This is a genomic window from Pseudomonas soli, assembly GCF_900110655.1.
GTDB lineage: Bacteria > Pseudomonadota > Gammaproteobacteria > Pseudomonadales > Pseudomonadaceae > Aquipseudomonas > Aquipseudomonas soli.
On record NZ_FOEQ01000003.1, the window covers coordinates 562728 to 669136 of the forward strand.

The 106409-nt window shown below is 63.4% G+C and carries 87 protein-coding genes and 1 pseudogene (1 of these 88 only partly in view); 51 read left to right on the forward strand and 37 right to left on the reverse strand.

What is annotated here, in order from left to right; translation table 11 throughout:
- Both ftsX and rpoH read left to right on the forward strand, forming a co-directional pair.
- Positions 1-346, forward strand: partial view of a permease-like cell division protein FtsX gene (ftsX, locus tag BMY03_RS10650; RefSeq protein WP_038706973.1) — the 3' end only. Its footprint begins 683 nt before the window's first position; the window shows 346 of its 1029 coding nt (coding positions 684-1029); the start codon falls outside the window, past its left edge; its stop codon occupies positions 344-346.
- Between the two features lie 111 nt (positions 347-457).
- On the forward strand, positions 458-1312 hold the full coding sequence (rpoH, locus tag BMY03_RS10655; RefSeq protein ID WP_023630664.1) for an RNA polymerase sigma factor RpoH: 855 nt from the start codon (positions 458-460) through the stop codon (positions 1310-1312).
- A gap of 92 nt (positions 1313-1404) precedes the next feature.
- Here the strand turns inward: rpoH and mtgA are convergent, their stop codons facing one another.
- Positions 1405-2115 (reverse strand): monofunctional biosynthetic peptidoglycan transglycosylase, encoded by a 711-nt coding sequence (gene mtgA, locus BMY03_RS10660; RefSeq protein WP_023630665.1) that lies wholly within the window; start codon positions 2113-2115, stop codon positions 1405-1407.
- A 64-nt stretch (positions 2116-2179) separates the two neighbouring features.
- Here mtgA and BMY03_RS10665 point away from each other — a divergent pair, with 64 nt between their 5' ends.
- From BMY03_RS10665 to BMY03_RS10685, 5 genes are all read left to right on the forward strand, one after another.
- Positions 2180-2551, forward strand: a complete 372-nt coding sequence (locus tag BMY03_RS10665; RefSeq protein ID WP_094011016.1) for a DUF423 domain-containing protein — start codon at positions 2180-2182, stop codon at positions 2549-2551.
- A 103-nt stretch (positions 2552-2654) separates the two neighbouring features.
- The gene (gene thiS / locus BMY03_RS10670; protein ID WP_038707614.1) at positions 2655-2855 is read left to right on the forward strand and encodes a sulfur carrier protein ThiS; all 201 of its coding nucleotides are present in this window, start codon (positions 2655-2657) and stop codon (positions 2853-2855) included.
- A 53-nt stretch (positions 2856-2908) separates the two neighbouring features.
- Entirely contained in the window at positions 2909-3721 is an 813-nt protein-coding gene (locus BMY03_RS10675; RefSeq protein ID WP_023629908.1) for a thiazole synthase, read from the forward strand.
- A gap of 9 nt (positions 3722-3730) precedes the next feature.
- A complete protein-coding gene (trmB, locus tag BMY03_RS10680) occupies positions 3731-4453 on the forward strand; it encodes a tRNA (guanosine(46)-N7)-methyltransferase TrmB (RefSeq protein WP_094011017.1) in 723 nt (240 codons plus the stop codon).
- Between the two features lie 64 nt (positions 4454-4517).
- The gene (locus tag BMY03_RS10685; RefSeq protein WP_094011018.1) at positions 4518-5312 is read left to right on the forward strand and encodes a hypothetical protein; all 795 of its coding nucleotides are present in this window, start codon (positions 4518-4520) and stop codon (positions 5310-5312) included.
- A gap of 170 nt (positions 5313-5482) precedes the next feature.
- Here BMY03_RS10685 and BMY03_RS10690 read toward each other — a convergent pair whose 3' ends face one another.
- From BMY03_RS10690 to BMY03_RS10730, 9 genes are all read right to left on the reverse strand, one after another.
- Positions 5483-5809, reverse strand: a complete 327-nt coding sequence (locus BMY03_RS10690) for a DUF3392 family protein (RefSeq protein ID WP_011531731.1) — start codon at positions 5807-5809, stop codon at positions 5483-5485.
- A gap of 9 nt (positions 5810-5818) precedes the next feature.
- Positions 5819-6997, reverse strand: a complete 1179-nt coding sequence (gene hemW / locus BMY03_RS10695; protein WP_094011019.1) for a radical SAM family heme chaperone HemW — start codon at positions 6995-6997, stop codon at positions 5819-5821.
- The gene (gene rdgB / locus BMY03_RS10700; RefSeq protein ID WP_094011020.1) at positions 6994-7590 is read right to left on the reverse strand and encodes an RdgB/HAM1 family non-canonical purine NTP pyrophosphatase; all 597 of its coding nucleotides are present in this window, start codon (positions 7588-7590) and stop codon (positions 6994-6996) included. Before rdgB ends, hemW begins: the two co-directional genes overlap by 4 nt.
- Positions 7587-8021 carry a DUF4426 domain-containing protein gene (locus tag BMY03_RS10705; protein WP_094011021.1) on the reverse strand — a complete coding sequence of 145 codons (435 nt, stop codon included), beginning with the start codon at positions 8019-8021 and terminating at the stop codon, positions 7587-7589. Before BMY03_RS10705 ends, rdgB begins: the two co-directional genes overlap by 4 nt.
- Before the next feature lie 22 nt (positions 8022-8043).
- Positions 8044-8664 (reverse strand): methionine biosynthesis protein MetW, encoded by a 621-nt coding sequence (gene metW / locus BMY03_RS10710; protein ID WP_023630879.1) that lies wholly within the window; start codon positions 8662-8664, stop codon positions 8044-8046.
- Between the two features lie 7 nt (positions 8665-8671).
- Positions 8672-9811 carry a homoserine O-succinyltransferase MetX gene (gene metX / locus BMY03_RS10715; RefSeq protein ID WP_094011022.1) on the reverse strand — a complete coding sequence of 380 codons (1140 nt, stop codon included), beginning with the start codon at positions 9809-9811 and terminating at the stop codon, positions 8672-8674.
- Between the two features lie 88 nt (positions 9812-9899).
- On the reverse strand, positions 9900-10490 hold the full coding sequence (locus BMY03_RS10720; protein ID WP_023630880.1) for a YggT family protein: 591 nt from the start codon (positions 10488-10490) through the stop codon (positions 9900-9902).
- Between the two features lie 10 nt (positions 10491-10500).
- Positions 10501-11319 (reverse strand): pyrroline-5-carboxylate reductase, encoded by an 819-nt coding sequence (gene proC, locus BMY03_RS10725; protein WP_094011023.1) that lies wholly within the window; start codon positions 11317-11319, stop codon positions 10501-10503.
- A gap of 39 nt (positions 11320-11358) precedes the next feature.
- Positions 11359-12045, reverse strand: coding sequence for a YggS family pyridoxal phosphate-dependent enzyme (locus BMY03_RS10730; RefSeq protein WP_094011024.1), 687 nt, complete (start codon positions 12043-12045; stop codon positions 11359-11361).
- A 65-nt stretch (positions 12046-12110) separates the two neighbouring features.
- On the opposite strand from BMY03_RS10730, the gene BMY03_RS10735 reads away from it, so the two are divergent.
- Positions 12111-13103: a type IV pilus twitching motility protein PilT gene (locus BMY03_RS10735; protein WP_094011025.1), complete on the forward strand. Its 993-nt coding sequence runs from the start codon at positions 12111-12113 to the stop codon at positions 13101-13103.
- Between the two features lie 48 nt (positions 13104-13151).
- Here the strand turns inward: BMY03_RS10735 and BMY03_RS10740 are convergent, their stop codons facing one another.
- Entirely contained in the window at positions 13152-13799 is a 648-nt protein-coding gene (locus BMY03_RS10740; protein ID WP_094011026.1) for a C40 family peptidase, read from the reverse strand.
- 157 nt (positions 13800-13956) lie between these two features.
- On the opposite strand from BMY03_RS10740, the gene BMY03_RS10745 reads away from it, so the two are divergent.
- Positions 13957-14382, forward strand: coding sequence for an NINE protein (locus BMY03_RS10745; RefSeq protein ID WP_023630210.1), 426 nt, complete (start codon positions 13957-13959; stop codon positions 14380-14382).
- A 37-nt stretch (positions 14383-14419) separates the two neighbouring features.
- Here BMY03_RS10745 and BMY03_RS10750 read toward each other — a convergent pair whose 3' ends face one another.
- From BMY03_RS10750 to BMY03_RS10760, 3 genes are all read right to left on the reverse strand, one after another.
- Positions 14420-15124 carry an SPOR domain-containing protein gene (locus BMY03_RS10750; RefSeq protein WP_023630209.1) on the reverse strand — a complete coding sequence of 235 codons (705 nt, stop codon included), beginning with the start codon at positions 15122-15124 and terminating at the stop codon, positions 14420-14422.
- A 1-nt stretch (position 15125) separates the two neighbouring features.
- Positions 15126-16862 (reverse strand): arginine--tRNA ligase, encoded by a 1737-nt coding sequence (gene argS / locus BMY03_RS10755; RefSeq protein ID WP_094011027.1) that lies wholly within the window; start codon positions 16860-16862, stop codon positions 15126-15128.
- A 189-nt stretch (positions 16863-17051) separates the two neighbouring features.
- Complete coding sequence (locus tag BMY03_RS10760) at positions 17052-19271, reverse strand: primosomal protein N' (protein ID WP_094011028.1); 2220 nt, start codon at positions 19269-19271, stop codon at positions 17052-17054.
- Between the two features lie 169 nt (positions 19272-19440).
- On the opposite strand from BMY03_RS10760, the gene rpmE reads away from it, so the two are divergent.
- The 3 genes from rpmE to BMY03_RS10775 all read left to right on the forward strand — a co-directional run bounded on the left by rpmE (position 19441) and on the right by BMY03_RS10775 (position 21928).
- Positions 19441-19656, forward strand: a complete 216-nt coding sequence (gene rpmE / locus BMY03_RS10765; protein ID WP_031315083.1) for a 50S ribosomal protein L31 — start codon at positions 19441-19443, stop codon at positions 19654-19656.
- Between the two features lie 2 nt (positions 19657-19658).
- Positions 19659-20480, forward strand: a complete 822-nt coding sequence (locus tag BMY03_RS10770; RefSeq protein ID WP_023630576.1) for a thermonuclease family protein — start codon at positions 19659-19661, stop codon at positions 20478-20480.
- 179 nt (positions 20481-20659) lie between these two features.
- Positions 20660-21928: a malic enzyme-like NAD(P)-binding protein gene (locus BMY03_RS10775; protein WP_023630575.1), complete on the forward strand. Its 1269-nt coding sequence runs from the start codon at positions 20660-20662 to the stop codon at positions 21926-21928.
- A gap of 221 nt (positions 21929-22149) precedes the next feature.
- Here the strand turns inward: BMY03_RS10775 and BMY03_RS10780 are convergent, their stop codons facing one another.
- Positions 22150-24618: a penicillin-binding protein 1A gene (locus BMY03_RS10780; protein WP_376780466.1), complete on the reverse strand. Its 2469-nt coding sequence runs from the start codon at positions 24616-24618 to the stop codon at positions 22150-22152.
- A 169-nt stretch (positions 24619-24787) separates the two neighbouring features.
- Here BMY03_RS10780 and pilM point away from each other — a divergent pair, with 169 nt between their 5' ends.
- The 11 genes from pilM (at position 24788) to BMY03_RS10835 (ending at position 39850) form a co-directional block, all read left to right on the forward strand.
- Positions 24788-25684 carry a type IV pilus biogenesis protein PilM gene (pilM, locus tag BMY03_RS10785; RefSeq protein ID WP_094011030.1) on the forward strand — a complete coding sequence of 299 codons (897 nt, stop codon included), beginning with the start codon at positions 24788-24790 and terminating at the stop codon, positions 25682-25684.
- A complete protein-coding gene (locus BMY03_RS10790; RefSeq protein ID WP_023629541.1) occupies positions 25681-26220 on the forward strand; it encodes a PilN domain-containing protein in 540 nt (179 codons plus the stop codon). Before pilM ends, BMY03_RS10790 begins: the two co-directional genes overlap by 4 nt.
- Positions 26217-27137, forward strand: a complete 921-nt coding sequence (locus BMY03_RS10795; protein ID WP_052062231.1) for a pilus assembly protein PilP — start codon at positions 26217-26219, stop codon at positions 27135-27137. Before BMY03_RS10790 ends, BMY03_RS10795 begins: the two co-directional genes overlap by 4 nt.
- Positions 27138-27186: 49 nt before the next feature.
- A complete protein-coding gene (locus BMY03_RS10800) occupies positions 27187-28410 on the forward strand; it encodes a type IV pilus secretin PilQ (protein WP_023629542.1) in 1224 nt (407 codons plus the stop codon).
- A gap of 4 nt (positions 28411-28414) precedes the next feature.
- Complete coding sequence (gene aroK, locus BMY03_RS10805) at positions 28415-28933, forward strand: shikimate kinase AroK (protein ID WP_038706967.1); 519 nt, start codon at positions 28415-28417, stop codon at positions 28931-28933.
- A 95-nt stretch (positions 28934-29028) separates the two neighbouring features.
- Positions 29029-30126, forward strand: coding sequence for a 3-dehydroquinate synthase (aroB, locus tag BMY03_RS10810; protein ID WP_023631794.1), 1098 nt, complete (start codon positions 29029-29031; stop codon positions 30124-30126).
- 15 nt (positions 30127-30141) lie between these two features.
- Positions 30142-31767: an AAA family ATPase gene (locus BMY03_RS10815; protein WP_094011031.1), complete on the forward strand. Its 1626-nt coding sequence runs from the start codon at positions 30142-30144 to the stop codon at positions 31765-31767.
- A 375-nt stretch (positions 31768-32142) separates the two neighbouring features.
- Entirely contained in the window at positions 32143-36588 is a 4446-nt protein-coding gene (gene gltB, locus BMY03_RS10820) for a glutamate synthase large subunit (RefSeq protein WP_023631239.1), read from the forward strand.
- A gap of 107 nt (positions 36589-36695) precedes the next feature.
- Positions 36696-38114: an FAD-dependent oxidoreductase gene (locus tag BMY03_RS10825; protein ID WP_094011032.1), complete on the forward strand. Its 1419-nt coding sequence runs from the start codon at positions 36696-36698 to the stop codon at positions 38112-38114.
- A gap of 208 nt (positions 38115-38322) precedes the next feature.
- Entirely contained in the window at positions 38323-39387 is a 1065-nt protein-coding gene (gene hemE, locus BMY03_RS10830; RefSeq protein ID WP_023631238.1) for a uroporphyrinogen decarboxylase, read from the forward strand.
- 115 nt (positions 39388-39502) lie between these two features.
- Complete coding sequence (locus BMY03_RS10835) at positions 39503-39850, forward strand: YgiW/YdeI family stress tolerance OB fold protein (RefSeq protein WP_094011033.1); 348 nt, start codon at positions 39503-39505, stop codon at positions 39848-39850.
- A 70-nt stretch (positions 39851-39920) separates the two neighbouring features.
- Here BMY03_RS10835 and BMY03_RS10840 read toward each other — a convergent pair whose 3' ends face one another.
- Positions 39921-41162, reverse strand: coding sequence for an MFS transporter (locus BMY03_RS10840; protein ID WP_023631237.1), 1242 nt, complete (start codon positions 41160-41162; stop codon positions 39921-39923).
- A 113-nt stretch (positions 41163-41275) separates the two neighbouring features.
- Here BMY03_RS10840 and BMY03_RS10845 point away from each other — a divergent pair, with 113 nt between their 5' ends.
- Together BMY03_RS10845 and BMY03_RS10850 are read left to right on the forward strand one after the other, a co-directional pair.
- Positions 41276-42181 carry a LysR family transcriptional regulator gene (locus tag BMY03_RS10845; protein ID WP_094011034.1) on the forward strand — a complete coding sequence of 302 codons (906 nt, stop codon included), beginning with the start codon at positions 41276-41278 and terminating at the stop codon, positions 42179-42181.
- 52 nt (positions 42182-42233) lie between these two features.
- Positions 42234-43007, forward strand: coding sequence for a ParA family protein (locus tag BMY03_RS10850; RefSeq protein ID WP_094011035.1), 774 nt, complete (start codon positions 42234-42236; stop codon positions 43005-43007).
- Here the strand turns inward: BMY03_RS10850 and trxC are convergent.
- The 7 genes from trxC to betI form a co-directional block, all read right to left on the reverse strand.
- Positions 43004-43438, reverse strand: a complete 435-nt coding sequence (trxC, locus tag BMY03_RS10855) for a thioredoxin TrxC (protein ID WP_094011036.1) — start codon at positions 43436-43438, stop codon at positions 43004-43006. The genes BMY03_RS10850 and trxC overlap by 4 nt on opposite strands.
- 61 nt (positions 43439-43499) lie before the next feature.
- Positions 43500-44960, reverse strand: coding sequence for a protein adenylyltransferase SelO (gene selO, locus BMY03_RS10860; RefSeq protein WP_094011037.1), 1461 nt, complete (start codon positions 44958-44960; stop codon positions 43500-43502).
- Positions 44961-45080: 120 nt separating this feature from the next.
- Complete coding sequence (gene mscK / locus BMY03_RS10865) at positions 45081-48386, reverse strand: mechanosensitive channel MscK (protein ID WP_094011038.1); 3306 nt, start codon at positions 48384-48386, stop codon at positions 45081-45083.
- A gap of 35 nt (positions 48387-48421) precedes the next feature.
- A complete protein-coding gene (locus tag BMY03_RS10870) occupies positions 48422-50164 on the reverse strand; it encodes a potassium/proton antiporter (protein ID WP_038706947.1) in 1743 nt (580 codons plus the stop codon).
- Positions 50165-50404: 240 nt separating this feature from the next.
- Complete coding sequence (gene betA, locus BMY03_RS10875; RefSeq protein ID WP_023630708.1) at positions 50405-52102, reverse strand: choline dehydrogenase; 1698 nt, start codon at positions 52100-52102, stop codon at positions 50405-50407.
- 75 nt (positions 52103-52177) lie between these two features.
- Positions 52178-53650 carry a betaine-aldehyde dehydrogenase gene (gene betB, locus BMY03_RS10880; protein WP_038706946.1) on the reverse strand — a complete coding sequence of 491 codons (1473 nt, stop codon included), beginning with the start codon at positions 53648-53650 and terminating at the stop codon, positions 52178-52180.
- Between the two features lie 38 nt (positions 53651-53688).
- Positions 53689-54345 carry a transcriptional regulator BetI gene (gene betI / locus BMY03_RS10885; protein ID WP_023630707.1) on the reverse strand — a complete coding sequence of 219 codons (657 nt, stop codon included), beginning with the start codon at positions 54343-54345 and terminating at the stop codon, positions 53689-53691.
- Between the two features lie 479 nt (positions 54346-54824).
- Here betI and BMY03_RS10890 point away from each other — a divergent pair, with 479 nt between their 5' ends.
- Entirely contained in the window at positions 54825-56828 is a 2004-nt protein-coding gene (locus BMY03_RS10890; protein WP_023630706.1) for a BCCT family transporter, read from the forward strand.
- A 106-nt stretch (positions 56829-56934) separates the two neighbouring features.
- Here BMY03_RS10890 and BMY03_RS10895 read toward each other — a convergent pair whose 3' ends face one another.
- The 4 genes from BMY03_RS10895 to gpmI form a co-directional block, all read right to left on the reverse strand.
- Entirely contained in the window at positions 56935-57717 is a 783-nt protein-coding gene (locus BMY03_RS10895) for a divergent polysaccharide deacetylase family protein (protein WP_094011039.1), read from the reverse strand.
- An 8-nt stretch (positions 57718-57725) separates the two neighbouring features.
- Entirely contained in the window at positions 57726-59054 is a 1329-nt protein-coding gene (locus BMY03_RS10900; RefSeq protein ID WP_023628824.1) for a S41 family peptidase, read from the reverse strand.
- A gap of 87 nt (positions 59055-59141) precedes the next feature.
- Positions 59142-60443, reverse strand: a complete 1302-nt coding sequence (locus tag BMY03_RS10905; protein WP_094011040.1) for a murein hydrolase activator EnvC family protein — start codon at positions 60441-60443, stop codon at positions 59142-59144.
- Positions 60444-60584: 141 nt separating this feature from the next.
- A complete protein-coding gene (gene gpmI, locus BMY03_RS10910; protein ID WP_094011041.1) occupies positions 60585-62120 on the reverse strand; it encodes a 2,3-bisphosphoglycerate-independent phosphoglycerate mutase in 1536 nt (511 codons plus the stop codon).
- Positions 62121-62326: 206 nt separating this feature from the next.
- On the opposite strand from gpmI, the gene BMY03_RS10915 reads away from it, so the two are divergent.
- From BMY03_RS10915 to secB, 3 genes are read left to right on the forward strand one after another with little or no spacing between them, the layout of a single operon-like run.
- On the forward strand, positions 62327-62740 hold the full coding sequence (locus BMY03_RS10915; protein ID WP_023628822.1) for a rhodanese-like domain-containing protein: 414 nt from the start codon (positions 62327-62329) through the stop codon (positions 62738-62740).
- Position 62741: 1 nt separating this feature from the next.
- On the forward strand, positions 62742-62996 hold the full coding sequence (gene grxC / locus BMY03_RS10920; protein WP_094011042.1) for a glutaredoxin 3: 255 nt from the start codon (positions 62742-62744) through the stop codon (positions 62994-62996).
- Positions 62997-63035: 39 nt separating this feature from the next.
- Positions 63036-63521 (forward strand): protein-export chaperone SecB, encoded by a 486-nt coding sequence (gene secB / locus BMY03_RS10925; RefSeq protein ID WP_023628821.1) that lies wholly within the window; start codon positions 63036-63038, stop codon positions 63519-63521.
- A gap of 82 nt (positions 63522-63603) precedes the next feature.
- Here the strand turns inward: secB and trmL are convergent, their stop codons facing one another.
- A complete protein-coding gene (trmL, locus tag BMY03_RS10930; RefSeq protein ID WP_031314454.1) occupies positions 63604-64065 on the reverse strand; it encodes a tRNA (uridine(34)/cytosine(34)/5-carboxymethylaminomethyluridine(34)-2'-O)-methyltransferase TrmL in 462 nt (153 codons plus the stop codon).
- Between trmL and BMY03_RS10935 the strand changes: the two genes are divergently transcribed.
- Positions 64064-64501: a hypothetical protein gene (locus tag BMY03_RS10935; protein ID WP_023628819.1), complete on the forward strand. Its 438-nt coding sequence runs from the start codon at positions 64064-64066 to the stop codon at positions 64499-64501. The genes trmL and BMY03_RS10935 overlap by 2 nt on opposite strands.
- A 291-nt stretch (positions 64502-64792) precedes the next feature.
- On the opposite strand, the gene ntrC is transcribed toward BMY03_RS10935, so the two are convergent.
- The 4 genes from ntrC to glnA all read right to left on the reverse strand — a co-directional run bounded on the left by ntrC (position 64793) and on the right by glnA (position 69662).
- Entirely contained in the window at positions 64793-66229 is a 1437-nt protein-coding gene (gene ntrC / locus BMY03_RS10940) for a nitrogen regulation protein NR(I) (RefSeq protein ID WP_023628818.1), read from the reverse strand.
- Positions 66226-67311: a nitrogen regulation protein NR(II) gene (gene glnL / locus BMY03_RS10945; protein ID WP_046853886.1), complete on the reverse strand. Its 1086-nt coding sequence runs from the start codon at positions 67309-67311 to the stop codon at positions 66226-66228. Before glnL ends, ntrC begins: the two co-directional genes overlap by 4 nt.
- 255 nt (positions 67312-67566) lie before the next feature.
- Complete coding sequence (locus tag BMY03_RS10950; RefSeq protein WP_094011043.1) at positions 67567-68109, reverse strand: chorismate mutase; 543 nt, start codon at positions 68107-68109, stop codon at positions 67567-67569.
- Positions 68110-68255: 146 nt separating this feature from the next.
- Positions 68256-69662, reverse strand: coding sequence for a type I glutamate--ammonia ligase (gene glnA, locus BMY03_RS10955; RefSeq protein WP_023628815.1), 1407 nt, complete (start codon positions 69660-69662; stop codon positions 68256-68258).
- 403 nt (positions 69663-70065) lie between these two features.
- Here glnA and thiI point away from each other — a divergent pair, with 403 nt between their 5' ends.
- Both thiI and typA read left to right on the forward strand, forming a co-directional pair.
- Positions 70066-71520, forward strand: coding sequence for a tRNA uracil 4-sulfurtransferase ThiI (thiI, locus tag BMY03_RS10960; protein ID WP_094011044.1), 1455 nt, complete (start codon positions 70066-70068; stop codon positions 71518-71520).
- Between the two features lie 127 nt (positions 71521-71647).
- Positions 71648-73468, forward strand: coding sequence for a translational GTPase TypA (gene typA, locus BMY03_RS10965; protein WP_023628813.1), 1821 nt, complete (start codon positions 71648-71650; stop codon positions 73466-73468).
- A 112-nt stretch (positions 73469-73580) separates the two neighbouring features.
- Here typA and BMY03_RS10970 read toward each other — a convergent pair whose 3' ends face one another.
- Positions 73581-73985, reverse strand: coding sequence for a YkgJ family cysteine cluster protein (locus BMY03_RS10970; protein WP_023628812.1), 405 nt, complete (start codon positions 73983-73985; stop codon positions 73581-73583).
- Between the two features lie 198 nt (positions 73986-74183).
- Between BMY03_RS10970 and BMY03_RS10975 the strand changes: the two genes are divergently transcribed.
- From BMY03_RS10975 to BMY03_RS10985, 3 genes are all read left to right on the forward strand, one after another.
- Entirely contained in the window at positions 74184-76649 is a 2466-nt protein-coding gene (locus BMY03_RS10975) for a glycogen/starch/alpha-glucan phosphorylase (protein WP_094011045.1), read from the forward strand.
- A 157-nt stretch (positions 76650-76806) separates the two neighbouring features.
- The gene (locus BMY03_RS10980; protein WP_038706942.1) at positions 76807-77817 is read left to right on the forward strand and encodes a class 1 fructose-bisphosphatase; all 1011 of its coding nucleotides are present in this window, start codon (positions 76807-76809) and stop codon (positions 77815-77817) included.
- A gap of 3 nt (positions 77818-77820) precedes the next feature.
- Positions 77821-78417 (forward strand): DUF924 family protein, encoded by a 597-nt coding sequence (locus BMY03_RS10985; protein ID WP_023631035.1) that lies wholly within the window; start codon positions 77821-77823, stop codon positions 78415-78417.
- A gap of 33 nt (positions 78418-78450) precedes the next feature.
- On the opposite strand, the gene BMY03_RS26970 is transcribed toward BMY03_RS10985, so the two are convergent.
- Complete coding sequence (locus BMY03_RS26970; protein ID WP_371926848.1) at positions 78451-79281, reverse strand: methyl-accepting chemotaxis protein; 831 nt, start codon at positions 79279-79281, stop codon at positions 78451-78453.
- A gap of 24 nt (positions 79282-79305) precedes the next feature.
- Positions 79306-80547: pseudogene (locus tag BMY03_RS26975) on the reverse strand (cache domain-containing protein); the annotation flags it as partial.
- A gap of 18 nt (positions 80548-80565) precedes the next feature.
- On the opposite strand from BMY03_RS26975, the gene bamE reads away from it, so the two are divergent.
- Positions 80566-80820 carry an outer membrane protein assembly factor BamE domain-containing protein gene (gene bamE / locus BMY03_RS10995; protein ID WP_011536093.1) on the forward strand — a complete coding sequence of 85 codons (255 nt, stop codon included), beginning with the start codon at positions 80566-80568 and terminating at the stop codon, positions 80818-80820.
- Positions 80817-81389, forward strand: a complete 573-nt coding sequence (locus BMY03_RS11000; protein WP_023631132.1) for a lipocalin family protein — start codon at positions 80817-80819, stop codon at positions 81387-81389. The genes bamE and BMY03_RS11000 overlap by 4 nt, the downstream gene beginning before the upstream one ends.
- A gap of 70 nt (positions 81390-81459) precedes the next feature.
- Here the strand turns inward: BMY03_RS11000 and BMY03_RS11005 are convergent, their stop codons facing one another.
- A complete protein-coding gene (locus tag BMY03_RS11005) occupies positions 81460-82824 on the reverse strand; it encodes a formimidoylglutamate deiminase (protein ID WP_094011047.1) in 1365 nt (454 codons plus the stop codon).
- A 144-nt stretch (positions 82825-82968) separates the two neighbouring features.
- Between BMY03_RS11005 and hutC the strand changes: the two genes are divergently transcribed.
- The 7 genes from hutC to hutG all read left to right on the forward strand — a co-directional run bounded on the left by hutC (position 82969) and on the right by hutG (position 91364).
- Positions 82969-83679, forward strand: coding sequence for a histidine utilization transcriptional repressor HutC (hutC, locus tag BMY03_RS11010; protein ID WP_177182902.1), 711 nt, complete (start codon positions 82969-82971; stop codon positions 83677-83679).
- Positions 83676-84248 (forward strand): HutD/Ves family protein, encoded by a 573-nt coding sequence (locus BMY03_RS11015; RefSeq protein ID WP_094011049.1) that lies wholly within the window; start codon positions 83676-83678, stop codon positions 84246-84248. The genes hutC and BMY03_RS11015 overlap by 4 nt, the downstream gene beginning before the upstream one ends.
- A 241-nt stretch (positions 84249-84489) precedes the next feature.
- Positions 84490-86163 (forward strand): urocanate hydratase, encoded by a 1674-nt coding sequence (gene hutU / locus BMY03_RS11020; RefSeq protein ID WP_038706939.1) that lies wholly within the window; start codon positions 84490-84492, stop codon positions 86161-86163.
- Positions 86164-86248: 85 nt separating this feature from the next.
- Entirely contained in the window at positions 86249-87781 is a 1533-nt protein-coding gene (hutH, locus tag BMY03_RS11025) for a histidine ammonia-lyase (RefSeq protein WP_038706938.1), read from the forward strand.
- A 140-nt stretch (positions 87782-87921) separates the two neighbouring features.
- Positions 87922-89325 carry an amino acid permease gene (locus BMY03_RS11030; protein ID WP_023632099.1) on the forward strand — a complete coding sequence of 468 codons (1404 nt, stop codon included), beginning with the start codon at positions 87922-87924 and terminating at the stop codon, positions 89323-89325.
- Positions 89326-89344: 19 nt separating this feature from the next.
- Entirely contained in the window at positions 89345-90550 is a 1206-nt protein-coding gene (gene hutI, locus BMY03_RS11035) for an imidazolonepropionase (RefSeq protein WP_094011050.1), read from the forward strand.
- A gap of 10 nt (positions 90551-90560) precedes the next feature.
- On the forward strand, positions 90561-91364 hold the full coding sequence (gene hutG / locus BMY03_RS11040; RefSeq protein ID WP_094011051.1) for an N-formylglutamate deformylase: 804 nt from the start codon (positions 90561-90563) through the stop codon (positions 91362-91364).
- 36 nt (positions 91365-91400) lie between these two features.
- Here the strand turns inward: hutG and BMY03_RS11045 are convergent, their stop codons facing one another.
- Complete coding sequence (locus BMY03_RS11045) at positions 91401-96914, reverse strand: dermonecrotic toxin domain-containing protein (protein ID WP_244891308.1); 5514 nt, start codon at positions 96912-96914, stop codon at positions 91401-91403.
- 220 nt (positions 96915-97134) lie between these two features.
- On the opposite strand from BMY03_RS11045, the gene pip reads away from it, so the two are divergent.
- From pip to BMY03_RS11080, 7 genes are all read left to right on the forward strand, one after another.
- On the forward strand, positions 97135-98106 hold the full coding sequence (pip, locus tag BMY03_RS11050) for a prolyl aminopeptidase (protein ID WP_038706936.1): 972 nt from the start codon (positions 97135-97137) through the stop codon (positions 98104-98106).
- Entirely contained in the window at positions 98103-98540 is a 438-nt protein-coding gene (gene dtd, locus BMY03_RS11055) for a D-aminoacyl-tRNA deacylase (RefSeq protein ID WP_023629093.1), read from the forward strand. Before pip ends, dtd begins: the two co-directional genes overlap by 4 nt.
- Positions 98541-98802: 262 nt before the next feature.
- On the forward strand, positions 98803-100539 hold the full coding sequence (locus BMY03_RS11060; protein WP_081941296.1) for a glucan biosynthesis protein G: 1737 nt from the start codon (positions 98803-98805) through the stop codon (positions 100537-100539).
- Positions 100532-103099 carry a glucans biosynthesis glucosyltransferase MdoH gene (gene mdoH / locus BMY03_RS11065; protein ID WP_038706934.1) on the forward strand — a complete coding sequence of 856 codons (2568 nt, stop codon included), beginning with the start codon at positions 100532-100534 and terminating at the stop codon, positions 103097-103099. The genes BMY03_RS11060 and mdoH overlap by 8 nt, the downstream gene beginning before the upstream one ends.
- A gap of 267 nt (positions 103100-103366) precedes the next feature.
- Positions 103367-104164 (forward strand): transporter substrate-binding domain-containing protein, encoded by a 798-nt coding sequence (locus BMY03_RS11070; protein WP_167335937.1) that lies wholly within the window; start codon positions 103367-103369, stop codon positions 104162-104164.
- 78 nt (positions 104165-104242) lie between these two features.
- Positions 104243-105205, forward strand: coding sequence for an amino acid ABC transporter permease (locus BMY03_RS11075; RefSeq protein ID WP_023631233.1), 963 nt, complete (start codon positions 104243-104245; stop codon positions 105203-105205).
- On the forward strand, positions 105198-105932 hold the full coding sequence (locus tag BMY03_RS11080) for an amino acid ABC transporter ATP-binding protein (RefSeq protein ID WP_094011062.1): 735 nt from the start codon (positions 105198-105200) through the stop codon (positions 105930-105932). Before BMY03_RS11075 ends, BMY03_RS11080 begins: the two co-directional genes overlap by 8 nt.
- Positions 105933-106409: the final 477 nt, after the last annotated feature.

A 106409-nucleotide genomic window follows, 5' to 3' on the forward strand; every position in this document is an offset into this window, starting at 1 on the left:
GGTAATCGGTAACACAATTCGTCTACATATCGAAAACCGCCGGGTCGAGATCGAAGTGATCAAGCTCGTCGGTGGCACCGACAGCTACGTACGGCGGCCTTTCCTGTACATGGGCGCCCTGTATGGACTGGGTGCGGGCGTGCTGGCCTGGGGCATCCTGGCGTTCGGCCTGAACTGGCTGAACGACGCGGTGGTCGGGCTTTCCGGCCTGTATGGCAGTGATTTCGCCCTGGGTGGCGTACCGGCCTCGGATGGCGTTTCACTCTTGATCGGGGCGGTGCTGTTGGGGTATATCGGTGCATGGATCGCAGTCGCTCGTCACTTGAACGAGCTTGCACCGCGATAAATGTTTCATGGCCAGTATTGACAAATTTTTCATCCTGGAACTTGTACAACGGTTCCTTGTCTATGCTGGCAGTGCCCAAAAGGCATGAGTCTGTAAGCCGGAGGTACTTGAATGACCAATTCGTTGCAACCTGCCTATGCCCTGGTTCCCGGTGCAAACCTGGAAGCCTATGTGCACACGGTCAACAGCATCCCCTTGCTGACGCCGGAGCAGGAGCGTGAACTGGCCGAGCGTCTCTATTACGAGCAGGATCTCGAGGCCGCTCGGCAAATGGTGATGGCCCACCTGCGTTTCGTCGTACACATCGCGCGTAGCTATGCAGGCTACGGGCTGGCCCAGGCCGACCTGATCCAGGAAGGCAACGTGGGCCTGATGAAGGCGGTAAAGCGTTTCAACCCGGAAATGGGCGTGCGTCTGGTGTCCTTCGCCGTGCACTGGATCAAGGCCGAGATCCACGAGTTCATCCTGCGCAACTGGCGCATCGTCAAGGTGGCCACCACCAAGGCCCAGCGCAAGCTGTTCTTCAACCTGCGCAGCCAGAAGAAGCGCCTGGCCTGGTTGAACAATGACGAAGTCCATCGAGTGGCCGAGAGCCTGGGTGTGGAGCCGCGTGAAGTACGTGAGATGGAAAGCCGCCTGAGCGGTCAGGACATGGCCTTCGACCCGGCGGCGGAAGCCGACGACGACAGCGCCTTCCAGTCGCCTGCGCATTACCTGGAAGACCACCGCTACAACCCGGCCGTGCAACTGGAGGACGCTGACTGGAGCGACAACTCCACCAGCAACCTGCATGAAGCGCTGCAGGGCCTGGATGATCGCAGCCGCGACATCCTTTACCAGCGTTGGTTGGCCGAAGAAAAAGCCACGCTGCATGAGCTGGCAGAGAAGTACAGCGTGTCGGCCGAACGTATTCGCCAGCTGGAGAAGAACGCTATGAACAAGGTCAAGGCATTGATCACGATCTGATCGGCGCCCTGGCTGGATTGAAAAGCCGCTGCTCTCGGAAGAGGCAGCGGCTTTTTTGTGTGTTGAAGCTGACTGGGGCGTGGAAGCGGGCCTTAAAGCCTGCGCGAAGCATCCAGTTGCATCAGGTAGCTCGGCCCGCCCAACTGGCTCATCTGCCGGCGGATCCACCCCGCACGGCTTGCCACATAGGCGCTGGGACGGCTGGCACTCCACTTGATCGGGCTTGGCAGCACCGCCGCGAGCTGTGCGGCCTGTTGTCGCGTCAGGCGGCTGGCATCCACGCCGAAGTGATAACGCGCCGCCGCCTGGGCACCGAACACGCCCTTGCCCCATTCGGCACTGTTCAGATACACCTCGAGTATCCGCTCCTTCGACCAGAACAACTCGATCAGGGCGGTGAACCAGGCTTCCAGCCCCTTGCGCAGCCAGCTGCGCCCGGACCACAGGAACAGGTTCTTGGCCACCTGCTGGGTCAGCGTGCTGGCGCCGCGTACCTTGCCGCCACGCTCGTTGTAGGCCAGCGCCGCCTGGATCGCGGGGATATCGAAGCCCCAGTGGCTGGCGAACTTCTGGTCTTCGCCGGCGATGACCGCCACCTTGAGCTCGTCGGAGATATCCTCCCACGGCGTCCAGTCGCGTTGCAGGTCGATCGGCTCGCCGCTGGCCCATGACTGCACCTTGCGCTCGACCATCAGCGCGGTGCCGGGCGGCGGCACCCAGCGCAACACCAGGACCACGGCGATGCTGCCAGCAGCAAACCAGAGCAGGGCGCGGGAAAGGCGGCGAAGAAGGGATGACAGCATGGTGATGGCTTGGCCGGACCGTTGGAACGGGCCATTATACAGACCCCTCCCGAGGAGTCGTCCCATGCTTCGCAGCTTCCTGATGCTCGCCGCGTTCTTCGGCTTTACCGGCGTCGCCCTCGGCGCTTTCGCCGCCCATGGCTTGAAAAACCGCCTCAGCGCCGACTACCTGGCGATCTTCCATACCGGTGTCACCTATCAACTGGTGCATGCCCTGGCGATCCTTGGCGTGGCGGTGCTGTCGGCGCACTTGCCCGGGCGCCTGGTCGGCTGGGCCGGTGGCTTGTTCGCCGTAGGTATCCTGCTGTTCTCCGGTAGCCTCTACGCCCTCACGCTCAGCGGTCTGGGCAAGCTCGGCATGATCACTCCGCTGGGTGGCCTGTGCTTCCTTGCTGGCTGGCTTTGCCTGGGGCTGGCCGCCTGGCGGCTGGGCTGACCGGTCGGTCCACAATCGCGACTAATGGCGTGTGTCGCCCTTGGGTTGCAGGGCGGATCGGGGCTAGAATGCGGGCCCCCAAAGAACAATGGTGGCCGTGCGCATGCGCATTCAATTGAACGGTGAACCTTACGAACTGCCCGCGGGCGAGAGCGTCGCGGCGCTGCTGGGCCGGCTGGAGCTGGCCGGCCGCCGGGTGGCGGTGGAACTGAACCTGGACATCGTGCCGCGCAGCCAGCACGAGAGCACGCAGCTCAAGGACGGCGACCAGGTCGAGGTGGTCCACGCCATCGGTGGCGGCTAACCGCCCCTGAAACCTCGCCAGCAAAGTCCCGCAATCTTTCCTGAGGAACAACGATGAGCAACGTTCGCAGCGACAAGCCCTTCATCCTGGCCGGGCGCACTTTCCAGTCGCGCCTGCTGGTAGGCACCGGCAAGTACCGTGACATGGAAGAAACCCGCCTGGCCACCGAGGCCTCGGGTGCCGAGATCGTCACCGTCGCCGTGCGCCGTACCAACCTGGGCCAGAACGCGGGCGAGCCGAACCTGCTCGACGTGCTGTCGCCAGACAAGTACACCATCCTGCCGAACACCGCCGGTTGCTTCGATGCGACGGAAGCGGTGCGCACCTGCCGCCTGGCCCGTGAGCTGCTCGATGGCCGCAAGTCCCATGAGTCCAGGACGCTGGTGAAGCTGGAAGTGCTGGCCGACCAGAAAACCCTGTTCCCCAATGTGATCGAAACCCTCAAGGCCGCCGAAGTGCTGGTCAAGGAAGGTTTCGACGTGATGGTCTACACCAGCGATGACCCGATCATCGCCCGTCAGCTGGCCGAAGTCGGCTGTATCGCCGTCATGCCGCTGGCCGGCCTGATCGGCACCGGCCTTGGCATCTGCAACCCGTACAACCTGCAGATCATCCTGGAGGAATCCAAGGTGCCGGTGCTGGTCGATGCCGGCGTGGGTACCGCCTCCGACGCCACCATCGCCATGGAAATGGGTTGCGAAGCGGTGCTGATGAACTCGGCCATCGCCCATGCCCAGCAGCCCGTACTGATGGCCGAGGCCATGAAACACGCCATCGTTGCCGGTCGCATGGCCTACCTGGCCGGCCGCATGCCGAAAAAACTCTATGCCAGCGCCTCTTCGCCGCTGGATGGTCTGATCAAGTAAGAGCTCCTGATGACTGAATCGCAAGAAACGCCGATCTCCAAAGACGGCGAAACCCGTCCGCACCGCCGTATCAAGAGCTTCGTGATGCGTGCTGGGCGCATGACCGAAGGCCAGCAGCGCGGCCTGGACCAGGGCGGCCCCCTGTTCATCCTGCCGCTGACCGACAGCCCGGTGGACTACGACCAGGTGTTCGGCCGTTCGGCTCAGCGTACCCTGGAGATCGGTTTCGGCATGGGCCACTCGCTGCTGGAAATGGCCGCCGCTTCGCCCGAGCTGGACTTCATTGGTGTCGAAGTGCACCGCCCGGGTGTCGGCGCGCTGCTCAATGGCGTGCTGACACAGGGGCTGAAGAACCTGCGGGTGTACGACTGCGATGCCATCGAAGTGCTCAACCGCTGCGTGGCGGACAACAGCCTTGACCGCCTGATGCTGTTCTTCCCCGATCCGTGGCACAAGGCGCGTCACCACAAGCGCCGGATCGTTCAGCTGGAGTTCGCCGAACTGGTGCGCCGCAAGCTCAAGCCCAGTGGCGTGTTCCACATGGCGACCGACTGGGAGCCTTATGCCGAGTACATGCTGGAAGTGATGAACGCAGCGCCCGGCTATCGCAACCAGGCGGCTGATGGTACCTACGTGCCACGCCCGGAAGAGCGGCCGATCACCAAGTTCGAGCGTCGCGGCGAGAGGCTAGGGCATGGGGTGTGGGACCTGAAGTTCGAAAAACTGGCTTGATCCTCTCCCTGCCAGAGGTGTCGTTGCGCCTCTGGCCCCTTCCCTGTGCGTAAAGGACTGCGCTTTGAAACATCGTGTTGTGCTGTCGCTGACAGGGCTCGTCCTTGTTGTCTGTCTTGGGATCGCCGACCTATTGAGTGCGCCCCCACTTTCTTCACAGCAGCACCTGGTACATGCCCAAGCGCTGATGCAGCAGGCCAATGAGCAGCTCAAGGAGCTTGCTGCGGGCGAAGCAAGAGGGGAGGCCGACGACTTTGAGCGCCTTTTGGCAATGAACGTCGCCATTGCCGAGGCGCGTGCTCACATCGATCAGGCAGCTGATGCGGGCGAGGTGCTGGCGCTGTTCTGGCAGTCAGGTCTCCACCCCCTTACTGGCGGGCATGATGAAACGCCGCAGTCAGAGTCTTGTGTTCGCTTGCATCAGGCGGTGGATCAAGGATTCTTGGCAGCGGCGATCGCTTATCAGTACCGGTGCAGGCCCGCGGCTAAGGGTTTTGAGTACACCGCGGAACAGGCCGAGCAATTCCAGGCACTCAGGCGTGCGTTGGAGCGAGAGGATCCTTTCCTGTCGCTTTATCCGCAGGTTTTGCGTGAAAGTCGTTGTTCAACCCCGCCAAACGCCTTTTCCGTTCAGCTGCCAGGAGGCCCCCGCTGGTTCTCCGAAGCCGTGGAGGCATCGACACGTTCGCTGACATACGACATGTACAAGGCCGAGGGGTTGTATCTCTTGGCCATGCAGCCTGATTTGGCATTATCCGAGCGTTTGGCGCTGCTGCGTCAGTCGGAAGCCTTGGGTTGCAAAAAAGGGGGGCACTGGAGGCAAAGGCTGGAGTCGGAATTGGCGCGTGAGCGATCCTGATTGTGCTCATGGTGATCGGCTTACGTAAGCTCGCCGGGCTCCCTCAATACCAGAAGCTTCATTTTCAGAACCGTCAGGGACTTCCTGTGTGATCACTTCGACGATGCCCGTTAAGAGGTTAGTCGGGTGAGAAGCCGCCCTGGCCCGCCAGGGCGGCTTTTAGCGGACGCTCACCCCCGCCGATCAGCGACCACGCCGATCAAAACCAGCACCACCAGCAGCACCGGCGCCAGCGCATAGTTGTTGAACTGCCCCAGCCCCTTGACGATCCACGGCGTCGCATAGATCAGCGCCGCACCGCTGCCGATCATCACCAGCAGTGCCATGAACGGCACGCGCAGGGCGCCGGCCAGGCCGCCCAGGCGCCCTTCGACCCAGCCTTTGATATCGGTGCCGAACAGCACCAGCAGGCAGCCCACCAGGGCCAGCGAAATCTCCGAGAGGTTGCTGCGGCTCCAGCGGGAAACGGTCGAGAGCAGGTCAAGTACCAGGTCCATGGGTCATCCTTAATTCAAGAAGTACTGCAGCAGGTCGTTGAGGAACAGCTGGCCGCGCGGCGTGGCGGCCAGCCGATCCGGTTCGACCCGCAAAAGGCCTTTTTGTTCGGCTTCACGGCGGGCTTCGGCCAGTTGTGCAAGGGGCAGGCCGGTACGCAGGTTGAACAGCTCGGCCTCCACGCCGTCGGTGAGGCGCAGCGCGTTCATCAGGAACTCGAAGGGTAGCTCATCGGCCGGCAACAGCTTCTCACCGGCCTTGAACGGCTTGGACGGGTTCAGGTAGTCCTTGGGCAGGCGGGTCTTCCAGGTACGCAGGATGCGCCCGTCCGGGAATGACAGCTTGCCATGGGCGCCGGCACCGATGCCGATGAAGTCGCCGAAGCGCCAGTAGTTCAGGTTGTGCCGCGCGGCACGACCGGCTTGGGCGTAGGCCGAGACTTCATACTGGCGGTAACCGTGGTCGGCCATCAGCGCCTGGCCGGCTTCCTGGATATCCCAGAGGATGTCGTCCTCGGGCAGCTCAGGTGGCTGGTTCCAGAACACGGTGTTGGGTTCTACCGTCAGCTGGTACCAGGACAGGTGCGTCGGCGCCAGTTCGATGGCCTGGCGCAGGTCACTTAGGGCGTCGTCGAGCGACTGGTCCGGCAAACCGTGCATCAGGTCCATGTTGAAGTTGTCGAAGCCCGCAGCGCGGGCCATATCGGCGGCGCGCACCGCTTCGGCGCCATTGTGGATGCGCCCGAGCCTTTCGAGCTTGGCGGGCTGGAAACTCTGCACGCCGATGGATAGCCGGTTGATGCCGGTCTGGCGGTAGGCCTTGAACTTCTCCTGCTCGAAGGTACCCGGGTTGGCCTCGAGGGTGATCTCGATGTCCGGGGCGAACGGGATGCGTTGCTCGATACCGCGCAGCAGGCGCCCAAGCGCGTCGGCGCTGAACAGGCTCGGGGTGCCGCCGCCGAAGAAGATCGTGCTGATCGGACGGCCCTGCACGGCATGCATTTCCTGGTCGAGGTCGGCGAGCAGGGCGTCGATGTACTCGGCTTCCGGCAGGATCGGGCCGGCCTGGTGCGAGTTGAAGTCGCAGTACGGGCATTTGCGCACGCACCAGGGAATATGGATATAGAGCGACAGCGGCGGGAGTTCGGGAAGGATCAGGCCCGCCGGCTGTACCAACAGCTTTTCGCTCATGCCAGACCCAGACGCTGACGCAGCAGGGCCATGGCGCGGGCGCGGTGGCTGAGCTGGTTCTTGTCGGCAGGGGCCAGGTCGGCGCTGGAGCACTTGCGCTCCGGCACCCAGAACAGCGGGTCGTAGCCGAAACCGTGTTCGCCGCTGGCTTCGAACAGGATGCTGCCGTGCCACAGGCCTTCGCAGAGGATCGGCAGCGGGTCGTCGGCGTGCCGCACCAGGGCCAGAACGCAGACGAACTGCGCGCCGCGCTGGTCTTCAGGAACGTCCTTGAGCGCATCGAGCAGCTTGGCGTTGTTCGCCGCGTCGCCCTTGCCGTCGGCATAGCGCGCCGAGTAGATACCCGGCGCGCCGCCGAGGAAGTCCACCGCCAGGCCCGAGTCGTCGGCCAGGGCCGGCAGGCCGGAGATGCGCGCGGCATTGCGCGCCTTGAGGATGGCGTTCTCGACGAACGACAGGCCGGTTTCCTCCGGCTCAACCTGGCTGAATTCACCAATCGAGCGAAGGTTCACGGACTCGCCGAGCATGGCCTGCAGTTCCTTGAGTTTGCCGGCGTTATGGCTGGCCAATACGAGTTGCTGGAAATTCTTCATTCGCCTGGGAACACTTCCTGATTGAAGCTGAGTTTATTGCTGACGCCGCCGGTCTCGACGTTGAGGTCGAAGGTGACGGTCTCGGCCTGGTCGATCTTGAACTGTGCGATGTAGTACACCGCACCCTGATCGGTAATCTGCTTGAACGACAACGGACTGCTGCGCCCGGTGAGATCTTTCACTGTGCCGCTGACTACCGCCATCGCGGGTTTGTCGGCCTTGAGCACGGCGATGTTGAGTACGCCCTGGTTCTTGCTGCGGGTCAGGCCCGTGGCGGCAGCGATGTCGGGTTGCAGCATGCTTGAGGTGAAGGCGCTGTAGTGGATCGTCACATCACCGAACACTTCCTTGCGCTCGGGCCTGGCGGCATCGGCAGCCAGTACCGGCAAGGCCAGGCACAGGCTGATCAGAAACAGTGCTAGTCGACGCATGATGCCATTCCTCCGTTGAGGGTCAGACCGCGAGCTGATGCTCCTGCAGGCCCGGGCTGCTGACCCGATAGATACCGATCTCACCTAGAAGATTAGGCCAAAGCCGTCCACCCAACCCGTTACGGTGCAGGTGGTCGACGGCGAGGCGGTCGAGGACCTTGGCCTTGCGCTCATGGCACAGGTTCTCGAAGTCCTCGAAGGTGCAGAAGTGGATGTTCGGTGTGTTGTACCAGGTATACGGCATGAAGTCCGAGACCGGCATGCGACCCTTGGTCGCCAGGTACCAGCGGCAGCGCCAGTGGCCGAAGTTGGGGAAGGTGATGATGCACTGGCGGCCCACCCGCAGCATTTCGTCGAGGATCCGGTCAGGGTACTCCACGGCCTGCAGGGCCTGGGTCATGACCACCACGTCGAAGCTGTTGCTGGCGAAGTTGCCCAGGCCCTTGTCCAGATCCTGCTCTATTACGTTGACGCCCTTGGCCACGCAGGCGGCGATGTTGTCGGGGTCGATCTCCAGGCCGTAGCCGGTGACGTTCTTGCGCTCGCGCAGCGAGGCCAGCAGTTCGCCGTTGCCGCAGCCCAGGTCGAGTACCCGGCTGCCGGCGGGGATCCAGTCTTGGATGATTTCCAGGTCGGCTCTCATGGGGTCCTCAAACGGCGATGCGGTTCATGTAGTTGGCGAAACCCTGCATGTAGCGGGGGGTCGGGATGAGGAAGGCGTCGTGGCCGTAAGGCGAGTCGATGTCCAGGTAGCAGACGTTCTTGCGCGCGGCCATCAGGGCGTCGACGATCTCCCGCGAACGGGCCGGCGAGAAGCGCCAGTCGGTGGTGAACGACATGATGCAGTAGTCCGCCGTCACATGTGCCAGGGTCGCCGCCAGGTCACCGCCGTGGGCGGCGGCCGGGTCGTAATAGTCCAGTGCCTTGGTCATCAGCAGGTAGGTGTTGGCGTCGAAGCGCCCGGAGAACTCCTCGCCCTGGTAGCGCAGGTAGCTCTCGACCTGGAATTCGACGCTGTGGAAGTCGTAGTTGAGCTTGTCGCTCTTGAGCTCGCGGCCGAATTTCTCGCCCATCGAGTCGTCGGACAGGTAGGTGATGTGGCCGACCATGCGCGCCAGCATCAGGCCGCGCTTGGGGATCACGCCCTGGTCCTGGAACGAACCACCGTGGAACTCGGGGTCAGTGAGGATGGCCTGGCGCGCCACTTCGTTGAAGGCGATGTTCTGCGCCGACAGCTTGGGCGCCGAGGCGATGTCCACGCAGTGGCGGACCCGGTCCGGGTAGGTGATGGTCCATTGCAGCGCCTGCATGCCGCCCAGGCTGCCGCCGACGATGGCGGCCCAGGTATGGATCCCCAGGCGATCGGCCAGGCGCGCCTGGCTGTGCACCCAGTCTTCCACGGTCAGCACCGGGAAATCGGCGCCGTAGGGTTTGCCGGTGGCCGGATTGAGGCTGCTTGGGCCGGTGCTGCCATTGCAACCGCCGAGGTTGTTCAGGCTGACCACGAAGAAACGGTTGGTGTCGATGGGCTTGCCGGGGCCGATGCAGCTGTCCCACCAGCCCGGCTTGCGGTCGGTGGCGGCATGGTAGCCAGCGGCATGATGGTGGCCGGACAACGCATGGCAGATCAGCACGGCATTGCTGGCGCTGCTGTTGAGGGTGCCATAGGTTTCGTAGATCAGCTCGTACGAGGCCAGGGCGCGGCCACAGGCCAGGGCCAGCGGTTCATCGAACCGGGCGATCTGCGGTGTTACCAGACCGACGGAATCTTCGGGAAGGACAGTGGACATCGACCCTGCTCACGCTTGACGGAGGCGTAAGTCTAAAGAGCGCTACCCCCAGCGGCAAGCAAAGGCTTGCCGCTGGATGCAGGGTGGGTCAGATCATCCGCCACAGCTCTTGCGGCATGCCGGCGTAGGCTGCCAGCTGGGGCATGAGGAACGACTGGATCACCTGGATGGCGATGAAGGCGAAGATCGGCGAAATGTCCATGCCGCCGAGGTTCGGCACCAGGCGGCGGAACGGCGCCAGCACCGGTTCGCTGATCTGGTAGGCCAGTTCTGCAGCAGGGTTATGGCTGTTCGGCGCGACCCAGGAGACGATCACCATGACGATCATCGCCACCCAGAAGATCTTCAGGAACAGCGAGGTGATGCCCAGGATCGACCACATCAGCAGGTGCAGGACGTCGCCGAAGGTGCCGTAGGTGACCATCAGCACGAAGGCCATCAGCAGCGCCTGGATGATGATCGACAGCAGCAGCGAGGAGGTATCCAGGCCAGCGATGCTGGGGACCACGCGGCGCAGCGGCTTGAGCAGTGGCTGGGTGGCGCGCACGGCGAACTGGCTCAGCGGGTTGTAGAAGTCGGCCTTGACCAGCTGCAGCACGAAGCGCAGCAGGACGATCACCAGGTACAGGCTGACCAGGGTTTGCACCACGAAGATCGCGGCGCCGGACAGTGCATTCATCAAAAGCTCCTTATTTGCCCAGTTTCTCGGCCAGCTCGGCCGAGCGTTTCGCCGCGGCCTGCAGGGCCTGTTCGACGATGGCCTCGAAGCCGTTGGCCTGGAACGATTTGATCGCCGCTTCCGTGGTGCCGGCCGGCGAGGTCACGCGGCGACGCAATTCGGCGGCGTCGACGTCGCTGGAAACCGCCATGCGGGCGGCGCCCAGGGCGGTCTGCAGGGTCAGTTGCGAGGCGGTCTCGCGCGGCAGACCGAGTTTTTCGCCGGCAGCGGTCATGGCCTCGATCAGCAGGAAGAAGTACGCCGGGCCGCTTCCGGAAACAGCGGTCACGGCGTCCAGCTGCTGTTCTTCATCAAGCCACAGGGCGGTGCCCACGGCCGACAGCAGTTGTTCGGCCTGGCGGCGTTGTTCCATGGTTACTTCCCGGGTCGCATACAAGCCGCTGACGCCTTGGCGCAGCAGCGCCGGGGTGTTCGGCATGCAGCGCACCAGGGGGATCGCGCCCAGCCAGGCCTGCAGGCTGGCGCAGGTGATGCCGGCGGCAATGGAAACCACCAGCTGGCCTGGTTTCAGGTTCGGCTTCAGCGTTTCGCAGACCGCTTTCATTACCTGCGGTTTGACTGCCAGGACGACCACGTCCACGCCATCGATGGCCTGGGCGTTGTCTTCAAAGGCTTCGATGCCGTGCTCGGCCGTGATCCGTGCGCGGGTTTCGGCACCCGGGTCGCTGGCGCGGATCAGCGCGGTGTCCAGGCCCTGGGCGCGCAGGCCGCCAATCAGGCTGGCGGCCATGTTGCCGGCGCCGATAAAGGCAATACGAGTCTTGCTCATGTCGGGTCCTTGTGGGGGAAGGGAGAGTTAAGCATGGATTCAGGCCTGACCGTAGTCGCGGGCGCCGAACAAGGCGGTACCGATGCGGACCCAGGTCGCACCTTGGGCGATGGCGGCTTCCAGGTCATGGCTCATGCCCATGGACAGGGTGTCCAGGTCGAGGCCGAGCTGGGCCTGCAGTTCACGTAGCGTGGCGAAAGCGGCCTCTTGCTCGGCGCGGTCCTCGGTAGGTTCCGGGATCGCCATCAACCCGCGCAGGCGCAGGCCGGGCAGGGCGTTCACGGCCTGCGCCAGGGCTGGCAGTTCGGCGGGCGAGCAACCGGACTTGCTGGCCTCGCCGCTGACATTCACCTGCAGGCAGATGTTCAGCGGCGGCAGCGCGGCGGGGCGCTGCTCCGAGAGGCGTTGGGCGATCTTCTGGCGGTCCACGGAATGTACCCAGTCGAAGTGCTCGGCGATGGGCTTGGTCTTGTTCGACTGAATGGGGCCGATGAAGTGCCAGATCAAGGGCAGGTCGGAAAGCGCCTGTTGTTTTGTCAGCGCTTCCTGAAGGTAGTTCTCACCCATGTGGCAAAGGCCGGCGGCATGAGCTTCGCGGATGGCGCTGGCGGGCTTGGTCTTGCTCACTGCCAGCAGCTGCACGCTGGCCGGATCACGCCCGGCGGCCCGGGCCGCGCTGTCGATGCGGTGGGCAATGACGGAAATATTGTCTGCTAGGGTGGACATGGTTCGTCGCCGAAGGCTTTGGGGTCTGCGGCATTCTACCTGCTTGATCGCCGTTGGGGAGTCTCATGGATGTGACTGAGCTGCTGGGCCGGGCCGTGGCCGAGGGCGCCAGCGACCTGCACCTGGCCGTGGGCGAGCCGCCGTTGCTGCGCCTGGATGGCGAGCTGCGGCGCATGGCGGTGCCGGTGCTGACCTGCGCCGCTCTGGAGCAGGGAATGGCCGACCTGCTCGATGACGGGCAGCGGCGGCAATGGCTGAGCGGTGATGAACTGGATCTGGCGCTGAGCTTGCCCGGTGTGGGGCGCCTGCGCTTGAACCTGTTCCGCCAGCGCAATGGGTTGGGCGCAAGCGCGCGCCTGATCCCGGCTCGGGTCCCGAGCCTCGATGAGCTTGATCTGAACGATGTGTATCAAGTCGTTGCGCAATGCCGGGATGGCCTGGTGCTGGTGGGCGGGCCGACGGGTAGCGGCAAGTCCAGCACCCTGGCGGCGCTGCTCGATCAGATCAATCGCGAACGCGCGTTACAGGTCATCACCCTTGAAGATCCTATCGAATTTATCCACAGCGGCCAGGGTTGCCTGGTCAACCAGCGGGAGATCGGCGTGCACAGCCGTGACTTCGCCCAAGGGCTGCGCAGCGCCCTGCGCCAGGATCCGGATGTGATCATGGTGGGTGAGTTGCGTGATCTGGAGAGCATCCGCCTGGCGTTGCGCGCGGCAGAAACCGGGCATCTGGTGCTGGCAACGGTGCACACCCGCTCGGCGGTGAACAGCATCGACCGGCTGGTAGAGGTGTTCGCGGCCGAGGAGAAGCCGCTGGTGCGCATGATGCTGGCTGAATCATTGCGGCTCGTGCTGGCTCAGGTGCTGGTCAGGCGGGTGGGCGGCGGCAGGGTTGCCGCAAGGGAGGTGCTGATAGCGACGCCCGCGGTGCGCAACCTGATTCGCGAGGGGCGCATGGCACAGGTGCAGTCGGTGATGCAGACGGGGGCGGCATTGGGGATGCAGACGATGGAGGGGGCGATGCGGGCGCTCAGGCAGAAAGGCCTGGTCGATTAGCATTGCTGCCTGCTGGCGCAATCGCGGGACAAGCCCGCGATTGAGGGCTTAGCGCTTGGCCAGGGCCAACGCCTGCTGGTTCTTGGGCAGGACGCGCTTGGCCACCACGTAGTGCTTTTGCCAATAGGGTTTTTCCAGGCTGTCGATGCTCACCCGCTTGCCGGTGCGTGGCGCGTGGATGAAGCGATCGTTGCCCAGGTAGATGGCTACGTGATTGACCCGGCGACTCTTGATGTTGAAGAAGATCAGGTCGCCCGGCTTGAGATCGCTCTTGGCCACCTTGACGCCCTGGCCCTGAGCCATTGCGTTGGAGGTGCGCGGCAGGTCGACATCGGCCACATCGTTGAACGCGTACTTGACCAGGCCGCTGCAATCGAAGCCCTTCTTCGGGCTGCTGCCGCCCCAACGATAGGGCGTACCTAGTACGTTCACGGCGCGGCTGAGCACTTCGCTGCTCTGCTTGGGTGACATGGCCACCGCCTGCATGCCCACAGCTTGTTGCTGCTTGGCGGCGTTGGCCGGGCGAGCGCGCGCGGAACTGCTGCGATACTGGATCGGGGTGCGTTTCACCGTGGCATCGGCGTTGGTCGTATAGCCGGTGAATCCGCTGGGAAGTCGTTGCTCACGGTTGGTGGCGTGGGCGGCCAGGGGTAACAAAAGGCAGAGGGTCAGCCATGTCTTGATAAAAGGTGGCATAGATGAAGCTCTTATAAGTGTTGGCGCGCAACTTTATAACAGCTTTTTGATCAAATTCTGATCCGTTGGTCGCTCAAGCACGTACCATATGTCGGGTAAAAACGAAAAAGTCACATTTTTCCTTAGAAAATTTTCGGCTATCCCACGAGGGCTTCGAATGAATGGTTATCAACAGGGTGCTCCCTCGCACGACACCCATAGCAAGGTTCTCGGCTACCTGCTGTGGATCTTCGGCTTTACCGGCTCGCACCGTTTCTACTACGGCAAGCCGATCACCGGAACCATCTGGTTCTTCACCCTGGGCTTGCTGGGCATCGGCTGGCTGATCGACCTGTTCCTGATCCCGTCGATGGACCGTGAGGCAGACATGCGTTTCGAGTCGGGCGGCGTGGACTACAACCTGGCGTGGATACTCCTGACCTTCCTCGGCATCTTCGGCGTGCATCGGCTGTATCAGGGCAAGTGGATCAGCGCGCTGATCTACCTGTTCACCGGAGGGTTGTTCCTGTTGGGTGTGCTTTATGACTTCTGGACGCTCAACAGCCAGATTTCCCAGGTCAACGCCGAGCGTCGCCGGGTATGAAAAAAGGCCTTGTCGCTGAGCGGCAAGGCCTTTTTCGTTACTGACGCCGCTGTTGCAGCAGCAGGTTGCTGAAACCTGCCCCGGCCAGCTGTTTCTGCGCCACGGTCAGCTGTTCGCGGTTGCTGAACGGGCCGACCATCACGCGGTACCAGGTCTCTTCCTTCACCGTGCCCGACTCAACCTTGACCGCCTGGCCAAGCAGGATGATCTGCGCACGGACCTTGTCGGCATCGGCCTGCTTGCGGAACGAGCCGGCCTGCAGGAAGAACTGGGTCGTGGCCGCTGGCTTGATCACCGGTGGTGCCGGTGGCGGTGTCTGGCCCAGCAGGGCGGCCTGGGCCCGGGCGGTGTCGATCTTCGCCGCTTCCGCAGGGGTGACCGGCGTGCTTGGCACGGGCGGTTGCGCCGGTACCGGCGGAGTTTTCTCCGGCACGGCCTCGGGCGGTACGATCACTTCCGACTCCGGCAGCAGCGTATAGAAGTCGTACTTCGGCTTCACCGGTTGCTGTGGCGTCGGCGTGGTGGTCTTGCTCGCTTCGGCGACCTTCTCCTGCTTATGTTGCTCGGGCTTGGTGCGCTTGATATCAGCGCCACCGGGTTCGAGCTTCATCAGGAAGACGATGAACGCCCCCACGGTCAGGCCGACCGCCAGCCACACCCAGCCCGGAATCGGCTGCTTGCTGGCGGGCGGCTGGGAGCGGCTGGCGCCGCGCTTGGGTGCGGGTTTCTTCTTTGCAGCCAACTTACATGCGCTCCAGGGTTTCCAGGCCGAGCAGTTCCAGGCCCTGCTTGAGGGTGCGGCCGGTCAGGGCGGCCAGGCGCAGGCGGCTCTGCTGTTGTTCGGCGGTTTCGGCGGAAAGGATCGGGCAGTTCTCGTAGAAGCTGGAGAACAGGCCGGCGAGGTCGTACAGGTAGGTGCACAGCACGTGAGGCGTGCCTTTTTCGGCGACGTTGTTGAGGATCTCGCCGAACTGCGCCAGGCGCGCGGCCAGGTCCTGCTCGTGCGCTGCCTGCAGGACGATGCTGCCGTCGACTTCGTCGAAGCCCTTGCCGAGCTTGCGGAACACGCCGGCCACGCGGGTGTAGGCGTACAGCAGGTACGGCGCGGTGTTGCCCTCGAAGTTCAACATCAATTCGAAGTTGAAGCTGTAGTCGCTGGTGCGGTGCTTCGACAGGTCGGCGTACTTGACCGCGCCGATGCCGACCACTTCACCGATGTGGCGCAGCTCGTCCTCGGCCAGCGACGGGTTCTTCTCCTTGACCAGCGCATAGGCGCGGTCCTTGGCCTCGGTGAGCAGGTCGATCAGCTTGACGGTGCCGCCATCGCGGGTCTTGAACGGGCGGCCATCGGCGCCGTTCATGGTGCCGAAGCCCATGTGCTCCATCTTCATCGGGTGGCCGACAAAACCGGCGCGGCGGGCCACTTCGAACACCTGGTTGAAGTGCAGGGCCTGGCGCTGGTCGACGAAGTACAGGGCACGGTCGGCCTGCAGCTTGTTGCTGCGGTAGCGCACGGCGGCCAGGTCGGTGGTGGCGTATAGGTAACCGCCGTCGGCCTTCTGCACGATCACCGGCAGCGGCTCGCCCTCGGCGTTCTTGAATTCCTCGAGGAACACGCACTGCGCGCCCTGGTCCTCGACCAGCAGGCCCTTGGCCTTGAGGTCGGCGACCACGTTGGCCAGGTCGGCGTTGTAGGCGCTCTCGCCCATCACGTCGGCCATGGTCAGCTTGACGTTGAGCAGCTCGTAGGTCTTCTGGCAGTGCGACAGCGAGATGTCCTTGAAACGCGTCCACAGCGCCAGGCACTCGGGATCACCGGCCTGCAGCTTGACCACCAGCCCGCGGGCGCGGGTGGCGAACTCTTCGGACTCGTCGAAGCGCTTCTTGGCGGCGCGGTAGAAGTTCTCCAGATCCGACAGCTCGTCACTGGTGATCGGGTTTTCCTGGAGGTAGGCCATCAGCATGCCGAACTGGGTACCCCAGTCACCCACGTGGTTCTGGCGGATGACGTCGTCACCGAGGAACTCCAGTACCCGGGCAACGCTGTCGCCGATGATGGTCGAGCGCAGGTGGCCGACGTGCATCTCCTTCGCCAGGTTCGGTGCCGACATGTCGATCACCACTTTTTCCGCCGGGCCGGTCTTGCGCACGCCCAGGTGGCCATCGCTCAGGGCGGCGTCGAGGCGGCCTGCCAGCGCTTCGGTGTTCTGGAAGAAGTTCAGGAAGCCGGGGCCGGCGATCTCGGCCTTGCTGATGTCGGCGCTGGCCGGCAGGGCGGCGATGATCTTCTCGGCCAGGTCGCGCGGTTTCATGCCGGCCGGCTTGGCCAGCATCATGGCGATGTTGCTGGCGAAGTCGCCGTGGGTCTTGTCCCGGGCGTTTTCCACCTGGATCGCCGGCGTCAGCCCTTCAGGCAGCACACCGTCGGCGACGAGTTGGGTGAGGGCTTGCTGGATCAGCTGGCGAATGGTGTCTTTCATGAGGGTCTCTTTTCGACCGCAAGCGCGGTGGAGCGCTTCGATGCGCAGGTGGAAAAACTGGGCATTATCCGTTGCCGGGGGCGGGTTGCCAACCTTTTGGGGCACAGTCCATTGTCGGTGTGGGAGCGGGATTGCACCGCGATGACGCCATCGCGGGGCAAGCCCGCTCCCACGCCAACCCTCAAAAAGTCAGTAAAGGTCGACCGGATCGACATCCAGCGACCAGCGCACCTGGCGCCCCGACGGCATCTGCTCCAACACTAGCAACCAGGCACTGATCAGTCGATGCAGGGGTGCACGGGCATTGGCCTGGAGCAATAGTTGCGCACGGAACCTGCCCGCCCGTCGCTCCATGGGTGCCGGGACCGGGCCGAGCAACTCGATGCCGTGCAGCCCCTGCTCGGCAAGTATGCGCTCGGCGGCGGCGCAGGCTTCGTCAAGGAAGCCTTCCGCCTGGCCCGGCTTGTGCGCGTCGGCGCGCAGCAGCGCCAGGTGAGCGAACGGCGGCAGCCCGGCCGCACGGCGCTCGCTCAAGGCCTGTTCGGCAAAGGCGAAGTAGCCCTGCTCTGTCAACTGCACCAGCAGTGGGTGATCGGCCAGGTGGGTTTGCACGATGACCTTGCCCGGCTCTTCGGCCCGGCCGGCCCGGCCGGCCACCTGGACGATCAGCTGGGCCATGCGTTCGCTGGCGCGGAAGTCGCCGGAGAACAGCCCGCCGTCGGCATCGAGGATCGCGACCAGGGTGACGCGGGGGAAATGGTGCCCCTTGGCCAGCATCTGGGTGCCGACCAGGATGCTCGGCTGACCACGCTGGATAGTGGCGAACAGGTTGTGCATGGCGTCCTTGCGCGAGGTGCTGTCGCGGTCCACGCGCAGGATCGGGTAATCCGGGAACAGCACCTTCAGGCGCTCCTCGGCACGCTCGGTACCGGCGCCTACCGGGCGCAGGTCGACGTGGGCGCATTGCGGGCACTGCAGCGGCAGGCGCTCGTCGTAGCCGCAATGGTGGCAGCGCAGCACGGCGGAGCGTTGGTGCACGGTCATGCGCGCATCGCAACGTGGGCATTCGGAGAGCCAGCCGCAGTCGTGGCACAGCAATGTGGGGGCGAAGCCGCGGCGGTTGAGGAACACCAGCACCTGCTGGCCGGCCTCGAGTGTCTGGCGGATGGCCTGCTGCAATGGGCCGCTGATGCCGCTGTCCAGTGGCAGGCTGCGTACGTCAAGGCGCAGGAAGCGCGGTGCTTTGGCGCCGCCGGCGCGCTGGTTCATGCGCAGCAGGCCGTAGCGGCCACTGTGGGCGTTGTGCAGGCTTTCCAGCGACGGTGTGGCCGAGCCCAGCAGAATCGGGATGTTCTCCTGGTGCGCACGCACCACGGCCAGGTCGCGGGCGTGGTAGCGCAGGCCTTCCTGCTGTTTATAGGAGCCGTCGTGTTCTTCGTCGATGATGATCAGGCCCGGGTTCTTCATAGGGGTGAACAGTGCCGAGCGGGTGCCGATGATGATGTCCGCATCGCCATCGCGTGCCGCCAGCCAGGCGTCCAGGCGCTCGCGATCACCCACCGCCGAATGCAGCAGGGCGATGCGCGCGTTGAAGCGTTGCTCGAAGCGTTGCAGGGTCTGCGGGCCGAGATTGATCTCGGGGATCAGGATAAGGGCCTGCTTGCCGGCTTCGAGGGTTTCGCGAATCAGCTGCAGGTAGACCTCGGTCTTGCCGCTGCCGGTGACGCCAGCCAGCAGGTAGGCGTGGAAGGCGCTGAAGCCCGAGCGCACGGCCTCGAAGGCAGCGCGCTGTTCTTCGTTGAGCGGCAGTTCCGGTTGGGCCAGCCAGTGCTCGTGGCGTGCGGCCGGCAGATGGCGGCGTACTTCGACTTCCACCAGTTCCTTGGCCAGCAGCAGGTCGAGGCTGTCCTTGTTCAGACCAAGCTTGCTCAACAGGCTGTGGGCTACGCCGTGGGGGTGCTGCGACAGGGTCTTGAGAGCGTCGCGCTGGCGCGGGGCGCGGGCGATGCGCGGGTCTTCCAGGCGCGCACCGGGCGCGACATGCCAGAAGCGTTCCTGGCGCGCCTCGGCCGGTTCGCCCTGGCGCAGCAGCGTCGGCAGGGCCCAGTTGAGAGTGTCGCCCAGGCTGTGCTGGTAGTACTGGGCCGTCCACAGACACAACTTGAACAATGCCGGCGGCAGGGGGGAGACCGGGTCGAGCAGGGCGCTGGCCGGCTTGAGCTTGTCGGCTGGCACCTCGCTGTGCTCGGCGACTTCCACCAGTACCCCGATCATCTCGCGGCGGCCGAATGGCACGCGGATGCGCATGCCTGGCGTCAGTGCCTGGCGCGCCATGCTCGCGGGTGCCCGGTAGTCGAACAGGCGACGCAGGGGCGAGGGCAGGGCAAGGCGCAGAATGACGTCGGACACGCGGAAGGTCTCTGGAGGGTGTTTCACAAATCAGGCGAGCCTAGCAGACGACGGTCGGTGCAAGCGACAACTTGCGCTACGGCTGCTCTCTGGTATTATTCGCCGCCTAATTACGTGCGGTATTCAACAATAGGTGTTGGGTGGCGGCACGCAGCTCGAGGAAGTGACCATGAAAGCAGATATTCATCCGAACTACGAAGTAGTTGCAGTCACCTGCAGCTGCGGCAACAAGTTTGAAACTCGTTCGACCATGGGCAGCGTCCTGGCGATCGACGTTTGCAACCTGTGCCACCCGTTCTACACCGGTAAGCAGAAAGTCCTGGACACCGGCGGCCGCGTACAGAAGTTCGCCGATCGCTTCGGCATGTTCGGTGCCAAGAAGTAATCATGCACGTGGCGAAGCCTTCGGGGTTCGCGCTGTTGCAAAAGAAGGCGCCCCTTGTGGGCGCCTTTTTTGTGGGCGCGATCTGGCACTTTCCTGCCCTGGCCTTCTGCCCGATGCCCGAAAGGGTGCAAGCGGTGGCGGTACGTCAGGTGGTCGATGGCGACACCTTGCGCCTGAGCGATGGGCGCAGTGTGCGACTGATCGGTATCAATGCTCCCGAGATCGGCCGCAAGGGGCGCCCCAGCGAACCTTATGCCGAGGCTGCCAAGAAGCGCCTGCAGGCGCTGGTGAAGGCCAGCGATGGCCGTGTCGGGCTGGTTCCGGGCGTCGAACCCAAGGACAAGTACGGCCGTATCCTGGCGCATATCTACGGCCGCACTGGCAACAATCTGGAAGCACAACTGCTCAGCGAGGGCCTGGGCTACCAGGTGGCGATTGCACCCAACGTGCAGCTGTCGGGCTGCCAGCAGCAGGCCGAGCAGCAGGCGCGCAAGGCCAGGGCAGGACTGTGGCGACAATCGCCGGTCACGCGTGGGCGCGATGTGCGGCAATCCGGATTCGCGGTGATCGGCGGCAGGATCAACGGGATCGAGCGTAATCGCGGCGGCATCTGGCTGGAGCTTGACGAGAGCGTGGTCCTGCAGGTTCCCGCTCGTCTGCAGCGCCACTTCCCCGCCAGCTTCTTCGCTAACCTCAAGGGACGCCAGGTCGAGGCGCGTGGCTGGGTGCTGGATCGTTCCCGCAAGGGCGGGCTCAAGCCTGGGCAGCGACGCTGGCTGTTGCCATTGACCGATCCGAGCATGTTGGCGCTTGTTTCTGGCTAAATAGTTGTAGACATTTTGCTATTGGATTGTACACACTGGCTCCCGAAAGCCCCGTGGGTTATAGCGTAAAGTCGTAGGCCAAAGGCCTTGACACATAGTGACCGGGCAGTCTTGTCGCCCCCCGGCTCTTTGCGTATCCTCGGCGGTCCGTCAGAACAGTAAATAGCGGAATGCCCATCATGTCAGACCTGAAAACCGCCGCTCTCGAATACCACGCTCAGCCTCGTCCGGGGAAACTGAGCGTCGAGCTCTCCAAGCCAACCGCCACCGCCCGTGACCTCGCCCTGGCCTACAGCCCGGGTGTCGCCGAGCCTGTGCGCGAGATCGGCCGTGATCCGGAGCTGGCCTACAAGTACACCGGCAAGGGCAACCTGGTTGCGGTGATCTCCGATGGCACCGCCATCCTCGGTCTGGGTGACCTCGGCCCACTGGCCTCCAAGCCGGTCATGGAAGGCAAGGGTGTTCTGTTCAAGCGTTTCGCCGGTATCGATGTGTTCGATATCGAAGTCGAGTCGGAGAGCCCGCAAGCCTTCATCGACACCGTTCGCCGCATCTCCATCACCTTCGGCGGCATCAACCTGGAAGACATCAAGGCACCTGAGTGCTTCGAGATCGAGCGCACGCTGATCGAGCAGTGCGACATTCCCGTCTTCCACGATGACCAGCACGGCACCGCTATCGTTACCGCGGCCGGCATGATCAACGCCCTGGAAATCGCCGGCAAGAAGCTCGAAGACGCCAAGATCGTCTGCCTGGGCGCCGGCGCCGCGGCCATCTCCTGCATGAAACTGCTGGTGAGCATGGGTGCCAAGGTCGAGAACATCTTCATGATCGACCGCAGCGGCGTGATCCACGCTGGCCGCGACGACCTGAACCAGTACAAGGCCCAGTTCGCCCACGCCACCGACAAGCGCACCCTGGCTGACGCCCTGAACGGCGCAGACGTGTTCGTCGGCTTGTCCGGCCCGAACCTGCTGAGCGCGGAAGGCCTGAAGTCGATGGCCGCCAACCCGATCGTGTTCGCCTGCTCGAACCCGGACCCGGAAATCGCCCCGGAACTGGCTCACGCCACCCGCAGCGATGTGATCATGGCCACCGGTCGTTCGGACTACCCGAACCAGGTCAACAACGTACTGGGCTTCCCTTTCATCTTCCGTGGGGCCCTCGACGTTCGCGCCAAGCGCATCAACGAAGAGATGAAGATCGCTGCCGCCATCGCCCTGAAGGACCTGGCCAAGTTGCCGGTGCCGAAGGAAGTCTGCGAGGCCTATGGCGTTCAAGGACTTGAGTTCGGCCGTGAGTACATCATTCCGAAGCCGCTGGACGCGCGCCTGATCACCGTGGTTTCCGATGCCGTGGCCAAGGCCGCCATCGAGTCCGGTGTGGCCACCCTGCCGTATCCGAAGCACTACCCGCTCAAGAGCGTGGATGACGTGTTCAACGGCTGATCCAGTCGTAGCGTCATGAAAAAGCCCCGGCTCGCAAGAGTCGGGGCTTTTTGTTGGGCCTGGGTTATTGCGGGGCAGGCCTGCTCACGCGGAGTTCAATGCCATCCCTTTCAAGGCGATCGCGTCAGGGCTTGCTGGTGCTCGCCAACAGTCTTGCAGGCCTGCCAGATCGAGCGCCGCCCGCGCGGCGCTCGATCTTGAGAGCGCTGCAAGGTTGCCCGTTAGAACAGATCCATCGGCGCTGCTTCGTCTGCCGGCAGCGGGCTGCCCGGTGCTGCACCGTTACCCAGTTCGTCCGCCGACGGTGGCGAGTCCTCGGCCTTGAACAGTTCGAAGTAGGCGTTCGGCGTGCTTGGTGTGGCGGCGCGGCCGCTGATCGGGTCGACGCGCAGGCTGAGGATGCCCTCGGGTTCGGCTGGTGGATGCTCGGGCATGCCCTTGAGCGCGGCGCCCATGAAACTCATCCAGATCGGCAGGGCCACGGTGCCACCGTATTCGCGACGCCCCAGGGTTTCCGGCTGGTCGAAGCCGACCCACACGGTGGTGACATAGTCAGCGTTGTAGCCTGAGAACCAGGCGTCCTTGGATTCGTTGGTGGTGCCGGTCTTGCCCGCCAGGTCCGAACGGCCGAGGGCCAGGGCGCGGCGGCCGGTACCACGCTTGATTACGTCCTGCAGCATGCTGGTGAGGATGTACGAGGTACGGCCGTCGATGATCTGCTCGGCCACGGCGGGCACCTGGGGCACCTGGGGCACTTGGGATGCCGGGGTGACCTGGCCTGCGGCCGACGGCGCCTCGCCTGGCATCGGGGCGGCGCTGATGGGTGCCTCAGGTGCGGCGAGGCCGACCTGGTCTTGGCTGCCCTGCGGCACGCGTGGCGGGTTTGCTGTGAACAGCGTTTCGCCGTTGCGGCTCTCGACACGCTCGATCAGGTACGGGCTGATCTTGTAGCCGCCGTTGGCGAAGGTGCTCCAGCCGGTGGCAATCTCCATCGGCGTGAGCGTCGCGGTGCCCAGCGCCAGCGACAGGTTGCGCGGCAGGTCCTGCTTGTTGAAGCCGAACTTGGCGATGTAGTCGATGGTGCGATCCACGCCCATGGCCTGCAGCAGGCGGATCGATACGAGGTTGCGTGACTTGTACAACGCCTCGCGCATGCGGATCGGGCCGAGGAAGGTGTTGGTGTCGTTCTTTGGACGCCAGACCTTGTCCAAGTACTCGTCGACGAACACGATCGGCGCATCGTTGACCAGGCTGGCGGCGGTGTAGCCGTTGTCCAGCGCGGCGCTGTAGACGAAGGGCTTGAAGCTCGAGCCCGGCTGGCGCTTGGCCTGCATGGCGCGGTTGTAGTTGCTCTGCTCGAATGAGAAGCCGCCAACCAGTGCGCGGATGGCGCCATTGTAAGGGTCGAGGGTGACCAGCGCGCTCTGGGCGCCGGGAACCTGACTGAACTTGAGTTTGCCATCTTCCAGGCGTTGCAGGCGCACCAGGTCGCCGACCTGGGCCACATCGGCCGCTGATTGCGGCGAGCGTCCTTGGGAGTTGCTGTTAAGGTACGGGCGGGCCCATTTCATGGTGTCCCAGGCCACGTCTTCCTCCAGACCGGCGCGGGTCATCACCTTCAGGCCGTTCTTCTCGACCTGGGTGACAATGGCGGGCTCAAGGCCGCCGAGGGTGCGTTGCTTGTTCAGTTCCTGCAACCACGCCGTGCGTGTCTTGCCAGGGAAGCGTGCCTCCGGACCGCGGTAGCCGTGGCGTTCGTCGTATTGGCTGAGGCCGTTGAGGACCGCGCTGTTGGCCATCTGCTGCATGTCGCTCGGCACTGTGGTGGTGACCCGGAAACCTTCGGTATAGGCGTCGCTGCCGTAGCGACCGACCATCTCGGCGCGGGCCATTTCGGCGACGTACGGCGCATTCACTTCCGGGGTCGGCACATGGTAGCTGGCATTCAGCGGTTCACCCAGGGCGGCCTGGTAGCTGGCCTCGTCGATCTTGCCGAGCTTGTACATGCGCCCGAGGATCCAGTCGCGGCGCTCCTTGGCGCGTACCGGGTTGGCCAGCGGGTTGAAGCGCGATGGGGCCTTGGGCAGACCGGCGATCATGGCCATCTGCGCCAGGCTGACGTCGCGAATCGACTTGCCGTAGTACACCTGCGCCGCGGCATCGATGCCGTAGGCACGGTTGCCCAGGTAGATCTTGTTTACGTACAGCTCGAGGATTTCGTCCTTGGTCAGTTCCCGCTCGATCTGCAGGGCCAGGAGAATCTCGTTGGTCTTGCGCGAGAAGCTGCGTTCGCTGGTAAGGAAGAAGTTCTTCGCCACCTGCATGGTGATGGTGCTGCCGCCGCTCTGGATATGCCCGGACTTGACCAGCTGTGAGGCCGCACGCATGAGGCTGCTGGGGTCGACGCCATAGTGATTGAGGAAATTGTCGTCCTCGGCGGACAGAAGCGCCTGGATGAATTGTGGGGGAATTTCCTGGAACTTGATCGGCGAGCGCCGCATCTCGCCGAACTCGGCGATCAGCTTGCCGTCGCTACTGTAGACCCTCAGGGGGATTTGCAACTGGACGCTTCTGAGCGCGTCGACCGAAGGCAGGTTGGGACTAAGATACAGAAACGCACCGCTCACACCGAGTACGAGCGCGCAGATGACGGCGACGAGAGACCACCAGAAGAACTTCAGCAGGCGTATCAAGGCTTTTGGGTGTCCAGGTTGAGAGTGGATTGCGCGCAGGGCCGGCGGACAGGAAAAACGCTGGCCATTATAAGCATTTTTCGTCCCGCCGGGTGACCGCCCGGGGAGAGCGACGACCGTCTGCACCGCAAGGGTTCAGGCAGCCAATGACCAGGAAGGAACAGCCATGCTTGGACGCTTTGGCAGGGACACCGGTTCACTGCTGGGGGTGGAAATTACCTCCGACGCCATACGAATGCTGCACCTGCGCCGCCAGCGTGGCGGTTGTCGGGTGGTGGGCTGGGCGCACGAGCGCCTTGGGGCAGCGTCAGGTAGCTCATTGGAGTTTGATCAGATGGAGCGCCTGGTCGCGGGTTTGCGGCAGGCCCATGCCCGGTGTCGAACTTCGCAGTGCCGGGCCGCCCTGGCGTTGCCTGCATCGCAGGTCATCTGCAAGGTTTGCCGCCTGCCTGCCGGGTTGCCCGGCCATGCCGTCGAAGCTGCCTTGCTCGCGCAGGCCGAGCAGCTGTTTCCCTTTCCTGTGGAGGACCTTGCCCTGGATTTCCAGGTGCATGGCCCGTGCGTGGAGGATGTCGGGCAGGTCGAGGTGTTGGTGGTGGCCTGTAGGCAAAGTCAGCTCGACCCACTGGAGCGCGTGTTCGCGCAAGCCGGCTTGCAGTTGGTGGCCGTGGAGGTGGACAGTTTCGCGTTGCGGCGGGCGCTGGTGCCTGAGCCGCAGGCAGGCGACATAGCGCTGCTGCAGTTGGAGCCGGACGAGGTGATCCTGCACCGTTGGCAGGGAGGCCGCGTGCCGCATCGGCAGCGCATTGCCTTGCCTTCTATGGAACGCTGGGCCGAGGCTGTCAATGGGCTCTGGCAGCCGGATATCCAGGGCGCGTTTGAGCAGGTTGTTTTGTTCGGGGCCGCCGCCGATGAGGCTCGAGCGGCAGACTTGTCGGAGCATCTGGGCGTGAAATGCCATGTCGGTCGCCCGGGCCCTCTGGTCAGCGGTTTCGATGAAACCAGCGTGCCCGCTGCTGCCATGGCTCTTGCCTGTGGTTTGGCAATGGGAGGCCCGGTATGAAAGGGCGACTGAACCTGATGCCCTGGCGCGAACAGCGCAGGGCAAGCGCTGTGCGGCGATTCCAGATCACCTTGGTCGGCACGCTTGTGGTGGCGCTGTGCGGGGTGATGCTGCTTGATCGAATGGCGCGGTCGCGTCTGGCCAGGCAGGCGCAGGTCATCGCCACGCAGCAGGCGGCCGTTGAGCGGTTGGACGCTTCGCTGCGGCAGATCGATAAGTTGCGTGAAGCACGGGATGCGTTGTTGGCCCAGCAAGCGACGGTGTCTGCGCTGAGCGCCGGACGGGCGCAGTTGCCTGGGCTGTTTCGCGCACTGGAGCAGGCAATGCCCGAAGGCGCGCGCTTGACCGAGGTAGGTGTGGAGGACGGGCGTCTGCGCCTTGCCGGGTTGGCTGCCTCTGCTTCAGTGGTGGCCAGGCTTATGCGCAGCCTGGAGCAGGTAAAGATGGTGCGGGACCTGGAGCTTGTTCACTTGCGGCGTCATGGCCAGGGCGATGAATTCCTGCTGGCGGCACGCTTGTTGGCGGGTGAGTCATGAACCGCCCGTGGCCCCAGGATTGGCAGGGCCTGGTGGCCCGGTCTTGGTTGGTCCGGTGGGTGCTGGCAGTAGGGCTGCTGTTTCTGGTGGTTTTCGCGGGTTATATCGCCCGCTTGCGTGAGCCGTTCAATAGCCATGCCGAGGCAGTCCAGAGGCAGTTGCAGCTACAGGGTGTCTTGGCGGATGGGGCGGAAAAACTTGTCGAGCTTGAGCGAGCGCAACAGGCTCTGGAACAAGCCATGACCGGGCTGCAAGCGTTGCGCTGGCGATTGGCTGCGGGAGAGGGCATGAGTGAACTGCTCGACCAGCTGGCCTTGTCGGGTCATGAGCATGGTCTGTCATTCGAACGCATCGAAGTAAACGAAGCGCAGGAGGCAGCAGGATACCGTCTGCAGCCTTTGGAGATCAGCGTGCACGGGCGCTACCCGGCGTTGCGCTTGTGGCTTGAGCAGTGGCTGCAGCAGTTGCGGTTGTTGAACGTGCCCCAGCTCAGGCTGGCCTTGCAGGAAGAAGGCTCAGGAGAGGTTGGCGCACGATTGTTGATACATGCCTACCACCCAGGGGAAGAGCTTCCAGTGCCGGCTGCCTTGGCGGATGAGCCTGCCCAGGATGCCCTGTCGAAGGCCACGTTCGACCCATTTCAGGCCTGGTTGCCCGCCACACAGGGTAAAGAGCTGCGGCATATTCCCTTGGCGCGACTGGAAATGGTCGGAAGCCTGTCCCAGTCAGGGCGCCGGCAGGCATTGTTGCGTTCGGCGGGGCACTTGTATCGGGTTGGGCAAGGCGACCGGCTCGGATTGGATGAGGGGGTCGTGGTAGCCGTTGATGCTGGTCAGCTGGAGGTCCGCGAGCGGATCTACCTCGGCGGGCGCTGGCAGGCGCGTTATCGGTATCTGGTGCTTGAGAAGCGTGAGTAAGGAGAGGTCAGGGATGAGGCCGAGGCGATGGTTGAGTGGCTTGGGGTTGATGTCGAACATCCTGGCAGTGCAGGCAGCGCAATTCCAGGGTGAGCCGATATCGCTCAACTTCCAGGATGTCGAACTGCGCTCAGTGCTTCAGGTCATGGCGGAGCACGCCGGCGTCAACCTGGTCGCCAGCGATTCGGTGCAGGGGCGAATAACCCTGCACCTGGAAGACGTGCCTTGGGCCCAGGCACTTGACCTTGTGCTGCGCAGCAAGGGGCTGGGCCGGCGCCAGGAGGGCAACGTGCTGTTGATCGCTCCCGTTGCTGAGCTGGCCGGGCAGGCCCGGGGCATGGGCGAGGAGGTGTTGCTGGAGCCTTTGCGACGAGAGCTGATCCCTGTCTTTCATGCAAAAGCCGCCGAGCTGGCGGAACTGTTGCTTGCGAGCTTGGCCGATGACGGCATCCTGACTGGGCGCGGCAGCCTCAGTGTGGATGCACGGACCAACACGCTGGTGGTTACCCAGCCTGGCGAACGACTTGCCGATTTGCGAAGGTTGGTAGCGCAGTTGGATGTGCCGGTACGCCAGGTCATGATCGAGGCGCGTATCGTAGAAGCCAGTGTCGATTACGAGAAGGGCCTGGGTGTGCGATGGGGCGGCCCGTTGTATGGGGTGGACAGTCGCCTGGGTAGTGACCTGTTCGTCGACCTTGGGGTTGAACGGGCCACTTCCGGGCTCGGCGTGGGCCTGCTGCGCAGCGACATTCTGCTGGATCTGGAGCTCAGCGCCATGGAGAAGAGCGGCAATGGCGAGATCATCTCCCAGCCCAAGGTGGTCACGGCTGACAAGGAAACCGCCCGCATACTCAAGGGGACCGAAGTACCCTATCAAGAGACCACTCGCAGTGGGGCTACCTCCATTTCTTTCCGTGAGGCCTCCCTGTCGCTGGAGGTAACGCCGCAGATCACGCCGGATGGCAAGGTAGTGATGGATGTGCGCGTGACCAAGGACGAGCCCGACTTCATCAATGCACTCAACAATGTACCGCCGATCCGCAAGAACGAGGTTACGGCGAAGGTCCGGGTGACCGATGGGCAGACCATTGTGATTGGCGGCGTGTACTCGACGTCGCAGAACAAAGTGGTCGACAAGGTGCCATTTTTCGGCGATCTGCCGTATGTTGGGCGGCTGTTTCGACGCGATGCATTACAAGAGAAAAAATCCGAGCTGCTGGTCTTCCTGACTCCGCGTATCATGAGTGACCAGGCGATTGCTGTGAGTCGTTGATTCTGTGCGAAATTTGATACTTGTAGGGCCCATGGGCGCTGGGAAAAGCACCATCGGACGCCTGTTGGCCAAAGAGCTGCGCCTGCTGTTCAAGGATTCCGACAAGGAAATCGAGCTGCGAACCGGCGCCAATATCCCGTGGATCTTCGACAAGGAAGGCGAGCCGGGCTTTCGCGACCGAGAGCAGGCGATGATTGCCGAACTCTGCGCGCTTGATGGCGTGGTCCTGGCGACCGGTGGCGGCGCGGTGATGCGCGACGCCAACCGTGCCGCGCTGCACGCCGGTGGCCGGGTGATCTACCTGCATGCCTCGGTGGAGCAGCAGGTGGGGCGCACTTCCCGTGACCGCAACCGACCGCTGCTGCGCACAGCCAACCCGGAAGCCACCTTGCGTGCCCTGCTTGAAACCCGCGACCCGCTCTATCGCGAGATTGCCGACCTAGTGGTGGAAACCGACGAACGGCCACCTCGCATGGTCGTGCTCGACATTCTCGAGCGTCTGCAGAAGTTGCCGCCCCGCTGAGCGGGGTCTATCCTCGGCGACCAACGCCGAGACGGGGTTGAACGTCACCGCGTGGGGCCACAGTGCCACCGCGCCCAAGTACATTGTGGGGAAACATGCAGACACTTAAGGTCGACCTGGGCGAGCGTAGCTACCCGATCTACATTGGCGAAGGCCTGCTTGACCAGCCCGAGCTGCTGGCGCCGCACATTGCCGGCCGGCAGGTCGCCATCGTCTCCAACGAGACCGTCGCGCCCCTGTACCTCGAACGCCTGAGCAAGACCCTGGGTGCCTACTCGGTGCTGCCGGTGGTCTTGCCCGACGGCGAGGCCCACAAGAACTGGGAAACCCTGCAACTGATCTTCGATGCCCTGCTGACCGCGCGTCATGACCGGCGCACCACCGTGGTCGCCCTCGGTGGCGGCGTGATCGGTGACATGGCCGGCTTTGCCGCAGCCTGCTACCAGCGTGGGGTCGATTTTATCCAGGTGCCGACCACGCTGTTGTCCCAGGTGGACTCCTCGGTGGGCGGCAAGACCGGCATCAACCACCCGCTGGGCAAGAACATGGTGGGCGCCTTCTACCAGCCCAACGCGGTGCTGATCGATACTACCAGTCTGAAAACCTTGCCCGCGCGTGAGCTGTCCGCCGGTCTCGCCGAAGTCATCAAGTACGGCCTGATCTGCGACAAGCCATTCCTTGCCTGGCTCGAAGACAATATGCAGGCACTGCGTGCCCTGGACTCCGTTGCCCTGACCGAGGCCATCCGTCGCTCCTGCGCGGCCAAGGCTGCCGTGGTTGGCGCTGATGAGCGCGAATCGGGCGTGCGTGCCACGCTCAACCTTGGCCACACATTCGGCCATGCCATCGAAACACACATGGGTTATGGCGTCTGGCTGCACGGCGAAGCCGTGGCGGCCGGCACGGTCATGGCCCTGGAAATGTCCATGCGCCTGGGCTGGATCGACCAGCCGGCGCGTGATCGCGGAATTCGCCTGCTGCAGGACGCAGGATTGCCGGTGGTGCCACCACAGGAAATGACCCCGGCGCATTTCATGGAGCACATGGCGGTCGACAAGAAAGTGCTCGACGGGCGCCTGCGCCTGGTGCTGCTGCGCCAGCTGGGCGAGGCCGTCGTCACTGACGACTATTCGACAGAGATTCTTCAGGCCACGCTGGCGGCGGATTACCGCGCGATCGTGGCCCAGCTTTGAGGTTGTGACAACGCAATGACCAGTCTGCATGCCGATGAGGCGTTTCTCGATCATTACCAGCTGAGCCACGATCCGTTCGCCCCCCGGGTGCCCGGTTTCAAGTTCTTTCCCGCCCAGCGCAAGCCAGTGCTTGGCCAGCTGCATCATCTGGCGCGCTACAGCCAGCTGATGCTGGCGGTCACCGGCCCTGTGGGCAGCGGCAAGACCTTGCTGCGCCAGGCACTGGTGGCCAGCACCAACAAGCAGTCGGTGCAAAGCGTGGTGGTATCCGCCCGTGGTGCCAGCGACGCGGCCAGCGTGCTTGGCCAGGTGGCGCAGTCGCTGGGTGTGGCGCAGCCGGAAGTGCAGGCGATCCTGTCGCAGGTGGTGCAACTGGCGCTGACCGGCCAGGAAGTCTATCTGCTGGTGGACGATGCGGAACAACTGGACGAGTCGGCACTCCAAGCGTTGCTGGAGTTGGCGGCAGGCGTAGCTGAAGGACGCCCGCATGTGTTCCTGTTCGGCGAGCCTTCGCTGATCGCCGGGTTGGATGAGCTCAATGCCGATGGCGAGCGATTCCACGTCATCGAACTGGCCCCGTACAGCGAGGAAGAAACCCGCGAGTACCTGGAGCAGCGCCTGGAGGGTGCTGGCCGGGGCATCGAGGTGTTCACCGCCGAGCAGATCGTCGACATCCACGAAAACTCCGACGGCTGGCCTGGGAACATCAACCAGGTCGCCCGCGATACCTTGATCGAAGCCATGATCGCCAGCCGTACCACGGTCAAGCGACCATCCATGGGGTTCAAAATGCCTAAGAAACACGTGCTCGCGTTGTCCGCAGTGGTCGTGGTTGCCGTTGGCGCGGCGGTCCTGATGCCCAAGAAAGGCGACAAGGCCCCGGCCGACGCGCCCCCCGCTGCCCAGGCCCAATTGCCCCTGGGCCAGGGTGGCAACGGCGGCGCGCCCGCCATCGAGTTCTCCGGCTCCTCGCAGCCGATGCCGTTGCCGCTGGTCGGTCAGTCGCAGCCGGTGATGCGCGAACCGCTGGCCCAGGCCGCTGGCATGGGTGAAGGTGAAGACGGCGGGCCGGCCGACAACACTGCACTGCAGCCAGCCACGCCATCGGCTGCCGTGCCGCCGACCGTGACCACCATCGCGCCGCCGCAAGGTGCCACCGCCAGCCCTGCGCCGACTCCGGCCCAGCCGGTGACCAGCGCTTCGGTACAGCCGGTTGCGCCTGCGACAAAACCTGTAGCAACCCAGCCGGCAAAACCGGTTGCACCTGCCAAGCCAGCCCCGGCTCCGACCCAGGTCGCGAGCGCCAAGCCCGCAGCCAAACCTGCCGAGAAACCGGCTGCCGGCGGCGCCGGCAACGGCAGCTGGTATGCTGGCCAGAAGCCCGGTAACTACGTGGTGCAGATCTTCGGCACCAGTTCCGAGGCGTCGGCACAGTCGTTCGTCAAGGCACAGGGTGGCGACTATCGCTACTTCAGGAAAAACCTGCAGGGCAAGCCGCTGTATGTGGTGACCTACGGCAATTTCGCCAGCCGCGATGCCGCCGCTGCGGCAATCAAGAACTTGCCAGCCAAGGTCCAGGCTGGTAAACCTTGGCCACGTACCGTGGGCAGCGTCCAACAAGAGCTGGCCACGGCCCGCTGATACCTTCCGGGCGGCATCACCCCGCCGCCCAGTTGCTGAGCGACTTTCTAGCTTTCAACTAGCCTGCTGCGCCCGAGCGCGGCAGGCTTTTCTGTCCCAGACTGCCGGCCACGAGCCCTTTCTTGCAGTCCTGGCTGAAACGCTTCAGACTCCAGTCATGCCGCTATCACGGCGCACGACTTAAAAACATTCAAAATTGCGACATAAATTTTCAATGGTGAGACATGAAAATTTGTGGGCGTTGCTGTCGCTGTGCAACAATGGTTTTCCATGGCCACCGCAAAAAAGCTGGCATTTGATCGGCGTGGATGGTAAGTGGTTGTTAAAAAAGAGATTTGCCTCCGGTTGAGAGGTGAACCTGGTGAGAAAGTGTCTATGAAAACAGGTCTGTACCATCCCGAAGAATTCAAGGACAACTGTGGTTTCGGCCTGATCGCCCATATGACGGGCGAGCCGAGTCACCACCTTCTGCAAACCGCCATGCAGGCGCTGACCTGCATGACCCACCGCGGCGGCATCAACGCCGACGGCAAGACCGGCGACGGTTGCGGTCTGCTCATGCAGAAGCCCGATCAATTCCTGCGCGCCGTGGCCCAGGAGCACTTCGCCGCCGAGCTGCCCAGGCAGTACGCCGTCGGCATGGTGTTCTTCAACCAGGACCCGGTCAAAGCCGAAGCCGCCCGCGCCAACATGGATCGCGAGATCGTCAATGCCGGCCTCACGCTGGTGGGCTGGCGCAAGGTGCCGATCGACACCAGCGTCCTTGGCCGCCTGGCCCTGGAGCGCCTGCCGCAGATCGAGCAGGTGTTCATCGGCGGCGAAGGCCTGAGCGATCAGGAATTCGCCATCAAGCTGTTCAGTGCCCGTCGCCGTTCGTCCGTGGCCAACGCCCACGACGCCGACCACTACATCTGCAGCTTCTCGCACAAGACCATCATCTACAAAGGCCTGATGATGCCGCGCGATCTCGCGGCGTTCTATCCGGACCTGGGTGACGAGCGCCTGCAGACCGCAATCTGCGTGTTCCACCAGCGCTTCTCCACCAACACCCTGCCGAAGTGGCCGCTGGCGCAGCCCTTCCGCTTCCTCGCCCACAACGGCGAGATCAACACCATCACCGGCAACCGCAACTGGGCCATGGCCCGTCGCACCAAGTTCGCCAACGACCTGATCCCCGACCTCGAAGAGCTCGGCCCGCTGGTCAACCGCGTCGGTTCCGACTCATCCAGCATGGACAACATGCTCGAGCTGATGGTCACTGGCGGCATCGACCTGTTCCGCGGCGTGCGCATGCTGGTACCGCCAGCCTGGCAGAACGTCGAGACCATGGACGCCGACCTGCGTGCCTTCTACGAATACAACTCCATGCATATGGAACCGTGGGATGGTCCGGCCGGTATCGTCATGACCGAAGGCCGCCACGCGGTGTGCCTGCTCGACCGCAATGGCCTGCGCCCGGCGCGCTGGGTGACCACCACCAACGGCTACATCACCATCGCCTCGGAAATCGGTGTATGGGGTTACCAGCCCGAGGAAGTCCTGGCCAAGGGCCGTGTCGGCCCAGGCCAGATCCTGGCTGTCGATACCGAGACCGGTCAGATCCTCGACACCGACGCCATCGACAACCGCCTGAAGTCGCGCCACCCTTACAAGCGCTGGTTGCGCCAGCACGCCACGCGCATCCAGGCGACCCTGAGCGACGACCAGGGCGTGGCCAGCTACGACGCTGACCAGCTCAAGCAATACATGAAGATGTTCCAGGTCACCTTCGAGGAACGTGACCAGGTGCTGCGCCCGCTCGGCGAGCAGGGCCAGGAAGCGGTCGGCTCGATGGGCGACGACACGCCGATGGCCGTGCTGTCGCAGCGCGTGCGTTCGCCGTACGATTTCTTCCGCCAGCAGTTCGCCCAGGTGACCAACCCGCCGATCGACCCGCTGCGCGAAGCGATCGTGATGTCCCTGGAAATCTGCCTGGGCGCCGAGCGCAACATCTTCCAGGAGTCCCCCGAGCATGCCTCGCGGGTGATCCTCAGCTCGCCAGTCATCTCGCCTGCCAAGTGGCGTTCGCTGATGAACCTGGAGCGCGAAGGTTTCGACCGCCAGCTGATCGACCTCAACTATGAGCAAAGCCTCGGCCTTGAAGCGGCCATCCGCAATATCGCCGACCAGGCCGAAGAAGCGGTGCGCGGCGGCAAGACCCAGCTGGTGCTCAGCGACCGCTACATTGCCCCGGGCAAGCTGCCGGTACACGCCTCGCTGGCCGTAGGCGCTGTACACCACCGTCTGACCGAACAAGGGCTGCGTTGCGACAGCAACATTCTGGTCGAGACCGCCACTGCCCGCGACCCGCACCACTTCGCCGTGCTGCTGGGCTTCGGTGCCTCGGCTGTATACCCGTACCTGGCCTACGAAGTGCTGGCCGACCTGATCCGCACCGGCGAAGTGCTGGGTGATCTGGACGAAGTGTTCAAGTACTACCGCAAGGGCATCTCCAAGGGCCTGCTGAAGATCCTGTCGAAGATGGGCATCTCCACCATCACCTCGTACCGTGGCGCGCAGCTGTTCGAAGCCATCGGCCTGTCCGAGGAAGTGGTTGGCCTGAGCTTCAAGGGTGTGTCGAGCCGCATCAAGGGTGCGCGTTTCGAAGACCTGGAGAGCGACCAGAAGCTGCTCGCCGCCGAAGCCTGGAGTGCGCGCAAGCCGATCCAGCAAGGTGGCTTGCTCAAGTTCGTCCACGGTGGCGAGTACCACGCCTACAACCCGGACGTGGTCAACACCCTGCAGGCCGCCGTGCAGCAGGGCGACTACGCCAAGTTCAAGGAATACACCACGCTGGTCGACCAGCGCCCGGTGTCGATGATCCGCGACCTGCTGAAAGTGAAGGTGGCCGACCAGGCCCTGCCGTTGGATGAAATCGAGCCACTGGACGCGATCCTCAAGCGCTTCGACTCCGCTGGTATCTCCCTGGGCGCGCTGTCGCCAGAGGCGCACGAAGCCCTGGCCGAGGCAATGAACCGCCTCGGCGCGCGCTCCAACTCCGGCGAAGGCGGCGAAGACCCGGCCCGCTACGGCACCGTCAAAAGCTCGAAGATCAAGCAGGTGGCCACCGGCCGCTTTGGCGTGACCCCGGAATACCTGGTCAATGCCGAAGTGCTGCAGATCAAGGTCGCCCAGGGCGCCAAGCCCGGCGAAGGCGGCCAGTTGCCGGGCGGCAAGGTCAACGGCCTGATCGCCAGGCTGCGCTACGCGGTGCCGGGCGTGACCCTGATTTCGCCACCGCCGCACCACGACATCTACTCGATCGAAGACCTGGCCCAGCTGATCTACGACCTCAAGCAGGTCAACCCGCAGGCCCTGGTTTCGGTCAAGCTGGTTGCCGAAGCCGGCGTGGGCACCATCGCCGCCGGCGTGGCCAAGGCCTATGCCGACCTGATCACCATTTCCGGCTACGACGGCGGCACCGGCGCTTCGCCGCTGACCTCGATCAAGTACGCCGGCGCTCCGTGGGAACTGGGCCTGGCCGAAACCCACCAGACCCTGCGCGGCAATGACCTGCGCGGCAAGGTGCGGGTGCAGACCGATGGCGGCCTGAAAACCGGCCTGGACGTGATCAAGGCCGCGATCCTCGGCGCCGAGAGCTTCGGTTTCGGCACCGCGCCGATGATCGCCCTGGGCTGCAAGTACCTGCGCATCTGCCACCTGAACAACTGCGCCACCGGCGTGGCCACCCAGAACGACAAGCTGCGCAAGGACCACTACATCGGCACCGTCGACATGGTGATCAACTTCTTCACCTTCGTCGCCGAAGAGACCCGCGAGTGGCTGGCCAAGCTGGGCGTGCGCAGCCTGGGCGAGCTGATCGGCCGTACCGACCTTCTGGATGTGCTGCCGGGCGACACCGAGCGCCAGGGCCACCTCGACCTGACGCCGCTGCTGGGTAGCTCGCATATCCCGGCTGACAAGCCGCAGTTCTGCCAGGTGGACAAGAACCCGCCGTTCGACCAGGGCGAACTGGCCGAGAAGATGGTCGCCATGGCCCTGCCGGCTATCCGCGACATGGCTGGTGGTGAATTCGCCATGGACATCTGCAACTGCGACCGTTCCATCGGTGCACGCATCTCTGGCGAAATCGCCAGGCTGCACGGCAACCAGGGCATGGCCGCCGCGCCGATCACCTTCCGCTTCAAGGGCACCGCGGGCCAGAGCTTCGGCGTGTGGAACGCCGGCGGTTTGAACCTGCACCTGGAAGGCGACGCCAACGACTACGTCGGCAAGGGCATGACCGGGGGCAAGGTGACCATCGTGCCACCGGCCGGAAGCCCGTTCGAAACCCAGCACAGCGCCATCGTCGGCAACACCTGCCTGTATGGCGCCACCGGCGGCAAGCTGTTCGCCGCAGGCACCGCGGGCGAGCGCTTCGCTGTACGTAACTCCGGCGCCCACGCTGTGGTCGAGGGCACCGGCGATCACTGCTGTGAATACATGACCGGCGGGTTTGTCTGCGTCCTGGGCAAGACCGGTTACAACTTCGGTTCTGGCATGACTGGCGGCTTCGCCTACGTGCTCGACATGGACAACAGCTTCTTCGACAAACTCAACCACGAGCTGGTGGAAATCCAGCGTATCAGTGGTGAGGCGATGGAAGCCTACCGCAGCCACCTGGCGCGGGTCCTGGGCGAGTACGTGGAAGAGACCGGCAGCGAGTGGGGGCGTGAGCTCTCGGAGAACCTGGACGACTACGTGCGGCGCTTCTGGCTGGTCAAGCCGAAGGCGGCCAACCTCAAGCACCTGTTGTCCAGCACCCGTGCCAACCCGCAGTAAGAACAGCTGCAAGTGACGGGCCCCGTGTGCGGGGTTCGTCGGGCTTAAGTGATCGTCTTGCAGCTTGCAGCGTGTAGCTGGCAACTGCGGTAAAGAGGTTTTGAAAAATGGCTGAACGTCTGAGCAACGACTTCCAGTTCATCGAAGTGGGGCGTAAAGACCCCAAGAAAAAGCTGCTGCGCCAGCGCAAGAAGGAGTTCGTCGAGATCTACGAACCTTTCAAGCCGCAGCAGTCCGTGGAGCAGGCGCACCGCTGCCTGGGATGCGGTAACCCGTATTGCGAGTGGAAGTGCCCGGTGCACAACTTCATTCCCAACTGGTTGAAGCTGGTTTCCGAGGGCAACATCCTCGCGGCAGCCGAGCTGTCGCACCAGACCAACACCCTGCCGGAAGTCTGTGGCCGCGTGTGCCCGCAGGACCGCCTGTGCGAGGGTGCGTGCACCCTGAACGACGGCTTCGGCGCGGTAACCATCGGCTCGGTGGAGAAGTACATCACCGACACCGCCTTCGCCATGGGCTGGCGCCCGGACATGTCCAAGGTCAAGCCGACTGGCAAGCGTGTCGCCATCATCGGCGCCGGCCCTGCCGGCCTGGGCTGCGCCGATGTGCTGGTACGTGCCGGCGTGACCCCGGTGGTGTTCGACCGCAACCCCGAGATCGGTGGCCTGCTGACTTTCGGCATCCCCGAGTTCAAGCTGGAAAAGACCGTGCTGAGCAATCGCCGCGAAGTCTTCACCGGCATGGGCATCGAGTTCCGCCTGAACATTGAGGTGGGCCGCGACATCACCATGGAGCAATTGCTCGCCGAGTACGACGCGGTGTTCATGGGCATGGGCACCTACACCTACATGAAGGGCGGCTTCCCCGGCGAGGACCTGCCGGGTGTGCACGACGCGCTGGACTTCCTGATCGCCAACGTCAACCGCAACCTGGGCTTTGAAAAGTCGCCGGAAGACTTCGTCGACATGCAGGGCAAGAAGGTCGTGGTGCTTGGCGGAGGCGACACCGCGATGGACTGCAACCGCACCTCGATCCGCCAGGGCGCCAAGTCGGTGACCTGTGCCTATCGCCGTGACGAGGCCAACATGCCGGGTTCGCGCAAAGAGGTGAAGAATGCCAAGGAAGAGGGCGTGAAGTTCCTCTACAACCGCCAGCCCATCGCCATCGTCGGCGAGGACAAGGTCGAGGGCGTGAAGGTGGTCGAGACCCGTCTCGGCGAGCCGGATGCCCGTGGTCGCCGCAGCCCCGAGCCAATCCCGGGCTCCGAGGAGATCCTGCCGGCCGACGCCGTGGTGATTGCCTTCGGCTTCCGCCCGAGCCCGGCGCCGTGGTTCGAGCAGTTCGGTATCCAGATGGACAGCCAAGGCCGCGTGGTGGCCCCGGAGAAAGGCAAGTTCAAGCACCAGACCAGCAACCCGAAAGTGTTTGCCGGTGGCGACATGGTGCGGGGTTCGGACTTGGTGGTGACGGCGATCTTCGAAGGGCGTACCGCAGCCGAAGGCATTCTGGATTACCTCGAAGTCTGATCCAGCCTTATCGCGGGCTAATCCCGCTCCCACGCCAGTGATAAGGCTGCGTGGGAGCGGCGGTGCGGCGATCCGACTGGCCCCGCGATGCTTTTTGTATACAAAAATGTTTGATCCATGGCACCTGATAGACAAAACGCATGGCCATGGCCGTGCCTTTTGCGTCCGCGTCTGAGAAAATGCCCGCACTTTTTTTCCGGATGCCGACATGACTGCCCTGAAGAACGATCGTTTCCTGCGTGCACTGCTCAAGCAACCTGTAGATGTCACCCCGGTATGGATGATGCGCCAGGCCGGCCGCTACCTCCCGGAGTATCGCGCCAGCCGCGCCAAGGCCGGTGACTTCATGAGCCTGTGCATGAACCCGCAGTTTGCCTGCGAGGTCACCCTGCAGCCGCTGGACCGCTACCCGCTGGACGCGGCGATCCTGTTCTCGGACATCCTCACCATCCCCGACGCCATGGGCCAGGGCCTGTACTTCGAGACCGGCGAAGGCCCGCGCTTCAAGAAAGTCATCAGCACCCTGGCGGACATCGAAGCGTTGCCGATCCCCGATCCGCAGAAGGACCTGGGCTACGTGATGGACGCGGTCAGCACCATCCGCCGCGAACTCAACGGCCGTGTGCCGCTGATCGGCTTCTCCGGCAGCCCATGGACCCTGGCCACCTACATGGTCGAAGGAGGTTCGTCCAAGGACTTCCGCAAGATCAAGGCCATGGCCTATGACAACCCGCAGGCCCTGCACCTGCTGCTGGACAAACTGGCGCAGTCGGTCACCAGCTACCTCAACGGGCAAATCCAGGCGGGCGCCCAGGCGGTGCAAATCTTCGATACCTGGGGTGGCAACCTGTCTGCGGCGGCCTACCAGGAGTTCTCCCTGGCCTACATGCGCAAGATCGTCAGCGGCCTGATCCGCGAGCATGAAGGGCGCAAGGTGCCCGTGATCCTGTTCACCAAGAACGGCGGTCTGTGGCTGGAAAGCATCGCCGATGTCGGTGCCGACGCCCTTGGCCTGGACTGGACCTGCGAAATCGGCGACGCCCGCCGCCGCGTCGGTGACAAGGTCGCGTTGCAGGGCAACATGGACCCGACCGTGCTGTACGCCAACCCCGAGGCGATTCGCAAGGAAGTGGCGCGCATCCTGGCCAGCTACGGCAAGGGCAGCGGCCACGTGTTCAACCTGGGCCATGGCATCACCCCGGAAGTCGATCCGGAGCACGCCGGCGTATTCATCAACGCCGTGCACGAGCTGTCGGCGCAGTACCACCAGTAACCCGTGTGCAACGCAAGAAGCCCGGCCAAGTGCCGGGCTTTTTGTTGTATTAAGTTTCAATTCAGCGATCGTCGGTAATCTGGTGCCATCAAAACGCAAACAGGACCCGATCACCATGAAAACCCGTTACCTGCCTCTGATCCTCGCCCCACTGTTCAGCACCGCGGCCCTGGCCGCCGGCTACACCGGCCCCGGTGCCCAGTCCGTGACCACGGTGGCTGCCGCCAACGATGCCGCCGACGACACCCCGGTGGTGTTGCAAGGCTACGTGATCAAGAAGATCAACAACGACGACAAGTACGAGTTCAAGGACAACACCGGCACAATCACCGTCGAGATCGACGACGAAGACTTGCCAGCGACGCCGTTCAACGACAAGACCAAGGTCAAGCTGACCGGTGAGGTGGAGAAGCACCTGATGAGCCGTGAGGTGGATGTGGATATCGTCGAGATCATCAACTGATCCAAAGGCCCAATCACCGCGGCTTGTCGTGGCGACGAACCGCGGCGATTGGGCTGCAAAGCATCCCTACTCAGGCAGTCTTCGGCGCCAACCTGCTCAAATGCAACGCCACCAGCAAAGCCACCATCAGCAAACTGCCAATGAACATTCCAACCCCCTCCCACCCGGCGTAATGCCAGAACACCCCACCTACCGTCCCCGCCACACTCGACCCTGCGTAATAGCTGAACAGGTACAGCGAAGAAGCTTGCCCCTTGGCCCTCAGCGCCCGGCGGCCGATCCAGCTGCTGGCCACCGAATGCGCGCCAAAGAAGCCAAAGGTGAACACCAGCATGCCGAGAATGATCATGGCCAGCGGGTTGGCCAATGTCATGAGCAGGCCGCCGGCCATGACCACGATACTGGCCCAGAACACCTTGCGCCGCCCGAGCTTGTCGGCCAGCGCGCCGACCTGCGCCGAGCTGTAGATCCCCGACAGGTACACCACCGACAGCAGGCCGACCAGCGCCTGGTTCATATGGTAAGGCCCGGCGAGCAGGCGATAGCCGATGTAGTTGAACAGGGTGACGAAGGCGCCCATCAGCAGGAAGGCCTCAAGGAACAGCCAGGGCAGCCCGGCATCCTTGAAGTGCATGACGAAACCGTCCAGCAGGCTGCGGGGTTTCAATGACTGGGGCCGGAAGTTGCGCGATTCGGGCAGCACCTTCCAGAACACCACGGCCGCCACAAGGGCCAGGCCGCCGATCACCAGCATCGCCGTGTGCCAGCTGACGAAGTCGATCAACACGCCGGTGATCAGGCGCCCGCTCATGCCGCCAATGGCATTGCCGCCGATGTACAGCCCCATGGCCAGGCCGATGTGCTGCGGGTGGATCTCTTCGCTCAGGTAGGTCATCGCAACCGCTGCCAAGCCGCTCAGCGACAAACCCACCAGTGCCCGCGTGGCCAGCACCAGCTCCCAGCTCGGCATCACCGCGCTGGCCAGGGTCGATAGCGCCGCGCACAGCAAGGCGAAGACCATCACCGGCTTGCGGCCGATACGGTCGGAAATGGGGCCGGTGACCAGCAACCCGATCGCCAGCATGGCGGTGGACACCGACAGCACCAGGCTGCTCTGCGCGGCGTTGATGGCGAACTCCTGCGACAGCAGCGGCATCATCGGCTGCACGCAGTACAGCAGGGCGAAGGTGGCAAAGCCGCCGCTGAACAGCGCCAGCACGGTTTTCATGAAGGCGGGGGTGCCTTTCTCGATCCAGATGTCGTTGAAGGCAGGTTTGGGTTCGACGGGCAGGGGGGCGACGGCGGATCTCACGGGAGCGGTACCTCGGGGCGTTGCGATGGAAAAATCATATAGCTGGCTAATAATTAGATCCAATATATTGTTCGACCTGTTTAAGACGTTTAACGACCTGTTCGGAGCCGGCCATGGAGCTGCGACACCTGCGTTATTTCATCGCTGTAGCCGAAGAGCTGCACTTTGGCCGTGCCGCCCAGCAACTGGGCATCTCGCAACCGCCGCTGAGCCAGCAGATCCAGGCCTTGGAGCAGGAGCTGGGCGCACGGCTGTTCGAGCGCACCAACCGCCGGGTCGAGCTCAGCGAGGCCGGGCGGTTGTTCCTCGAAGAGGCCCGGCAAGTCCTGGTCCAGGTGGAAAAGGCCGCTGATGTGGCCCGCCGGGCGCAGCTGGGCGAATTGGGTGAGATGAAGATCGGATTCACCTCGTCGGCGCCTTTCACCTCGCGGATTCCCAAGGCTATTCACGCCTTTCGCCATCGTTTCCCCTCGGTGCATCTGAATTTGAAGGAAATGAGCAGCCGTGAAGTGGTCGAGGCGGTGTTCGATGAGTCCATCGAAGTAGGTCTGATGCGGCCGATGCCACTGCCCGAAGGGATCGCTTGTACCGAACTGTTCCGCGAACCTTTGGTGGCCGTGCTCAACGCATCGCATCCGCTGGCCAGCGGCAGCGAGCAGGGGCTGTACATGCAGGCTCTGGCCCACGAGCCCTTCGTGTTCTTTCCGCGCAGCTATGGCAGCGGCCTGCATGCCCAGTTGCTGAGCCTGGCGCGCCAGGCGGGTTTCAGCCCGCATTTTGCCCAGGAGGCCGGGGAGGCGATGACCATCATTGGCCTGGTCTCTGCGGGGCTCGGAGTGTCGGTGCTGCCAGCGTCGTTCCAGCGCATGCGCATCGAGGGAGTGGTGTATCGCACACTGCTCGACGAGCAGGCCATGACCGCCGTGTGGCTGGTGCGCCGCGAAGCGTCTGGCTCGGCCATGGCCAATGCCTTCGTCGCGTTGCTGGCCGGGCTGGAGCAGCCCGAAGGTGCTGGCTAAACCGCCGCGCTGGCCACATACTCGGGCATTCGTTGATACACGGAGGTCTGACATGCGGCGCGTGGTGTTCAATCAGAAAGGTGGCGTGGGCAAGTCGAGCATTGCCTGCAATCTTGCGGCGGTCAGTGCCAGTGAAGGCTATCGGACCTTGCTGATCGACCTGGATGCCCAGGCCAACTCGACCCAGTACCTCACCGGCCTGACTGGCGACGATATCCCCATGGGCATCGCCGACTTTTTCAAGCAGTCACTGTCCAGCGGACCGTTCGCCAAGAAGAACAAGGTCGATATCTACGAAACCCCTTTTGACAACCTCCACGTGGTGACCGCCACCCCCGAGCTGGCCGACCTGCAGCCCAAGCTCGAGGCCAAGCACAAGATCAACAAGCTGCGCAAACTGCTGGACGAGCTGGACGAGGACTACGAGCGGATCTATATCGATACCCCTCCAGCACTCAATTTTTACGCGGTTTCCGCATTGATCGCGGCCGATCGCGTGCTGATCCCCTTCGATTGCGACAGCTTCTCGCGCCAGGCCCTGTATGGCCTGCTGGCCGAGATCGATGAGCTCAAGGAAGACCACAACGACGACCTGATGGTCGAGGGCATCGTGGTCAACCAATTTCAGTCTCGCGCCAGCCTGCCCCAGCAGATGCTCGACGAACTGCTGGCCGAAGGCCTGCCGGTGCTACCGGTTTACCTCGGCAGTTCGGTGAAGATGCGTGAGTCCCACCACGCCAGCCTGCCGCTGATCCACCTGGAGCCACGGCACAAGCTGACCCAGCAGTTCGTCGAGTTGCATGATCTGCTGGAGCGCAGCGCCTAGATCCCTTGGCTGCGTAGCCATTCGAGTAATGACTGAAGTGGAAACGCGCCGGCCTGGCGGGTCACTTCGCGGCCGTTCCTGAACAGGATCAGGCTCGGGATTGAGCGGATGCCCAGTTGCCCGGCCAGGTTGCGGTTGGTCTCGCTGTCGAGCTTGGCCAGGCGGCAGCGGCCCGAGAGCTGCCGAGCGGCTTGTTCGAAGGTCGGGGCGAAGCTCTTGCACGGGCCGCACCAGTCGGCCCAGACATCCAGCAGCAGCGGCAGATCACCTTTGATCTGGGCGGCATAGTTGCCTTCGGTCAGCTCGAACGAGCTGCTCAGCAGCACGTTCTGTTTGCAGCGGCCGCATTTCGGCGTGTCGCCCAGGCGCTCGGCGGGGATGCGGTTGAGGCCGTTGCAGTGTGGGCAGGGGATTAGCAGTGGATCAGGCATGTTCAGCTCCAATGGGCATTCAAGGGGCACTGTGGGAGCGGGCCCCACAAAAGGGCGTCGTTCAGGACGAACAGCTGATCTCCAGGTGCTTGCCCCATTCCGGCGGTCGCTCGGCATACGCTTGCATCCCGGGTTGTTCCTCGAACGGTTTGCTCAGCACCTGATGCAGCCGACGCACTTCACTGTAGTCACCGGCTTCTGCTGCTTCGATAGCCTTCTGCGCCAGATAATTGCGCAGTATGTACAGAGGGTTGACCGCATGCATCCGCTCACGGCGACCTTCGGCATTACCCGGCTCACGCTCGCAGCGTGCCAGGTAGTCCGCACCCCAGGCATCGAAACCGGCCAGGTCGACGAAATCGTCGCGCACCACTTGCAGGGCGCCGGCCACCGGTTGCTCGCCCAGGCGGCGGAAGAACAGCGTGTAGTCCACACCGCCGCTCTGCATGCGTTGCAGCAGGCGTTCGACCAGGGCCATGTCGTCGTCCTCGGCGGTGGTCAGGCCCAGGCGGCGGCGCATCAGGTCCAGATAGTGGGCCTGGTACAGCGGCAGGAACAGCGCCAGCATCTCCTTCAGTGGCTCGACCTCGATCACCGTGGTCAGGGCCTGGGCCAGGGCGCTGAGGTTCCAGTGGGCGATTGGCACCTGGTTGGCGTAGCTGTAGCGGCCGCGGTCGTCGGAGTGGTTGCAGATGAAGTTGGCGTCAAAGTCGTCGAGGAAGGCGTAGGGGCCGAAGTCGAAGGTGATGCCGAGGATCGACATGTTGTCGGTATTCATCACCCCATGACAGAAGCCGTAGGCCTGCCAGCGAGCGATCAGCTCGGCATTGCGTTCGACGATGGTGCGAAACATGGCCAGGTAAGGCTGTGCGGCGTCGCGGCATTCGGGATAGTGCTGGTGCAGCACATGGTCGATGAGCACGCGCTGCTGTTCTGGCTGTTTCGTGTAGTAGAAGTACTCGAAATGGCCGAAGCGCACATGGCTATGGGCCAGGCGCAGCAGCATCGCGGCGCTTTCGCGGGTTTCCCGCCACACCGTGGTGCTCGAGCCGATCACGCACAGTGCCCGGCTGCTGGGGATGCCCAGCGCGCTCAGGGCCTCGGAGGCAAGGAACTCGCGAATCGACGAGCGCAGCACGGCCCGGCCATCACCCATGCGTGAGTAAGGCGTCTGGCCGGCGCCCTTTAGGTGCAGGTCCCAGTGTTCGCCGGCCTCGTTGAGGATCTCGCCCAGCAGCAGGCCGCGGCCATCGCCCAGGCGCGGGTTGTAGGAGCCGAACTGGTGGCCGGAGTAGACCATCGCACGCGGGTCGGCCTCCTCCCAGAGCTTGTGGCCGCTGAACAGCTCGGCGAACACTGGCAGTTCGGCCTGGGCCGGGTCGAGGTCGAGCAGGGCCATTGCCGAATCGCTGGCAACGACCAGGCGGGGGGCGGCGATCGGGTCGGGCAGGACCTGGGTGGAGAAGGCATCGCCGAGTTGGGCGAAGCGGTTGTCGAAGGTCAGGTGGTCAAGGGTTTTCACAGGCCGGCTCCGCGATTGGAATGATCGCGGGGCAAGCCTGCTCCCACACAGCTGCGTGGGAGCAGGCTTGCCCCGCGAGGCGGTAGGACATTGTCAGGGCGCATGCCCCCTGGCGTCCACTCAGCTCGGCGGCGTGCTGTCCGGTTTGCTGTCGATCGGGATCAACTGCTGCTTGCCGTTCTTCGGGTCCATGAGGAACACCTCCACCTGGCGCACCGAGATCTTGATGTTGTGCGCCTTGAACTCACGGTTGATATAGCGGTTGAGCTCGTCCAGCGTCGGGTTGCGGTCGCCGAGGTCGCGCACGTGCATGCGCAGCTCGTGGTCCAGCGAGCTTTCGCCGAAGTTGAGGAAGTACACCAGCGGTTCCGGATCCTTGAGCACCCGTGGGTTCTCGTGGGCGCCCTTGAGCAGCAGGTCGCGCACCAGGTCAAGGTCCGAGCCGTAGTCTATGCCCAGCTTCAGCGTCACCCGGGTGACCGTGTCGGTCAGCGACCAGTTGATCAGCTGGCCGGTGATGAAGGTCTTGTTTGGGACGATGATGTCCTTGCGGTCGAAATCGGTGATGGTGGTGGCGCGGATGCGGATCCTGCTCACCGTGCCGGACAGGTTGCCGATGGTGATGGTGTCGCCGATGCGTACCGGGCGTTCGAACAGGATCATGATGCCGGAGATGAAGTTGGCGAATATCTCCTGCATGCCGAAGCCCAGGCCCAGTGACAGGGCCGCCACCAGCCATTGCAGCTTGTCCCAGCTGACCCCGAGGGTGGCCAGGGTGCTGACGATACCGACCCCGGCGATCACATAGGACAGCAGGGTGGTAATGGCGTAGGCGCTGCCCTGGGCCAGGTTCAGGCGCGACAGCACCAGCACTTCGAGCAGGCCGGGCAGGTTGCTGGCCAGGGCCACGGCGATGCCGGCGATGACCATGGCGCCGAGCAGGTCGCCGAGGCTGATCGGTACCATGCTGGCAGCTGCGCCGGTGCCGCTGCTGTATTCGTACAGGGTGATGTTGTTGAGGTAGGCGAATACTGTGATCAGGTCCGCCCACACCCAGTACAAACCGCCGATGAAGCCGCCGAGCAGGGCCAGGCGGATCAGGCGTAGCGACTGCTGGTTGACCTGCTCGATGTCCAGGGTCGGTTCCTCCACCACCACCTCGCCATCCAGGCCTTCCTTGGCGGCCTGGCGTTTGCTCAGGGCACGCTGGTAGGCCAGGCGCCGCGCCGCGACCGACAGGCCGCGCACGAACGCGGCCTCGATCACCAGCCAGAACAGCAGCAGGTAGAGGGTGTAGATCAGCCTGTCGGTGAGCTTGAGGGCGGTGTAGTAGTAGCCGAAGCACACCGCCACGAACAGGGCGATGGGCAGGGCGGTGAAGGCCACCCCGACCGCCTTGCGGAATAACGAGGTATTCTGGTGCGCCGGGCTGCTCAGCAGCAGGCGGCTGAGCAGCCAGGCCATCAGCGCATAGCAGGTCAGCACCACGCCAATGCCCAACACGTCGTCGGCCAGGGCCGACGGCTGATGCTCGGCCACCGCCACCACGCCGACCAATGCCAGCACCACGGTACCGAGCCGGCGCACCCAGCCGCGCAGAAACTCGACCTGGGGTTTGTGCCAGCGGAAATGGATCTCGGCAACCCCGCCCGGGGCAAGGATGCGGTAGGCGGTGTAGAACACCAGCCAAGCCTGGGCGATCTGCCAGAGGGCGGCGCCGAGATTGGCGTTCTGACCACGGGCATCGATCTGCAAGGCATAGCTGCCCAGGGTCAAGGCCAGGGCCACCGGTAGTGCAAGCAGGATGTTGATCAGGATTGCCTGGGGCGTATGCCACTGGCTGTCGCGCTTGAAGTGGCCAATATCCTGATGGACCTTGCCCAGGCGCCGGTATAGCGCCTTGCGCCGCCACAGCAGGGCGCCGATCACCAGGATCAGTGGCAGGAACAGTAGCGGCTGTTGCACCAGACCGTCGCCCAGCTCCTTGATGCCGGCGCCCCATGGCAGGCTGGCCACCTGGTAGGTCAGACGTTCGGGCACTTCGCGCAGCCATTGCCAGTCCAGCGGCTTGTTGCTGGGGATCCAGAACATCTGCTCTTCCAGTGTAGTGCGCAGGTTCTGGGCGGTGCTCAGCAGCTGTTTCTGGTTCAGCTGCAGGGTGATGCACTCGTTGAGCAGGGCCGAGAGCTCACGGTTCAGCCGTTCGAGCAGATCGCCTCGAGTGATCGCCACCTCCAGCAGCGCCTTGCGCAACTGTGGGGTCACGTCCTCCTCAGGCTGGTTGGCCAGCAGCTTGTCCACATAGTTGGATGGGCTGCTCATCTGCTCGCGTTGCTGGTTGACCTCGAACTGGTAAAGGCGGATATCGGCGATCTGGTCCGCCAGGTCGCGGTCGACCTTCAGGTGCGGCAGAGCTTGTTTCTGCTTGTAGAGGATCTTTGACAGCAGCAGGCTGCCCTTGAGCACGTTGATCTGCTCGTCCAGGGCCTGGTCCGCCTGGGTGAGGCTGTCGAGTTGCTGCTTGGTGCGCAGGTTCTGCTGGGTGACCTCGTTGAGGCGGTCGGTGCTGCGCAGCAAGTAGTCGGACAGCTGCAGGTTGGCCGTGCTCTCTGTGGCCAGCAGGTTGCTGCCGCCGGCCTTCTGCGCTTCGATCGACTGGCGGGTGACGGTCTGTTGCGACTGGGCCAGGCGCTTCTCGTTTATCAGCGTCTGCAGGTCCTGGATTTCCTGTTCCAGGCGGGTGGCGCGTTCGATCAGCAGGTCGTGGCGGGCGTTTCCCAAGTCCTGCAGCACGCTATTGCTCGCCAGCTCCTGGCGGCGCAGCAAGGTCAGGGCGTTGAGCGACGCCAGCTCGGCATTGAGCTGGTTGCGCTGGTCGGCGTTAAGCGATTTGCCATTGTCCTTGCCGCTCTTGAGGCTGTTGTTGATCTGCTGGGCGCGCATCTGGTTGCTGCTGATCTCAGCCTGGGCGCGTTCAGGGCGGGTCTGCGAATTGATGATCAGGCTGTTGGCTTCGGAGAGCCCCTTTTGCAGGTCGCCCTGTTGGGTGCTGCGTTCGCTGAGCATCTGCTCCAGCTGCGGCACCGTCAGGTTGGCGTAGCGCTGCGCCACCGGCAGGGTGGCGCTAGCCTTGAGCTTGATCAGCTCGCGTTGGCTGTCGCGGATCTCCTGGGGCGCGTTGGCCAGCTGCTGCTTGAGCGCTTCGAGCTTCTTTTCGCTGTCGTCACGGGCGTTGAGCAGCGCCAGGGTCTGCTCCAGCACCTGTTGCACGGCTTTCTGCTCGGTCTCCGGCAGTTTGCGCTCGGCGATCTTGCTGAGGCTGCTCTGGATGCCCGGAGTGGTCGGGATTTCCACCGCAGCGGCGGCGAACGAGAGGGTCAGGCACAGCCCCAGCAGGGCTGCCCGGCAATGGTCACGCAGGGACATAGGCAGAGTTCTTGTGTTACGCGGCAAATCGGAGTTTAGAGGAACAGCCCGGGGCCGGGGCGGGTACCTTCGGGGAATCTGACGCCCACTTTCTGGATCTTGTTCCCGTCCATGACCGCGACGGTCCAGATCGTGCCGTGCCATTCGATCTGGTCGCCTACTACTGGAGCGCCTCCGACCTTTTGTCGGATGAACTGAGCCAGCGGCATCTTCGCGTCCAGGCCATCGAGTTTCAGGCCATAAAGTGCAGCCACCGCGCCCAGCTCGGCATCGCCTTCGAGTACGAAGTCGCCGAAGAACCGCAGGTCCAGGCCGCGTTGCGGTGCTTGGCTGAACAGCTTGCCCAGCGCCGGCAGGTTATGTTCGTGGCCGATCACGCAAAGCATGTCGCCGACCTCCAGCACGGTGCTGCCCGACGGGTGCAGCAGCTGTTCGCCACGGAACAAGGCGGCGATCCGCGTGCCCTCGGGCATCTTCAGCTCGCGCAGGGCGGCGCCGATGCACCATTTTTCGGCGCCCAGACGGTAGACGAACAGCTCCCATTCGCTGGTGACATGCACTTCAAGCGCGGAGCGGGAAATCGGTGCCGGGTCCGGCGGTACCGTGACCTTCAGCAGTTTGGCCATCCACGGCAGGCTGGTGCCTTGTACCAACAGCGACACCAGCACGATGAAGAACGCCAGGTTGAAGAACAGTTGGGCCTGGGGCAGGCCGGCCATCAGCGGGAACACCGCCAGGATGATTGGCACCGCGCCGCGCAGGCCGACCCAGCTGATGAAACCTTTCTCGCGACCATGGAAGGCCTTGAACGGCAGCAAGGCGGCGACCACCGACAGCGGCCGGGCCACCAGGATCATCCACAGTGCCAGGCCCAGGGCGGGCAGGGCGATGGGCAGCAGGTCGTGGGGCGTGACCAGCAGGCCGAGCACCAGGAACATGCCGATCTGCGCCAGCCAGGCCATGCCGTCGAGCATGTGCAGGATACCGTGACGGCTGCGGATCGGCCGGTTGCCCAGCACCAGCCCGCACAGGTATACGGCGAGGAAACCGCTGCCGTGCAGGGCGTTGGTCAGGGAGAACACCACCAGGCCGCCGGCCACCACCAGGATCGGGTACAGGCCGCCGGCCAGGTTGATACGATTGACCAGTTGCAGCATCAGCCAGCCGCCGCCCAGGCCCATCAGGCCGCCAATGCCGAACTCGCGCAGCAGGTGGGTGAGCAGGCTCCAGTGCAGGCCGGTCTGGCCGCTGGCGATCATGTCGATCAGGGTCACGGTGAGGAACACCGCCATCGGGTCGTTGCTGCCCGACTCGATTTCCAGGGTGGCGGTGACCCGTTCGTTAAGCCCCTTGCCGCCCAGCAGCGAGAACACCGCCGCGGCGTCGGTGGAGCCGACGATGGCGCCGATCAGTAGGCCTTGGATCAGGCTCAGGTCGAACAGCCAGGCGGCGACCATGCCGGTCAGCCCGGTGGTGATCAACACGCCCACCGTGGCCAGCGACAGCGCCGGCCACAGCGCCACGCGGAAGCTCGCCACCCGGGTGCGCAGGCCGCCGTCGAGCAGGATGACCGCAAGCGCCAGGTTGCCCACCAGGTAGGCGGTCGGGTAATTGTTGAAGATGATGCCGCCACCGTCCACGCCCGCGACCATGCCGACGGCGAGGATGATGACCAGGATGGGGATGCCCAGGCGCGAGGACAGCGAGCTGACCAGGATACTTGCGCCCACCAGCAATGCGCCGATCAGGAACAGGCTGTTGATGGTGCTTGCATCCAAAGGCAGGTACTCCGGGACAGCGGGAAAGGAACTTGCAACTGTGAACTAGCAGGTCGCGTGCCAATCGATTCTAACCTGATGAATTGGCAGGCTGTAAAGCGTTTCTGCAGATGTAGAAAAGGCACCTCGAAAGGTGCCTTTTCTTGTGTGGTCAGTGCTGGCCCTTCGCGGATGAATCCGCTCCTACAAGGTGCTACGCGTTTGTAGGAGCGGATTTATCCGCGATTGAGTCGGCGCAGGTCAGGCCTGCTTCACTTCACGCATCGGCTTGCCCTTCACCGGTGCATCACCCGCCACGTAGTACTTGGCGGTGCTGCGCGGCAGCGGCTTGCGGCCACGGATCTTGTCCGAGATCTTCTCGGCGATCATGATCGTGGTCGCGTTGAGGTTGCCGGTGATGATCAGTGGCATGATCGAGGCGTCGACCACTCGCAGGCCCTGCATGCCGTGCACGCGACCCTCGCCGTCGACCACCGCCATCTCGTCGGTGCCCATCTTGCACGAGCAGGACGGGTGGAATGCGGTTTCGGCGTGCTCGCGGATGAATTTGTCCAGCTCTTCATCGGTCTGCACGTGCGCGCCCGGGCTGATCTCGCGGCCGCGGTACGGATCCAGCGCTGGCTGGGCCATGATTTCGCGGGTCAGGCGGATGCCGTCGCGGAATTCCTGCCAGTCCTGCTCGGTGGACATGTAGTTGAACAGGATGCTTGGGTGCTGGCGTGGGTCTTTCGACTTGGCCTGGATCCGACCACGGGCAGGTGAGCGCATGGAGCCCATGTGGGCCTGGAATCCGTGCTCTTTCACACCGTTCGAGCCGTTGTAGTTAATCGCTACCGGCAGGAAATGGTACTGGATGTTCGGCCACTTGAATTCAGGACGGGTGCGGATGAAGCCGCCGGCCTCGAACTGGTTGCTGGCGCCGATGCCGGTGCCGTTGAACAGCCACTCTGCACCGATGGCCGGTTGGTTCCACCACAGCAGCGACGGATACAGCGACACCGGTTGGGTGCAGGCGTACTGCAGGTAAAGTTCAAGGTGGTCCTGCAGGTTCTCGCCGACGCCCGGCAGGTCGTGGACCACCGGGATATCGAGGCTTTCCAGCAGCGCGCGCGGGCCGACGCCGGAACGCTGCAGCAGCTGCGGCGAGGCGATGGCGCCGGAGGATACGATGACTTCCTTGCGCGCGCGGGCTTCGACGCGCTCTTCGCTGTCACCGACCAGGTAGGTCACGCCAATGGCGCGCTTGCCATCGAACAATACACGGTCGCTGAGGGCGTGGGTGACGATGGTCAGGTTCGGACGCTTCTTGGCCTGGTCCAGGTAGCCGCGGGCAGTGCTGGAGCGACGGCCGTTCTTGGTCACCGAACGGTCCATCGGGCCGAAACCTTCCTGCTGGTAGCCGTTGAGGTCTTCGGTGCGCGGGTAGCCGGCCTGCACGCCGGCTTCGACCATGGCGTGGAACAGCGGGTTGTTGCCGGCTTTCGGCGTGGCCACGCTGACCGGGCCTTCGCCGCCGTGGTAGTCGTTCGGGCCGATGTCGCGGGTTTCGGCTTTACGGAAGTACGGCAGGCAGTCCAGGTAGGTCCAGTCCTCGAGGCCCGGCAGTTCAGCCCAGCCGTCGAAGTCCATGGCGTTGCCGCGGATGTAGCACATGCCGTTGATCAGCGAGGAGCCACCCAGGCCCTTGCCGCGGCCACATTCCATGCGGCGGCCGTCCATGTGCGGCTCCGGATCGGTCTCGTAGGCCCAGTTGTAGCGACGGCCCTGCAGGGGGAAGGCCAGGGCGGCCGGCATCTGGGTGCGGAAGTCGAAGCGGTAGTCCGGGCCGCCGGCTTCGAGCAGAAGGACGGTGACGCTGGCGTCTTCGGTCAGGCGGGTGGCCAGGGTGTTACCGGCCGAACCGGCACCGACGATGATGTAATCGAATTCTTGGGACATTGAAGTACCCTCGTTGGCAGTTGTCAGGGAGCGGAAACGCCCGCGCTCAAGGGCGCGGGCGTGGCGGGACCAGGTTTAGAAAACCGAGTTGTAGCCGCCCAGCTCGACCTGAACCGACTTGATGCGAGTGTATTGCGCCAGCGAGCTGACACCGTTTTCACGGCCGACGCCCGACTGCTTGTAACCGCCAACCGGCATTTCGGCCGGCGACTCGCCCCAGGCGTTGATCCAGCAGATACCGGCTTCGAGCTTGTGGATGATGCGGTGGGCGCGGCTGATGTCGTTGGTGCAGACACCGGCGGCCAAGCCGTATTCGGTGTCGTTGGCGCGACGGATGACTTCTTCCTCGGTCTCGTAGCTGAGGATGCTCATCACTGGGCCGAAGATCTCTTCCTTGACGATGGTCATGTCGTCGGTGCAGTCGGTGAACACGGTCGGGGCGACGAACGCGCCCTTGGCGAAGTCGCCGTTCAGTAGGCGCTCACCGCCGCAGAGGACGCGGGCGCCTTCTTCTTTACCCTTGGCGATGTAGGACAGTACGCTTTCCATGTGCTGGAAGCTGACCAGCGGGCCGAAGTTGGTGTTCTCGTCTTCCGGGTTGCCGGCACGGATACGAGCGACGCGCTCGGCGATCTTGGCTTCGAAGGCGGCTTTCATCGCGGCAGGGATGAACACTCGGGTGCCGTTGGTGCAGACCTGACCGGAGCTGTAGAAGTTGGCCATCATGGCGATGTCGGCGGCCTTGTCCAGGTCGGCGTCGTCGCAGATGATCAGCGGCGACTTGCCGCCCAGTTCCATGGTGACTTCCTTGAGCGACGAGCTCGAGGCGCTGGCCATGACTTTCTTGCCGGTGGTGGTGCCACCGGTGAAGGAGACTTTCTCGATGCGCGGGTGCTCGGTCAGCCAGGTGCCGACTTCGCGACCGCTGCCGGTCAGGACGTTGAACACGCCGTTCGGCAGGCCGGCTTCGGTGAAGATCTCGGCCAGTTTCAGGGTGGTCAGCGAGGTGACTTCCGACGGCTTGAAGATCATCGCGTTGCCGGCGGCCAGGGCCGGGGCGGATTTCCACAGGGCGATCTGGATCGGGTAGTTCCAGGCGCCGATACCGACGGTCACGCCCAGCGGCTCGCGGCGGGTGTAGACGAAGGACGATTCGCGCAGGGGGATCTGCTCACCTTCGATGGCCGGTACCAGGCCTGCGTAGTACTCCAGCACGTCGGCGCCGGTGACGATGTCGACATAGCGGGTTTCGGAGTACGACTTGCCGGTGTCCAGGGTTTCCAGCATGGCCAGCTCGTCGTTGCGCTCGCGCAGGATGTCGACGGCGCGGCGCAGGATGCGCGAACGCTGCATGGCGGTCATGGCGGCCCAGACTTTCTGGCCACGCTCGGCGCTTTCGACGGCCTTCTCGACGTCAGCTTGAGTTGCGCGCTGCACGTGGGCGAGGACTTCGCCGGTAGCTGGGTTGATGGCTTCGAAGGTGGCATCGCTGCCGGCGTCGACGTAAGCGCCATCGATGTAGAGTTTTTGCGTTCCGAAACGGGCCATAGTGTCCTCGCAAGTGCAGTGTGTGGTTGGCTGCCGCGTCACGCTCCTGCCGGCTGGCTGGTCGCTGCGCGCGGCTGTTCAGCGGCCTGGTCGTTCGTGCCCAGGGTCTGCTGCTTAGCCAGTTGTAGATCCATGTATTCGTAAGCGATGCGTATTGCCTGCTCGGTGTCGAATGCGTCACCCGACAGGGCGCCACGCAGCCACAGGCCGTCGATCAACGCTGCCAGGCCGCGGGCAGCCTTGCGCGCATGGTAGAGCGGCAGGGCGCGGCGGAACTGGCAGCACAGGTTGGAATACAGGCGGTGGTCGTTGATCCGCTGCAACCTGTGCAAAGACGGCTGGTGCATGCTGGAGGCCCAGAAGGCCAGCCAGGTTTTCATAGCCGGGCCATTCACCTGGCTCGCATCGAAGTTGCCTTCGATGATCACCTTCAGGTGGGCGCGCGGGCTGTCGTCCGTGAGGGCCTGACGACGCGCGATCACACCCTCGTTGAGCATGTTCATGATGTAGCGCATCGTCGCTGCGATCAGGCCGTTCTTGTCCTGAAAGTAGTGACTGATGATGCCGTTCGACACACCGGCCAAACGGGCAATCAGCGCAATGCTGGCATCTCCCAGTCCGACCTGATCGACCGCCTGCAAGGTGGCTTCGATCAACTGCTGGCGGCGGATGGGTTGCATACCGACCTTGGGCATCTTGCTCTCTCCTCAGGCCTGCGGGCAGACGACAAGCGGCTACCTCGGCGAAGACCAGTCTATTTTGTTTTGATTGAACGTTCAATCAATAAAGAATAAGCTCTGCGACAATTTGTGCCATTGACAGTTTTTCGGACGGTCACAGAGGCACGAATCGACACCCCAGGAAATCGCGTAACCCCCGGAATACAAGGCGTTGACGGGCATGAGCGATGCGAAAGACAGATTTTGCCGAGCAGTCACGGGCTGCGCGGCCGGCCCTTTGGAGCGGGCCAGGTGGCTGTGGCGAATGCGCGCACCTCCTCAGGGAGAGCAAGATTTGCCACAGGCGACCGGTCTGATTTTTTTGCAACGTTTCTATTCGGGATCACGGTTTCCAGGGTGCTTTTATAACACCTGACGCAGTAGGGCTATTGCACCAATTGCGTGGGAAATAACTGTTTAGCCTCCACTGCCGCACTGCCCGGAGCATTCGTGCAATGAGTTCTGCCTCCCTGACAAAGCCCCCCGCCGAGCGGGTACGGGTCAATCGCGTGGTGTTCTACACCTCGGCGCTGATGATCCTCGTTCTGACTGCCTTGCTGATCGCTGTACCCGAAGCCGCCGGCCAGGTGCTGGGCGTCGCCCAGAAATGGCTGACCCGCACCTTTGGCTGGTACTACATGCTGGTCATCTGTGGTTACCTGCTGTTCGTCGTCTACCTGGCCTTCTCCGACTTCGGCAAGCTCAAGCTGGGCGGCAAGGACGACACCCCGGACTTCAGCTACGGCGCCTGGGCCGGCATGCTGTTCTCCTCTGGTATCGGTATCTCGCTGCTGTACTTCGGTGCCTCCGAGCCGCTGGATCACTACTTCAACCCGCCGGAAGGCACGCCTGCCAGCCTCGAGGCCGCGCGCCAAGGCTTGCAACTGACTTTCCTGCACTGGGGCCTGCACGGCTGGGCGATCTACGCCTTGGTCGGCCTTGCCGTGGGTTACTTCGCCTACCGCCATAACCAGCCATTGGCACTGCGCTCGGCGTTGTATCCGCTGGTCGGCGAGCGTTGGGTCAAGGGCGGTGCCGGCCATGCCGTGGACATCTTCGGCATGTTCGTCACCCTGCTGGGCCTCGTGACCAACCTGGGTATCGGCTCGATGCAGGTGGCCTCGGGCCTGGAATACCTGTTCGGCATGGACCACAGCAAGACCAACCTGCTGGTGGTGATCCTGGTCATGGCCGGCGTAGCCACCGTGGCCGCGGTGTCGGGCGTGGAGAATGGCATCCGCCGCCTGTCCAACCTGAACATCCTGCTGTTCAGCGGCCTGCTGATCTTCGTGCTGCTGGCCGGCAATACCCTGCACCTGCTCAACGGCTTCGTGCAGAACATCGGTGACTACCTCAACGGCGTCGTGCTGAAGACCTTCGACCTGTATGTGTATGAAGGCGACAACGACAAGTCCGAGCGCTGGCTGGGCCTGTGGACCGTGTTCTACTGGGCCTGGTGGATCTCCTGGGGCCCGTTCGTCGGCATGTTCATTGCCCGTATCTCCAAGGGCCGGACCGTGCGTCAGCTGGTCAGCGGCGTGCTGCTGATCCCGCTGGGCTTCACCCTGGCCTGGCTGTCGATCTTCGGCAACACCGCGCTGGACCTGGTGATCAACCAAGGCGCGGTGGAACTGGGCAAGACCGCGCTCGAACAGCCATCGATGTCTATCTACCAGCTGCTGGAATTCTTCCCGGCCGCCAAGATCGTCATCGGCCTGGCAGTGTTCGTCGGCTTCGTGCTGTTCCTCACCCCGGCCGACTCCGGCGCGGTGATGATGGCCAACCTGTCGTGCAAAGGCGGCAAGGTCGACGAAGACGCCCCGCACTGGATGGTGGTGTTCTGGTCGGTGGTCATCACCCTGGTCACCATCGGCCTGCTGTTCGCCGGTAACTTCGAAGCCATGCAGACCATGGTGGTACTGGCCGGCCTGCCGTTCTCGGTGGTCCTGGTGCTGTTCATGTTCGGCCTGATGAAGGCGATGAAGCAGGACGTCGCGGTCGAGAGCGAGCGCGCCGAACTGGCCGCCCGTGGTCGCCGCGGTTTCAGCGAGCGTCTCAGCCAGCTGGACCTGCAGCCGACCCAGGCCGTGGTGCAGCGGTTCATGGACAAACAGGTCAGCCCGGCGCTGAAAGAAGCCGCCGAGCAGCTGCGTACCCTGGGCTTCGAGGTCGAGACCCGGGTAGGCCAGTCGCGCAACATGATGGGCCTGCGTGTGATGATGGAAGAGGGCAACCCCTTCGTCTACGAGGCCAGCCTGGATGGCTACCTGGCCGCGCCGAGCGAGGCGCCGGTCGAGGGCGAGCCGGAAGTGCAGCAGCGCTTCTACCGCGCCGAGGTGTACCTGCACGACGGCAGCCAGGAGTACGACCTGATGGGCTTCACCCGCGAGCAGATCGTGCGTGATGTGCTTGATCAGTTCGAAAGCCACCGCCAGTTGCTGGGACGTGTGTACAGCTGATATCGGCTGATATCAGGCAAGGGCCCGGTTCGTGAGAGCCGGGCCCTTTTTGTTTTCGTTGTCAGTGGGTGGCTGCCTCCAGGAGGTTCTCCCGAGGCACAGGGGATCATTGTTTTCTGAGAGGGCTCGCATTCGTGTAGCGGCCTTGCCTGCCGTGGGCGGGCATGGCCTGGTTACCGCGTTCGGCGATCATCTGTCGCAGGCTGATCAACTCGATCCCCTGGCTCTTGAGCCGGGGAATCTCTTGCGCCAGGACGCTCAGTGTCTGCGGATATGGGTGCCCAATCAGTACCGCCGAACCCTGCTTGCGGGCCACCTCGATACCAAGACGCAGTTGCCCGGCAATGGCCTCGTTCGTTCGTACGTCGTCAAGAAAAACATCCCGCGAGAGATGCGCCAACCCTAGCGCCTGGGCCTCTGCCGCCGCCACCGTCGCCGCACTGGTGCGGCTGTCGACGAAGAACAGATGGCGGCGTTGCAGTTCACCCATCAACCACGTCATGGGCTCGCGCTGGGCGGTCATGCGGCTGCCCATGTGGTTGTTGATGCCGGCGGCGTAGGGCACCTTGACCAGGGCGGCATCCAGGCGCCGGGCCAGTTCGTCGAGGGCGATGCCTGGGTGCCAGGCGTAGGGCCCGGTGGCAGGGTCCATGGGCATGTGCAGGATCACCGTGCGCCCAGCCTTGTGGGCCTGGTGGGCGAAGTCGGTGGCGTGCGGGGTGTCGGGCATGATCGCCATGGTCACCGGGCCGGGCAGGGCGAGCGTACGGCTGTCGCGTTCGCTGCTCTGGCCCAGGTCGTCGATGATGATGCTCATGTAGGCCTTGGCCGGGGCCGCTTGTGCAACGCCGGCCAGCAGGCAGAACAGCAGGGACAGCAGATAACGCATGGCGGGTATCAGTCACCCTTGGTGATGTTCAGGCCCTTGAGCAGGCTGAGGGCCTGGCTGAGCTGGAAGTCGTTGTCCTGTGGGCGATCCTTGCGCTTGGTACTGCCGGTCGGTCGGTCGGCGCCGCCGTTGCCGTTGCCCAGGTGACCCTGCAGGTCGGCTTCCTTGAAGTTGTCGTTGTCGGCTTCGGCGGTCAGCTTGGCCGGGCGCACTTCGATGTCCGGGACGATGCCCTGGGCCTGGATCGAGCGGCCATTGGGGGTAAAGTACAGAGCGGTGGTGAGCTTCAGCGCACGGTCGTTGGCCAACGGCAGTACGGTCTGCACCGAGCCCTTGCCGAAACTGTCGGTGCCCATCAGTACGGCGCGCTTCTGGTCCTGCAGGGCGCCGGCGACGATCTCCGAGGCCGAGGCGCTGCCGCCGTTGATCAATACCACCAGTGGCACGCCTTCGCTGGCATCGGCCGGGTCGGCGGAGTAGCGCAGTTCGGAATTGGCGATGCGGCCCTTGGTGTAGACGATCAGGCCTTTGGTGAGGAAGTGGTCGGCCACTTCGACCGCCGACTGCAGCACGCCGCCGGGGTTGTTGCGCAGGTCGAGGACCACGCCGCGCAGCTTCTTGCCGTTGTCCTTGCGCAGCTTGGCCAGGGCCTTGCCCACCTCGTCGCCGGTCTTGACCTGGAACTGGGTGATGCGGATGTAGCCGTAGTCGTTCTCCAGCAACTGGCTCTTGACGCTCTTGACCTGGATCACCGCCCGGGCCAGCGTCACGTCGAACGGCGTGCCGCCGTCGCGCACCAGGGTGAGGGTGATCTTCTCGCCGATCTTGCCGCGCATCTTGTCCACGGCCTCGGTCATGGTCTGGCCACGGGTCGGCGCGCCGTTGATCTTGACGATCAGGTCGCCGGCCTCGATGCCGGCGCGGGAGGCCGGTGTGTCGTCGATGGGCGAGACAACCTTGACGAAGCCGTCCTCCATGCCGACCTCTATGCCCAGTCCGCCGAACTCACCGCTGGTGCTTTCCTGCAGCTCCTGGAAGTCTTCGGGGCCGAGGTAGGCCGAGTGTGGGTCGAGGTTGCTGAGCATGCCCTTGATGGCGTTTTCCAGCAGGGTCTTGTCGTCGACCGGTTCCACATAAGCCGCCTTGATGCGGTCCATGACCTCGGCGAAAGTACGCAGCTCCTCCAGCGGCAAGGGTGCCTTGGCGGTCACCTCGGTGGCCGGCACCGCGGCCTGCTTGGCCCCTGGCTTGGCCGGTTCGGCGGCAATGGCCAACGGCGCGCCGATGACCAGGGCGATGGTCAGGGCCAGCTGGGTGAGACGAGGCGAGTGCAGCATGTCGAACGAACTCCTGATCCTGTTGGTGCTCCCAGCGGGAGCATCGGCGCCGCCGTTTCGTGGATGGCGCCGTAAAAGTAGCACTAACTAACCTCGGCACCATTGCGCGGGGTCGGTGGGCTGGCCCTGCTGGCGAATCGCGAAGTACAGGCCGGCGCTGTCCTGGCCACCACTGTCGCCGACCGTGGAAATGGCCTCGCCGGCCTTGACGATGTCGCCGGCGCTCTTGAGCAGGCTCTGGTTGTGGCCGTACAGGCTCAGGTAGCCATTGCCATGGTCGAGAATGACCAGAAGTCCAGCGCCGCGCAACCAGTCGGCGAACACCACCCGCCCGCCATGCACGGCGCGTACCTGGGTGCCCGCACTGGCGCTGATCATCACCCCGTCCCACTTGGCCCGCGCATCACCGCCGCGGGTGTCACCGAAGCGTGCCAGCAATCGACCATTGACCGGCCATGGAAGTTTTCCCCGTGCCGAAGAAAATGCGCCGCCATAGCTGGCCGTGTCGCTGGAAACCACCGGGCCCAAGGTAGTCCGGGCCTTCTTTGGGGCTTCCTCGGGTTCCTGGCTGCGGCGCGCGGCGGCCAAAGCCTGCGCCTTACGGCGTTTCTCTTCTTCCTGTTTGGCCAGCAGTGCCCGCTGACGTGCCTCTTCGGCCTCGCGTGCCTGGCGGGCGAGGGTTTCCTCAATGGTCTTGAGCACCTTGCTCAGGTCGGCCTGGTCCTGCTCGCGGCTCTGAAGTTTCTGGTCGCGCTCCTTCATGTCGTTGCTGAGCTTGGCCAGCACCTGTTGGCGCTTGTCGCGTTCGGCGACAAGGGCCAGACGCTGAGTGTCGAGCTCGGCACGTTGTGCCAGCAACTGCTGCTGGTGGCCGGCGATGTCCTGCTCGACGTTGGCCAACTGGCGCAAGGTCTCGTTGAAGGTGCGCAACTGGTCCATGCGCGCTTTGCTGAGATAGTCGTAATAGGTGAGGGTACGGGCGAACTTCTCGGGATTCTGCTGGTTCAGCAGCAGCTTGAGGTATTCCTCGCGACCGTTGTTCTGGTAGGCCGAACGGGCCTGGATGGCAATCAGGCGTTGCTGTTCAACGCGGGCGCTCTGGAGTTTTTTTTTCTCGTGGTCAAGGCGCTCCAGCTCGCCCTCGGTCTTTTTTAGTTCTTGCTGCAGAGCCTCCACCTGTTTCTCGAGGTTGCCGATATCGGTCTCGGTGGCCTTGAGGTCTTTCTGCACGCCGGACTTTTCCTCTTGGAGCTTGCCCAGCATCTTTTTCAGCTCGGCGATGTCCTGGCGGGTGGCGTCCAGCTGTTGTTGGGTCTGCGCGCGCTCATCGGCAGCGAAGGCCGGAGCAAGCAGGCATGACAGGGCGAGTAGGAACAGGGCGCGGAGCATGGGGTTGGGCGTACCAGGGATGGAGACTGGCCTAGTATGCCCGCGCAGCCGTGCAAAAAAAACGCCCAGCGGCGTGTGCGGCGGGGCGTTGGTCTGGAATTCAACTGTTTTGGGGGCCGCAAGGCAGCCCCGCTACATCGATCAGGCGTCGATCAGGATCGAGGTGCCGGTCATCTCCGCCGGTTTTTCCAGCCCCAGCAGCTTGAGCATGGTCGGCGCCACGTCTGCCAGTACACCGCCGTCACGGACCTTCACGTGACGCTTGCCGACATAGATGAACGGCACCGGCTCGGTGGTATGGGCGGTGTGCGCCTGGCCGGTGCATTCGTCTTCCATCTGCTCGACGTTGCCGTGGTCGGCGGTGATAAGCGCTTCGCCGCCGACCTTGTCCAGCGCCTCGACGATGCGACCGACGCAACCGTCCAGCGCCTCCACGGCCTTGACCGCGGCATCGAACACGCCGGTGTGGCCGACCATGTCGCCGTTGGCGTAGTTGACCACGATCACGTCATAACGCTGCTGCTCGATGGCCTCGACGATACGATCGGTGACTTCAGGGGCGCTCATTTCCGGCTGCAGGTCGTAGGTGGCGACCTTCGGCGACGGGATCAGGATGCGTTCTTCGCCTTCGAACGGCTCTTCGCGCCCGCCCGAGAAGAAGAAAGTGACATGGGCGTACTTCTCGGTTTCGGCGATGCGCAGCTGGGTCTTGCCGTTCTTCGCCAGGTACTCGCCGAGCACGTTGTTCAGGCTGGCCGGGGCGAAAGCCGCCGGGGCCGGGATCTTCGCCGAGTACTGGGTCAGGCCGATGTAGGCCGCCAGCTTGGGCAGGCGCGCGCGCGGGAATTCGTTGAAATCGGGCTCGACGAACACGCGTGACAGCTCGCGGGCGCGGTCGGCACGGAAGTTCATGAAGATCACGGCGTCGCCGTCTTCGACCTTGACCGCCTCGCCAATGCGCGTGGCCTTGACGAACTCGTCGCTCTCGTCGCGGGCGTAGGCGGCTTCAAGGCCGGCCACGGCGGTCGCTGCGGTGAATTCGGCGGCGCTGTCGACGATCAGATTGTAGGCGGCGCTGACGCGGTCCCAGCGGTTGTCGCGGTCCATCGCATAGTAGCGGCCGATCAGGCTGGCGATGCGGCCCTTGCCGAGCTTGGCGAAGGTGGCGTCGAGCAGCTCGATGGACGATTGCGCGCTGCGCGGCGGCGTGTCGCGGCCGTCAAGGAAGGCATGCAGGTAGATCTTTTCGGCGCCACGTTGCGCGGCCAGTTCGGCCATGGCCACCAGGTGGTCCTGGTGGCTGTGCACGCCACCGTCGGAGAGCAGGCCGAGGATGTGCACGGCCTTGCCGGCACCCACGGCCTTGTCCACTGCGCCGGTGAGCACCGGGTTTTCGAAGAAGTCGCCGTCGCGGATGGCCTTGGTCACCCGGGTGAAGTCCTGGTACACCACGCGGCCGGCGCCGAGGTTCATGTGACCGACTTCCGAGTTGCCCATCTGCCCGTCGGGCAGCCCCACGTCCATGCCGGAGCCGGAGATCAGACCATGCGGCTGGGTGGCGCGCAGGCGGTCGTAGACCGGCGTGTTGGCGGCGAAGATGGCGTTGTATTCGGGGCTTTCGCTGTGACCGAAGCCATCCAGGATGATCAGGACCAGGGGTTTAGGCGTACTCGTCATCAATCAAACTCACGGTTGTTCAAAGATGATAAAGACACGCATTTTAGGGCAAATCCGCCAGCGACGGCGAATATTCCTCCCTTTGCCCGACCAGCGCGGTCAGGCATGCAACATGAAGGCGTGTTTGCCGCCAGCCCGGTGGGCTTTGGCGGTCATGGGGGGCTGTGTATACTGGCCGCCATTTTCAATCGCCTGGAACACCCCTGATGGTTGCTCACCTGATTCAATTCGCGACAGATCACTTCATCCTGGTGGCCATTTTCGTCGTCCTGCTGGTCCTGCTGCTGGTCAATGAAGTCCGCCGTGGCGGCCAGAGCCTGAGCAACGGCCAGCTGACCGCCCTGGTCAACGCCGACAAGGCCGTGGTGATCGATATCCGTACTGCCAAGGAATACTCGGCCGGGCATATCGTCGGTGCACTGAGCATGCCGCAGGATAAAGTGGCCGGCCGCATGACCGAGCTGGAAAAACACAAAGACAAGACCCTGATCGTCGTCGACGCTATGGGCCAGCAGTCCGGTACCCTGTGCCGCGAACTGCTCAAGGCTGGTTACACCGCCGCCAAGCTCAGCGGTGGCGTTTCCAGCTGGAAAGCCGATAACCTGCCCCTGGTGAAGTGATATGAAGCCCGTCATCGTCTATTCCAGCGACTACTGCCCCTACTGCATCCGCGCCAAGTACCTGCTCGAGAGCAAGGGCGTGGCGTTCGAGGAGATCAAGGTCGACGGCAAACCCCAGGTTCGCGCCGAAATGAGCCAGAAGGCCGGCCGTACCTCGGTGCCGCAGATCTGGATCGGCAGCACGCACGTCGGTGGATGCGATGACCTCTATGCCCTGGAGCGCGCGGGCAAGCTCGACGCGCTGCTGGCGGCCTGATTCGCACTGCATTCAAGAACATTAGGAAAAGGATCTGCCATGACTGACCAACAGAACAACGGCGCTGGTGCTGAAGAAACCGCACCACAATTCTCCCTGCAGCGCATCTACGTGCGCGATCTGTCGTTCGAGGCTCCGAAAAGCCCGCAGATCTTCCGCCAGCAGTGGGAGCCGAGCGTATCGCTGGACCTGAACACCCGCCAGAAGGCCCTGGAAGGCGACTTCCACGAAGTGGTGCTGACCCTGTCGGTGACCGTCAAGAACGGTGACGAAGTGGCCTTCATCGCCGAAGTGCAACAGGCCGGCATCTTCCTGATCGCCAACCTCGATGCCGCTTCGATGAGCCACACCCTCGGCGCGTTCTGCCCGAACATCCTGTTCCCGTACGCCCGCGAGACCCTGGACAGCCTGGTGACCCGTGGTTCGTTCCCGGCGCTGATGCTGTCGCCGGTCAACTTCGACGCCCTGTACGCGCAAGAGATGCAGCGCATGCAGGAAGCCGGTGAAGTGCCGACCGTGCAGTAATTTCTGCCGGTAAAGCAAAAGGCGACCTTCGTGGTCGCCTTTTTCATGCCTTGCTGGTGATCGGGCCCGAGCGGCAAGCGCATCAGCTTCCGGCAAACCCCTGCTGGCGCCACGCCTCGTACACCGTCACCGCCACGGTATTGGACAGGTTCAAGCTCCGGCACCCCGGCCGCATCGGCAGGCGCAGGCGTTGTTCGGCAGGCAGGCTGTCCAGCACCTCGGCCGGCAGGCCACGACTTTCAGGCCCGAACAGGAAGGCGTCACCGGGCTGGTACTCGACCTCATGAAACGGGTGCGAGCCTTTGGTGGTGAACGCGAACAGCCGAGGCTGATTCAGGCTTTCCAGGCATTCGGCCAGGCTTTGGTGGCGCTGTAGCGTGGCATACTCGTGGTAGTCCAACCCTGCCCGGCGCAAGCGCTTGTCGTCCAGTTCGAAGCTGATGGGCTCGATCAGGTGCAGGGCGCAGCCGCTGTTGGCGCACAGGCGGATGATGTTGCCGGTATTCGGCGGAATTTCTGGTTGAAAAAGGATGACGTGAAACATGCACGGCTCCAAGCGTGAAGATGACGAGCATTCTACCCCCGAACCCGACCCGCGTTCGAAGGCCTGGCCGCGGGTGCTGCTTTCGCTGGCGATCTTCGGCATGCTCGTGGGCCTGATGATCGGCCGGCTGACGGCGCCCGAGGAGCGGGTGCTGGAGCAGGTCGAGGTGGTCCAGGGCGGGCTGGACCTGTGGTTCAACGAAGAGCCGCAACTGCATGGCGAGAATGTCGAGGGTACCGTGGCCGTGGTGTTCCAGGCCGAGGGCAAGGCCGCGCGGGGCCAGTTGATGTTGCAGGACAAGCCGGTGGGCTGGCGTTTGCAGAAGAGCGAGAAAGGCTTGCTGTTGACGCTCGTCGCTGCGCGCCCCCTGCGCGGCGAATGGGCCGGCGCGCAAGAGGCGGGGCGTTGGCGGGTGCAGGTCAGGCTGCACGAATAGTTGGCGGGTGCAGGTCAGGCTGCACGAATAAAAGAGGGGATATCCCGGCCTGCCTGTACCAGGGTCCCCGAAACTGGAGATGTCTGGGTTAATGCAGGTGTCGTGCCAGTTTTATCGGTATGGAAAAACAGGGGTTAGCCGGTATCTACAGCGGTCTTGGTGGATTATTTGCCTCGTCACGGTGCAAGGGGCACGTAATCGGTGCATGCACCGCTCGTGGGGCCAGCCCGTTCCCACGACATCAATGGCGTGGGAGCGGGCTGGCCTCACGATTCGTTGCAACGTTTGGATTCAGTGCTCTTCCGCCTCGTCCTCATCCCCTCCGGCGATATTCATCCCCAGCTCCTTGATCTTGCGCGTCAGGGTATTGCGTCCCCAGCCCAGCAACAGCGCCGCATCGCGACGTCGCCCAGCGGTGTGCTTGAGCGCGGTTTCGATCATGATCCGCTCGAAGCTGGGCACGGCGCTATCCAGCAGGTTGGTCTGGCCGCGGGCAAGGGCCTGGTCGGCCCACTGGCGCAGGGCCTGTTCCCAGTTGGTCACCGGCGCGGCGTCCTGGGGCAGGTTGAGCAGTTCCGGCGGCAGGTCACCGATCAGCACTTCGCGGCTGGAGGCCATCACGGTGATCCAGCGGCAGGTGTTCTCCAGCTGGCGCACGTTGCCCGGCCAGGGCAGGTTGCGGATGAATTCCTCGGTCTCCGGCTTGAGCAGCTTGGGCTCCACCGCCAACTCCTGGGCGGCGCGGCCGAGGAAATGGCGGGCCAGCGCCGGGATGTCCTCGCGCCGGTCGGCCAGGCGCGGGATATGGATGCGGATCACGTTGAGGCGGTGGAACAGGTCCTCACGAAACTTGCCGGCCTGCACCAGGGATTCTAGGTTTTGGTGAGTGGCGGCGATGATGCGCACGTCCACCTTCACCGGCACATGGCCGCCGACCCGGTAGAACTCGCCGTCGGCCAGCACTCGCAGCAGGCGGGTCTGGGTGTCGGCGGGCATGTCGCCGATCTCGTCGAGGAACAGTGTGCCGCCGTCGGCCTGTTCGAAACGCCCGCGACGCAGGTTGGCGGCGCCGGTGAAGGCGCCCTTTTCGTGGCCGAACAGTTCGGACTCCATCAGGTCCTTGGGGATCGCCGCCATGTTCAGGGCAATGAACGGCGATGCCGCACGCGGGCTGTGGCGATGCAGGGCATGGGCCACCAGCTCTTTGCCGGTACCCGACTCACCATTGATCAGCACGGTGATGTTGGAATGGCTGAGGCGGCCGATGGCGCGGAACACCTCCTGCATCGCCGGCGCTTCGCCGATGATCTCCGGGGTGCGGGCCAGCGCCTGGGGCACTTCCAGGGCCTGTTGCTCCTGGGCGTGCTGGTTGGCGCGTTTGACCAGCGACACCGCTTCGTCGACATCGAACGGCTTGGGCAGGTACTCGAAAGCACCGCCCTGATACGACGCCACGGCGCTGTCCAGGTCGGAATGGGCAGTCATGATGATCACGGGCAGCCCAGGGTGCTGTTCGCGGATCTGGGCGAGCAGGTCGAGACCGCTGGCGCCGGGCATACGGATATCCGAGATGATCACGTCCGGTTGCTGGCGGGCCAGGCGGCCCATGACACCATCGGCGCTGTCGAAGCTCTGGGTGGTCATGCCTTCCTGCTGCAGGGCCTTTTCCAGGACCCAGCGGATGGAACGATCATCATCGACGATCCAGACGGTTTCACTTCGGCTCATGGGGCGGTGGCTCCTTGTTCCAGGGGCAGGTAGATCGAGAACGTGGTGTGGCCGGCGTGGCTTTCACATTCGATCAGGCCCTGGTGCTGGCTGATGATGTTCTGGGTGATGGCCAGGCCCAGCCCGGTGCCGTCCGGGCGGCCGCTGACCATGGGATAGAAGAGCGTGTCCTGCAGTTCCGCGGGGATGCCGGGGCCGTTGTCGATGATCTCGATCCGCGCCACCAGGCGGTGGCGCACATGGCCGATGGTGAACTGGCGCACGGCGCGGCTGCGCAGGGTGATACGACCCAGGCGCAGTTCGTTCTGCCCGGCGATGGCCTGCATGGCGTTGCGCACGATGTTGAGTACGGCCTGGATCATCTGCTCACGGTCGATCAGTACGTCCGGCAGGCTCGGGTCGTAATCGCGCACCAGGGTGATGCCGCCCTGGCTCTCCGCCTCGACCAGACTGCACACCCGCTCAAGCACTTCGTGGATGTTGGTCATGGATAACGACGGCAGCTTGTTCGAGCCGAGCATGCGGTCGACCAGATTACGCAGGCGGTCGGCCTCTTCGATGATCACATTTGTGTAGTCGCGCAAGCCATCCTCGGGCAGCTCGCGGGCCAGCAACTGCGCCGCGCCGCGAATACCGCCGAGGGGGTTCTTGATTTCGTGGGCAAGGCCGCGCACCAGCATCTTGGTGGTCTCCTGCTTGCTCAGCTGGGCCTCCTCCTTGGTGATGCGCAGCAGGCGGTCACGCGGGTGCACTTCCAGCAGCAGCAGGGTCTGGCCCTGGTGCAGGATGGGCGTGACGGCGTAGTCGACGGTGATGCTCTGGCCGGTCAGCGAGGTCAGCTGGGCTTCGCGCTTGGTGAACGGGTGCGCCTGCTCCACCGCCTGGCGCAGCGAGTTGAGTGCCTCGGCCGATTCGGTGAACAGCTCGCTGATGAACTGGCCATGGCTGCGCTGGCCACTGACGGCCAGAAGCATTTCCGCAGCGGGGTTCATGTACTCCAGGCGCAGTTCGGCATTGAGCAGGAGCGTAGCCGTGGTCAGGTTGTCCAGAAGCAGACGGTGCTGTGCATCGCTGATGGTCATAAGGCGTCGTTGACCTCTGTAGGCACTCTTTTGGCGCCCCGGCCAGACCTGGGGCGCGCACGGATGACGTGCAGGATGCATTGAAAATGCAAGATCCAAACCAAGGCTCCGAAAAGAAGCGGAATTTCCGGATAAAGTCGCGTATGCGCGCAAATTCGGCACACAAAGTCTTGGTTAAACGATTCTTGCGACCCAAACTGGGATGCCTGCCGAGGCGCTCGGCCTAGTCATGCACCATTATGGAGCATAGGGTGCTCAGGTGTTTTTGCACAGTTGGCCGGTGGCGCGGATGAGTGCGAGGTGTCGCGTGGCTTCGTGGGTGCGTCGCTGAAGTGCGTCGGCCAGATACCCAGGGCAGTTGATCGAGGCGCTTTGGTCGAAGCGGGCAAGGGCCGCCAGGAGTTGCGCCTGAAGGCGGTCCAATGTGGGGCGCACATCTTGGCCAAGATCGCGTCGAGGACGGTCCGGTGCCTGCCGTTCCCGGTGCCAGCTGTCTAGCAGGTAATATTGGAGCAGTTTACTGGCCTCGATCTGGTCAGCGAAGAATGCTTCGGCGCGTGCGGGGTCCAGTTGGTAGGCAGTTGCGGCCTGGCGTGCACTGGTCAGGACCTGTTGCTCGCGTTCAACGGCCTGCACCGGTTGCCCTCGGTCCCATTTGTGCAGGGCGACCGCTTCGGCAAGGTCAAGGCGGCGCTCGATGGCGTCGAGCAAGGTTTCAAGGTTCGCAGTGGACGGCGCCGCGGCGCTGCAACCAGACAGTGCGAGGCAGCAAGTGAAGGCGAGGTGGGTGGTGCGCATGGCGATCTCCTGAATTGGTGGAGAGTCGAGTGTCGCAGTGCTGCCAAATACGGCTGTAAGCCTAGTCCGATGATGCCGATGCAAAAATGGAAACGGCCTCCCGAGGGAGGCCGTCCTGATGTCACCGACGCGAGGCGCCGATCAGATCAGCAGCTGTAGTACAGCTCGTATTCCAGCGGGTGCACGAAGGTGCGGACCTTGATCTCTTCTTCGCTCTTCAGCTCGATGAAGGCATCGATGAAGTCGTCGGAGAACACGCCGCCCTTGGTCAGGAACGCACGGCCTTTGTCCAGCTCTTCCAGGGCTTCCTTCAGGCTGCCACAGACTTGCGGGATTTCCTTGGCCTCTTCAGGCGGCAGGTCGTAAAGGTTCTTGTCGGCGGCATCGCCTGGGTGGATCTTGTTTTGGATGCCATCCAGGCCTGCCATCAGCAGGGCCGCGAAGGCGAGGTACGGGTTGGCCGACGGGTCCGGGAAGCGCGCTTCGATACGACGGGCTTTCGGGCTGCCGACGTAAGGAATACGGATCGAGGCGGAACGGTTGCGCGCCGAGTAGGCCAGCATCACCGGAGCTTCGAAACCTGGGACCAGACGCTTGTAGGAGTTGGTCGACGGGTTGGTGAAGCCGTTCAGGGCCTTGCCGTGCTTGATGATGCCGCCGATGAAGTACAGGGCGGTATCGGACAGGCCGGCATAGCCTTCGCCGGAGAAGGTGTTCTTGCCGTCTTTCCAGATCGACATGTGCACGTGCATGCCCGAGCCGTTGTCGCCGTACAGAGGCTTGGGCATGAAGGTGGCGGTACGGCCATAGGCGTCGGCAACGTTGTGCACGACGTATTTCAGAGCCTGTACTTCGTCAGCTTTCTTCACCAGGGTGTTGAACTTGACGCCGATTTCGTTCTGGCCGGCAGTCGCCACTTCATGGTGGTGAACTTCGACGGTCTGGCCCATTTCTTCCAGTGCGTTGCACATGGCGGTGCGGATTTCGTGGTCGTGGTCGAACGGCGGAACCGGGAAGTAGCCGCCTTTCACGCCCGGGCGGTGGCCTTTGTTGCCGCCTTCCACGTCAGCGCCAGTCATCCACGAGCCTTGCTCGGAGAAGATCTTGAACATCGAGCCGGAGATGTCCGAATGGAACTTCACTTCGTCGAAGATGAAGAACTCAGGCTCTGGGCCTGCGAACACGGTGTCACCGATGCCGGTGCTCTTCAGGTACTCTTCGGCGCGCTTGGCGATGCCGCGCGGGTCACGATCGTAGCCCTGCATGCTCGACGGGTCGACGATGTCGCAGGTGATGATCAGGGTCGGTTCTTCGGTGAATGGGTCCAGCACGGCGGTTTCGTCGACCGGCATCAGGATCATGTCGGAGGCTTCGATGCCTTTCCAGCCAGCGATGGAGGAGCCGTCGAACATCTTGCCGACTTCGAAGAAGTCTTCATCCAGGCCATCGCGCGCTGGCATGGTCACGTGATGCTGAATGCCTTTGGTGTCCGTGAAACGCAGATCAATCCACTTGACGTCATGATCTTTGATGAGTTGAACCGACTTCGACATGTTGTCCTCCGGATGGTCGAGGGCGCAGTTGGCCGCTGCCCTGGAAATAAGGGTGTCGCTGGGCGCGGATAGTCGGCCAAGCTTACCTGCCTCACAAGGGAGCAAATTGCATGCCAGTGCCCGAAAATGGCGAGGGTGGGATAAAAGGGGGCGTTGGCGGGCATTTGTCCAGGTGGCGCTGATGCAGAGCGCACCCATAAGATGCGCTTTTCAGAATTGCTGCACTATTATGGTGCGCGCCCGGGGGCCTCATTGCGGGGCAAGTCGCATCGGCGCTCCGCCGTGCCACGGTACATGCGCGATAAATCCAACCCTCTGTACAAAAGTTGGTCAAAAGCTGAGCAATTTCCGCTATAATTCGCGCCCCTCATTTTCGGTAGGCCCTGGGCGCGCTGTTAAACCAATGAAACTTATCGTCAAAGTCTTCCCAGAAATCACCATCAAGAGCCGGCCGGTGCGCAAGCGCTTCATCCGCCAGCTCGGCAAGAACATTCGCAACGTGCTCAAGGATATCGATCCTGAGCTCGCGGTCGATGGTGTCTGGGACAATCTCGAAGTGGTTACCCGCGTCGAGGACGAGAAGCTCCAGCGCGAGATGATCGAGCGCCTCACCTGCACACCGGGTATCACCCACTTCCTGCAGGTCGAGGAATATCCGCTGGGCGATTTCGACGACATCGTCGCCAAGTGCAAGCACCACTTCGGCCATCTGCTGGCCGGCAAGCGCTTCTCGGTACGCTGCAAGCGCGGCGGTCACCACGACTTCACCTCGATGGACGTCGACCGCTACGTCGGCAGCCAGCTGCGCCAGCAGTGCGGCGCCGCCGGCATCGACCTGAAGACGCCAGAAGTCGTGGTGCGCATGGAAATCCGTGACCAGCGCCTGTACGTGATCCACAACCAGCACAACGGCATCGGCGGCTACCCGTTGGGCGCCCTGGAGCAGACCCTGGTACTTATGTCCGGTGGTTTCGACTCCACCGTGGCGGCTTACCAGATGATGCGCCGCGGCCTGATGACCCATTTCTGCTTCTTCAACCTCGGTGGCCGTGCCCACGAGCTGGGCGTGATGGAAGTGGCCCACTACCTGTGGAAGAAGTACGGCAGCAGCCAGCGCGTGCTGTTCATCAGCGTGCCGTTCGAGGAAGTGGTCGGCGAGATTCTCAACAAGGTCGACAACAGCTACATGGGCGTCACCCTCAAGCGCATGATGCTGCGCGGCGCGGCGCACATGGCCGACCGCCTGCAGATCGACGCGCTGGTCACCGGCGAGGCGATTTCCCAGGTGTCGAGCCAGACCTTGCCGAACCTGTCGATCATCGACTCGGCCACCGACAAGCTGGTGCTGCGCCCGCTGCTGGCCAGCCACAAGCAGGACATCATCGACCAGGCCAGCGAAATCGGTACCGCCGACTTCGCCAAGCACATGCCCGAATATTGCGGTGTGATCTCGGTGAATCCGACCACTCATGCCAAGCGTCACCGCATGGAGCACGAAGAAAAGCAGTTCGACATGGCCGTGCTGGAGCGCGCCCTGGAGCGAGCCAAGTTCATCTCCATCGACCATGTTATCGACGAGCTGGGCAAGGACATCGAAATCGAGGAAGTGGCCGAGGCGCTCCCGGGCCATATCGTCATCGACATTCGTCATCCCGACGCCCAGGAAGACGAACCTCTGGTGCTCGAAGGCATCGACGTCCAGGCCATGCCGTTCTACGCCATCAACAGCAAGTTCAAGCACCTGGACCCAACGCGCCAGTACTTGCTGTATTGCGACAAGGGTGTGATGAGCCGTCTGCACGCACACCACCTGCTCAGTGAGGGACATGCCAATGTGCGTGTTTATCGTCCGACATAAGACGCCAGGGCTGTATGGCGGCAGCATCCGCCATCGCCCTCCCGACCACCGGGCCCGCTGAGCCGTAAACCGTACATATTGGCCGCCTACACTGGCGGCAACCGAATCCTCTGATCGAGATACAGTTGTGATCGAAAATCTGCGTAACATCGCCATCATCGCCCACGTTGACCATGGTAAAACCACCCTGGTCGACAAACTCCTGCGCCAGTCCGGCACCCTGGAGCGTAACGAGCTCAACGACGAGCGCGTCATGGACTCCAACGACCAGGAAAAAGAGCGCGGCATTACCATTCTGGCGAAGAACACCGCCATCAACTGGAACGGCTACCACATCAACATCGTCGACACCCCCGGCCACGCCGACTTCGGTGGCGAGGTTGAGCGTGTAATGTCGATGGTCGACTCCGTGCTGCTGCTGGTCGACGCCCAGGACGGCCCGATGCCGCAAACCCGCTTCGTGACCAAGAAGGCCTTCGAAGCTGGCCTGAAGCCAATCGTCGTGATCAACAAGGTCGACCGTCCGGGCGCGCGTCCTGACTGGGTTCTGGACCAGATCTTCGACCTGTTCGACAACCTCGGCGCCACCGACGAACAGCTGGACTTCAAAGTCGTCTACGCCTCGGCCCTGAACGGCATCGCCGGTCTGGACCACACCGCCATGGGCGAAGACATGACCGCCCTGTACCAGTCGATCGTCGACAACGTACCGGCGCCGGACGTTGACCGTGAAGGCTCGTTCCAGATGCAGATCTCGGCACTGGACTACAACAGCTTCCTCGGTGTTATCGGTGTTGGCCGTATCGCCCGTGGTCGCGTCAAGCCGAACACCCCCGTTGTCGCCATCGACACCAACGGCAAGAAGCGTAACGGTCGAATCCTCAAGCTGATGGGTCACCACGGCCTGCACCGCGTCGACGTCGAAGAAGCCCAGGCTGGCGACATCGTCTGCATCAGCGGTTTCGACGAGCTGTTCATCTCCGACACCCTGTGCGCCCCGGACGCGGTCGAAGCGATGAAGCCGCTGACCGTCGACGAGCCAACCGTCTCGATGACCTTCCAGGTCAACGACTCGCCGTTCTGCGGCAAGGAAGGCAAGTTCGTCACCAGCCGTAACATCAAGGACCGTCTGGACAAGGAGCTGCTGTACAACGTTGCCCTGCGCGTCCAGGAAACGGACTCCCCAGACAAGTTCAAGGTCTCGGGCCGTGGTGAGCTGCACCTGTCCGTTCTGATCGAAACCATGCGCCGTGAAGGCTTCGAGATGGCCGTAGGCCGTCCTGAAGTGATCATCCGCGAAGTCGACGGCGTCAAGCAGGAGCCGTTCGAGAACGTCACCATCGACATCCCTGAAGAAGCCCAGGGCAAGGTCATGGAAGAAATGGGTCTGCGTAAAGGCGACCTGACCAACATGGTGCCGGATGGCAAGGGCCGTGTTCGCCTGGAATACAACATTCCAGCCCGTGGTCTGATCGGTTTCCGTAACCAGTTCCTGACCCTGACCAACGGTGCAGGCATCCTGACCTCGATCTTCGATCGCTACGACACCATGAAGTCGGGCCAGATGTCCGGCCGCCTGAACGGCGTACTGGTTTCGGTCGAGACCGGCAAGGCACTGACCTACTCGCTCGAAACCCTGCAGGCGCGCGGCAAGCTGTTCGTCGAGCACGGCCAGGAGATCTACAACGGTCAGATCATCGGCCTGAACAGCCGTGACAACGACCTGGGCGTGAACCCGACCAAAGGCAAGAAGCTCGACAACATGCGTGCTTCGGGCAAGGACGAAGTCATCGCCCTGGTACCGCCGGTTCGCCACACCCTGGAACAGGCCCTGGAGTTCATCCAGGACGACGAGCTGTGCGAAGTCACGCCGAAGTCGATCCGTCTGCGCAAGAAGATCCTGGACGAAGGCGAGCGTACCCGCGCTGCCAAGAAAGCCAAGAACTGAGTTAGCTCAGGCTGAATGAAAACGCCCCCGGTCGAAAGGCCGGGGGCGTTTTTGTTTGCCTTCAGAAATACGGGCTGCTTTGCAGTCCCGACATTTCAGGCGTGGCGCAGTCTCAGCGCCCGACCACCTTGGGCTTGTACGCGCAATACCCCGGCCGCGGTCCGACCTTGGGATGGTTGCGGCAGGTATCCGGGCGCTTGTCGTAGATGGTGCACAGACGGCTCTTGCGGTCCAGATAGAGGCAGTCATCGTTACTCATCCGGGTCAGGGTGAAGATTCCCGACTTCTGGTTGAAGCGTTCGATGATGCCGTCCTTCTGCAGGCGCTTGGCGATGTTCTTCGGTGGCTCGTCCTTCTCGAACTCGTCCACCACGCCAATGCGGATCAGATCCTTGATCTTCACCTCCACCGGCAGGGTGCAGCAGGTCGAGTGGCAGCCACCACACATGTGGCTGGCATAGCGCTGCCAAGTCTCCAGGCGGTCGACTTCAGCGGCGGCGATCAGGGTCGGTTTCATGGTTGCGGTTTTATTCTTGCAAGGAAAATCACGGTTTTGGGGCGCGCGATGATACCGGAGTTGTTCAAATTGTGAACAACCTTTTGCCGGTTTCGCAAACGGTGGATGAAAACCGCGAACCGTCGCTGTCGCTGTGTGTCAGAGCGTCTAGGCTGAACACTCTCCCTGCGCTTTCGCCTACTTGCCCGAGGATGCCGCATGTCCCAGGAAAACAAGGCCCGTGAGGCCAAAGCTCATCATGAAGAAGTGGCCGAGTTTCGCGCCGCCGTGCTGGCCAAGCTGACCTATGCGGTCGGCAAGGACCCGGAACACGCCTTCGACCACGACTGGTTCGAGGCCATCGCCCTGGCGGCTCGCGACCATATGGTCGACCACTGGATGGATCACACTCGCCAGGCCTACCGACGTAGCCAGAAACGGGTGTATTACCTCTCCCTCGAGTTCCTCATCGGCCGCCTGCTGTACGACAGCCTGAGCAACCTCGGCTACCTGGAGATCGCCCGCGAGGCCCTCGAGGGGCTGGACGTCGACCTGGAGCGCATCCGCCTGCTCGAGCCTGACGCGGCGCTGGGCAACGGTGGCCTCGGGCGCCTGGCGGCGTGCTTCATGGAAAGCATGTCGACCCTCGGTATCGCGGCCCATGGCTATGGCATTCGCTACGAGCATGGGTTGTTCCGTCAGGCGGTGGTCGATGGCTGGCAGCAGGAGCAAACTGAGAACTGGCTGGACTTCGGCAACCCATGGGAGTTCGAGCGGGCCGAGGTGATCTACCCGATCAGTTTCGGCGGCAGTGTCGAGACCGTGAACGAAGGTAACGGCCAGCAGCGTCAGGTCTGGTGGCCGGGCGAGACGGTTCGTGCGGTGGCCTACGACACCCCAGTGGTCGGCTGGCGCGGCTCCAGCGTCAACACCTTGCGCCTGTGGCGTGCCCGGGCGCTGGAGGAGCTGCACCTGGAGCGCTTCAATGCAGGTGACCACCTGGGCGCGGTGGCCGAAGTGGCCCGCGCCGAAAGCATCTCGCGAGTGTTGTATCCGGCCGACAGCACCGAGGCGGGTCAGGAACTGCGCCTGCGCCAGGAGTACTTCTTTGTATCGGCTTCCCTGCAGGACCTGCTGCGGCGCCACCTGAACATGCACAAGGACCTGCTCAACCTGCCGGACGCCGCTGCCATTCAGCTCAATGACACTCATCCGTCGATCGCCGTGGCCGAACTGATGCGCCTACTGGTGGACCAGCACGAAATCCCCTGGGAAAAAGCCTGGGAGCTGACCGTAGGGACTCTGGCCTACACCAACCACACGCTGCTGCCCGAGGCTCTGGAAACCTGGCCGGTGGCGCTGATGGAGCGCATGCTGCCGCGGCACATGCAGATCATCTACCTGATCAACGCCTACCATATCGATGCCCTGCGGGCCAAAGGTCTGCACGACTTCGACGTGCTGCGTGCCGTGTCGTTGATCGAGGAAGACAATGGCCGGCGTGTGCGCATGGGCAACTTGGCGTTCCTTGGTTCGCACAGCGTCAATGGTGTCTCTGCGCTGCACAGTAAACTGATGAAAAGCACGGTATTCGCCGAGCTGCACAAGCTCTATCCACAACGGATCAACAACAAGACCAACGGCATCACTTTCCGCCGATGGCTGTATCAGGCCAACCCGCTGCTCACCGCGATGTTGATCGAGGCGTTGGGTCCCGAGCTGCTCGACGATCCTGAAGGCAAGTTGAAGGGGCTGGCGCCGCATGCCGACAAAGCTACCTTCCGCAAGCAGTTCGCCGCCCAGCGCCTGCACAGCAAGCGCGCCCTGGCTAGCATCATCCAGGACAGGTTGGGGGTGACGGTGAATCCGGAGGCGTTGTTCGACGTACAGGTCAAGCGCATTCACGAGTACAAGCGGCAATTGCTCAACCTGCTGCACACCGTGGCGCTGTACCAGGCCATCCGCAATGACCCCAGCACCGACTGGGTGCCCAGGGTGAAGATTTTTGCCGGCAAGGCGGCGGCCAGCTACCACCAGGCCAAACTGATCATCAAGCTGGCCAACGACATCGCCCGGGTGGTCAATAACGACCCCACGGTACGAGGCCTGCTCAAAGTGGTGTTCCTGCCCAACTACAACGTCAGCCTGGCCGAGAGCATCATCCCGGCGGCGGACCTGTCCGAGCAGATTTCCACGGCGGGTTACGAGGCCTCCGGCACCAGCAACATGAAGTTTGGCCTCAATGGCGCCTTGACAATCGGCACGCTCGACGGCGCCAACGTCGAGATGTGCGAGCAGGTGGGGGCGGAGAACATGTTCATCTTCGGCCTGACCGCGCAGCAGGTGGAGGCGCGCAAACGCAGCGGCGACTTTGGCGCCGCGTCGGCGATCGCCGCCTCCCATCGTCTGGGCGACGTGCTGCAGGCGATTCGCAGCGGGGTGTTCTCGCCTGATGATCCAGCGCGCTATGCCGGGTTGGTGGACGGGCTGATCGCCTACGACCGCTTCCTGGTGTGCGCCGACTTCGATGCCTACTGGGACGCCCAGCGGCGGGTCGAGGAGTTGTGGCACGCGCCGCAGGACTGGTGGCGCGTGGCGGTGCTGAATACGGCGCGGATGGGCTGGTTCTCGTCGGACCGGACCATTCGCGAGTATGCGACCGAGATCTGGAAGGCCTTGGATTGAAGCGTGGGGCTGCCCGGCAGCCCCAATCGACCAGCTGCATGAACTCAATGGTCAAAGCGCCGTCTGATCCGCCAGTCGAGTCTCTTTGCTCGCTAGCCCGTCACTCTCCCTGTAAACTGCGGGGGTTTTTCTCCCCCTTTCCTTTTCGGAGCCATACATGTCCCGCGTTACCCTGAGTCGCTATCTGATTGAGCAGACCCGCAGCAACAATACCCCTGCCGATCTGCGCTTCCTGATCGAAGTGGTGGCGCGTGCGTGCAAGGAGATCAGCCACCACGTGTCCAAGGGCGCCCTGGGCGGCGTGCTGGGCAGCATGGGCACCGAGAACGTGCAGGGCGAGGTGCAGAAGAAGCTCGACGTGATTTCCAACGACATCCTGCTCGAAGCCAACGAGTGGGGCGGTCACCTGGCCGGCATGGCTTCCGAAGAGATGGACAATGCCTACCAGATCCCGGGCAAGTACCCCAAAGGCGCCTACCTGCTGGTCTTCGACCCACTGGACGGCTCGTCGAACATCGACGTCAACGTCTCGGTCGGCACCATCTTCTCGGTGCTGCGTTGCCCGAACGAATACCTGAGCCAGAACGAAACCCTGAACGAGAACGCATTCCTGCAGCCAGGCACCCAGCAGGTCGCTGCCGGCTACGCCATCTACGGCCCGCAGACCATGCTGATCCTGACCCTGGGCAACGGCGTCAAGGGCTTCACCCTGGACCGCGAGCTGGGCAGCTTCGTCCTGACCCACGAAAACATCCAGGTACCGGCCACCACTGCCGAGTTCGCCATCAACATGTCCAACCAGCGTCACTGGGAAGCCCCGGTGCAACGCTACGTGGGCGAGCTGCTGGCCGGCGAGACCGGGCCGCTGAAAAAGAACTACAACATGCGCTGGATCGCCTCGATGGTGGCCGATGTGCACCGCATCCTGACCCGTGGCGGCCTGTTCATGTACCCACGCGATGCCCGTGAGCCGAGTAAACCGGGCAAGCTGCGCCTGATGTACGAAGCCAACCCGATGTCGTTCATCATCGAGCAGGCCGGCGGCGCTTCCACCAACGGTTACGAGCGTATCCTCGACATCAAGCCGGAGAGCCTGCACCAGCGCGTGTCGGTGATCCTCGGCTCGAAGGAAGAGGTCGAGCGCGTCACCGCCTACCACAAGGAGTAAGTCATGCTCGCACCTTGGCAGCCGTTGCTGGAGTGGTGGTTCGGTTGGGGCACGAGTGCCCAGGCCGTGGCTGACGAGAAGAACACGCTGTGGTTCGGCAAGCATCACGACGCCGATGCCCAGGCGCTGTTCGGCGACCTGGTCGAGCAAGCCCTGGCGGGCGGGCTCGACGAGTGGCAGCAGAGCCCCCAGGGCTGGCTCGGTCTGCTGCTGCTGCTGGATCAGCTGCCGCGCATGATCTATCGCGACACGCCGCGTGCCTTCGAGGGTGACCGGCGTGCCCAGGTAGTGGCCATGCAGGGGTTGCAGAAGGGCTGGGACTACCAGCTGCTGCCGATCCAGCGGGTGTTCGTGCTGCTTGTGCTGGAGCATGCCGAGGTGCTGGACTGGCAAAATCTGTGCGTCGAGCGTTACCAGACCTTGCTGGACGAGCAGCCCGAGGCCAACCGTCGGTTGTTCGAAGGCTTCCTCGACTATGCCGAGCAGCACCAGCGGGTGATCGCCCGCTTCGGGCGCTTCCCGCACCGCAACCTGGTGCTGAACCGCCCGAGCACCAGTGAAGAGATGGACTTCTTGCTGGAGCCTGGGTCCAGGTTCTAGTGCCAGTGGGGCCGCGAAGCGGCCCCAGCCATCTCAGATCCTGAAGCTACCCACCAGATGCTTCAACCGCTCGACCTGATGCTCCAGGTCGGTGCAGGCACGCAAGGTGCTCTGCAGGTTCTGCACCCCTTCCTGATTCAGCGTATTGATCTCGGTGATGTCGACATTGATCGACTCGACCACGGCCGTCTGCTCTTCGGTGGCGGTGGCCACCGACTGGTTCATGCCGTCGATCTCGCCGATGCGCTGGGTGACGCTGCCCAGGCGTTCGCCGGCCTGGTTGGCGATGCCGACGCTGCGGTCGCTGTGCTGCTGGCTCTGGTTCATGGTGCTCACGGCCACCTGGGCGCCGGCCTGCAGCTCCTCGATCAGGCGCTGCACCTGCTGTGCCGAGTCCTGGGTGCGGTGTGCCAGGTTGCGCACCTCGTCGGCCACTACCGCGAAACCGCGCCCGGCTTCGCCGGCACGGGCCGCCTCGATGGCCGCGTTGAGCGCCAGCAGGTTGGTCTGCTGCGAAATGCCGCTGATTACATCGAGGATCTGACCAATGTTCGCCGTGTGATTATTCAGCGTCTCGATGTTGCCGCTGGCATCGCTGATGCGCGCCGATAGCTGGTTCATCACATCGATGGTCTCGCCGACCACTTGCTGGCCTTCCTCGGCCAGGCCGCGGGCGGCGCTGGAGTGCTGCGAGGCGAGGGCGGCGTTCTGGGCGATTTCCTGGGCGGCGGCTCCGAGCTGGTTGATCGCCGCGGCGACACTGCTGGTGCGGCTGGACTGCTGGTCGGCGTTGTGGATCGAGGCGTTCGAGGCGCTGACCACCTGGCCGGCCACGGCATTCACCTGGCCGGTGGCCGAAGCCACTTCGCGGATCGATTCGTGGATCCGCTCGACGAAGCGGTTGAACGACTGCGCCAGGCTGCCGAACTCGTCCTGGGCGTGGATGGCCAGGCGCCGGGTCAGGTCGCCTTCGCCCTCGGCGATGTCGCGCATGGCGCGGCCCATGACGTGCAGCGGTTCCATCAGCACGCGGATCAGCAAGCCGAGCAGGGCGATGATCACCACCACCGCGATCAGTGTCGCCACCACGGCCGAAGTGCGCAGTTCGCCGAGCATGGCGAAGGCTGCGTCCTGGTCCAGTACCAGCGCCACGTACCAGTCCGCCGACGGCACGCCATCGACGTGGGTGAAGCTGATGAACTGTTTGCGACCCTCGACTTCCACTTCCTTCAGGCCGCTGCCGATGCGCAGGTTGCTGCCAGGGTAGACATCCGCCAGGGGCTTGAGCGCCAGTTCGCCCTTGGGGTGGATGAGCACCTTGCCCTCGCCGTTGACGATGAAGGCGTGCCCGTGGCCGCCGAAGTCCAGGGTGTTGACCAGGTTGCTGATGGTCTGCAGATCGGTGTCGACACCGCTGACGCCGATCATGTGCCCGCCCTGTTGCACCGGAGTGGCCAGGGTAATTACCAGCTTGCCGGCCGATACCGAGATGTACGGTTCGGTGACGATGGTCTGGCCCGCGGCGCTGGCCGCCTTGTACCAGCCGCGCACGCGCGGGTCGTAGTCGGCGGCGCGGTTGCCCACCGGCACCGACTGCATGCTGCCATCCTGGCCGCCGAAGTAGGTGAGGATGAAGTTGCTGCCGTACACCGGCAGCGCCAGGATGCGCTCGAGGCTGCTCTTGGCGGGGCCGTCGACGGCAATCTGCTGGGCCACCGAGTTCACCAGCTGGATACGGCTGTCGAGCCAGGTGCGGATGTTGCCGGCGGTGAGGTTCCCCAGCGATTGCAGCGTCGACTCGGTGTCGCTACGCAGCGACTGACGCTGTCGGTAGTCGTTGAACAGGACGAAGCAAGTGAAGGCGACGGCCACCACCAGGGCGGCGGCCAGCAGGATCTTGTGGCTGAACTTGAGGTTCTTGGTCATTTTTCTTGGAATCTGCGCACGGGCACGAAGGGGAGGGTGCGGCAAAAGGCCACACCACCGCTCTATGTCGACGCGCAGAGATAAAACATTAATCGTTTGCGCGCCAGGCGACCAACGGTGCACAACGAAACCTCGTCGGCCAGGGAACCGAGGAGCCTTTTTCCCTTCTAAGCTCCCTGCAGGCCCTCGCGCCTGTGTATCCATCTCCAGGAGTGTCCCTTCATGTCGTTGCGTTCCCTCGCCCTGTTGTCCTTGTGCGTCGTCCTGACCGCCTGCAGCAAGATCAACCAGGAAAACTATTCCAAGCTCAAGGCCGGCATGAACAAGGCCGAGGTCGAGCAGTTGCTCGGCACGCCCAAGGAGTGTTCCGGCGCGCTGGGCATGAGCAGCTGCACCTGGGGTGACGAGAAGAGCTTCATCAGCGTGCAGTACGCGGCGGACAAGGTCCTGATGTATTCCGGGCAGGGCCTCAAATGAGGCACCTGCACCTGCTGCTGGGCGTGTGCCTGGTGATGCTGCTGGGTGGCTGCGCCACCTCGGCCACCGACCCGCTGGCGCCGAAGACCGCAGGTGCGGTCGACCTCAAGCGTTACCAGGGCAAATGGTTCGAGCTGGCGCGCCTGCCAATGAAGTACCAGGACGGTTGCGCCCAGTCCGAGGCCCATTACAACCTCAAGCCCGATGGCACGGTCGGCGTGCTGAACCGTTGCCGTACCCTGGGTGATGAATGGCTGCGGGCCGAGGGCCATGCCACGCCGCAGCAGGCGGGGCACACCGACAAGCTGTGGGTGGAGTTCGACAATTGGTTCACCCGCCTGGTGCCCGGGGTGGCCAAGGGGGACTACTGGATCCTGTTCGTCGACGAGCGCTATCGCACGGCGATCGTCGGCAGCCCGGACCGCAAGTACCTGTGGATACTTTCGCGTACGCCCTCGTTGCCGGCGTGGGAGCGTGAGAACCTGCTGGCCAAGGCGCGGCAGCAGGGCTTTGATACCAGCCGCCTGATCTGGCGCACGCCCGACAAGAGCATCGTCGCCCGGCATTGAGGACGCCATCGCGCGTCAAACCCGCTCCCCACACGTACTCGTGGGAGCGGGCCCCGCGATGTTTCGACTGTCAGTCCAGCAACTGTCGCAGCACTTGTACAAACGCTGCCGCGCTTTGCTCCTCCTGTTCATGCCGCCCTTGGCGCACCACCCACTGCCCGTTGACCATCACATCGCGCACCTGGCGATCAGAACCCGCGAACAACCAGCGGTTGAGAATGGCATCGCCGTCGGCCACGGCCAGATACGGATCCTGCCCGTCGAGAACCAACCAGTCCGCCCGCTTGCCCACGGCCAGCTCGCCGATCGGCTGCCCCAGCGCCTGGGCACCGCCCAGCAGCGCGGCGTCGTACAAGGTTCGCCCAACCATCGGTTGATCGGCGCGATACAGGCGATTGCGCCGCTGGTCACGCAGGCGCTGGCCGTACTCAAGCCAGCGCAGTTCCTCGACCACGCTCAAGGACACATGGCTGTCCGAGCCGATACCCATCCGCCCGCCCTGGGCCAGGTAGTCCACCGCCGGGAAGATGCCGTCACCCAGGTTCGCCTCGGTGGTCAGGCACAGGCCTGCCACCGCGCCACTGCGGGCCATGGCGGCGACTTCGTCGCCTTCGGCGTGGGTGGCATGGACCAGGCACCAGCGCTGATCGACATCGACATGCTCGTACAGCCATTGCAGCGGACGGCGGCCGCTCCAGGCCAGGCAGTCATCGACTTCCTTCTGTTGCTCGGCAATGTGGATATGGATCGGGCAGGTTTTGTCGCTGGCACCGAGCACATCGGCGATCTGCTCCGGTGTCACGGCGCGCAGCGAGTGGAAGCACAGTCCCAGTGCCTGCGCCGGCTGTAGTGCCAGCAATGGCGCTAGCTGCTGTTGCAGGCGAAGGTATTGTTCGGTTGAGTTGATGAAGCGCCGTTGCCCGTCATTGGGCGCCTGGCCGCCGAAGCCGGCATGGCTGTACAAGACCGGCAGCAGCGTCAGGCCGATGCCGCTGGCGCCGGCGGCGGCGCTGATGCGGCGGGACAGCTCGGCGGGGTCGGCGTAGGCCTGGCCGTTCTGGTCATGGTGCACATAGTGGAACTCGGCCACCGAGGTGTAGCCGGCCTTGAGCATCTCGATATACAGCTGGCGCGCGATCACTTGCAGTTGTTCCGGCGTGATCCGGCCGACCAGGCGGTACATCAGCTCGCGCCAGGTCCAGAAGCTGTCGTTGGGATTGCCGGCCACTTCCGCCAGCCCCGCCATGGCCCGCTGGAATGCGTGCGAGTGCAGGTTGGGCATGCCCGGCAGCAGCGGCCCGGCCAGGCGCTCGGCGCCCTCGGCGTCGGCATCGGCCATGATCGCGGCCAGTCGACCGTCGGCGGCGACCTCCAGGCGGACATTGCGGGCCCAGCCCGAAGGGAGCAGGGCGCGTTCGGCGAAGTAGGCGGGCATCGGTGAAATCCTGTTATTGTTAACTTGTATATACATATACAGCCGTTTGCCTGCCGGGTAAACTCCGGCAAGCTACCGTTCACTCCAACCGCACAAGGATTCAACGCCGTGCCGACACTTCCTGTCTCCGCGCTGGTTGCCCAGATGGGCGAAGGGCCGGCGCCGCTCTACGCCCGGGTGAAACACATGATCATCCAGCAGATCGAGAGCGGCAGCTGGCCGCCTCATCACCGGGTGCCATCGGAAAGCGAACTGGTCAGCGAGCTGGGCTTCAGCCGCATGACCATCAACCGCGCCCTGCGCGAACTCACCGCCGAAGGCCTGCTGGTGCGCATGCAGGGCGTCGGCACCTTCGTCGCCGAACCCAAGAGCCGCTCGGCGCTGTTCGAGGTCAACAACATCGCCGACGAGATCGCCGGACGTGGCCACCAGCATAGCTGCCAGGTGATAAAGCTTGCCGAGGAAGCCGCCGGTTCCGAACGCGCCCTGGCCCTGGACATGCGCGAAGGCCAGCGGGTCTTCCACTCGCTGATCGTGCATTACGAAAATGGCGTGCCGGTGCAGATCGAGGATCGCTACGTCAACGCCGTCATCGCTCCGGACTACCTCAAGCAGGATTTCACCCGGCAGACGCCCTACGCCTACCTGTCGCAGGTGGCGCCGCTCACTGAAGGCGAGCACGTGGTCGAGGCGATCCTTGCCGAACCTGAAGAATGCAAGCTGCTGCAGATCGAGCGGGGCGAGCCGTGCCTGTTGATCCGTCGTCGCACCTGGTCGGGACGCCAGCCAGTCACCGCTGCGCGCCTGATCCACCCCGGTTCCCGTCACCGTCTGGAAGGACGATTCAGCAAATGACCCAGTTGCAGCTGTTGCGTGCCCAGGATTATCCGCGCATGCCCTGGAAAAACGGTGGCGGTTTCACCGAAGAAATCACCCGCGACGCAGGCGACAGCCTGGACGGTTTCGGCTGGCGCCTGTCGATCGCCGATATCGAGGAGTCCGGTGGTTTTTCCAGCTTCACCGGGTACCAGCGGATCATCACCGTGTTGCAAGGCGATGGCATGCGCCTGCTGGTCGATGGCCAAGCCAGCCGGCCGTTGCTGCCGTTCGACGCCTTCGCCTTCAATGGTGAAAGCCAGGTGAGCTGCAAGTTGTTGGGTGGGGCGATACGCGACTTCAACCTGATCTATGCGCCGCAGCGGTATCGGGCGCGGTTGCAGTGGTTCGATGGTTCGAATCGGTTGTTCAGCTCGGCTTCGACGCTATTGCTGTTTGCCGCCAGCACTCATGTCGAGGTGGGGCTGGCTGGGGAGGAGACGCAGCAGCTTGGGCGGTATGACTGCCTGCGTGTCGATGGCAATGAAGGGTTGCTGGAAGTGGATGTACAGGGGCGGTTCTGCCTGATCGAGCTGATTTCACACTGACCTGTCATCGTTGAAAGGGGCTGCTGTGCAGCCCATCGCTGGTAAGCCAGCTCCCACATGGGCCAAGTGAACCCTGTGGCAGCTGGCTTGCCAGCGATGGGACGCACAGCGGCCCCTTTTTCGTTTCTCCGAGGAATGGGCACTCTTTTTAGTTGCCTATGCTTGTACATACAAGTAAAGATGTGTTTGTATAGTCGCCACGACACACACATGCCGTCGGACGACCGCAGAGGACATCCCCGTGACTGACAACAACAAGTACCGTGACGTAGAAATCCGTGCCCCGCGTGGCAACAAGCTGACCGCCAAGAGCTGGCTCACCGAAGCTCCGCTGCGCATGCTGATGAACAACCTCGACCCACAGGTCGCCGAAAACCCGAAAGAGCTGGTGGTATACGGTGGCATCGGCCGCGCCGCGCGCAACTGGGAGTGCTACGACAAGATCGTCGAAACCCTGACCCGCCTGGAAGACGACGAAACCCTGCTGGTGCAGTCGGGCAAGCCGGTCGGCGTGTTCAAGACCCACAGCAACGCCCCGCGCGTGCTGATCGCCAACTCCAACCTGGTACCGCACTGGGCCAACTGGGAACACTTCAACGAACTGGACGCGAAAGGCCTGGCCATGTACGGCCAGATGACCGCTGGCAGCTGGATCTACATCGGTAGCCAGGGCATCGTCCAGGGCACCTATGAAACCTTCGTCGAGGCCGGCCGCCAGCACTACAACGGCAGCCTCAAAGGCAAGTGGGTATTGACCGCGGGCCTGGGCGGCATGGGCGGCGCCCAGCCACTGGCGGCAACACTTGCCGGCGCCTGCTCGCTGAACATCGAGTGCCAGCAAAGCCGCATCGACTTCCGCCTAGAGACCCGCTACGTCGACGAGCAGGCCACTGACCTGGACGACGCCCTGGCGCGCATCGCCAAGTACACCGCCGAAGGCAAGGCCATCTCCATCGCCCTGCACGGCAACGCCGCCGAGATTCTGCCTGAGCTGGTCAAGCGTGGCGTGCGCCCGGACATGGTCACCGACCAGACCAGCGCCCACGACCCGCTCAACGGCTACCTGCCGGCCGGCTGGACCTGGGAGCAGTACCGCGACCGCGCGGTGACCGACCCGGCAGGCGTGGTCAAGGCCGCGAAACAGTCGATGGCCGTACATGTACAAGCCATGCTCGACTTCCAGAAGCAGGGCATCCCGACCTTCGACTACGGCAACAACATCCGCCAGATGGCCAAGGAAGAGGGCGTGGCCAACGCCTTCGACTTCCCGGGCTTCGTCCCGGCGTACATCCGCCCGCTGTTCTGCCGCGGCGTCGGCCCGTTCCGCTGGGCCGCGCTCTCGGGCGATGCCGAAGACATCTACAAGACCGACGCCAAGGTCAAGGAACTGATCCCCGACGACGCCCACCTGCACCGCTGGCTGGACATGGCCCGCGAGCGCATCAGCTTCCAGGGCCTGCCGGCGCGCATCTGCTGGGTTGGCCTGGGCCTGCGCGCCAAGCTGGGCCTGGCGTTCAACGAGATGGTGCGCAGCGGTGAGCTGTCGGCGCCCGTCGTCATCGGCCGTGACCACCTGGACTCGGGCTCGGTATCCAGCCCCAACCGCGAAACCGAAGCCATGCGCGACGGCTCCGACGCGGTCTCCGATTGGCCGCTGCTCAACGCCCTGCTCAACACCGCAGGCGGCGCCACCTGGGTTTCGCTGCACCACGGCGGTGGCGTGGGCATGGGCTTCTCCCAGCATTCGGGCATGGTCATCGTCTGCGACGGTACCGATGAGGCCGCCGAGCGTATCGCCCGCGTACTGACCAACGACCCGGGCACCGGCGTGATGCGCCACGCCGACGCCGGCTACCAGATCGCCATCGACTGCGCCAAGGAGCAGGGCCTGGACCTGCCGATGATCACCGGCTGATCGCCGCGCTTTGGATCGCACCCTCCACGGGTGATACTGAACAATAAGAAGGGGGCCATGGCCCCCATGCGATTGGAGTAGCGAAGTGACCGAATTGACCCTCAAGCCCGGCACCCTGACCCTGGCCCAGCTGCGCGCCATCCACGCCGCGCCCGTGCGCCTGCAGCTCGATGCCAGCGCCGCGCCCGCCATCGACGCCAGCGTCGCCTGCGTCGAGCAGATCATCGCCGAAGACCGTACCGCCTACGGCATCAACACCGGTTTCGGCCTGCTGGCCTCGACCCGCATCGCCAGCCACGACCTGGAAAACCTGCAGCGCTCGCTGGTGCTGTCCCACGCCGCCGGTATCGGCGCGCCGCTGGACGACGACCTGGTGCGGCTGATCATGGTGCTCAAGATCAACAGCCTCAGCCGTGGCTTCTCTGGCATCCGCCGCAAAGTCATCGATGCGCTGATCGGCCTGGTCAACGCCGAAGTCTATCCGCACATCCCGCTGAAAGGTTCGGTCGGCGCCTCCGGCGACCTGGCGCCGCTGGCGCACATGTCGCTGGTGCTGCTGGGCGAAGGCAAGGCCCGTTACAAGGGCCAATGGTTGCCGGCCACCGAAGCCCTGGCCGTCGCCGGCCTGGAGCCACTGACCCTGGCCGCGAAAGAGGGCCTGGCCCTGCTCAACGGCACCCAGGCCTCCACCGCCTATGCCCTGCGTGGCCTGTTCCAGGCCGAAGACCTGTACGCCGCGGCCATCGCCTGTGGCGGTCTGAGCGTCGAGGCGGCGCTGGGTTCGCGCTCGCCGTTCGATGCGCGCATCCATGAAGTGCGCGGCCAGCGTGGCCAGATCGATACCGCCGCCTGCTTCCGCGACCTGCTGGGCGATTCCAGCGAAGTCTCGCTGTCGCACAAGAACTGCGACAAGGTGCAGGATCCGTACTCCCTGCGCTGCCAGCCGCAAGTCATGGGCGCCTGCCTGACCCAGATCCGCCAGGCCGCCGAGGTGCTGGGCATCGAAGCCAACGCCGTGTCGGACAACCCTCTGGTGTTCGCCGCCGAGGGCGACGTGATCTCCGGTGGCAACTTCCACGCAGAACCCGTGGCCATGGCTGCCGACAACCTGGCCCTGGCCATCGCCGAGATCGGCTCGCTGAGCGAGCGCCGCATCTCGCTGATGATGGACAAGCACATGTCCCAGCTGCCGCCGTTCCTGGTGGAAAACGGTGGTGTGAACTCCGGCTTCATGATCGCCCAGGTCACCGCTGCCGCCCTGGCCAGCGAGAACAAGGCACTGTCGCACCCGCACAGCGTCGACAGCCTGCCGACTTCGGCCAACCAGGAAGACCATGTGTCGATGGCCCCGGCCGCCGGCAAGCGCCTGTGGGAAATGGCCGAGAACACCCGTGGCGTGCTGGCCATCGAATGGCTGGGCGCCTGCCAGGGCCTGGACCTGCGCAAGGGCCTGAAGACCTCGGTCAAGCTGGAACTGGCGCGCCAGGCGCTGCGTCGCGAAGTGCCGCACTATGACCGCGACCGTTTCTTCTCGCCGGATATCGAGGCGGCTGCCGCGTTGCTGGCCAAAGGCACGCTGACCGGGCTGCTGCCGGTGGGCGTCCTGCCAAGCCTGTAACGCCCTCGGGGCCGCTTTGCGGCCCATCGCCGGCAAGCCGGCTCCCACAACTGCTTGTGTGGGAGCCGGCTTGCCGGCGATTGGGCTGCGCAGCAGACCCCATCCCGATATCACGACCAGAACAACAATAAGGACGTGACATGCAACAAGCTCAAGGTCTCAAGCGCGGGCTATCGGCCCGGCACATCCGTTTCATGGCGCTCGGTTCGGCAATCGGTACCGGGCTTTTCTACGGTTCGGCCTCGGCCATCCAGATGGCTGGCCCGGCCGTGCTGCTGGCCTACCTGATCGGCGGCGCCGCGGTGTTCATGGTCATGCGTGCCCTCGGCGAAATGGCCGTGCACAATCCGGTGTCCGGCTCCTTCGGCCACTACGCCAGCACCTACCTCGGCCCCATGGCCGGCTTCATCCTCGGCTGGACCTACGCCTTCGAGATGGTCATCGTCGCCATCGCCGATGTCACGGCCTTCGGGATCTACATGGGTTTCTGGTTCCCCGAAGTGGCACGCTGGATCTGGGTGCTGGGTATTGTCTTCCTGATCGGTGGCCTGAACCTGTGCAACGTGCGGGTGTTCGGCGAGATGGAGTTCTGGCTGTCGCTGCTCAAGGTCGGGGCCATCGTCGCGATGATCCTCGCAGGTCTCGGCATCATGGCCTTCGGCTTCAGCCAGGTGGGCAGCGGGCACGCCGTCGGGGTGAGCAACCTGTTCGAACATGGCGGCTTCATGCCCAATGGCGTCAGTGGCCTGATCGCCTCATTCGCGGTGGTGATGTTCGCCTTCGGCGGCATCGAGATCATCGGCGTCACCGCAGGTGAAGCGAAAGACCCGCAACGGGTGATCCCGAAAGCGATCAACGCCGTGCCGCTGCGCATCCTGCTGTTCTACGTGCTGACCCTGTTCGTGCTGATGTGCCTGTACCCCTGGCCGCAGATCGGCAGCCAGGGCAGCCCGTTTGTGCAGATATTCAGCAACCTGGGGATTGGCTCGGCGGCGGCGGTGCTTAACATCGTGGTGATTTCGGCAGCCATTTCCGCGATCAACAGCGACATCTTCGGCGCTGGCCGGATGATGTACGGCCTGTCCCAGCACGGCCAGGCGCCGCGTGGCTTTGGCAAGCTGTCCAGGCACGGCGTGCCGTGGATGACCGTGGTGGTGATGGGCGCGGCGTTGCTGGTGGGCGTGCTGCTCAACTACCTGATTCCGGAGAACGTGTTCCTGCTGATCGCTTCGATCGCCACCTTCGCCACTGTGTGGGTGTGGCTGATGATCCTGGTCACCCAGGTGGCCATGCGTCGCAGCATGAGCCGCGAAGAAGTCGCCCAGCTCAAGTTCCCCGTGCCGTTCTGGCCCTATGGTCCGGCGATGGCCATTGCTTTCATGCTGTTCATCTTCGGTGTGCTGGGTTACTTCCCGGATACCCAGGCGGCATTGATCGTCGGCGTTATCTGGGTCGTGTTCCTGGTCGCTTCCTACCTGCTGTGGTGCAAGCCGCGCGCAGGTGACGGCGAGCCGGTCCGTGAACCTGCCGAGCTGCACCGTTGAGTCTTACAAGGAGATCCTGATGAGAACCCTCTGGCAGCACTGCCATGCGGCAACCATGGCCGAGGGCCGCTACTCGATCATCGAGGATGCGGCGATCGTCACCAGCGCCGGCCTGATCGAATGGATCGGCCCACGTGACGAGGTGCCGCCAGTGGCGGCCGATCGCATCGTCGACCTCGGCGGTGCCTGGGTTACCCCGGGGTTGATCGACTGCCACACCCACGCGGTGTTCGGCGGCAACCGCAGCGGCGAGTTCGAGCAGCGCCTGCAAGGCGTCAGCTATGCCGAGATCGCCGCTCAGGGCGGCGGCATCGCCAGCACCGTGCGAGCTACCCGTGCCGCCAGCGAGGACGAACTGCTGGTGAGTGCCCGTCAGCGCGTCCAGACGCTGATGCGCGACGGTGTGACCACGATCGAGATCAAGTCCGGTTACGGCCTGGACCTCGAGAGCGAGCGCAAGATGTTGCGTGTCGCCCGGCGCCTGGGTGAGGAACTGCCCGTGACCGTGCGCAGCACCTGCCTGGCGGCCCATGCCCTGCCGCCGGAATTTGCGGGGCGGGCCGACGACTACATCGCCCATATCTGCGACGTCATGCTCCCGGCATTGGCTGCCGAGGGCCTGGTGGACGCGGTGGATGCGTTCTGTGAACACCTGGCGTTCTCCCCAGCCCAGGTCGAGCGGGTATTCATCAAGGCTCGTGAGTTGGGACTGCCGGTGAAACTGCACGCCGAGCAACTGTCGTCGCTGCACGGTTCGAGCCTGGCGGCGCGTTACCACGCTCTGTCGGCCGATCACCTGGAGTTCATGACCGAAGAAGACGCCATCGCTATGGCCGAGGCCGGCACGGTGGCGGTGCTGCTGCCGGGGGCGTTCTACTTCCTGCGCGAAACCCAGCTTCCGCCGATGGATGCCCTGCGCCAGCACGGCGTGAAGATCGCCCTGGCCAGCGACCTCAATCCCGGTACCTCGCCGGGGCTGTCGCTGCGCCTGATGTTGAACATGGGCTGCACCTGTTTCCGCATGACCCCCGAGGAAGCTTTGGCCGGTGTCACCGTGCACGCCGCCACGGCGCTGGGCCTGGGCGATAGCCATGGTTCGCTGGAAGAGGGCAAGGTCGCGGACTTCATCGCCTGGCAGATCGAACGCCCCGCCGACCTCAGCTACTGGCTCGGCGGCGACCTGCCCAAGCGCGTGGTGCGCCTGGGCCATGAGATATCCAATTGAGCGAGGGCATATGGACAAAGTATTGAGTTTTCATCAGGGCCGTCTGCCGCTGCTGATCAGCATGCCCCACGCCGGGCTGGGCCTGACCGATGCGGTGCGCGACGGCCTGGTGGACCAGGCGCGCAGCCTGCCGGACACCGACTGGCACATCCCGCGCCTGTATGACTTCGCCCGCGACTTGGGCGCCAGCGTGGTGACGGCGGAGTATTCGCGTTTCGTCATCGACCTCAACCGGCCGGATGACGACAAGCCACTGTATGCCGGTGCCACCACCGGTCTGTACCCGGCCACGCTGTTCGAGGGAGAGCCGCTGTTCAAGGACGGGCTGGAACCGACTGGCGAGCAGCGCAAACAGTACCTGGAGCAGATCTGGCGCCCTTACCACGACACCATTCGCAACGAGTTGGAGCGTCTGCGCGAGCACTTCGGCTACGCCCTGTTGTGGGATGCCCACTCGATCCGCTCGCTGATCCCGCACCTGTTCGACGGCAAGCTGCCGGACTTCAACCTGGGCACCTTCAACGGTGCAAGTTGCGACCCGGAGCTGGCTCAACGGCTGGAGGGGGTATGCGCTGCGGCGCAGGGCTATAGCCATGTGCTCAATGGTCGCTTCAAGGGTGGGCACATCACCCGCCACTATGGCGACCCGTCCAACCACATTCACGCGGTGCAGCTGGAACTGGCGCAGAGTACCTACATGGAGGAACACGCGCCGTACCTTTATCGACAGGACTTGGCGCAGCCCACGCAGGCTGTCCTGCGCGCATTGCTGCAGGCCTTGTTGGACTGGGGCCGCGCGCGCTACGTCCAATAGGCTGAAAGTGCCCCTGCCTGGGGCACTGAACATTGGTCAGTCGTGCGTGAAGTAAGGCCGCGTCAGTGTCTGAAGCAACTCCCGCTCTTCCTGTTCTTTGTCCTCCATCAGCCCCTGTTGCAGCGCCAGCTCTTCCTGCAACGGCAGGTCCAAAGCGCTCAGCTCCTGCACGCGCCTACCGAAACGTTGGTTGATCCTCCCGAACCGGTCGGTGTACTCGGCGCGCAGGCGCTCGGTCCAATAGCGGTTTGCCAGCAGATACTGCATGAACGAATCGCCGCTTTCTCTTCCCCTGACCTGCTCCAGCACGCTTGCCAGTTCACCTTGCGCAAGCTGGGCAGCGCTTCGAAAGCGCATGCTGTCAGCGATTGGCAAGTCCAGTTCGGCGGCGAGCTCGCGGCGGTATGCCAGGCGTACCGAAACATGGTCGCCAGGAGTGGTGCGTTGGCTGGCAAGTACTTCGAGCTGCCCCATGCGGTACAACTGGCGCAGGCGTCGGAACAGCGTCTGCAATGTGTCACCAGCATCGGTCAGCACTCGGCTGTTCATGACATAGATTTCGATGTTGTTGAACGCCTGGAGCGCACCGTCGTGGCAGGTCTGAGAGTCGTTTATCGGGTCGGGCAATGCTTCTGCGGCAATCACGCTCATGGTGGGCCTCAACTCGTCGTGAGTCGCCGCAGTCACCAACATCAGACGCACGCGCTCGCAGAAGTCGGCTTGCGAGCTCATGTCCACATAGGGCGCGGCGTTGCGCAAACGCCCAGCCAGGCGCAGCAGGTTGTTACCGTCCTCCAACCGTTGCAGCGTCTCCCAGCAATTGTGCAGGGCTTCGTTCTGCGCTTCGGTGCCAAGCGCCCATAGTTCGACTCTTGGGGTGTCGTCACCGGCGAGGGGAAAGTGCGGGTGGTCGGTCAGCGACCCTTCACTCGTGCTATCGGTAAGCATCAGGTTGTCAGGGTCAAGGGCAAAGGTGAAGCTGTGCTGGCTCTCCGAGTAAGCGCGCAGGCGCGTCAGGGTATCGAGTGCCAACGGGTTGTCAAACAACGCAATCGATGAGATAGGCATCCGGTTTTCGAGGTTGTTAAGCACGAAATCCGGTAATTGCGAAATGTTGTTGTTGCTCAAGTCCAGCAGTTCCAATGGCAACAAGCGTTCACACCAGGCTGGCCAGGTTTGCAATCCCATGTTGCTCAGCGTCAACGAAGTGAGGCTCGTGGCCAGGCGTGCAGGTACCTCGGTGATGGCCCCCATTCGATTACCGGAGAGGTCCAGGGAAGTGAGGTTGTGCAGTCGACCGAATGCCTGGAGCATATTCTGGTCAATTTCCAGCCCCATGCCACGAAATTCCAAATGAACCAATCGCGGCAGGTGCGCAAGGGCCGAGGCGAGCGTCTGCGTGGCGGCCACGTGTGCGTCGATGGTCAGGCGGGTTATGTGGGGGAAGTGCCTGAGTAGCTCGCCGAGCTGCTCACTGGAGCCGCTTACCCGGCTGAGCGTCAACGCGTTCACGTGTTCGCTGAAAAATGACGGCAGCCTGCGCGGAAAATTTTCAATGGCCACATCCGCGAGCTGTAATCGCAGATAGCGCAAGCCCCGTTCCTGGTTTTCCCAGAACTGGCGGATCGCGCTGGCGATGCGCTGGCGGTCTTCCAGCATGGCCTGTGTCAAAGGCTGGTTCGAGCTTGACGCTTGCGCCCAGCCATCGATGGCGTCGCGCAGTTGGTCCCGCTCCCGACGGACTCGATCCAGCCGTTGGGTGAGTTCAGGCGATCGGTCGACATGGATGCGCGACGTCATCCCGCTTTCATTCAGCAGCAAGCGCTGCAGGTGGTCTTCGTTTATATCATTGCCCTCCAGCGAGAGCATTGTACCGCCGAGGGCGAGCTCGGGTTGGTCGAGGAGGAATGTCGGAAGCGACCTCAGGTTGTTGTTGCGTAGCGAAACATGCGCAATTCGCCCCAGCGCGTCGCCGCCCAGCCCGATGGGCCATTGGCTGATTTGCATGTCATCCAGGCCGAGATAATCCAGCGATAGCTGATGTAGGCTTGGGCTGTCGCGCTGGGCAAACCGGTTGCCACTCAGATCCAGACGGCGCAGCTCGGGCAGACTGGACAGTTCTGCCATGTGCATCGCACTGAGCGGGATGTTCTGATTGGTGAAAGTCAGCACTCGCAAGCCAGGCAGGTGCTGGCTGATCGTGCCGATACTGTAGAGGAAGGACGAGGGTGCCGCCCGCAATTCGAAGGGCCGGGTGATCACCAGTTCCTCGAGCTGCGGCATCTGCCGCAGCAGGCGTTGCAGCAGACGCTCATGCTGAGCCCAGCCTGAATTGTTGTCTGCTGCCGAACCGATCAAGCGCAGCCGGCGCACACGCGAGGTGAAGTGTGCGGGCAAATTCATCGGAATGTCGGCCAGGCGCACGTGGTTCAGGCTTAGCTGCGCAGCGTGTTGGTTGCTCTCCTCAAGCGCGCTGTCGTACCAGTGCTGGATGATTTCGGTGCGCACATTGGCGTGCTCCAAGGCTTCCTGATCTGAGCCTGAAAAGATCCCCTCGTACCATTCGTCCAGCCTGCTCTGGAGTTCAAGGCGCTGTTCCAGCAACTGTTGAAGGTGATCGAGGACTTGCACTTGAGTGCGGCCGGTACTGGTAATCATCATCAATATCTGCTCTGTGGACCTGCGCGTGTGTTCAGGCAGGCCGGTCGCCGCGATCGCATCGAGCAGCGCCTGGCGGCTGACACCCGTGGCCGCGGCACCGCCACTCAGCGGGTAACCAACGCGGCCATCGGCGAGGCGCATGGGGGAGCGATAGCCTGGCTTCACGGGGCGCATGCCGAGCACCTGGCGTAGTGGCGCGCGGGGCAGGGCATTTTGTTGCAGCAACCGGCGCAACGCGGCTTCGTCGCTGACAGCCAGCTGCACCATGACCTGGGGCAGAGCCTCGAACAGGGCACCGTATAGGTTGGTCAGGGGCCTCATCGGTCTACCCGCCAGCGGCGCGGCATGGACGATGTAACCCGCATGCGCGCACGTGACGGTAGCACGCAATGAGGCGTCCATCGGGCCGACGCTCGCGTGTTGGCTTGGCCAGAATCGGTATTGGCGCAGTTCCAGGTAGGTATCTGCAGGCCATTGGGGCAGTTGTTGCAAGGTGTGGATGATCAGCCGGTCTATGTCCCAGCTCCGCACGCAGTTCAGGTACAGACCTTCGTAGGCGCGTGTCAGGCGAATCTGTTGCTGGTATGCGCGAACTTCCTCGGCCAGACGCAGGGGGACCTTGCCAGCATTGAGCAGTTGCCGCTCCTCGACGCTGGCGTTGCGAACCAGTTCCTCGCCGACTGCGGGCGGCAGTTGCGGGAATACCCGCCGGATGACCTCGGTGCCTGGCTGCCGAGTAGTCGGAAGACCATCATAGGCTCTGGTGAATTCGCCAAATCGGGCGCTGCTGATGGCGCGGTGACCAACTGTCTCGTCCAGCCTGAAGCGCTGCATCGTGTCTTCCAGCAAGGCAGGAAGCCGTTGATTCTTGACCAGGGTCCGGCGCAGTTCGCCTTCGTCAATGTCAGTGATGGCAAGCATGCTGCGTAACGTCGACTCGTCGAAATGCGCGTTCAAGTGGCCAATCCGGCGCAGCAAGGTGGTCCCACTCCAAGTCGTGGGTTGATCGACGACATGCAGCCAGGCGCCAGCACCGTTATGTAGAACCGGCGGCGCGTAGCGCTGGGGCCCGAGCGGGTGTTGTACACGGTAGTCAGCGGTTGCCGATGCGTGTTCGACGATGTAGCGATCGCCCATCGTATCCAGCCAGAGCTTGCCCTGGTGATGCCTGAGGCCCAATGCATCTGGTTCCAGATGGTCGGGCAGGGCATCGCTGCGCCGATAGGGTGTTAGGTCTGGTTTCCAGAGGCGTACCTGGCCATCGGGCATTTCCACGTCCTGCAGTTCCTCGATGAAGGACGGTGTCAGCACAGCAATACGTTCTCGCTCGGGCGCGTGTCTCTCTACACCCTCTGAAGCAGCGGGCGCCCCGGCGCCTGAACTGTTCAGTGCCTTGGTTGCTGTGGCAAGGGCGGCCATCAATGCCACATTTTCGATGACATCGACCAGATAGCCGTAGGCAATGTCGCGTTCGTCGTTCTTCCAGGCGTCGATACCGTCGTACACCTCGAAGGCCAACTGGGTCAGGCTAAGGAGAAGCATCGCCTCCCCAAGCCCTGGTACGAAGAAACCGGCGATGTTCAAGCCGGTCAGCACGCGTCCGAAGACCAGCTTGCGATGGGCCAGGGCGGTGCGCCGGTCGACAATTTCGGTGGGAACGGCGTGGTACAGCGCATCCATCTCGTGACGCTCGGCCTTCTGGAGCGCCATCATCTCCTGAAACCCATGTTTGAACGGTCGGGTGGATGGGTATAGTGCCGCCTGTGGGTCAGACACGCGTTCGTAGAGGCCACGGCTGCTCCATCCGAACGGGGTCAGGCGGCCTGCGAGGCGGCTTTGTACCGAGGCTTTGTCGCGTTCGGCGATGTGTTTGTCCAGGTAGCCGGCGTTGGCCCGCAGTCGTTCGCCCAGCTCGCTGAACAGCGCGTCCAGGGTGGCGAACGCCTTGAGCGGCGTCTCATCATCTTCGGGAATATACAGCGCTTGGCACTTATGCCCATTTGTTTGCCGAGTGATGAGCAGGACGCCGGTCAGTTCGGCTTCCCAGAGGGACATCGTACTGAAGGTGATGCTTGCAGTTGCCTTCGCAGCGGTGTCCAGGCACTGCGCAAGCGCGCTCTCATAAAAGTCACGGTCGATATCGCCCTTGAGGCGAGCAAAGTGCAGAGACTGTCTGAATGCGGAGACTTCGGCGTTGCCCAAGGTTCGATACACATCCAGTGCCTGCTCATCGGCGCTGCGCCTGGGCGTGGCGGCGGGGTAGTAGATGGCATGCACCAGGTCATGGTATCTGGCGCCGATATCCAAGGTGCGGCACAGGTCGGCGAAGGCTTCGGCGGTGAAGTCTATCTGGTTGGTGATGGGTACGGTGCCCATGAAGCGGCGGTGATCGACGATGACGGACTTTTTCAACGGGGCAGCGGGCGCGTCCATGCCATGCTCTTGCGCAGCGCCAGCGTCGAAATTGTGCAATGCGCAGTGCAGCAGCGAGCGGGTTGCCCTGTCGACTGCCTGGCGACCATCAATGGCTGAGGACGTGTCGATCAGGCGGGCGTCGATCAGATAGGTCTTGTCGACGTCGAGCTCCAGGCCGAAGCGATTTTTGATCCCGTCTGCCAGTATCTTCCTGGCGTAGGTTTCCAGTTCGGGAAGTCCTTCGAACAATCTCTGGACGCCGGCCTGGTGTCGTCGATGGCGAGCATGTTCATCCTGCCACGCCTTGGCAACATCTGGTTGTTGCCGGACGGCAGCGGCCAGCCAGTCGGGCCCTCGCTGCCAGTTTTGCAGACCTGCGCGCGTCGCTGGCGTGCTCTCCTTGAGCCAGGTGGGTATTGCCTGCTCGATTGTCGTGTAGTGACGGCCGGGTGAGGTGCTTGCGGTTGCTGGCATGTCTTGCTCCTTTGCCGGGTAGGTGGGAGCAACGGACTATGGGCAGGATGCCTGGCGCGCAAGCTGTAGGTATGTAGGCCGCAGATACCTTGCCTGGCCCAGCGGCTTGTGGGCACCGGTCCATGCAGTCGGAGTGCCGATTTGCCATAGATACATGCTCAAAGCATCATTCAGGTTTATGATGGCCCACGGCTGAACCAAACCTCACACGGAGTGCGCGATGCAGACCCTCTACCCGCAGATCAAACCCTACGCCCGGCACGATCTGGCCGTGGAAGCGCCGCATGTGCTGTACGTCGATGAAAGCGGCTCGCCGGAAGGTCTGCCCGTGGTGTTCATCCACGGCGGCCCGGGCGCCGGTTGCGATGCCCAGAGCCGTTGCTACTTCGACCCCAATCTGTATCGGATCATCACCTTCGACCAACGCGGCTGTGGCCGCTCCACGCCGCATGCGAGCCTGGAGAACAACACCACCTGGCACCTTGTCGAGGACTTGGAGCGCATCCGTGAACACCTTGGCATCGACAAGTGGGTACTGTTCGGCGGATCGTGGGGCTCCACCCTGGCCCTGGCCTATGCCCAGACCCATCCCGAGCGCGTGCATGGGCTGATCCTGCGCGGGATTTTCCTGTGCCGCCCGCAGGAGATCAGCTGGTTCTACCAGGAAGGCGCCAGCCGTCTCTTCCCCGATTACTGGCAGGATTACATCGCACCGATACCACCGGAAGAGCGTGGCGACCTGGTCAAGGCTTTCCACAAGCGCCTGACCGGCAACGACCAGATCGCCCAGATGCACGCCGCCAAGGCCTGGTCCACCTGGGAAGGCCGCACGGCCACCCTGCGGCCGAACCCCTTGGTGGTCGACCGCTTCTCTGAACCCCAGCGCGCTCTGTCCATCGCTCGTATCGAATGTCATTACTTCACCCACAACGCGTTCCTCGAACCTGACCAGCTGATCCGCGACATGCCGAAGATCGCTCATCTGCCGGCAGTAATCGTGCATGGCCGATACGATGTGATCTGCCCGCTGGACAACGCCTGGGCGCTGCACCAGGCCTGGCCGAACAGTGAACTGAAGGTGATCCGCGACGCCGGTCACGCCGCCTCCGAGCCGGGCATCACCGACGCCTTGGTGCGCGCCGCCGACCAGATGGCGCGACGCCTGCTCGACCTGCCCCTGGAAGAGGCATGAAAGGGCTGATCCAGCGTGTGCGCGGCGCACGGGTGGAGGTGGCGGGCGAGATCGTCGGGGCCATCGACCAAGGGTTGCTGGCGCTGGTGGCGGTCGAGCCAGGCGATTCGCCCGAGCATGCCGACAAACTGCTGCACAAGCTGCTGAACTATCGAGTGTTCAGCGACGAGCAGGGCAAGATGAACCGCTCGCTCAAGGATGTCGGCGGTGGCCTGTTGCTGGTGTCACAGTTCACCCTGGCCGCCGACACCCGCAACGGCATGCGCCCGAGCTTCTCGACAGCAGCGCCACCGGCCCTTGGCGCTGCGCTTTTCGACTATCTTTTGAATCAGGCACAAGCTCAGCATCCGCAGGTGGCCAGTGGTCGCTTCGGCGCTGACATGCAGGTGCACCTGGTCAATGATGGCCCGGTAACATTTATGTTACAAATATGAGGTCAAAAAACCCCTTGTTTGGCGAAAACAAGGGGTTTTGTACGATAAATAGTTTGTTCAGCCTGATGCGTTGTAACGCGACCTGCTGGATAATCGCGCGCTGCATGAACCTGCGTTCGCAGGTTCGTTTCACTTTGACTCGAGCATTGTCAGGATCCGTTTGGGGAATCATTACGCCCTCACGGGGTCCGAACAGTGCTCGCCAACCCGGCATTTGTCGCTGGCCGTTGGTTTCATGATCTGTTTTCGGCGAGGATTGCTCGTGATTGTAAGCCCCTGTATTGCACCTAGAATCCCCGGTACCCGGCTGCGCAAGGCACTGTTGGCCGGCGTGGCGCTGGTCGGCCTGATGAGCGCGGGCCAGCTGTGGGCATTCAATCTGGACGATGTTGCAGCCAAGGCAAAGGATCTGGCCGGTCAGAAGTTCGAGGCGCCGAAGAGCAACCTGCCGCCGGTGTTCCGCGACATGAAGTACGCCGACTACCAGAAGATCCGCTTCCTGCAGGAAAAGGCCGAGTGGGCCAAGGACAAGACGCCGTTCAAGCTGTCCTTCTATCACCAGGGCATGCATTTCGACACGCCGGTGACCATCAACGAGATCACCGCCAACAAGGTCAGGGAAATCAAGTACGATCCGAGCCGCTTCGAGTTCGGTGACGTGCCCCATGACGCCGACGCCACCAAGAACCTCGGCTATGCCGGTTTCCGTGTGCTCTACCCGATCAACAAGGCCGACAAGCAGGACGAGATCATGACCCTGCTTGGCGCCAGCTATTTCCGCGTGGTCGGCAAGGGCCACCGCTATGGCCTGTCAGCCCGTGGCCTGGCCATCGACACCGCACTGCCGTCGGGCGAGGAATTCCCGCGCTTCCGCGAATTCTGGATCGAGAAGCCCAAGCCGAACGACAAGCACCTGGTGATCTATGCACTGCTCGACTCGCCGCGCTCCACTGGTGCCTACAAGCTGACCCTGCGTCCGGGCGAGGACACCCTGGTCGACGTCAAGTCGCGCGTCTACCTGCGTGAAAACGTCAGCCGCCTGGGCATCGCCCCGCTGACCAGCATGTACCTGTTCGGCCCCAACCAGCCGTCGAAGATCATGAACTACCGCCCAGCGCTGCATGATTCCGAAGGTCTGGCCATCCACGCCGCCAACGGCGAGTGGCTGTGGCGCCCGTTGAACAACCCGAAACACCTGGCTGTCAGCAACTTCAGCGTAGAGAATCCCCGTGGTTTCGGCCTTCTGCAGCGCCAGCGCGCCTTCAGTGACTATGAAGATCTCGACGACGAGTACGAGAAGCGTCCGAGTGCCTGGATCGAGCCGAAAGGCGACTGGGGCAAGGGCACTGTAGATCTGGTCGAGATTCCGACCGCCGATGAGACCAACGACAACATCGTGGCCTTCTGGAGCCCTGAAAAGCTGCCTGAGCCAGGCAAGCCGTTCGAATACGACTACCGCCTGCGCTGGACCATCAAGGAAGACCAACTGCACTCGCAGGAGCTGGGCTGGGTCAAGCAGACCTTGCGCTCGGCTGGTGACGTCAAGCAGTCCAACCTGATCCGCCAGACTGACGGCAGCGTTGCCCTGCTGGTCGATTTCATCGGCCCGAACCTCGCGGCATTGCCGGCGGACACCGCCGTGCGCAGCCAGGTCAGCGTCGGCGACAACGCCGAAGTGGTCGAGAACAATCTGCGTTACAACCCGGAAACCAAAGGCTGGCGCCTGACCCTGCGCCTGAAGGTGCAGGATCCGAAGAAGTCCACCGAGATGCGCGCCGCGCTGCTGCGTGACGTGCCGGTCGAGCAACCGAAGCCCGCCAAGGAAACCAAGCAGGACAAGGCCGCGGCCAAGCACGCCCACGCCAAGGCTGAGAAAGCCAAGGCCGAGCAGGCTGCCGAGCAACCCGCCGCCGACGCGGCATCCACCAACGGGGCCCCGGCCACCACCGAGAAGGTGCTGACCGAGACCTGGAGCTATCAGTTGCCTGCCGATGAGTAACTCAAGCGCAAGGCCGGAATCGCTTGGCGAATACCTGGCCCACCTCCCCCTGAGCGACGAGCAACGCGCGGAACTCGCCCGTTGCACTTCGTTCAGCGAGCTGCACCAACGCCTGGCGGCCAACCCGGCCGCCGCCACCGCCGAGGCCGTCCAGGCTTCGGTGGGGGCCCGTCTTACCGTAGGCAGCGCCGCCGAACTGGAAGAGGCCGAGATGCTCGGCGTCGATGGCAGCGGCCGCCTGTGCCTGAAGATCGCCCCTCCGATCAAACGCACCAAGGTCGTGCCCGAGCCGTGGCGCACCAACGTGCTGATCCGCATGTGGCGGCGCATGACCGGCCGCACCAACGCCCCACAGCCGCCCAAGCGCGAACTGCCGCCGGCACGCTGGCGCACGGTCGGCTCGATTCGCCGCTATATCCTGCTCACCCTGATGATCGGCCAGACCATCGTTGCCGGCTGGTACATGAAGGGCATCCTGCCGTACCAGGGCTGGTCGTTCGTCGACCTCGACGAAGTCATCCACCAGCCGTTGTGGGACACCGTGGTGCAGGTCTGGCCATATGCGCTGCAGACGTCCATTCTGATCCTTTTCGGTATCCTGTTCTGCTGGGTGTCGGCGGGCTTCTGGACCGCACTGATGGGCTTCCTCGAGCTGCTCACCGGGCGTGACAAGTACCGCATCTCCGGCAGCAGCGCCGGCAACGAGCCGATTCCCGCCGAGGCGCGTACCGCGCTGGTGATGCCGATCTGCAACGAAGACGTGCCACGGGTGTTCGCAGGCCTGCGGGCGACCTTCGAGTCGGTGGCCGCCAGCGGCAACCTTGATCGTTTCGACTTCTTCGTGCTCAGCGATACCAACGACACCGATATCGCCGTGGCCGAACAACAGGCCTGGCTGGACGTGTGTCGCGAGACCAAGGGCTTTGGCCGCATCTTCTATCGTCGTCGCCGGCGCCGGGTGAAGCGCAAGAGCGGCAACCTCGACGACTTCTGCCGTCGCTGGGGGGGCGATTACAAGTACATGGTCGTGCTCGACGCCGACAGCGTCATGAGCGGCGAGTGCCTGAGCAGCCTGGTGCGCCTGATGGAGGCCAACCCGGATGCCGGCATCATCCAGACCGGGCCGAAAGCCTCGGGCATGGATACCCTCTATGCGCGCATGCAGCAGTTCGCCACCCGCGTGTACGGCCCGCTGTTCACCGCCGGCCTGCACTTCTGGCAGCTGGGCGAGTCGCACTATTGGGGCCATAACGCGATCATCCGCATGAAGCCGTTCATCGAGCACTGCGCCTTGGCGCCGTTGCCGGGCAAGGGCGCGTTTGCTGGTGCTATCCTTTCCCACGACTTCGTCGAAGCCGCGTTGATGCGCCGTGCCGGCTGGGGCGTGTGGATCGCCTATGACCTGCCGGGCAGCTACGAAGAGCTGCCGCCAAACCTGCTCGACGAGCTCAAGCGCGACCGTCGCTGGTGCCACGGCAACCTGATGAACTTCCGCCTGTTCCTGGTCAAGGGCATGCACCCGGTGCACCGCGCGGTGTTCCTCACCGGGGTGATGTCGTACCTGTCGGCGCCGTTGTGGTTCCTGTTCCTGGTGCTGTCGACCGCGCTGCTGGCGACCAACACCTTGATGGAGCCGCAATACTTCATCGAGCCGTTCCAGCTCTACCCGCTGTGGCCGCAGTGGCACCCGGAGAAGGCCATCGCGCTGTTCTCCACCACCATCGTGCTGCTGTTCCTGCCCAAGCTGCTCAGCGTCATCCTGATCTGGGCCAAGGGCGCCACCGAGTTCGGCGGGCGTATCAAGGTCACCTTGTCGATGCTGATGGAGATGCTGTTCTCCATGTTGCTGGCACCGGTGCGGATGATCTTCCACACCCGTTTCGTGCTGGCCGCGTTCCTCGGTTGGGCCGCGACCTGGAACTCGCCGCAGCGTGACGATGACTCGACTCCGTGGAGCGAGGCGGTACGTCGCCATGGTCCGCAGACCCTGCTGGGCATCGCCTGGGCCGGCCTGGTGGCCTGGTTGAACCCGAGCTTCCTGTGGTGGCTGGCGCCGATCGTCGGCTCGCTGGTGCTGTCGATCCCGGTCTCGGTGATCTCCAGCCGCACCCGCCTGGGCCTGGCGGCCAAGGACGAGAAGCTGTTCCTCATCCCCGAGGAATATGCGACGCCGCAGGAGCTGCTGGCCACCGACCAGTACACCCACGAGAACCGCTGGCATGCCCTGCACGACGGCTTCGTCCGGGCCGTGGTCGATCCGCGCCAGAACGCCCTGGCCTGTGCCATGGCCACGGCACGTCATGGCCAGGCGGCGCCGATCGAGGCGCTGCGCGTTGAGCGTGTGGCCAAGGCGCTGGAAGTTGGGCCGCAGGGCCTGGACCTGAACACCCGCCTGGCGCTGCTCAGCGACCCGGTGGCGCTGTCGCGCCTGCACGAGCAGGTATGGGCCGGGCACAACACGGCGTGGATCGATGTATGGCGCGCTTCCATCGCCAACGACCCGCACTCGCCGCTGCTGCCGTTGCATCCGGAGAACGTGGTCCAGCCAGCACTGGCATGATCGCGTCGCACCGATAATCGCGGGGCAGGCCGGGCCGCCGCATCGCCGCTCCCACGCCGTATCAGCGTTGCGTGGGAGCGGCGATGCGGCGGCCCGACTTGCCCCGCGATTGTTTTACCCTCATCGATTTTTGGCCAACAAAGTCCCCACCGGCTCTAGGTCCCGGCCTTCGCATGCGTTAGCATCCGTCCCGACATTACGCATCGGTCTGTAGGACCGTGCTTACAAAAAAAATCTGCGTACTTCTTGCTAGGGGACTTGGTGATGATGAAGAAATACCTGTCGCGGCTGCTGGTAGGTGCGACCGCCCTGATCGCGGTAGCCACCGCCCAGGCCGGCGCCATCGATGACGCGGTCAAGCGCGGCACCCTGCGTGTGGGCATGGACCCGACCTACATGCCGTTTGAAATGACCAACAAGCGTGGCGAGATCATCGGCTTCGAGGTCGACATCCTCAAGGCCATGGCCAAGTCCATGGGCGTAAAGCTGGAGATGGTCTCCACCGCCTACGACGGCATCATTCCGGCACTGATGACCGACAAGTTCGACTTCATCGGCAGTGGCATGACCCTGACCCAGGAGCGCAACCTGCGCCTGAACTTCAGCGAGCCCTTCATCGTCGTCGGCCAGACCCTGCTGATCCGCAAGGAGCTGGCGGGCGAGATCAAGTCGTACAAGGACCTGAATAACGAGAAGTACCGTCTCACTTCCAAGCTCGGCACCACTGGCGAGATGGTCGCTAAGAAGCTGATCGGCAAGGCCAAGTACCACGGCTACGACAACGAGCAGGAAGGGGTGATGGATGTAGTCAACGGCAAGGCCGACGCCTTCGTCTACGACTCGCCCTACAACGTGGTGGCCGTGGAGAAGGCCGGCGCTGGCAAGCTGGTGTTCCTGGAAGAGCCCTTCACCTACGAGCCGCTGGCCTTCGGCCTGAAGAAGGGCGACTACGACAGCATCAACTACATCAACAACTTCCTGCACCAGATCAAGCATGACGGGACCTACGATCGTATCCACGACAAGTGGTTCAAGAACAAGGACTGGCTGAAGGAAATGGAATAAGGCCTGGGCCAAAAAACCAAGCGCTGACCTCGACGCGCAGGCGAACCCTGCGCGTTCGCATTTACGGAAGTACCCCACGTGATCAAACACAAGAAAGCACAGTGGCCGTGGCACGGGCTGACCGCGCTGGTCCTGGTGGGCCTGGCGATCAGCTTGTACCTGGCCACCTCGATGATTTCCTACGAGTGGCGCTGGAACCGCGTTCCGCAATACTTCGCCTACAAGGCCGAGGAAACCCAGCGTGCCGCCAACCCTGGCACGGTCGAGGAAATCGTGGTCTCCGGCGACAACGCCCGGGTCACCCTGAAGAGCGAGAGCGGCGACACCCAGTTCGTCGAAGTGGCCAAGGACAGCATGCTGCTGGCCCGTGGCGACGACGTCGCCGAGGGCGATGCCATCGGCGTCACCCGCCACTGGGCCGCTGGGCCTTTGGCCTGGGGCCTTTGGACCACGCTGTGGATCTCGGTCATATCCGGCGCCCTGGGCCTGGTTATCGGCCTGTTCGCCGGGCTCTGCCGGCTGTCGAGCAACCCCACCCTGCGTGACCTGTCCACGGTCTATGTCGAACTGGTGCGCGGCACGCCGCTGCTGGTACAGATCTTCATCTTCTACTTCTTCATCGGCACCGTGCTCAATCTGTCCCGGGAGTTTGCCGGGGTAGCGGCGTTGGCACTGTTCACTGGCGCCTACGTGGCCGAGATCGTCCGTGCCGGGGTGCAGTCGATCGCCAAGGGCCAGAACGAGGCGGCTCGCTCGCTCGGCCTGAATGGCGCGCAGTCCATGCGCCACGTGATCCTGCCCCAGGCGTTCAAACGCGTACTGCCGCCGCTGGCGGGGCAGTTCATCAGCCTGGTCAAGGACACTTCGCTGGTGTCGGTGATCGCCATCACCGAGCTGACCAAGAGCGGTCGCGAGGCCATCACCACCTCGTTCTCGACCTTCGAGATCTGGTTCTGCGTGGCGGGGCTGTACTTGCTGATCAACCTGCCGCTGTCGCACATTGCCAGCCGGCTCGAGCGGAGGCTTGCGCAAAGTGATTGAAGTCCGTGACCTGCTTAAAGTCTTCGACACCCGCGGCCAAGTGGTGCGTGCGGTGGACAACGTCACCACCCAGGTCGCCAAGGGCGAAGTGGTGGTGGTGCTGGGCCCGTCCGGTTCGGGCAAGTCCACCTTCCTGCGTTGCTTGAACGGCCTGGAGCATTTCGACCAGGGCCATGTGTCCATCAATGGCGTGCAGCTGGACGACCCTAAGACCGATATCAACGCCTACCGCCGTGAAGTCGGCATGGTGTTCCAGCACTTCAACCTGTTCCCGCACATGACTGTGCTGGAGAACCTGTGCTTGGCGCAGAAAGTGGTACGCAAGCGCAACAAGGCCGATCGTGAAGCCAAGGCCCGGGCGTTGCTGGAAAAGGTCGGTATCGCCCAGAAGGCCAACGAGTACCCGTCGCGCCTCTCAGGTGGCCAGCAGCAGCGGGTAGCCATCGCCCGCGCCCTGGCGATGGATCCGAAGGTGATGTTGTTCGACGAACCGACCTCGGCGCTCGACCCGGAGATGGTCGGGGAGGTGCTGGATGTGATGAAGACCCTGGCCCAGGAAGGCATGACCATGGTCTGCGTGACGCACGAGATGGGCTTTGCCCGGGAAGTGGCGGATCGGGTGTTGTTCTTCGATCACGGCAAGCTGTTGGAAGATTCGCCGCCAAAGGCGTTCTTCGATGCGCCGAAGGACCCTCGGGCCCAGGCGTTCTTGCGGCAAGTTTTGTGAGGATGTTGAGGCCTGCGTAATTCGTGGGTGAAATATATCTGATCAAACTGTTCAGGCCTCTTGCCATATATTGGTGAGAGGCCTGGTTGTCGAAATACCTCTAGCCTCCAATCAAAGAACGCTCTCTCTTGATCTTGATCTTGATCTTGATCTTGATCTTGATCTTGATCTTGATCTTGATCTTGATCTGCTTTTGCTTCTAGGTGCGCGATAGTTCAGGCGACACAAATTGCGACTTCAGGAGGCCGAACGCAGGTCTTGCGGAGGGAGGTGACGGGCATGGATGCCCGTCAAGCGCTGCGCCCCAGGATGGGGCGTTCAGCGCGGTCCTCCCGGGAGCAAGGCCGGAGTGAGGGGACCCCGGAGCGAAGCGTAGGGGCCGGATGAATGGAGCGATGTACGGATCACCCACATGGGTTACACAAAAGTTCACTCACATAGGTGAAAACACCTTGAGTGTTACATAACCATCAGTGG

What these genes read in the sequence shown, in the direction of transcription:
- BMY03_RS11005 (WP_094011047.1), bottom strand. Translation starts at nt 82,824, where the DNA reads ATGCCCGCCTACTTCGCCGAACGCGCCCTGCTCCCTTCGGGCTGGGCC.
- trmB (WP_094011017.1), top strand. Translation starts at nt 3,731, where the DNA reads ATGACTGAATCGCAAGAAACGCCGATCTCCAAAGACGGCGAAACCCGT.
- BMY03_RS10985 (WP_023631035.1), top strand. Translation starts at nt 77,821, where the DNA reads ATGCTCGCACCTTGGCAGCCGTTGCTGGAGTGGTGGTTCGGTTGGGGC.
- BMY03_RS11000 (WP_023631132.1), top strand. Translation starts at nt 80,817, where the DNA reads ATGAGGCACCTGCACCTGCTGCTGGGCGTGTGCCTGGTGATGCTGCTG.
- BMY03_RS10915 (WP_023628822.1), top strand. Translation starts at nt 62,327, where the DNA reads ATGGTTGCTCACCTGATTCAATTCGCGACAGATCACTTCATCCTGGTG.
- ntrC (WP_023628818.1), bottom strand. Translation starts at nt 66,229, where the DNA reads ATGAGCCGAAGTGAAACCGTCTGGATCGTCGATGATGATCGTTCCATC.
- hemE (WP_023631238.1), top strand. Translation starts at nt 38,323, where the DNA reads ATGACTGCCCTGAAGAACGATCGTTTCCTGCGTGCACTGCTCAAGCAA.
- thiS (WP_038707614.1), top strand. Translation starts at nt 2,655, where the DNA reads ATGCGCATTCAATTGAACGGTGAACCTTACGAACTGCCCGCGGGCGAG.
- hemW (WP_094011019.1), bottom strand. Translation starts at nt 6,997, where the DNA reads ATGAGCGAAAAGCTGTTGGTACAGCCGGCGGGCCTGATCCTTCCCGAA.
- betA (WP_023630708.1), bottom strand. Translation starts at nt 52,102, where the DNA reads ATGTCCCAAGAATTCGATTACATCATCGTCGGTGCCGGTTCGGCCGGT.
- BMY03_RS10970 (WP_023628812.1), bottom strand. Translation starts at nt 73,985, where the DNA reads ATGAAACCGACCCTGATCGCCGCCGCTGAAGTCGACCGCCTGGAGACT.
- BMY03_RS10895 (WP_094011039.1), bottom strand. Translation starts at nt 57,717, where the DNA reads ATGCGTTATCTGCTGTCCCTGCTGTTCTGCCTGCTGGCCGGCGTTGCA.
- dtd (WP_023629093.1), top strand. Translation starts at nt 98,103, where the DNA reads ATGAAAGGGCTGATCCAGCGTGTGCGCGGCGCACGGGTGGAGGTGGCG.
- aroB (WP_023631794.1), top strand. Translation starts at nt 29,029, where the DNA reads ATGCAGACACTTAAGGTCGACCTGGGCGAGCGTAGCTACCCGATCTAC.
- rpoH (WP_023630664.1), top strand. Translation starts at nt 458, where the DNA reads ATGACCAATTCGTTGCAACCTGCCTATGCCCTGGTTCCCGGTGCAAAC.
- BMY03_RS10980 (WP_038706942.1), top strand. Translation starts at nt 76,807, where the DNA reads ATGTCCCGCGTTACCCTGAGTCGCTATCTGATTGAGCAGACCCGCAGC.
- secB (WP_023628821.1), top strand. Translation starts at nt 63,036, where the DNA reads ATGACTGACCAACAGAACAACGGCGCTGGTGCTGAAGAAACCGCACCA.
- BMY03_RS11070 (WP_167335937.1), top strand. Translation starts at nt 103,367, where the DNA reads ATGAAGAAATACCTGTCGCGGCTGCTGGTAGGTGCGACCGCCCTGATC.
- gpmI (WP_094011041.1), bottom strand. Translation starts at nt 62,120, where the DNA reads ATGACGAGTACGCCTAAACCCCTGGTCCTGATCATCCTGGATGGCTTC.
- BMY03_RS10735 (WP_094011025.1), top strand. Translation starts at nt 12,111, where the DNA reads ATGGATGTGACTGAGCTGCTGGGCCGGGCCGTGGCCGAGGGCGCCAGC.
- BMY03_RS10795 (WP_052062231.1), top strand. Translation starts at nt 26,217, where the DNA reads ATGAACCGCCCGTGGCCCCAGGATTGGCAGGGCCTGGTGGCCCGGTCT.
- BMY03_RS10770 (WP_023630576.1), top strand. Translation starts at nt 19,659, where the DNA reads ATGCACGTGGCGAAGCCTTCGGGGTTCGCGCTGTTGCAAAAGAAGGCG.
- pilM (WP_094011030.1), top strand. Translation starts at nt 24,788, where the DNA reads ATGCTTGGACGCTTTGGCAGGGACACCGGTTCACTGCTGGGGGTGGAA.
- BMY03_RS10905 (WP_094011040.1), bottom strand. Translation starts at nt 60,443, where the DNA reads ATGCTCCGCGCCCTGTTCCTACTCGCCCTGTCATGCCTGCTTGCTCCG.
- BMY03_RS10665 (WP_094011016.1), top strand. Translation starts at nt 2,180, where the DNA reads ATGCTTCGCAGCTTCCTGATGCTCGCCGCGTTCTTCGGCTTTACCGGC.
- pip (WP_038706936.1), top strand. Translation starts at nt 97,135, where the DNA reads ATGCAGACCCTCTACCCGCAGATCAAACCCTACGCCCGGCACGATCTG.
- BMY03_RS11015 (WP_094011049.1), top strand. Translation starts at nt 83,676, where the DNA reads ATGACCCAGTTGCAGCTGTTGCGTGCCCAGGATTATCCGCGCATGCCC.
- trxC (WP_094011036.1), bottom strand. Translation starts at nt 43,438, where the DNA reads ATGCCTGATCCACTGCTAATCCCCTGCCCACACTGCAACGGCCTCAAC.
- trmL (WP_031314454.1), bottom strand. Translation starts at nt 64,065, where the DNA reads ATGTTTCACGTCATCCTTTTTCAACCAGAAATTCCGCCGAATACCGGC.
- BMY03_RS10790 (WP_023629541.1), top strand. Translation starts at nt 25,681, where the DNA reads ATGAAAGGGCGACTGAACCTGATGCCCTGGCGCGAACAGCGCAGGGCA.
- BMY03_RS10690 (WP_011531731.1), bottom strand. Translation starts at nt 5,809, where the DNA reads ATGGACCTGGTACTTGACCTGCTCTCGACCGTTTCCCGCTGGAGCCGC.
- BMY03_RS10890 (WP_023630706.1), top strand. Translation starts at nt 54,825, where the DNA reads ATGAGTTCTGCCTCCCTGACAAAGCCCCCCGCCGAGCGGGTACGGGTC.
- BMY03_RS10800 (WP_023629542.1), top strand. Translation starts at nt 27,187, where the DNA reads ATGTCGAACATCCTGGCAGTGCAGGCAGCGCAATTCCAGGGTGAGCCG.
- rdgB (WP_094011020.1), bottom strand. Translation starts at nt 7,590, where the DNA reads ATGAAGAATTTCCAGCAACTCGTATTGGCCAGCCATAACGCCGGCAAA.
- BMY03_RS10815 (WP_094011031.1), top strand. Translation starts at nt 30,142, where the DNA reads ATGACCAGTCTGCATGCCGATGAGGCGTTTCTCGATCATTACCAGCTG.
- hutI (WP_094011050.1), top strand. Translation starts at nt 89,345, where the DNA reads ATGAGAACCCTCTGGCAGCACTGCCATGCGGCAACCATGGCCGAGGGC.
- BMY03_RS11045 (WP_244891308.1), bottom strand. Translation starts at nt 96,914, where the DNA reads ATGCCAGCAACCGCAAGCACCTCACCCGGCCGTCACTACACGACAATC.
- bamE (WP_011536093.1), top strand. Translation starts at nt 80,566, where the DNA reads ATGTCGTTGCGTTCCCTCGCCCTGTTGTCCTTGTGCGTCGTCCTGACC.
- hutC (WP_177182902.1), top strand. Translation starts at nt 82,969, where the DNA reads ATGGGCGAAGGGCCGGCGCCGCTCTACGCCCGGGTGAAACACATGATC.
- BMY03_RS10705 (WP_094011021.1), bottom strand. Translation starts at nt 8,021, where the DNA reads ATGCGTCGACTAGCACTGTTTCTGATCAGCCTGTGCCTGGCCTTGCCG.
- betB (WP_038706946.1), bottom strand. Translation starts at nt 53,650, where the DNA reads ATGGCCCGTTTCGGAACGCAAAAACTCTACATCGATGGCGCTTACGTC.
- BMY03_RS10835 (WP_094011033.1), top strand. Translation starts at nt 39,503, where the DNA reads ATGAAAACCCGTTACCTGCCTCTGATCCTCGCCCCACTGTTCAGCACC.
- rpmE (WP_031315083.1), top strand. Translation starts at nt 19,441, where the DNA reads ATGAAAGCAGATATTCATCCGAACTACGAAGTAGTTGCAGTCACCTGC.
- BMY03_RS10775 (WP_023630575.1), top strand. Translation starts at nt 20,660, where the DNA reads ATGTCAGACCTGAAAACCGCCGCTCTCGAATACCACGCTCAGCCTCGT.
- BMY03_RS10730 (WP_094011024.1), bottom strand. Translation starts at nt 12,045, where the DNA reads ATGTCCACCCTAGCAGACAATATTTCCGTCATTGCCCACCGCATCGAC.
- BMY03_RS10675 (WP_023629908.1), top strand. Translation starts at nt 2,909, where the DNA reads ATGAGCAACGTTCGCAGCGACAAGCCCTTCATCCTGGCCGGGCGCACT.
- BMY03_RS10975 (WP_094011045.1), top strand. Translation starts at nt 74,184, where the DNA reads ATGTCCCAGGAAAACAAGGCCCGTGAGGCCAAAGCTCATCATGAAGAA.
- BMY03_RS10740 (WP_094011026.1), bottom strand. Translation starts at nt 13,799, where the DNA reads ATGCCACCTTTTATCAAGACATGGCTGACCCTCTGCCTTTTGTTACCC.
- mdoH (WP_038706934.1), top strand. Translation starts at nt 100,532, where the DNA reads ATGAGTAACTCAAGCGCAAGGCCGGAATCGCTTGGCGAATACCTGGCC.
- BMY03_RS10845 (WP_094011034.1), top strand. Translation starts at nt 41,276, where the DNA reads ATGGAGCTGCGACACCTGCGTTATTTCATCGCTGTAGCCGAAGAGCTG.
- argS (WP_094011027.1), bottom strand. Translation starts at nt 16,862, where the DNA reads ATGAAAGACACCATTCGCCAGCTGATCCAGCAAGCCCTCACCCAACTC.
- BMY03_RS10900 (WP_023628824.1), bottom strand. Translation starts at nt 59,054, where the DNA reads ATGCTGCACTCGCCTCGTCTCACCCAGCTGGCCCTGACCATCGCCCTG.
- BMY03_RS11030 (WP_023632099.1), top strand. Translation starts at nt 87,922, where the DNA reads ATGCAACAAGCTCAAGGTCTCAAGCGCGGGCTATCGGCCCGGCACATC.
- metW (WP_023630879.1), bottom strand. Translation starts at nt 8,664, where the DNA reads ATGAGAGCCGACCTGGAAATCATCCAAGACTGGATCCCCGCCGGCAGC.
- proC (WP_094011023.1), bottom strand. Translation starts at nt 11,319, where the DNA reads ATGAGCAAGACTCGTATTGCCTTTATCGGCGCCGGCAACATGGCCGCC.
- BMY03_RS10850 (WP_094011035.1), top strand. Translation starts at nt 42,234, where the DNA reads ATGCGGCGCGTGGTGTTCAATCAGAAAGGTGGCGTGGGCAAGTCGAGC.
- gltB (WP_023631239.1), top strand. Translation starts at nt 32,143, where the DNA reads ATGAAAACAGGTCTGTACCATCCCGAAGAATTCAAGGACAACTGTGGT.
- hutG (WP_094011051.1), top strand. Translation starts at nt 90,561, where the DNA reads ATGGACAAAGTATTGAGTTTTCATCAGGGCCGTCTGCCGCTGCTGATC.
- BMY03_RS10935 (WP_023628819.1), top strand. Translation starts at nt 64,064, where the DNA reads ATGCACGGCTCCAAGCGTGAAGATGACGAGCATTCTACCCCCGAACCC.
- BMY03_RS10825 (WP_094011032.1), top strand. Translation starts at nt 36,696, where the DNA reads ATGGCTGAACGTCTGAGCAACGACTTCCAGTTCATCGAAGTGGGGCGT.
- glnA (WP_023628815.1), bottom strand. Translation starts at nt 69,662, where the DNA reads ATGTCGAAGTCGGTTCAACTCATCAAAGATCATGACGTCAAGTGGATT.
- BMY03_RS10950 (WP_094011043.1), bottom strand. Translation starts at nt 68,109, where the DNA reads ATGCGCACCACCCACCTCGCCTTCACTTGCTGCCTCGCACTGTCTGGT.
- betI (WP_023630707.1), bottom strand. Translation starts at nt 54,345, where the DNA reads ATGCCCAAGGTCGGTATGCAACCCATCCGCCGCCAGCAGTTGATCGAA.
- mscK (WP_094011038.1), bottom strand. Translation starts at nt 48,386, where the DNA reads ATGTCCCTGCGTGACCATTGCCGGGCAGCCCTGCTGGGGCTGTGCCTG.
- glnL (WP_046853886.1), bottom strand. Translation starts at nt 67,311, where the DNA reads ATGACCATCAGCGATGCACAGCACCGTCTGCTTCTGGACAACCTGACC.
- BMY03_RS10720 (WP_023630880.1), bottom strand. Translation starts at nt 10,490, where the DNA reads ATGAATGCACTGTCCGGCGCCGCGATCTTCGTGGTGCAAACCCTGGTC.
- thiI (WP_094011044.1), top strand. Translation starts at nt 70,066, where the DNA reads ATGAAACTTATCGTCAAAGTCTTCCCAGAAATCACCATCAAGAGCCGG.
- grxC (WP_094011042.1), top strand. Translation starts at nt 62,742, where the DNA reads ATGAAGCCCGTCATCGTCTATTCCAGCGACTACTGCCCCTACTGCATC.
- metX (WP_094011022.1), bottom strand. Translation starts at nt 9,811, where the DNA reads ATGTCCACTGTCCTTCCCGAAGATTCCGTCGGTCTGGTAACACCGCAG.
- mtgA (WP_023630665.1), bottom strand. Translation starts at nt 2,115, where the DNA reads ATGCTGTCATCCCTTCTTCGCCGCCTTTCCCGCGCCCTGCTCTGGTTT.
- BMY03_RS10745 (WP_023630210.1), top strand. Translation starts at nt 13,957, where the DNA reads ATGAATGGTTATCAACAGGGTGCTCCCTCGCACGACACCCATAGCAAG.